The 113,805-nt window shown below is 67.8% G+C and carries 97 protein-coding genes, 1 tRNA gene and 1 riboswitch (2 of these 99 running past the window's edge); of the genes, 53 read left to right on the top strand and 45 right to left on the bottom strand.

Features of this window, described 5'->3' with window-relative positions:
- The 7 genes from BSY19_RS07015 to BSY19_RS06985 form a co-directional block, all read right to left on the bottom strand.
- Positions 1 to 1,262 carry the 5' portion of a Na/Pi cotransporter family protein gene (locus BSY19_RS07015; protein ID WP_069053528.1) on the bottom strand. The gene continues 463 nt to the left of window position 1, outside the view, so the window shows 1,262 of its 1,725 coding nt (coding positions 1-1,262); it begins with the start codon at positions 1,260 to 1,262; its stop codon lies off the left edge, out of view.
- A 145-nt stretch (positions 1,263 to 1,407) separates the two neighbouring features.
- Positions 1,408 to 2,475: an ABC transporter ATP-binding protein gene (locus BSY19_RS07010; protein ID WP_069053527.1), complete on the bottom strand. Its 1,068-nt coding sequence runs from the start codon at positions 2,473 to 2,475 to the stop codon at positions 1,408 to 1,410.
- A 13-nt stretch (positions 2,476 to 2,488) separates the two neighbouring features.
- Positions 2,489 to 4,696, bottom strand: coding sequence for an ABC transporter permease (locus BSY19_RS07005; protein ID WP_069053526.1), 2,208 nt, complete (start codon positions 4,694 to 4,696; stop codon positions 2,489 to 2,491).
- A 38-nt stretch (positions 4,697 to 4,734) separates the two neighbouring features.
- Positions 4,735 to 5,772 carry an ABC transporter substrate-binding protein gene (locus BSY19_RS07000; RefSeq protein ID WP_069053525.1) on the bottom strand — a complete coding sequence of 346 codons (1,038 nt, stop codon included), beginning with the start codon at positions 5,770 to 5,772 and terminating at the stop codon, positions 4,735 to 4,737.
- A gap of 92 nt (positions 5,773 to 5,864) precedes the next feature.
- On the bottom strand, positions 5,865 to 6,647 hold the full coding sequence (locus BSY19_RS06995) for an inositol monophosphatase family protein (RefSeq protein ID WP_069053524.1): 783 nt from the start codon (positions 6,645 to 6,647) through the stop codon (positions 5,865 to 5,867).
- A complete protein-coding gene (iolG, locus tag BSY19_RS06990) occupies positions 6,644 to 7,666 on the bottom strand; it encodes an inositol 2-dehydrogenase (RefSeq protein WP_236840482.1) in 1,023 nt (340 codons plus the stop codon). The genes BSY19_RS06995 and iolG overlap by 4 nt, the downstream gene beginning before the upstream one ends.
- A 56-nt stretch (positions 7,667 to 7,722) precedes the next feature.
- A complete protein-coding gene (locus BSY19_RS06985) occupies positions 7,723 to 8,523 on the bottom strand; it encodes an SDR family oxidoreductase (protein WP_069053523.1) in 801 nt (266 codons plus the stop codon).
- 378 nt (positions 8,524 to 8,901) lie between these two features.
- Between BSY19_RS06985 and BSY19_RS06980 the strand changes: the two genes are divergently transcribed.
- The 4 genes from BSY19_RS06980 (at position 8,902) to BSY19_RS06965 (ending at position 14,584) form a co-directional block, all read left to right on the top strand.
- On the top strand, positions 8,902 to 10,689 hold the full coding sequence (locus BSY19_RS06980; protein WP_069053522.1) for a peptide ABC transporter substrate-binding protein: 1,788 nt from the start codon (positions 8,902 to 8,904) through the stop codon (positions 10,687 to 10,689).
- 152 nt (positions 10,690 to 10,841) lie between these two features.
- A complete protein-coding gene (locus tag BSY19_RS06975; RefSeq protein ID WP_069053521.1) occupies positions 10,842 to 11,801 on the top strand; it encodes an ABC transporter permease in 960 nt (319 codons plus the stop codon).
- On the top strand, positions 11,767 to 12,708 hold the full coding sequence (locus tag BSY19_RS06970; RefSeq protein WP_069053520.1) for an ABC transporter permease: 942 nt from the start codon (positions 11,767 to 11,769) through the stop codon (positions 12,706 to 12,708). The genes BSY19_RS06975 and BSY19_RS06970 overlap by 35 nt, the downstream gene beginning before the upstream one ends.
- A 25-nt stretch (positions 12,709 to 12,733) precedes the next feature.
- Positions 12,734 to 14,584, top strand: coding sequence for an ABC transporter ATP-binding protein (locus BSY19_RS06965; RefSeq protein WP_150129521.1), 1,851 nt, complete (start codon positions 12,734 to 12,736; stop codon positions 14,582 to 14,584).
- 131 nt (positions 14,585 to 14,715) lie between these two features.
- On the opposite strand, the gene BSY19_RS06960 is transcribed toward BSY19_RS06965, so the two are convergent.
- Positions 14,716 to 15,183: an Lrp/AsnC family transcriptional regulator gene (locus BSY19_RS06960; protein ID WP_069053519.1), complete on the bottom strand. Its 468-nt coding sequence runs from the start codon at positions 15,181 to 15,183 to the stop codon at positions 14,716 to 14,718.
- 160 nt (positions 15,184 to 15,343) lie between these two features.
- Here BSY19_RS06960 and BSY19_RS06955 point away from each other — a divergent pair, with 160 nt between their 5' ends.
- Genes BSY19_RS06955 through BSY19_RS06945 form a run of 3 tightly spaced genes read left to right on the top strand, consistent with a single transcriptional unit; the run spans position 15,344 to position 17,896 of the window.
- Positions 15,344 to 16,372, top strand: a complete 1,029-nt coding sequence (locus tag BSY19_RS06955; RefSeq protein WP_069053518.1) for an ABC transporter substrate-binding protein — start codon at positions 15,344 to 15,346, stop codon at positions 16,370 to 16,372.
- Between the two features lie 4 nt (positions 16,373 to 16,376).
- A complete protein-coding gene (locus BSY19_RS06950) occupies positions 16,377 to 17,129 on the top strand; it encodes an ABC transporter permease (RefSeq protein ID WP_069053517.1) in 753 nt (250 codons plus the stop codon).
- Entirely contained in the window at positions 17,129 to 17,896 is a 768-nt protein-coding gene (locus BSY19_RS06945; protein WP_236840554.1) for an ABC transporter ATP-binding protein, read from the top strand. Before BSY19_RS06950 ends, BSY19_RS06945 begins: the two co-directional genes overlap by 1 nt.
- Before the next feature lie 10 nt (positions 17,897 to 17,906).
- On the opposite strand, the gene BSY19_RS06940 is transcribed toward BSY19_RS06945, so the two are convergent.
- The 3 genes from BSY19_RS06940 to BSY19_RS06930 all read right to left on the bottom strand — a co-directional run bounded on the left by BSY19_RS06940 (position 17,907) and on the right by BSY19_RS06930 (position 21,731).
- Positions 17,907 to 18,914, bottom strand: coding sequence for an Lnb N-terminal periplasmic domain-containing protein (locus BSY19_RS06940; RefSeq protein WP_069053515.1), 1,008 nt, complete (start codon positions 18,912 to 18,914; stop codon positions 17,907 to 17,909).
- A 225-nt stretch (positions 18,915 to 19,139) separates the two neighbouring features.
- Complete coding sequence (locus tag BSY19_RS06935) at positions 19,140 to 20,750, bottom strand: phosphoenolpyruvate carboxykinase (protein WP_069053514.1); 1,611 nt, start codon at positions 20,748 to 20,750, stop codon at positions 19,140 to 19,142.
- Between the two features lie 204 nt (positions 20,751 to 20,954).
- Positions 20,955 to 21,731 carry a HugZ family pyridoxamine 5'-phosphate oxidase gene (locus BSY19_RS06930; RefSeq protein ID WP_069053513.1) on the bottom strand — a complete coding sequence of 259 codons (777 nt, stop codon included), beginning with the start codon at positions 21,729 to 21,731 and terminating at the stop codon, positions 20,955 to 20,957.
- Between the two features lie 143 nt (positions 21,732 to 21,874).
- Here BSY19_RS06930 and BSY19_RS06925 point away from each other — a divergent pair, with 143 nt between their 5' ends.
- From BSY19_RS06925 to trxA, 13 genes are all read left to right on the top strand, one after another.
- Positions 21,875 to 22,576 (top strand): response regulator transcription factor, encoded by a 702-nt coding sequence (locus BSY19_RS06925; RefSeq protein WP_069053512.1) that lies wholly within the window; start codon positions 21,875 to 21,877, stop codon positions 22,574 to 22,576.
- Positions 22,577 to 22,668: 92 nt separating this feature from the next.
- Positions 22,669 to 24,468, top strand: coding sequence for a sensor histidine kinase (locus tag BSY19_RS06920; protein ID WP_069053511.1), 1,800 nt, complete (start codon positions 22,669 to 22,671; stop codon positions 24,466 to 24,468).
- Positions 24,469 to 24,475: 7 nt separating this feature from the next.
- Positions 24,476 to 24,922 (top strand): HPr kinase/phosphorylase, encoded by a 447-nt coding sequence (locus BSY19_RS06915; protein ID WP_069053510.1) that lies wholly within the window; start codon positions 24,476 to 24,478, stop codon positions 24,920 to 24,922.
- A gap of 109 nt (positions 24,923 to 25,031) precedes the next feature.
- Entirely contained in the window at positions 25,032 to 25,433 is a 402-nt protein-coding gene (locus BSY19_RS06910; protein ID WP_069053509.1) for a PTS sugar transporter subunit IIA, read from the top strand.
- A 59-nt stretch (positions 25,434 to 25,492) separates the two neighbouring features.
- Positions 25,493 to 25,774 carry an HPr family phosphocarrier protein gene (locus BSY19_RS06905; protein ID WP_236840553.1) on the top strand — a complete coding sequence of 94 codons (282 nt, stop codon included), beginning with the start codon at positions 25,493 to 25,495 and terminating at the stop codon, positions 25,772 to 25,774.
- A 238-nt stretch (positions 25,775 to 26,012) separates the two neighbouring features.
- On the top strand, positions 26,013 to 27,413 hold the full coding sequence (gene ahcY / locus BSY19_RS06900) for an adenosylhomocysteinase (protein ID WP_236840481.1): 1,401 nt from the start codon (positions 26,013 to 26,015) through the stop codon (positions 27,411 to 27,413).
- A gap of 407 nt (positions 27,414 to 27,820) precedes the next feature.
- Positions 27,821 to 30,301: a sensor histidine kinase gene (locus BSY19_RS06895; RefSeq protein WP_083247445.1), complete on the top strand. Its 2,481-nt coding sequence runs from the start codon at positions 27,821 to 27,823 to the stop codon at positions 30,299 to 30,301.
- Positions 30,298 to 31,842, top strand: a complete 1,545-nt coding sequence (gene tsaE / locus BSY19_RS06890; protein WP_069053506.1) for a tRNA (adenosine(37)-N6)-threonylcarbamoyltransferase complex ATPase subunit type 1 TsaE — start codon at positions 30,298 to 30,300, stop codon at positions 31,840 to 31,842. The genes BSY19_RS06895 and tsaE overlap by 4 nt, the downstream gene beginning before the upstream one ends.
- Positions 31,843 to 31,953: 111 nt before the next feature.
- A complete protein-coding gene (locus BSY19_RS06885) occupies positions 31,954 to 32,745 on the top strand; it encodes a nucleotidyltransferase family protein (RefSeq protein WP_069053505.1) in 792 nt (263 codons plus the stop codon).
- Positions 32,738 to 35,845, top strand: a complete 3,108-nt coding sequence (addB, locus tag BSY19_RS06880; RefSeq protein WP_069053504.1) for a double-strand break repair protein AddB — start codon at positions 32,738 to 32,740, stop codon at positions 35,843 to 35,845. The genes BSY19_RS06885 and addB overlap by 8 nt, the downstream gene beginning before the upstream one ends.
- Positions 35,842 to 39,312: a double-strand break repair helicase AddA gene (gene addA, locus BSY19_RS06875; protein WP_069053503.1), complete on the top strand. Its 3,471-nt coding sequence runs from the start codon at positions 35,842 to 35,844 to the stop codon at positions 39,310 to 39,312. Before addB ends, addA begins: the two co-directional genes overlap by 4 nt.
- Positions 39,309 to 39,965 (top strand): DUF1345 domain-containing protein, encoded by a 657-nt coding sequence (locus BSY19_RS06870; RefSeq protein ID WP_069053502.1) that lies wholly within the window; start codon positions 39,309 to 39,311, stop codon positions 39,963 to 39,965. Before addA ends, BSY19_RS06870 begins: the two co-directional genes overlap by 4 nt.
- Before the next feature lie 129 nt (positions 39,966 to 40,094).
- Entirely contained in the window at positions 40,095 to 40,415 is a 321-nt protein-coding gene (gene trxA / locus BSY19_RS06865; RefSeq protein ID WP_069053501.1) for a thioredoxin, read from the top strand.
- 84 nt (positions 40,416 to 40,499) lie between these two features.
- On the opposite strand, the gene BSY19_RS06860 is transcribed toward trxA, so the two are convergent.
- Complete coding sequence (locus BSY19_RS06860; protein ID WP_069053500.1) at positions 40,500 to 40,901, bottom strand: DoxX family protein; 402 nt, start codon at positions 40,899 to 40,901, stop codon at positions 40,500 to 40,502.
- 302 nt (positions 40,902 to 41,203) lie between these two features.
- Here BSY19_RS06860 and BSY19_RS06855 point away from each other — a divergent pair, with 302 nt between their 5' ends.
- Positions 41,204 to 43,348 (top strand): transglycosylase domain-containing protein, encoded by a 2,145-nt coding sequence (locus tag BSY19_RS06855; protein WP_069053499.1) that lies wholly within the window; start codon positions 41,204 to 41,206, stop codon positions 43,346 to 43,348.
- Positions 43,349 to 43,352: 4 nt separating this feature from the next.
- Here the strand turns inward: BSY19_RS06855 and BSY19_RS06850 are convergent, their stop codons facing one another.
- The 10 genes from BSY19_RS06850 to BSY19_RS06805 all read right to left on the bottom strand — a co-directional run bounded on the left by BSY19_RS06850 (position 43,353) and on the right by BSY19_RS06805 (position 55,492).
- Positions 43,353 to 44,549, bottom strand: a complete 1,197-nt coding sequence (locus BSY19_RS06850; RefSeq protein ID WP_069053498.1) for a multidrug effflux MFS transporter — start codon at positions 44,547 to 44,549, stop codon at positions 43,353 to 43,355.
- Positions 44,550 to 44,750: 201 nt separating this feature from the next.
- On the bottom strand, positions 44,751 to 45,491 hold the full coding sequence (locus tag BSY19_RS06845) for a M48 family metallopeptidase (protein WP_069053497.1): 741 nt from the start codon (positions 45,489 to 45,491) through the stop codon (positions 44,751 to 44,753).
- Positions 45,492 to 45,581: 90 nt separating this feature from the next.
- Positions 45,582 to 47,438: a phosphomethylpyrimidine synthase ThiC gene (gene thiC / locus BSY19_RS06840; RefSeq protein WP_069053496.1), complete on the bottom strand. Its 1,857-nt coding sequence runs from the start codon at positions 47,436 to 47,438 to the stop codon at positions 45,582 to 45,584.
- A gap of 76 nt (positions 47,439 to 47,514) precedes the next feature.
- A riboswitch (TPP riboswitch) is annotated at positions 47,515 to 47,619 on the bottom strand.
- Between the two features lie 37 nt (positions 47,620 to 47,656).
- Entirely contained in the window at positions 47,657 to 47,854 is a 198-nt protein-coding gene (locus BSY19_RS06835; RefSeq protein WP_069053495.1) for a hypothetical protein, read from the bottom strand.
- Between the two features lie 136 nt (positions 47,855 to 47,990).
- Positions 47,991 to 49,934 carry an OmpA family protein gene (locus BSY19_RS28550; protein WP_083247442.1) on the bottom strand — a complete coding sequence of 648 codons (1,944 nt, stop codon included), beginning with the start codon at positions 49,932 to 49,934 and terminating at the stop codon, positions 47,991 to 47,993.
- A 118-nt stretch (positions 49,935 to 50,052) separates the two neighbouring features.
- A complete protein-coding gene (locus BSY19_RS06825; RefSeq protein WP_069053494.1) occupies positions 50,053 to 50,952 on the bottom strand; it encodes a polysaccharide deacetylase family protein in 900 nt (299 codons plus the stop codon).
- A gap of 108 nt (positions 50,953 to 51,060) precedes the next feature.
- Positions 51,061 to 52,764: a dipeptide ABC transporter ATP-binding protein gene (locus BSY19_RS06820; RefSeq protein WP_069053493.1), complete on the bottom strand. Its 1,704-nt coding sequence runs from the start codon at positions 52,762 to 52,764 to the stop codon at positions 51,061 to 51,063.
- Positions 52,765 to 52,891: 127 nt separating this feature from the next.
- Positions 52,892 to 53,788 carry an ABC transporter permease gene (locus BSY19_RS06815; protein ID WP_069053492.1) on the bottom strand — a complete coding sequence of 299 codons (897 nt, stop codon included), beginning with the start codon at positions 53,786 to 53,788 and terminating at the stop codon, positions 52,892 to 52,894.
- The gene (locus tag BSY19_RS06810) at positions 53,785 to 54,759 is read right to left on the bottom strand and encodes an ABC transporter permease (RefSeq protein ID WP_069053491.1); all 975 of its coding nucleotides are present in this window, start codon (positions 54,757 to 54,759) and stop codon (positions 53,785 to 53,787) included. The genes BSY19_RS06815 and BSY19_RS06810 overlap by 4 nt, the downstream gene beginning before the upstream one ends.
- A gap of 31 nt (positions 54,760 to 54,790) precedes the next feature.
- Positions 54,791 to 55,492 (bottom strand): creatininase family protein, encoded by a 702-nt coding sequence (locus BSY19_RS06805; RefSeq protein WP_069053490.1) that lies wholly within the window; start codon positions 55,490 to 55,492, stop codon positions 54,791 to 54,793.
- A gap of 159 nt (positions 55,493 to 55,651) precedes the next feature.
- On the opposite strand from BSY19_RS06805, the gene BSY19_RS06800 reads away from it, so the two are divergent.
- From BSY19_RS06800 to BSY19_RS06780, 5 genes are all read left to right on the top strand, one after another.
- A complete protein-coding gene (locus BSY19_RS06800; protein WP_083247441.1) occupies positions 55,652 to 56,203 on the top strand; it encodes a MarR family winged helix-turn-helix transcriptional regulator in 552 nt (183 codons plus the stop codon).
- On the top strand, positions 56,200 to 57,789 hold the full coding sequence (locus BSY19_RS06795) for an ABC transporter substrate-binding protein (protein WP_069053489.1): 1,590 nt from the start codon (positions 56,200 to 56,202) through the stop codon (positions 57,787 to 57,789). Before BSY19_RS06800 ends, BSY19_RS06795 begins: the two co-directional genes overlap by 4 nt.
- 193 nt (positions 57,790 to 57,982) lie before the next feature.
- Positions 57,983 to 58,936, top strand: a complete 954-nt coding sequence (locus BSY19_RS06790; protein ID WP_069053488.1) for an isoaspartyl peptidase/L-asparaginase family protein — start codon at positions 57,983 to 57,985, stop codon at positions 58,934 to 58,936.
- Positions 58,937 to 59,096: 160 nt separating this feature from the next.
- Positions 59,097 to 60,137, top strand: a complete 1,041-nt coding sequence (locus BSY19_RS06785; RefSeq protein WP_069053487.1) for a ketopantoate reductase family protein — start codon at positions 59,097 to 59,099, stop codon at positions 60,135 to 60,137.
- Positions 60,110 to 60,865, top strand: a complete 756-nt coding sequence (locus tag BSY19_RS06780) for an SDR family NAD(P)-dependent oxidoreductase (RefSeq protein ID WP_069053486.1) — start codon at positions 60,110 to 60,112, stop codon at positions 60,863 to 60,865. Before BSY19_RS06785 ends, BSY19_RS06780 begins: the two co-directional genes overlap by 28 nt.
- 9 nt (positions 60,866 to 60,874) lie before the next feature.
- Here the strand turns inward: BSY19_RS06780 and BSY19_RS06775 are convergent, their stop codons facing one another.
- Positions 60,875 to 62,914 (bottom strand): NAD(+) synthase, encoded by a 2,040-nt coding sequence (locus BSY19_RS06775; RefSeq protein ID WP_069053485.1) that lies wholly within the window; start codon positions 62,912 to 62,914, stop codon positions 60,875 to 60,877.
- Positions 62,915 to 63,178: 264 nt separating this feature from the next.
- On the opposite strand from BSY19_RS06775, the gene BSY19_RS06770 reads away from it, so the two are divergent.
- Both BSY19_RS06770 and BSY19_RS06765 read left to right on the top strand, forming a co-directional pair.
- Positions 63,179 to 64,270, top strand: a complete 1,092-nt coding sequence (locus tag BSY19_RS06770) for a TylF/MycF/NovP-related O-methyltransferase (RefSeq protein WP_069053484.1) — start codon at positions 63,179 to 63,181, stop codon at positions 64,268 to 64,270.
- 131 nt (positions 64,271 to 64,401) lie between these two features.
- Positions 64,402 to 66,012: a putative sugar O-methyltransferase gene (locus BSY19_RS06765; RefSeq protein WP_069053483.1), complete on the top strand. Its 1,611-nt coding sequence runs from the start codon at positions 64,402 to 64,404 to the stop codon at positions 66,010 to 66,012.
- On the opposite strand, the gene BSY19_RS06760 is transcribed toward BSY19_RS06765, so the two are convergent.
- Together BSY19_RS06760 and BSY19_RS06755 are read right to left on the bottom strand one after the other, a co-directional pair.
- Positions 66,009 to 66,767, bottom strand: a complete 759-nt coding sequence (locus tag BSY19_RS06760) for a nucleotidyltransferase family protein (protein WP_069053482.1) — start codon at positions 66,765 to 66,767, stop codon at positions 66,009 to 66,011. The genes BSY19_RS06765 and BSY19_RS06760 overlap by 4 nt on opposite strands.
- Before the next feature lie 34 nt (positions 66,768 to 66,801).
- The gene (locus BSY19_RS06755) at positions 66,802 to 68,340 is read right to left on the bottom strand and encodes a PfkB family carbohydrate kinase (RefSeq protein ID WP_069053481.1); all 1,539 of its coding nucleotides are present in this window, start codon (positions 68,338 to 68,340) and stop codon (positions 66,802 to 66,804) included.
- A 335-nt stretch (positions 68,341 to 68,675) separates the two neighbouring features.
- On the opposite strand from BSY19_RS06755, the gene BSY19_RS06750 reads away from it, so the two are divergent.
- From BSY19_RS06750 to BSY19_RS06700, 11 genes are all read left to right on the top strand, one after another.
- On the top strand, positions 68,676 to 69,632 hold the full coding sequence (locus tag BSY19_RS06750; protein WP_069053480.1) for an NAD-dependent epimerase/dehydratase family protein: 957 nt from the start codon (positions 68,676 to 68,678) through the stop codon (positions 69,630 to 69,632).
- A gap of 9 nt (positions 69,633 to 69,641) precedes the next feature.
- Positions 69,642 to 70,274 (top strand): SIS domain-containing protein, encoded by a 633-nt coding sequence (locus BSY19_RS06745; protein ID WP_335622327.1) that lies wholly within the window; start codon positions 69,642 to 69,644, stop codon positions 70,272 to 70,274.
- A gap of 14 nt (positions 70,275 to 70,288) precedes the next feature.
- Positions 70,289 to 71,287 carry a GDP-mannose 4,6-dehydratase gene (locus tag BSY19_RS06740; protein WP_069053478.1) on the top strand — a complete coding sequence of 333 codons (999 nt, stop codon included), beginning with the start codon at positions 70,289 to 70,291 and terminating at the stop codon, positions 71,285 to 71,287.
- Between the two features lie 7 nt (positions 71,288 to 71,294).
- Positions 71,295 to 72,131 carry a transketolase gene (locus BSY19_RS06735; RefSeq protein WP_069053477.1) on the top strand — a complete coding sequence of 279 codons (837 nt, stop codon included), beginning with the start codon at positions 71,295 to 71,297 and terminating at the stop codon, positions 72,129 to 72,131.
- Positions 72,128 to 73,051 carry a transketolase family protein gene (locus tag BSY19_RS06730; protein ID WP_069053476.1) on the top strand — a complete coding sequence of 308 codons (924 nt, stop codon included), beginning with the start codon at positions 72,128 to 72,130 and terminating at the stop codon, positions 73,049 to 73,051. The genes BSY19_RS06735 and BSY19_RS06730 overlap by 4 nt, the downstream gene beginning before the upstream one ends.
- A 10-nt stretch (positions 73,052 to 73,061) precedes the next feature.
- Positions 73,062 to 74,099 (top strand): zinc-binding dehydrogenase, encoded by a 1,038-nt coding sequence (locus BSY19_RS06725; protein ID WP_069053475.1) that lies wholly within the window; start codon positions 73,062 to 73,064, stop codon positions 74,097 to 74,099.
- Between the two features lie 27 nt (positions 74,100 to 74,126).
- The gene (locus tag BSY19_RS06720) at positions 74,127 to 74,729 is read left to right on the top strand and encodes a hypothetical protein (RefSeq protein ID WP_069053474.1); all 603 of its coding nucleotides are present in this window, start codon (positions 74,127 to 74,129) and stop codon (positions 74,727 to 74,729) included.
- Between the two features lie 4 nt (positions 74,730 to 74,733).
- Positions 74,734 to 75,741 carry an aminoglycoside phosphotransferase family protein gene (locus BSY19_RS06715; protein WP_069053473.1) on the top strand — a complete coding sequence of 336 codons (1,008 nt, stop codon included), beginning with the start codon at positions 74,734 to 74,736 and terminating at the stop codon, positions 75,739 to 75,741.
- A 28-nt stretch (positions 75,742 to 75,769) separates the two neighbouring features.
- Positions 75,770 to 76,432 carry a class I SAM-dependent methyltransferase gene (locus tag BSY19_RS06710; RefSeq protein ID WP_069053472.1) on the top strand — a complete coding sequence of 221 codons (663 nt, stop codon included), beginning with the start codon at positions 75,770 to 75,772 and terminating at the stop codon, positions 76,430 to 76,432.
- 161 nt (positions 76,433 to 76,593) lie between these two features.
- Entirely contained in the window at positions 76,594 to 77,439 is an 846-nt protein-coding gene (locus tag BSY19_RS06705; protein ID WP_069053471.1) for an ABC transporter permease, read from the top strand.
- Positions 77,440 to 77,452: 13 nt separating this feature from the next.
- Positions 77,453 to 78,556 carry an ABC transporter ATP-binding protein gene (locus tag BSY19_RS06700; RefSeq protein WP_069053470.1) on the top strand — a complete coding sequence of 368 codons (1,104 nt, stop codon included), beginning with the start codon at positions 77,453 to 77,455 and terminating at the stop codon, positions 78,554 to 78,556.
- Here BSY19_RS06700 and BSY19_RS06695 read toward each other — a convergent pair whose 3' ends face one another.
- The 7 genes from BSY19_RS06695 to BSY19_RS06665 form a co-directional block, all read right to left on the bottom strand.
- Positions 78,557 to 79,366, bottom strand: a complete 810-nt coding sequence (locus tag BSY19_RS06695) for a hypothetical protein (protein ID WP_069053469.1) — start codon at positions 79,364 to 79,366, stop codon at positions 78,557 to 78,559.
- 102 nt (positions 79,367 to 79,468) lie between these two features.
- Positions 79,469 to 80,668 (bottom strand): class I SAM-dependent methyltransferase, encoded by a 1,200-nt coding sequence (locus BSY19_RS06690; RefSeq protein WP_083247438.1) that lies wholly within the window; start codon positions 80,666 to 80,668, stop codon positions 79,469 to 79,471.
- Between the two features lie 80 nt (positions 80,669 to 80,748).
- The gene (locus BSY19_RS06685) at positions 80,749 to 81,279 is read right to left on the bottom strand and encodes a WbuC family cupin fold metalloprotein (RefSeq protein ID WP_069053467.1); all 531 of its coding nucleotides are present in this window, start codon (positions 81,277 to 81,279) and stop codon (positions 80,749 to 80,751) included.
- 116 nt (positions 81,280 to 81,395) lie between these two features.
- Complete coding sequence (locus BSY19_RS06680; protein WP_069053466.1) at positions 81,396 to 82,076, bottom strand: class I SAM-dependent methyltransferase; 681 nt, start codon at positions 82,074 to 82,076, stop codon at positions 81,396 to 81,398.
- A 44-nt stretch (positions 82,077 to 82,120) separates the two neighbouring features.
- Positions 82,121 to 83,383: a class I SAM-dependent methyltransferase gene (locus tag BSY19_RS06675; protein WP_069053465.1), complete on the bottom strand. Its 1,263-nt coding sequence runs from the start codon at positions 83,381 to 83,383 to the stop codon at positions 82,121 to 82,123.
- Between the two features lie 16 nt (positions 83,384 to 83,399).
- On the bottom strand, positions 83,400 to 84,290 hold the full coding sequence (locus BSY19_RS06670; RefSeq protein ID WP_069053464.1) for a sugar nucleotide-binding protein: 891 nt from the start codon (positions 84,288 to 84,290) through the stop codon (positions 83,400 to 83,402).
- 166 nt (positions 84,291 to 84,456) lie between these two features.
- A complete protein-coding gene (locus BSY19_RS06665; protein ID WP_069053463.1) occupies positions 84,457 to 86,415 on the bottom strand; it encodes a hypothetical protein in 1,959 nt (652 codons plus the stop codon).
- A gap of 459 nt (positions 86,416 to 86,874) precedes the next feature.
- Between BSY19_RS06665 and BSY19_RS06660 the strand changes: the two genes are divergently transcribed.
- The 4 genes from BSY19_RS06660 (at position 86,875) to BSY19_RS06645 (ending at position 89,896) form a co-directional block, all read left to right on the top strand.
- Entirely contained in the window at positions 86,875 to 87,948 is a 1,074-nt protein-coding gene (locus tag BSY19_RS06660; protein WP_171905098.1) for a glycosyltransferase family 2 protein, read from the top strand.
- Between the two features lie 176 nt (positions 87,949 to 88,124).
- A complete protein-coding gene (locus BSY19_RS06655; protein ID WP_069053461.1) occupies positions 88,125 to 88,325 on the top strand; it encodes a hypothetical protein in 201 nt (66 codons plus the stop codon).
- Between the two features lie 227 nt (positions 88,326 to 88,552).
- Positions 88,553 to 89,188 (top strand): class I SAM-dependent methyltransferase, encoded by a 636-nt coding sequence (locus BSY19_RS06650; protein WP_236840551.1) that lies wholly within the window; start codon positions 88,553 to 88,555, stop codon positions 89,186 to 89,188.
- Positions 89,189 to 89,353: 165 nt separating this feature from the next.
- Positions 89,354 to 89,896 (top strand): D-glycero-alpha-D-manno-heptose-1,7-bisphosphate 7-phosphatase, encoded by a 543-nt coding sequence (locus tag BSY19_RS06645; protein WP_069053459.1) that lies wholly within the window; start codon positions 89,354 to 89,356, stop codon positions 89,894 to 89,896.
- A 73-nt stretch (positions 89,897 to 89,969) separates the two neighbouring features.
- Here the strand turns inward: BSY19_RS06645 and mgrA are convergent, their stop codons facing one another.
- The gene (gene mgrA, locus BSY19_RS06640; protein ID WP_069053458.1) at positions 89,970 to 90,992 is read right to left on the bottom strand and encodes an L-glyceraldehyde 3-phosphate reductase; all 1,023 of its coding nucleotides are present in this window, start codon (positions 90,990 to 90,992) and stop codon (positions 89,970 to 89,972) included.
- Between the two features lie 176 nt (positions 90,993 to 91,168).
- Here mgrA and BSY19_RS06635 point away from each other — a divergent pair, with 176 nt between their 5' ends.
- Positions 91,169 to 92,092, top strand: coding sequence for a sugar phosphate isomerase/epimerase family protein (locus tag BSY19_RS06635; RefSeq protein ID WP_069053457.1), 924 nt, complete (start codon positions 91,169 to 91,171; stop codon positions 92,090 to 92,092).
- A gap of 4 nt (positions 92,093 to 92,096) precedes the next feature.
- On the opposite strand, the gene BSY19_RS06630 is transcribed toward BSY19_RS06635, so the two are convergent.
- The gene (locus tag BSY19_RS06630; protein ID WP_069053456.1) at positions 92,097 to 92,699 is read right to left on the bottom strand and encodes an HAD family hydrolase; all 603 of its coding nucleotides are present in this window, start codon (positions 92,697 to 92,699) and stop codon (positions 92,097 to 92,099) included.
- 110 nt (positions 92,700 to 92,809) lie between these two features.
- Here BSY19_RS06630 and BSY19_RS06625 point away from each other — a divergent pair, with 110 nt between their 5' ends.
- The gene (locus tag BSY19_RS06625) at positions 92,810 to 93,697 is read left to right on the top strand and encodes a protein-methionine-sulfoxide reductase heme-binding subunit MsrQ (RefSeq protein ID WP_069053455.1); all 888 of its coding nucleotides are present in this window, start codon (positions 92,810 to 92,812) and stop codon (positions 93,695 to 93,697) included.
- A gap of 63 nt (positions 93,698 to 93,760) precedes the next feature.
- Entirely contained in the window at positions 93,761 to 95,479 is a 1,719-nt protein-coding gene (locus BSY19_RS06620) for an MFS transporter (RefSeq protein WP_083247433.1), read from the top strand.
- A gap of 9 nt (positions 95,480 to 95,488) precedes the next feature.
- Here the strand turns inward: BSY19_RS06620 and BSY19_RS06615 are convergent, their stop codons facing one another.
- Both BSY19_RS06615 and BSY19_RS06610 read right to left on the bottom strand, forming a co-directional pair.
- On the bottom strand, positions 95,489 to 95,998 hold the full coding sequence (locus BSY19_RS06615; protein WP_150129519.1) for a hypothetical protein: 510 nt from the start codon (positions 95,996 to 95,998) through the stop codon (positions 95,489 to 95,491).
- A gap of 151 nt (positions 95,999 to 96,149) precedes the next feature.
- Positions 96,150 to 96,947 carry an undecaprenyl-diphosphate phosphatase gene (locus BSY19_RS06610; RefSeq protein ID WP_069053453.1) on the bottom strand — a complete coding sequence of 266 codons (798 nt, stop codon included), beginning with the start codon at positions 96,945 to 96,947 and terminating at the stop codon, positions 96,150 to 96,152.
- Between the two features lie 241 nt (positions 96,948 to 97,188).
- Here BSY19_RS06610 and BSY19_RS06605 point away from each other — a divergent pair, with 241 nt between their 5' ends.
- Genes BSY19_RS06605 through BSY19_RS06595 form a run of 3 tightly spaced genes read left to right on the top strand, consistent with a single transcriptional unit; the run spans position 97,189 to position 99,877 of the window.
- Entirely contained in the window at positions 97,189 to 97,881 is a 693-nt protein-coding gene (locus BSY19_RS06605; protein WP_069053452.1) for a glutathione S-transferase family protein, read from the top strand.
- Positions 97,779 to 99,017, top strand: coding sequence for a tRNA epoxyqueuosine(34) reductase QueG (gene queG, locus BSY19_RS06600; protein WP_083247432.1), 1,239 nt, complete (start codon positions 97,779 to 97,781; stop codon positions 99,015 to 99,017). The genes BSY19_RS06605 and queG overlap by 103 nt, the downstream gene beginning before the upstream one ends.
- On the top strand, positions 99,014 to 99,877 hold the full coding sequence (locus BSY19_RS06595; RefSeq protein ID WP_069053450.1) for an SDR family oxidoreductase: 864 nt from the start codon (positions 99,014 to 99,016) through the stop codon (positions 99,875 to 99,877). The genes queG and BSY19_RS06595 overlap by 4 nt, the downstream gene beginning before the upstream one ends.
- 15 nt (positions 99,878 to 99,892) lie before the next feature.
- On the opposite strand, the gene olsB is transcribed toward BSY19_RS06595, so the two are convergent.
- The 8 genes from olsB to BSY19_RS06555 all read right to left on the bottom strand — a co-directional run bounded on the left by olsB (position 99,893) and on the right by BSY19_RS06555 (position 109,896).
- Positions 99,893 to 100,891 (bottom strand): l-ornithine N(alpha)-acyltransferase, encoded by a 999-nt coding sequence (gene olsB / locus BSY19_RS06590; RefSeq protein ID WP_083247431.1) that lies wholly within the window; start codon positions 100,889 to 100,891, stop codon positions 99,893 to 99,895.
- A 64-nt stretch (positions 100,892 to 100,955) separates the two neighbouring features.
- Positions 100,956 to 103,022 carry an ATP-binding protein gene (locus tag BSY19_RS06585; protein ID WP_069053448.1) on the bottom strand — a complete coding sequence of 689 codons (2,067 nt, stop codon included), beginning with the start codon at positions 103,020 to 103,022 and terminating at the stop codon, positions 100,956 to 100,958.
- Between the two features lie 126 nt (positions 103,023 to 103,148).
- Positions 103,149 to 104,687 carry a YifB family Mg chelatase-like AAA ATPase gene (locus tag BSY19_RS06580; protein ID WP_069056905.1) on the bottom strand — a complete coding sequence of 513 codons (1,539 nt, stop codon included), beginning with the start codon at positions 104,685 to 104,687 and terminating at the stop codon, positions 103,149 to 103,151.
- A 69-nt stretch (positions 104,688 to 104,756) separates the two neighbouring features.
- A complete protein-coding gene (locus tag BSY19_RS06575; RefSeq protein WP_069053447.1) occupies positions 104,757 to 106,922 on the bottom strand; it encodes a TRAP transporter permease in 2,166 nt (721 codons plus the stop codon).
- 174 nt (positions 106,923 to 107,096) lie between these two features.
- Positions 107,097 to 108,077 (bottom strand): TAXI family TRAP transporter solute-binding subunit, encoded by a 981-nt coding sequence (locus tag BSY19_RS06570; RefSeq protein ID WP_069053446.1) that lies wholly within the window; start codon positions 108,075 to 108,077, stop codon positions 107,097 to 107,099.
- Positions 108,078 to 108,172: 95 nt separating this feature from the next.
- On the bottom strand, positions 108,173 to 108,763 hold the full coding sequence (locus BSY19_RS06565; protein WP_069053445.1) for a TIGR00645 family protein: 591 nt from the start codon (positions 108,761 to 108,763) through the stop codon (positions 108,173 to 108,175).
- 69 nt (positions 108,764 to 108,832) lie between these two features.
- Positions 108,833 to 109,492, bottom strand: a complete 660-nt coding sequence (gene msrA / locus BSY19_RS06560) for a peptide-methionine (S)-S-oxide reductase MsrA (RefSeq protein WP_069056904.1) — start codon at positions 109,490 to 109,492, stop codon at positions 108,833 to 108,835.
- A gap of 80 nt (positions 109,493 to 109,572) precedes the next feature.
- Entirely contained in the window at positions 109,573 to 109,896 is a 324-nt protein-coding gene (locus tag BSY19_RS06555; RefSeq protein ID WP_069053444.1) for a hypothetical protein, read from the bottom strand.
- A gap of 222 nt (positions 109,897 to 110,118) precedes the next feature.
- Here BSY19_RS06555 and BSY19_RS06550 point away from each other — a divergent pair.
- Positions 110,119 to 110,208 (top strand) — tRNA-Ser (locus BSY19_RS06550).
- Positions 110,209 to 110,263: 55 nt separating this feature from the next.
- Here BSY19_RS06550 and BSY19_RS06545 read toward each other — a convergent pair.
- Entirely contained in the window at positions 110,264 to 111,277 is a 1,014-nt protein-coding gene (locus tag BSY19_RS06545) for a CPBP family intramembrane glutamic endopeptidase (protein ID WP_236840549.1), read from the bottom strand.
- A gap of 165 nt (positions 111,278 to 111,442) precedes the next feature.
- Here BSY19_RS06545 and BSY19_RS06540 point away from each other — a divergent pair, with 165 nt between their 5' ends.
- From BSY19_RS06540 to BSY19_RS06530, 3 genes are all read left to right on the top strand, one after another.
- A complete protein-coding gene (locus tag BSY19_RS06540) occupies positions 111,443 to 112,435 on the top strand; it encodes a TRAP transporter substrate-binding protein (protein ID WP_069053442.1) in 993 nt (330 codons plus the stop codon).
- 75 nt (positions 112,436 to 112,510) lie between these two features.
- Positions 112,511 to 113,029, top strand: a complete 519-nt coding sequence (locus tag BSY19_RS06535; RefSeq protein ID WP_069053441.1) for a TRAP transporter small permease — start codon at positions 112,511 to 112,513, stop codon at positions 113,027 to 113,029.
- Positions 113,026 to 113,805, top strand: partial view of a TRAP transporter large permease gene (locus BSY19_RS06530; RefSeq protein WP_069053440.1) — the 5' portion only. 540 nt of this gene lie beyond the right edge of the window; only the first 780 of its 1,320 coding nucleotides appear in the window; the start codon lies at positions 113,026 to 113,028; its stop codon lies beyond the right edge, outside the window. The genes BSY19_RS06535 and BSY19_RS06530 overlap by 4 nt, the downstream gene beginning before the upstream one ends.

Genomic DNA, 113,805 nt, shown 5'->3' with positions numbered 1-113,805 from the left:
TCGAGATTGGTGATCAGGGTGATGATCTCCAGCAGGCGGCGCCCCTCCTCGTCGGTCAGCTCGTTGCGCGAGACCCGCACGAGATAGAGCTTGATCGATTCATGGATGGTGTCGACGCCGTCATCGGCCTCCGCGATCGCGCGCGAGAGCCTGAGCTCGTCTTTCTCCAGCAGGGTCATGGTGTCGCGCAGCATGCCCTCGACGCGGTCGCCGAGATGCAGCGCCTCGCGCATGGCGCAGGCGAGGGCCTCGGTCGGGCTGTCGAGCGCGTTGGTGTCGAGATAGCGAGGCGCCACCACCGTCTCGGCAACGGCACGATCCGGCATGAGACGCGAGACGAGGGCGGCGATCGGATGCACGAAGGGCAGGAAGACCAGCGCGCCCACCAGGTTGAGGGCGAGATGGAACTCGATGGCCAGCCGCGCATCCGCAAACGGCAGCCCCAGCAGCCATTTCGACAGGGGCGCCACGAAGGGCAGCACTATCAGCGCCAGCAGCAGCCGCGTCGCCAGATTGGCGACGGCCGCCCGGCGCTGCGCGACGGGCGCGCCGAGCTGGTCCAGCACCGGGATCAGCGCATTGCCGAGATTGGCGCCGACGACCAGCGTCAGCGCCGTCGCCGGTGGGACGAGGCCCGACGAGGCGAAGGTGACGATCAGCAGCACGATGGCGATGCTGGAATGCGTCAGCCAGGTCGCGGCCGCCGCGACGACGACCGCCAGCAGCGGCTCGCTGCCCAGCGCCGTGAGCAGGGTGCGGAAGGTCGGCGACTGGGCGAGCGGTGCCGCCGCGCCGTTCAGCTCGATCAAGGCGAGCAGGATCAGGCCGATGCCGACCAGGATGCGGCCGATGTTGCGCGCCCGGTCCATCGCCTCGTGGCCGAGATAGAGCGCCACGCCGATGGCGAGGCAGAGCCCCCAGAGCCAGCCGAGGTCCATCGAGATGACGAAGGCCGCGAGCGAGGTGCCGAGATTGGCGCCGAGCAGGACCGCCAGTGCCATCGCCGGTGCGATGAGCTTGCGGGCGGCGAAGGAGGAGACGAGCAGGGTCGTCGCGGTCGAGCTCTGCAGCACGATGGTGACGGCGGCGCCGCTGCCGAAGGCGGCAAAGCGGTTGCGCGTGAAGCTCTGCAAGGCCTGCCTGAGCGAAGCGCCGAAGGCGCGCATCGCCCCCGTCCGGACCAGCCGCACCGACCAGATCAGCAGCGCGACGCCGCCGGCGAGGTGGAACAGGATCATCGTCGCGCTGTCGTTGGTGGTCATCGCAGCCGGGTCTTTCTCCGCTTCGGATGGCGAAACTACCGCATCATGGCCGCTTTTTCATTAGCCAACTTAGCTCTCTTGCGCGCAGAATGTGCTGATGTTGCGGCACGGCGCGGGAAACTGCCTCATCCGGCGGCGGTTGTGCTCAATTCGGTGGGATGAGAGTGACGCCCGAGCCCGCGAAAGCGAGGTTGACCGGCGTTCCCGGCTTCCACATGTCGTGATGGCCGTACTGGACGACGAAGAGTTCGCCCACCTCGGTCTCGACCATGATGTCGAGATGATTGCCGAGATAGGCGCATTTGCGAATCGTGCCTGACAGCGAATCCGGGCCCGCCGTCTCCGACAGCAGCAGGCTTTCGGGACGGATGGCGACCTTGGCCGGGCCGGGCCCGAAGTCGCGCGCCGGCAGGGACACCGTCGCGGAGCCGATCGCCACCGCGGCGCGCCCGTCCGCGACCGCGGTGATGGTCACGTCGATCAGGTTGGCGTCGCCGATGAAGTCGGCGACGAAGGCGTTGGCCGGAGCCTCGTAGAGCGCCCGCGGCGCGCCCTCCTGCGCGATCCGCGCATTGGACATCACGATGATCCGGTCCGAGACGGCGAGCGCCTCCTCCTGATCATGGGTGACATAGGCGACGGTCAGGTTCAGGTCCTGCTGCAGTTCGCGGATTTCCTCGCGGACACGGCGGCGCAGCTTGGCGTCGAGGTTGGAGAGCGGCTCGTCGAAGAGCAGCACCTGCGGCTCGAGCACGAGCGCGCGCGCCACCGCGACCCGCTGCTGCTGGCCGCCCGACAATTCGGACGGATAACGGTTCTCGAAGCCCTTGAGGCCGACCAGCGCGAGTTTGTCGAGCGCCATCTCGCGCGACTTCTCCTTGCCGAGGCCCTTCACCGTCGGGCCGTAGGCGGCATTCTCCAGCACGCTCATATGGGGAAAGAGCGCATAGGACTGGAAGACCATGCTGACGTCACGGTCGGCGGCCGACAGCCGCGTCACGTCATGCCCGCCGATAAGGATCTGCCCGTCGCTGGCGATCTCGAGCCCGGCGATCATGCGCAGGGTCGTCGTCTTGCCGCAGCCGGAGGGGCCGAGCAGCGTGACCAGCGTCCCGGCCTCGATGGTGAAGGAGATGTTGTCGACCGCCGTCACAGCGCCGTAGCGCATCGAGACATTGCGGAATTCGACGGATGCCGGGCCGGCCTTTGCCATGGTCACGCTGTCCTTATCCGACCGCCGGAGCGGGCACCGGCGTGGCCACCGCCGCGACGGCCTTCCGGCGCCCGAGCTTGCGCTCGCCGACGCCCAACTGAATCAGGCCGATGCCGAACGCCATGAAGACGATGAGCACCGAGGAATAGGCGATCGCGAGCCCGAACTCGCCGGCCTCGACGCGCCCGACGATGTAGGCGGTGGCGAGGTTGTACTCGGCCGAGACCAGGAAGATCACGGCGCTGACGGCCGTCATCGCGCGAACGAAGGAATAAACCAGCGCCGAGACGAGCGCCGGCTTGAGCAGCGGCAGCATGATGCGCCAGAGCGTGGTGAAGGAGCGGGCCCGCAGCGTGGTCGAGGCCTCGTCGAGGCTCTTGTCGATCTGCGACAGGCCGGCGATGCCGGAGCGGACGCCGACCGGCATGTTGCGGAAGACGAAGGCGAGCACGAGGATCAGCCCCGTGCCGGTGATCTCGATCGGCGGCACGTTGAAGGCCAGGATGTAGGCGACGCCGATCACGGTGCCGGGAATCGCGAAGGAGAGCATCGTCGCGAATTCGAGCGCGGAGCGCCCTGCGAAGCGCTGCCGTGTCAGCAGATAGGCCGTGATCAGGCCGATCACCGCCGTCAGCGGCGCCGAGATGGCGGCGATCTTGATCGTGGTGAAGAAGGAATCCCAGGCCGCTCCCTCGAAGAACAGGCCGCGGCTCCAGTCGATCGAGAAGCCGGTGCGGTAATGCTCCAGCGTCGGCGTGTAGTCGCGGCCCATCGCCTTGACGAAGCCGCCGATCAGGATGACCAGGTAGATCACGAAGGTCAGCGCGACCCAGGGCAGGATGACGAGGCCGGCGAGCCAGGAGACGCGCCGCGGCAGCGGCGTCGGCAGGCCGGAATCGCCCTTGCCGGTCACCGTCGTGTAGGATTTCCCGCCGAGCCAGCGCTGCTGGACCCAGAAGGCTCCGAGCGTGAAGCCGAGCAGCACGATCGCCAGCACGGCCGCCTGGCCCTGGTTGTGCGAGGCTCCGACCACGGCAAAGAAGATCTTGGTCGAGAGCACCTCGTAATTGCCGCCCAGCACGAGCGGGTTGCCGAAATCGGCCATGCTCTCGACGAAGCCGAGCAGGAAGGCGTTGGCGATGCCGGGCTTGAGCAGGGGCCAGGTCACGGTCCGGAAGGTCTGCCAGCGCTTGGCGCCGAGCGTCTGCGAGGCTTCCTCGAGGCTCGGGCTGATGCCCTGCACGACGCCGATCAGCACCAGGAAGGCGATCGGCGCGAAGGCCAGCACCTGCGCCAACAGCACGCCGGGAAGGCCGTAGATCCAGCGCGAGCGGGGGACGTCGAACCACTCATACATCAGGTTCGAGACCATGCCCGAGCGGCCGAAGAGCAGGATCAGCGCGAGACCGATGACGAAGGGCGGCGTGATGATCGGCAGCACGGTCAGCGCCCGCATCACCCGCTTGCCCGGCATGCCGGTGCGCAGGATCAGCAGGGCGCAGGCGAGCCCCAGCAGCGTCGTGATGACACCGCAGAGAACCGCCAGGAACAGCGTGTTCCAGGCCACGCCGCAATTGGTGTTGGCGGTGAGGCAGCCCAGGCCCCAGATCGAGGAATCGAAGAAGCGGCTGGTGAAGGCCGAGAGCGCGAAGGCGCCGTTCTGGTCGATCAGCGCGCTCTCCAGCACGGTCACGACCGGGAAGAAGATGAACAGCCCGATCAGCAGCACGATGATGCCGATGGCGCTGGTGGTGAACAGGTCGCCGCGGCAATAGCCGCGATAGGCCAGGCCGTGACAGAGCAGCAGCAGCAGCGACAGGACACAGAGAAAGGCGCCGGCCCCCATGCCCGGCTGGGCCGCGCCGGCCCCTCCGAGCAGCGCCGCCAGCCCGGGAATGCCCTGGCCGCGGATGCCGATGGCGAAGCCCTGCGCGAAGAACAGCGCGATGCCGGCCGCCCCCGCCAGGATCAGGATGCGCGCCACGATCTTCTCGTCGCGCAGCCCGCTCGCCACCGTCGCGGCCAGCAGCGCCAGTCCGACCGGCAGCAGCCAGGGCGCCCCGCCCGAGAGCGCAAGCGCCAGGGCCGTGCCGGCCCGGCCGAAGGGATAGCCGCTCAGCCAGGCGACGCTGACGAGACTCGCACGCTCGACGAGATACCAGGGCAGCAGGCCGTAGCCGAGCCAGCCCATCACGAGCACGAGCTTCGTCGTTCCGCGCATCGCGGCTTCCCCCCGTCGTCCGCCCTGCGTCGCCGTGCTTACTTCGGCAGCACCTTGACCTCACGGTCCCACTTGCTGAGCAGGCGCGTACGCTCGGCCGACGAGCCGTATTTGGCGAAGTCGTAGTCGATCAGCTTGACCTCCTCGAGCTTCGGCGCCTGCGGGGGCGGCACCACGCTCTTGTTGGACGGCACCTGGAAGGACTTCGCCTGCGTCGCCAGGGCCTGAGCGGCCGGCGTCAGCGCCCAGTCATAGAACTTCTTGGCGCTTTCGGGATTGCGGGCGCCCTTGATCATGGACATCGAGCCGATCTCGTAGCCCGTTCCCTCGCAGGGGGCGACGACCTTCACCGGGCCGCCATCGACGACCATCGTCACCATGTCGTGCATGAAGGTGATGCCGACGGTGGTCTCGCCGAGGCTCGTCGCCTTGGCCGGCGCGGCGCCCGACTTGGTGTACTGGTTGATGTTCTTGTGTAGGGCCTTGAGGTAGTCGAAGGCCTTGTCCTCGCCCATCAGCTGCACGAGCGTGGCCAGCATCGTGTAAGAGGTGCCCGACGAGTTCGGATCGGCGACCTGGACCTCGTCCTTGAGATTGGCCTTGATCAGGTCGGCCCAGCATTTCGGCTCGTCGATCTTGCGGGAGGCGACCTGCTTGGTGTTGAAGCCGAAGCCGAGCGCGCCGGCATAGACGCCGATGGTACGGCCCTTGGACTGCTTCCACTGCTTCACAGCCCAGTCGTGCAGATCGGCGTTGCGCGGGCTCTCATAGGCCTCGCTCAAGCCCTCCTCGGCGGCCTGGAGATGGGGATCGCCGGTGCCGCCCCACCAGATGTCGCCACGGGGGTTCGAGGATTCGGCCTTGATCTGGGCATAGGTCTCGCCGGAGCTCTTGCGAGTCATCGAAACCTTGATGCCGGTCTCCTTCTCGAAGGCCTGGGCCATCGGCCGGCACCACTCCTCCTGAACGGAACAGTAGAGCACGAGGGACCCCTGCGCCTGGGCCGGAGCGGCCCCGAAGGAAGCGGTGGCGAGCGCGGCGAAGAGGCCGGCCCGGAGCCAGGACTGCGTCTGCATTATAACCTCCCTGATCAGAACGTTTTGTTCTTGTTGTCTTTATTGCGACAGTGAAACGACACGCCTTCAAAAAGCAATGGGCGTGACGCCAGCTAAGCGATTCCCGTGATCCGGCGAAGTTCCACCGCCAGCCCGGGCGTGCAGCAGAGGATGGGATTGCCCTTCGAGAGGCCGGTGCCGGCGAAGAAATCGTTGATCGTCGCGCCCGCCTCGCCGGCGATGACGATGCCGGCAGCCACGTCCCAGGCGTTGATGTGCAGCTCGGCATAGGCATCGCTGCTGCCATTGGCGACATGGCAGAGCCCGAGCGTGCCCGAGCCGCTGCGCTTGACCGCCGCGCCTGCGGCATAGGTCCGCCCGATGATCTCGACATAGCGTTCGGCCGGTACGCGGGTCGACCAGCCGAGCTCGATCGAGGCGCGGGCGATGTCGGCGCCGCCCGAGACCTTGATCGGCGCGCCGTTCAGCGTCACCCCGCCGCCGCGGCGCGCGGCGTAGAGTTCGCCCAGTGCGGGCGCGGCGACGACGCCGATTTCCGGCCTGCGATCGGCGAGGAAGCCGATCGAGATGCACCAGTTGCGGTCGCCATGGGCGAAATTGGCGGTCCCGTCGATCGGATCGAGAATCCAGACGGCGTCGGAGGCTTCGCCGCCACCCTCCTCGCCGATCACCGTGTCATCCGGGAAGAGCTGTGACAGGCGCTCGCGCAGGAAGGCCTCGACCGCGCCGTCGGCGACGGTCAGCCAGTCCTGCGCACCCTTCATGGTGGTGCCGAGGGTTTCGCGGCGGCTGAAATAGCCTTGCGCGAGATGGCTCGCCTCGGCCGCGAGGCCGAGCGCCGCATAATAGCGAAGATCGCGTTCGGCCGGCGTCATCGGGCGGCCTCCAGATCGACGGCGACCGGCTTGCCGGTCTGTGCCGACTGCGTCGCGGCGTCGGCCAGGATCTGTGCCTTGAGCCCGTCCAGACCCGAGGGCGTCGGGGCCACACCGCCGCGGCAGGCGGCGAAAAAGGCGTCGAGTTCGGCGCGGTAGGCGGCGGCATAGCGCTCGAGGAAGAAGTTCTGCACCGGGTCGGCCCGGAAACCGCCGGCGGTGGCGCTCTCGACGGTCGTCTCGTGGATGTTGCCGGCGCGCAGCATGCCCTGCGAGCCATGAACCTCGATGCGCTGGTCGTAACCATACGTCGCGCGGCGGGAGTTCGAGATCTGCGCGATCTTGCCGGAGGCCGACTTCATGAGCACGGCGGCGGTGTCGACGTCGCCGGCCCGGCCGATGGCCGGATCGACCAGCGCCGAACCGAGCGCGAAGACCTCGACCGGCTCCTCGGCCAGGAGGAAGCGGGCCATGTCGAAATCATGGATCATCATGTCGCGGAACAGACCGCCCGAGCGCTTCACATAGTCGACCGGCGGCGGCGAGGGATCGCGCGAGATCACGCTGACGATCTCGACGGCCCCGGCCTCGCCGGCGCGCAGGCGGCGTTCAAGGGCGGCGAAGTTGGGGTCGAAGCGGCGGTTGAAGCCGATCATCAGCGGCCGGCCGGAGCGCTCCACCGTGGCGAGGCAGCGGCGGATGCGGGCGGCGTCGAGATCGACCGGCTTCTCGCAGAACACCGCCTTGCCGGCCGACACCGCGGCCTCGATCAGGTCGGCATGGGTGTCGGTCGGCGTGCAGATCAGGATGGCGTCGATGCCGGCATCCGAGAGGATGGCCTCCGTGCTCGTCGCCCTGGCGCCCGTCTCGGCGGCGAGCGTCGCCGCGGCGGCAGGCTGCGCGTCGGTGAGCGCCACCAACTCCGCGTCGGCCCGCGCCGCCACGTTCAATCCGTGGATGCGGCCGATCCGGCCCGCCCCCAGCAATCCCACGCGCATCTTCGGCAATCCCGTCGTCATCTCGTCTGTCGTCCTGTCATGGCCCGAGGCGGGCCGTAGTCCCGTCGGCGGCGATGTCAATCATGCGCGCCGAGAATCGTCTGGTCGAAATCGATGTTGGAGCCGGTCATCAGCCCGGATTCGTCCGAGGCCAGATAGGCGACGGCGCGGGCGACCTCGCGCGGGTCGAGCAGGCGGCCGAAGGGCTGGCCCGCGGCGGCCTGCTCGAGCCAGCCATCCTGCGCGCCATGGTGCCGGCGCATCACTGCGTCCTCGCCCGGCGTCGACATCCAGCCAATGTTGAGGCCGTTGACGCGGATGCGGTGCGGCAGAAGCGCATAGGCGGCGTTGCGGGTCAGCGTCGCGAGCGCGCCCTTGGAGACGCTGTAGATGGAGAGGAAGGGCTGGCCGCCATGCGCCGACATGGACTGGATGTTGACGATCGCGCCGGCGATGCCCTGGCGCCGCATCAGCTCGGCCGCGTCCTGGATCAGGAAGAAGGGTGCACGCAGATTGACCGCCATGAGGCGCTCGTAGAGCTCGGGGGTCGTGTCGAAGACCGTGCCGCGATCGGTGTCGCCGGCGGCGTTGACGAGACAGTCGAGCCGGCCGAAGGCGCGCTCGGCGGCCGGAACGATCTGGCGGACGGCGGCGAGGTCGGAGAGATCGGCGACGTGGAAGCGGGCGTCGCAGCCCGCGGCCTTCAGGCTCGCGGCGACCGCCTCGCCACGCTCGCGGCTGCGCCCGGTCAGAAACAGCCCCGCGGCACCCCGCGCTGCCAGCTCGCGCGCGATCGCCTCGCCCAGCCCCTGGCTCGCCCCGGTGACGACCGCGACGCGTCCCTCGAGCGTCCGGGCGGTGGCTGCCGCTTCCTTCATCAATCACGCCTCCCCGGTCGATGGCACGTTTTTTTAATTTTGCCTGATATTTGGAACGTACATTCCATTTTCGAGGCGCGCTCGTCAAGCCGGAACGCAGCCGGGGGCCTGACGATCGCGCGCCGGCGCGGCGCGCGACGGTGCGGACCGCCCCGGACACGCCGTTTCAGGCCGCACGCGGCCACCTGCCCCCTCCGCGCCCCGAGACGCCGTTACGTCAGCGTCGGCGGCGCCTGCGACTGTTCCACACGTTGAAGCGCTGCGCGTCCGGCGCATGGTTGACGTGCGCGTTGGCACATGGCTTGCTGAGGGCGACCGAGAGGGAAAACGGCGCGCAAAGCGTCGAACAACCGTCAAGCTGTGAGTGGAGACATCCTTATGAAAGACCAGGAACTGGGCCAGCTGATTGCCCGCGTGAAGGAAGGCGCCCTGTCGCGGCGCTCCTTCATCAAGAAGGCAGCAGCGGTCGGCCTCGCTGCGCCGTTCGCGAACCAGCTGCTGGCCTTCAACGGCGTCGCGATGGCCAACGCCACCCTGCCCTACAAGCCGACCAAGGCCGGCGGCGGCGGCCCGCTGAAGGTGCTGCTCTGGCAGGCCCCGACGCTGCTGAACCCGCATTTCGCCTCGGGCACCAAGGACCAGATCGCCTCGCGCGTCTTCTTCGAGCCGCTCGCCGGCTGGGACAAGGAAGGCAATCTCATCCCCTGCCTGGCGGCCGAGGTTCCCTCGAAGGCCAATGGCGGCCTCTCGGCGGACGGCAAGGAAGTCACTTGGAAGCTGAAGCCGGGCGTCAAGTGGCATGACGGCAAGCCGTTCACGGCCGACGATGTCGTCTTCACCTGGGAATATGCCGCCGATCCGGCGACCGCCGCCTACACCACCGGCTCCTACAAGGACATCAAGGTCGAGAAGATCAACGACCTGACCATCAAGGTGATCTTCAAGGATCCGACCCCGTTCTGGGCCGACCCCTTCGTCGGCACCGTCGGCCAGATCCTGCCCAAGCATCATTTCGGCGAGTTCAAGGGCGCCAAGTCGCGCGAGGCTCCGGCGAACCTGAAGCCGATCGGCACCGGCCCCTACAGGTTCACCGAGTTCAAGCCCGGCGACATTCTCACCGGCGAGCGCAACCCCGACTACCACATCGCCAACCAGCCGCATTTCGACACGCTCGAGATCAAGGGCGGCGGTGACGCCGTCTCGGCGGCGCGCGCCGTTCTGCAGACCGGCGAATACGACTATGCCTGGAACCTCCAGGTCGAGGACGAGGTCCTCAAGCGCATGGAGACCGGCGGCCGCGGCAAGATCAGCGCCGTGACGGCGGGCGACGTCGAGTTCATCATCCTCAACACCACGGATCCGTGGACCGAGGTCGATGGCGAGCGCTCCAGCGTCAAGACCAAGCATCCGACCCTGTCGGATCCGAAGGTGCGCGAGGCGATCAACCTGCTGATCGACCGCGACTCGATCCAGAAGTTCATCTATGGCCGCGGCGGCACCGCGACGGCGAGCTTCGTCAACGCGCCCGCCAAGTTCAAGTCGACCAAGCTCAAATACGAGTTCAACATCGACAAGGCGAACAAGATCCTGGACGACGCCGGCTACAAGCGCGGCTCCGACGGCATCCGTGAAAAGGATGGCAAGAAGCTCAAATACGTCTTCCAGACCTCGATCAACGCGCCGCGCCAGAAGACGCAGCAGATCATCAAGCAGGCCTGCCAGCGCGCCGGCATCGACCTCGAGCTGAAGTCGGTCACCGCCTCGGTGTTCTTCTCCTCCGACGTGGCCAACCCCGACACCTACACCAAGCTCTATGTCGACATGGAGATGTACACGACCACGCAGCCGCAGCCCGATCCGGAGCGCTTCCTCAACCAGTTCGTCTCCTGGGAGATCGCCAACAAGGAGAACAAGTGGCTGGGTCGCAACGTCTCGCGCTACTCGGACCCGGCCGCGGACGAGGCCTACAAGGCCGCCCAGAAGGAACTCGACCCCGACAAGCGCGCCGCGCTGCTGATCAAGGTCAACGAGATCTTCTGCGAGGCCCATGTCATCCTGCCGCTGCTGTCGCGCACCCGCGTCGCGGCGTCGGCGACCAGCCTGATGCATGACCACAGCGGCTGGGACGTCGACACCTGGAACCTCGCGGCCTGGTACCGGGCCTGATCCTGCCGGGAGCAGAGCCTCCAGTGCGGCCCAGTCCGCACCGGAGGCCTGCTCCCTCTTCATTTGGAAAGTAAGACAGGCCGCCGCCCTCCCGGGGACGTGCGGCACTCGTCCATGGCGGCACAAGACCGCGTACGAAAAGAGTTTGTCCGATGGGCGCTTATCTGTTGAGGCGACTGCTGATCGCGATTCCGAGCCTGCTCGGCATCAGCCTCATCCTGTTCACCGTGCTCGCCCTGGCGCCGGGCGATCCGTTCTCCGAGATGGCGACCAATCCCAACGTTCCGCCGGAGGTCCGCGAAGCCCTGCGCGCCAGCTTCGGGCTCAACGACCCGATCATGGTGCGCTATGTGCGCTGGCTGTCGAACATGGTGCAGGGTGACTGGGGCTTTTCCTTCGCCAGCCGCATCAATGTCGACACGCTGATCATGCAGCGCGTCCCGACCACGCTCTTCATCGTCGGCTCCTCGCAGATCCTGGCGTTGTGCATCGCGCTGCCGGTCGGCATCTATGCCGCGACCCGGCCCTATTCGGTGTTCGACCAGGTCGCCAACACGCTGGCCTTCGTCGGCTTCTCGCTGCCGACCTTCTTCACCGGCCTGCTGCTGATCCTGATCTTCTCGGTGACGCTCGACTGGTTCCCCTTCGTCTACCGCTCCGACCTCGCGGCGACGGGCTGGCGCTGGTACTGGGAGATGTTCCGCCAGGCGATCATGCCGATCACCGTGCTCGGCCTGTTCCAGGCGGCGTCCTACACCCGCTATGTGCGCTCGGCCGTGCTCGACGTGATCCGGCTCGACTACGTCACCACGGCCCGCGCCAAGGGCCTCAGCGGCAAGACCGTGACCCTGCGCCACGTCACGCGCAATGCGCTGATCCCGGTCGTCACGCTCGTCGCGCTGCAGATGCCGGCGGTGTTCGGCGGCGCCATCGTCACCGAGCAGATCTTCCGGATCCCCGGCATCGGCTCGCTCCTCATCGACGCGATCCTGGCCAACGACACGCCGGTCATCATGGCCGTGACCTTCGTCTTCGCCTGCCTCGTCGTCCTGTTCAATCTCATCGCGGATATCCTTTATGGCTGGCTCGACCCTCGCATCTCCTTCAGCTGAGCCGGTGTCCGGCCCGGCCCAGACGAGCGCCGCGACCTCGCCCGGACGCGAGACGTGGAAGCGCTTCCGTCGCCACAAGCTGGCGATGGCGAGCAGCTTCGTGCTCGGCACCATGATCCTCGGCGTCATCGTCGGCCCCTGGCTCTGGCCGGTGGCGATCAACGAGATCGACTTCTCGGCGCAGCTCCAGACCCCGTCGTGGAAGCATCCGTTCGGCACCGACGACCTCGGTCAGGACCTGCTGGCGCGCATGATCTATGGCGGGCGGATCTCGCTCGCCGTGGGCCTGGCCGCGATGGTCGTCGCGACCTTCGTCGGCATCCTGATCGGCGCCATCGCGGGCATGTCGCGCGGCTATGTCGACAACTTCCTGATGTGGGTGACGGACCTGTTCCTCTCCCTGCCGCAGCTGCCGCTGCTGCTGCTGGTGATCTATTTCTTCCGCGAGCAGCTCAAGGCGGTGTTCGGCGTCGAGGGCGGCGTCTTCATCCTCATCGTCATCGTCATCGGCGGGCTGAAATGGATGCCGGTGGCACGACTTGTGCGTGCCCAGTTCATGTCGTTGCGCGAGAAGGAGTTCGTCGAGGCCGCGCGGGCCCATGGCGCCACCAAGTTCCGGCAGATGGTCCACCACATCCTCCCCAACGCGATCGGCCCGGTAATCGTGGCGGCCACGATCGAGGTGTCCTCGGCGATCATCGCCGAATCGACGCTCTCCTTCCTGGGCCTCGGCTTCCCGCCGGACATCCCGACCTGGGGGCGGCTGCTGTTCGACGCGAAGGACCATCTCGATTCGGCGCCGCACTGGGCGCTGTTCCCGGGGGCGGCGATCTTCCTGACCGTGCTTTCGATCAACTTCATCGGCGACGGCCTGCGCGACGCACTCGACCCGCGCCGCGTCATCTGACCCACATCACCCGGAAGGCATCCGCATGACCACTCCCATCCTGTCCGTCAGCAACCTCAGCACCTCCTTCCGGGTCGAGGGCGCCTGGAAGCAGGTCGTCCGCAACGTCTCCTTCGAAATCGCGCCGAAGGAGACCGTCGCGGTCGTCGGCGAATCGGGCTCGGGCAAGAGCGTGACGGCGCTGTCGATCATGCGGCTGACGCCCCAGGGCTCGAGCAAGATCGAGGGCTCGATCAAGCTCGCCGGCCAGGAACTGCTGACGCTGCCGGAGCCGCAGATGCGCCGCATCCGCGGCAACGACGTCGCGATGATCTTCCAGGAGCCGATGACCTCGCTCAACCCGGTGCTGACGATCGGCTTCCAGATCGCGGAAGCGCTGATCCTGCATCGCGGCATGTCGCGCTCGGAGGCCGAGGCCGAGACGGTGCGCCTGCTGGAGAAGGTCCGCATCCCCGCGGCGAAGTCGCGCTTCCACGAATATCCGCACCGCTTCTCGGGCGGCATGCGCCAGCGCGTGATGATCGCGATGGCGCTGGCCTGCAAGCCCAAGCTGCTGATCGCCGACGAGCCGACGACCGCGCTCGACGTGACCATCCAGGCGCAGATCCTGCAGCTCATCAAGCTGCTGCAGGAGGAGGAGGGCATGTCCGTGCTCTTCATCACCCACGACATGGGCGTGGTCGCCGAAATCGCCGACCGCACGGTCGTGATGTACAACGGCCAGGCGGTCGAGACCGGCGGGACCGAGGACATCTTCGCCCGCGCCAAGCACCCCTACACCCGCTCGCTGCTCTCGGCCGTGCCGAAGCTCGGCTCGATGGACGGTCGCTCGCGGCCGATGCGCTTCCCGGTCGTCGACCGCGCCACGGGCGAGTCCGACATCCCCGAGGAGACGCCCGATACGGTCAAGAGCGCCGAGCGGCCGGTGCTCGAGGTCTCCAACCTCACCACCCGCTTCGACATCCGCTCCGGCCTGCTGAGCTCGGTCACCGGCCGCGTCCATGCGGTCGAGAACGTCTCCTTCAGTGTCAAGGCCGGCGAGACGCTGGCGCTGGTCGGCGAGTCCGGCTGCGGCAAGTCCACGACCGGCCGTTCGGTGATGCGTCTGATCGAGCCGCTGGCGGGCTCGGTCCTGCTCGACGGCGTCGATGTCCTGAAGCTCAACCAGACCGACCTGCGCGAGCAGCGCAAGCGCATGCAGATGATCTTCCAGGATCCCTTCGCCTCGCTGAACCCGCGCATGAATGTCGGTGCGGCGATCGCCGAGCCGCTGCTGATCAACAAGCTCGCGACCCGCACCGAGGCGCGCGACCAGATCGCCGAGCTTTTGCGCCGCGTCGGCCTGCAGCCCGACATGGCCAGCCGCTTCCCGCACGAGTTCTCGGGCGGCCAGCGCCAGCGCATCTGCATTGCGCGCGCGCTCGCGGTCGAGCCGCGGCTGATCGTGGCGGACGAGGCCGTGTCGGCGCTCGACGTCTCGGTCAAGGCGCAGGTGGTCAACCTGATGCTCGAGCTGCAGGCCCGCATGGGGCTGGCCTATCTCTTCATCTCGCACGACATGGCCGTGGTGGAGCGTGTCAGCCATCGCGTCGCCGTGATGTATCTCGGCGAGATCGTCGAGATCGGCCCGCGCGAGGCGATCTTCGGCAATCCGCAGCACCCCTACACCAAGCGCCTGCTCGCGGCGGTGCCGATCGCCGATCCGACGCGCCGCCACGAGAAGACCCCGCCGTCCAACGACGAGATCAAGAGCCCGGTGCGCGCGCCGGACTATGTCCCGCCGGTCCGCCAGTTCCGCGAGGTCTCGCCGGGCCACGCCGTGATGATCTGGGGCGAGGAGTGGGAGAAGAAGACGATCGAGGCCGTCGCGGCCTGATCAGGCAGCGCTGCCGCAAGGGTTTCCGCAGGATCGAAACCGGAAGGGCGGGCACGACAGTGCCCGCCCTTTTTCGTCGGGCAGCCGGGCGACGATGCTTCCGAGAGACCTCTCGGAACAGGCGCGACGATTCACGCCTTCGGCAGGTCGGGCACGCGATAGGCGGTCGTCGACTTGATGCGCTCCATCGCGAAGCGCGAGGTGACGTTCTTGAGCGGGATCGTCTCGATCAGCCTTTTGTAGAACAGGTCGTAGGCCGCCATGTCGGCGACGACGACGCGCAGCATGTAGTCGACATCGCCGGCCATGCGGTAGAACTCCATGACCTCGGGCATGGCGGAGACCAGCTGCGCGAATTTTTCCAGCCAGGGGCCGGAATGGTCGGCGGTCTCGATCTGGACGAAGACCGTCAACCCCAGTCCGATCTTCTCCGGAGCGACCAGCGCGACGCGCTTGAGGATGACGCCGGCCTGCTCGAGCTTCTGGATCCGCTTCCAGCAGGGCGTCTGAGACAGGCCGACGCGATCGGCCAGTTCGGCGATCGAGATGTTGGCATCCTCCTGCAGCACCGTCAGGATTTTTCGGTCGATCGCGTCCATTCTCTCACACTCAGCCCAGAAAGAAGATTACCGCTGCCACTCTCGACAATCGAAGATCGATTTTCTTTTTGAGCGGACACTCTTGTATCCCGATAGAAAATCCTTTTCTGAGACTGTCAATAGGCGCCGTCCGGGCGCCGCTCCGGAGAGGTTTTCGATCATGGACCGCCGCCAGTTCCTGCTCGCGGGTTCCGCGCTCGCCGCGACCGCCACACTCGCCCGCCCCGTCGTGGCCCAGACGGCCATTCCGGCCCGGATCGGCTACATCCCGATCATCGGAACCGCCCCGGTCTTCGTCGCCCAGGGCGAAGGCTGGCTGAAGGACGCCGGGATCGCCGCGAGCTTCACCGTGTTCGAGTCGGGCCCGAACATGATCCAGGCCTTCGCCTCGGGGACGATCGACTTCTACCTCGCCGGCATCGCGCCGCTGGCGGTGGCGCGCTCCCGCGGCGTCGATGTGCGGGTGGTGGCCGCGACCGCCATCGCCGAGAATGTCTTCGTCGCGGCGCCGGCGCTGGCGAAGTTCTTCACGCCGGGCACCGCGCCGGCCGCCGCCTTCAAGGCGCACAAGGCCGCGACCGGCAAGGCCGCGCGGCTGGCGACGCAGCCTGCGGGCTCCGTCCCCAACACGGTGCTGCAATACTGGCTCTGGGAGGTCGCCAAGGCCGAGAAGGGCGATGTCGAGGTGGTGCCGATGGGCATCGATGCGACGCAGCAGGCGGTGCTCGCCGGCGCGGTCGAGGGCGGCATCGTGCGCGAGCCGGCGCTGACCATCGTCCAGTCCCGCAACCCGGGCATCAAGCTGGTCGCCGGCGGCCAGGAGCTGTTCCCCGGCCAGCCCGGCACGGTTCTCGCCGGCTCGGGCGCCTTCGTCACCAAGAACCCCGACGCGGTGCAGAAGCTGGTCGACAGCCTGGTGCGCGCTGCCGCGCTGATCGCCAAGGACCCGGACCGGGCCGCGCCCCATGTCGCCGCCGCGCTCGGCAAGGGCATCGTCGACCCCGCCCTGATCCGCAAGGCGCTGGTCTCGCCGGCTTCGACCTTCGAGATCGATCCGCGCAAGATCATCGAACCCTCCCGCGCGATGCAGACCTACCAGGTCAAGCTCGGCTCGCTGGAGAAGGAGCTGCCGTTCGAAGGGCTGTTCGAGACGCAGTTCTACGAGCGCGCCGTCAGGACGGCCGGCTGAGGGCATGGGCTCGCTGCGGGCGCCCGCCCTCGCCTTCCTGGGCCTCGTCGCCTTCCTGCTGCTGTGGGAGGCGATCCCGTTCCTCGGGCTGGTCAACCCGGCCTTCCTGCCGGGGCCGAGCGCGCTGCCGCGCGCCTTTCTGTCCGAGCTGCGGTCCGGCGCCTGGTTCTCCGCGATCCTGGGCTCGCTGGGGCATTACTTCACCGGGCTGATCACCGGTTCGGCTCTGGGCGTGGCGCTGGGCGTGCTCGTCGGCATGTCGCGCACGGCGGAAGAAGCGACGGCCTGGGTGGTGCGGGTGCTGCGGCCGATTCCCGGCCTCGCCTGGGTGCCCTTCGCGATCATCTGGTTCGGCGTGAACCCCTCGGCCGCCGTCTTCATCATCGCCATCGGCGTGTTCTGGATCGTGTTCTTCGCGGCCCAGGGGGCGATCCGCGGCGTCGACCGCGACCTGATCGAGGTGGCGGACGCCTTCGGCTTCACCACCTCCTGGCAGCGCCTCGCCAAGATCCTGCTGCCGGCCGCGATGCCCGGCATCCTGGTCGGCGTCAGGACGGCGCTGGGGCAGGCCTGGATGGCGGTGGTGGCGGCCGAGATCTTCGGCGTCGCGGGGGTGGGGCAGCGGATGATGCAGGCCTCGAGCCTGCTCGCGACCGACATCGTGGTGGTCTACATGCTGACCATGGCCGGACTCTACGGCTTCCTCGACACCCTGTTCGTCGCCTTCCAGAAATGGGTGCTGCGTTGGAAAGCGTGATCGACAAGCCCGTCATCGAGATCCGGGGCCTGTCCCTGACCTTCACCCGCGACGGGGAGGCGACCGAGGTGCTGCGCCAGCTCGACCTCTCGGTCGCGCGCGGCGAGTTTCTGGCCATCGTCGGGCCGTCAGGCGTCGGCAAGTCGACACTGCTGCGCGTCATCGCTGGCCTCGCGAAGCCGAGCGCCGGCGAGGTCGCGATCCATGCCGCCGACGGGACGCGGCGCCCGGTGGCGCTGGTCTTCCAGGATTCGCGGCTGCTGCCCTGGCGCAAGGTCATCGCCAATGTCGCCTTCGGCCTCGAGGGCCAGACGCCGCGGGCCGAGCGGCTGGCGCGGGCCCAGGCCAAGCTCGACCTCGTCGGGCTCGGTGCGCTCGCGCAACGCTGGCCGCATCAACTCTCGGGCGGGCAGCGCCAGCGCGTCTCGCTGGCGCGTGCGCTCGCGGTCGAGCCGGAGATCCTGCTGATGGACGAGCCGTTCTCGGCGCTGGACGCGCTGACGCGCGAAACCCTGCAGGACGAGTTGATCCGCGTCTGGCAGCGCACGGGCAAGACCGTGCTCTTCGTCACGCACGACATCGACGAGGCCGCCTATCTCGCCGACCGGGTGGTGATCCTGTCGGGCGCACCCGGCCAGATCATCGCCGAGCACCGCATCCGCGAGCCGCATCCGCGCAAGCGCGGCGGGGCAGCGGAGGCCGACATCGTGCGCTCGATCCGTCTCGGGCTCGGTGCCGACACCGTCAGCGACGGCGCGGCGATCTGAGCGCGCGATCTCACGGGCGCGCCGTCGGCACGCCCTCGCGGATCTTCTTCGAGAAGTCGGGATCGTCGAGCGAGATCGCCCGCGCCCGCTCGCCGATGCGGGCCTGACGGACCAGTTCGTCGAGCGGGATGTCGCTGCGGATGGCGCCGATGCGCTGGAGATAGCCGGGCAGGAAGCCCGAGAGCAGCACGCGCGGATCGAGCGGCAACGAGAACTTCCACTGCGGCGCCACCGAGCCGACCAGGGTGTAGACGACCGTGGTGCAGTTGGTCGTCAGCGTGTTGTACCAGCGCGGCCGGCCCGCCAGTTCGTTGACGTCGGCGACATAGGCCAGCAGCACGTCGCGGGCCTGGGCGGGGCTGGCGGCGATCCGGAAGAGGCGGACATCCTCCTTGCGGGCGTGGCTGCGCAGGCCGACGAGATCGCGCTCGGGCGCCGCGACATAGGCCATCTCGTAGCTGCGGAAGAAGCCGGCGAGCGCCGACCATTCCTCGCCCTTCTCGCGGCGCACCTCGATCGAGAAGGTCAAAGGCGGCTGGTCGGCGAAGGGGAAGCTGACGAGGAGATGGGCGATCGCCTCGCCCGACCAGTAGGAGAGGTAGAGGTCGATGCCCTCGACCTTGCTCAGGTCGAAGCGGCGGGTTTCCCAGCGCTCGTCGTAATCCGTCTCCGTGCGCCAGTTGAAGTTGCGCAGATTGGAAACGGTCAGGATGTCGCCCTCGCGGGCGATCGAGGGCAGGCGCGCGAGCTCGGGAATCCAGGCCCGGTCATGCGAGGGGACCAGCCCGTTCCACCAGCCGAGCAGGCCGAGGAAAAGGACCGCGAAGGAGAGCGGCAGGCGGGCCGCGCCGCTCCACAGGCCGATGGCACCGGCGAGCCCGGCGATGCCGAAGCCGATCGCGGCGACCGTGCCGGTCGTTTCCGGCAGGCGGAAGATCAGCAGGCCCGCGGCCCAGGTGGTGGCCCCGAGGATGGCGAGCGTGGCGAGGAGGCGGAAGAGGATGATCAGGATGGCCATTGCAACGCTCCCATTCGATGCGGTCGCGCGCATTCCCCTCCCCCTGGTGGGGAGGGGTCAGGGGTGGGGGGCGGAAAGGCAGGCTCGCCCTTATCACGCGCGGGCGACACGGCATCCCAGCAGCAGCATCGGACCACGCTCACCAGGCGGCACGCCCCCCATCCCTATCCCTTCCCCACGAGGGGGAAGGGAAGAGCCTATGCCTGCCAAGATCAAGCGTTAAGCTCACGCCGCCAGCGAATTGACGGGCGCCGCCGCCTTCACCGCGTCGTCGACATGGGCCTCGAACTTCTCGAAGTTCTTGGCGAACATGCCGATCAGGTTCTTGGCCGTCTCGGCGAAGGCCGCCTTATCAGCCCAGGTCTTGACCGGGTAGAGGATGTGCGGCTCGACGCCGGGCACCGAGGTCGGCACCGCGAAGCCGAAATAGGGATCGCGGCGGAAATCGGCGCGGTTGAGCGAGCCGTCGAGCGCCGCCGTGAGCAGGCGGCGGGTAACGCGGATCGGCATGCGCCGGCCGGTGCCGTACTGACCGCCGGTCCAGCCGGTGTTGACCAGCCAGCAATCGACATGGTGCTTGGCGATGAAGTCGCGCAGGAGATTGGCGTATTCCGACGGGTGCCGCGGCAGGAAGGGCGAGCCGAAGCAGGTCGAGAACTCCGGCTCCACACCGACCAGGCCGCGCTCCGTGCCGGCGACCTTGGCGGTGTAGCCGGAGAGGAAGTGGTACATCGCCTCGGCCGGGGTGAGCTTGGCGATCGGCGGCATCACCCCGAAGGCGTCCGCCGTCAGCATGACGATGTTCTTCGGCACGCCGGCGCGGCCGGTACGCGAGGCGTTGGGGATGAAGTCGAGCGGATAGGCCGAGCGGGTGTTCTCGGTCTTGCTGCCGTCGTCGAAATCGACCTCGCGGGTGATCTCGTCCATGACGATGTTCTCGAGCACCGTACCGAAGCGCAGCGAAGCGGCGTGGATCTGCGGCTCGGCCTCGGCCGAGAGCTTGATCGTCTTGGCGTAGCAGCCGCCCTCGAAATTGAAGATGCCGTCCTTCGACCAGCCATGCTCGTCGTCGCCGATCAGCGTGCGGTCGGGATCGGCCGAGAGCGTGGTCTTGCCAGTGCCCGACAGGCCGAAGAAGATGGCGGAGTCGTTGTTGGAGCCGACATTGGCCGAGCAGTGCATCGGCACCACGCCCTTCGTCGGCAGGACGAAGTTGAGATAGGTGAAGACCGACTTCTTCATCTCGCCGGCATAGGCCGAGCCGCCGATCAGGACGATCTTGCGGGTGAAGTCGATGGCGATGACGGTCTCGCTGCGGCAGCCATGACGGGCCGGGTCGGCCTTGAAGCTCGGCAGATCGACGATCGTCATCTCCGGCACGTAGTCGGCGAGTTCCTCGCGCGCCGGCCGGATCAGCAGGTTGCGGATGAAGAGCGAGTGCCAGGCCATCTCGGTGTAGACCCGGGCCTTGACGCGGTGGACCGGATCGGCGCCGCCATAGAGGTCCTGCGCGAAGAGGTCCTTGCCCTGCGCATGGGCGATGAAGTCGGCGAGCAGGGTCTCGAAATGCTCCGGGCTCATCGCGTTGTTGTTGTCCCACCAAACGGTCTTGTCGGTGAGCGCGTCGCGGACCGTGAACTTGTCCTTGGGCGAGCGGCCGGTATGGGTGCCGGTGTCGGCGGTGATGGCGCCGTGGCGCGAGAGCTGGGATTCGCCCCGGGCCAGCGATTCTTCATAGAGCCGGGCGGCTTCGAGGTTCCAGTAGACGCTCTTCAGGTTGCGAAAGCCGAACGTCTCCGCCCCCTGGGCGGCATTGAGCTGACCGATGGTTTTCACAGAAGAACCTCCCGAGGCACCGCCTGATGGCGACCGCCCGATCTGCAAGAATGGCTCGAGCCGGGGCCAAGCGGGCGACCTCGTCATCGAACGATGAGGGTCCCTTAAGGCCATGTTGGACCCGGCTCAAGAGAACGAAAACCCCTCCGGCCGAACATTCCGATTTAAATCGATTAAAACGAATCAGTTTGGTAAATCAGGGGGCTAGCCGGAGGCTCGGGCCTGCGCCGCCAGTTCGACCAGCATCCTCCTCAGGCCCGCAGCGTCCGTGACGGGGGCCGGGAAGGGCAGCCTCAGCACCCTGTCGCCGCGGGCGAGATCGGCCCCGTCGGGGTCGAGCCCGGTGAGCTCCCACTCGCCGTCCTCAGCCTTCAGCAGCCCGGTGGCATAGGCGCGGATCGCGTCGGCATGGTCGGCGTTCATATGTTCGACCGCGCCCTCCTCCATGGCGGCGACGGCGCTCGCAGCCGCTGCATCGCTGAGCAGGTCGCCCGCGGTCAGGTCATAGGCGCGGCCGAAGCCGCCATTGAGGCTGGCGCCGGCGACGGAAAGCGCGAAGAAGGAGAAATCGCCGAAATCGGCATAGAGCGCCGCCTTGGGCTGGCGGGCCAGGAACCGGCGCCGGACCCGCGCGCCCTCCTCGCCCTCGCGCGCCACCTTCCGCGCCTGCAGCTTCAGCGTGATCCGCGCATGGGCGAGCGGGTCACCCTTGCCTCCCGGCGCCAGCAGCAGCGAACAGCGCGGATCGGCCTCGAGATTGCCGGTGTGGGATGACAGCGCCGAGACCAGGATCAGCGGCGTGCCGTCGCTGTCGGTCGCAAGGCTGACGAGGCTCGCGGAGGGGTGGCCGTCCCGCCCCAGCGTCGCGAGCGATCCGGACCGCGCACTGCGCAGCAAGGTCTTCGCCAGCGCGCGCGCCCCATCGTCGGTCGGGCGGATCGGATCCCCGCGCTTTTGCGGCGCGGCAGGAGACGTGGTCATGGAACGAATGGTCCTGTCGGGTCTTTCTGTGACGGGGACATAGGCAAACCGCCCTGCCATCGCTAGATTGCGGCCACGGTTTAGCCGCTCTCTCGCGGGAGTGGACCTCAGTCATTGCAACACGGCCAAGAGACAAAGAGCTTATGCCAACCATTGCGCTGGTCGATGACGACCGCAACATCCTGACCTCGGTTTCGATCGCGCTCGAAGCCGAGGGCTACCGCATCATGACCTACACCGACGGCGCCTCGGCGCTGGACGGCCTGAAGCAGAACCCGCCCGACCTCGCGATCTTCGACATCAAGATGCCGCGCATGGACGGAATGGAGCTGCTGCGGCGGCTGCGCCAGAAGTCCGACCTGCCGGTGATCTTCCTGACGTCCAAGGACGAGGAAATCGACGAGCTCTTCGGGCTGAAGATGGGCGCCGACGACTTCATCCGGAAGCCGTTCTCGCAGCGCCTGCTGGTCGAGCGCGTCAAGGCGATCCTGCGGCGCGCCGGTGCCAAGGATCCGGCCGCCGCCCCGCGCGGCGAGGACGCCAAGGCGCTGGAGCGCGGCCTGCTGCGCATGGACCCCGAGCGCCACACCTGCACCTGGAAGGGCGAGCCGGTGACGCTGACCGTCACGGAGTTCCTGATCCTGCAGTCACTGGCACAGCGCCCCGGCGTGGTGAAGAGCCGCAACGCGCTGATGGATGCCGCCTATGACGACGAGGTCTATGTCGACGACCGCACCATCGACAGCCACATCAAGCGGCTGCGCAAGAAGTTCAACCAGGTCGATGCCGATTTCGACATGATCGAGACCTTGTACGGCGTCGGCTACCGGTTCAAGGAAAGCTGAGCCGAGGGCGTTCGAGCAGGCGGCCTCGTCCGGAGGCCGCGTGACGCAAGACGCCGCCGGACCGGACGGCAGGACAGCAGCGTTCCAGAGCCATGGCGACGATCGACGAGGAGCGCAGGGCGGAGGTCGGCGGCAGTGCAGGGCGACCGGCGCTGCAGCGGCGGCTGGCCGCCTTCGCGCGGCGCAGCCTGCGGGCGATTTCGTCTGGCGCCGCCTCCAGCCTGACCCGGCGCATCGTCGTGCTCAATCTCGGCGGGCTGGTCGCGCTGTTGGTCGGGTTTCTCTATCTCAACCAGTTCCGCGAGAGCCTGATCGAGTCGCGCGTCCAGAGCCTGCTCACCCAGGGCGAGATCATCGCGGGTGCGATCGCGGCGTCCGCCACCGTCGAGACCGACGCGATCACCATCGATCCCGACAGGCTGCTCCAGCTGCAGGCCGGCGAGAGCGCCGGGATCGCCGAGGATCCGCTCGATTTCTCGATCAATCCCGAAAAGGTCGCGCCGCTGCTGCGCCGGCTGGTCACGCCGACCAAGACACGGGCGCGCATCTACGACCGGGACGGGCTGCTGACGCTGGATTCGCGCAGCCTCTATTCGCGCGGCGACGTGCTGCGGCTCGACCTGCCGCGCGTCGGCCAGCCGGACGAGGCGCCGCTGATGGAGCGGACCTGGAACCTGTTCCGCAACCGGCTCGGGCGCGCCGACGTGCCCGCCTATGACGATTTCGAGAACGCCAACGGCCGGTCCTATCCCGAGGTCGCCCGGGCGCTGAACGGCTCGCCGGCCAGCGTCGTGCGCGTCAACACGCGCGGGCAGACGATCGTCTCGGTCGCGGTGCCGGTCCAGCGTTTCCGGACGGTCAAGGGCGTGCTGCTGCTCTCGACCCAGGGCGGCGACATCGACGCCGTGATCGTCTCCGAGCGCTACGCGATCTTCCAGGTCTTCGCGATTTCGGCGGCGGTGATGATCCTGCTCTCGGTCCTGCTGGCGGGCACCATCGCGGAGCCGATCCGCAAGCTCGCCGACGCCGCACAGCGCGTGCGCCGCGGCGTGAAATCGCGCGAGCAGATCCCCGATTTCAGCGGCCGCCATGACGAGATCGGCCATCTCTCCGGCTCGCTGCGCGACATGACGAAAGCGCTCTACAGCCGCATCGAGGCGATCGAGAGCTTCGCGGCCGACGTCGCGCACGAGCTCAAGAACCCGCTGACCTCCCTGCGCAGCGCGGTCGAGACCCTGCCGCGGGCGAAGTCGGAGGAGTCGCGAGGCCGGCTCCTGGCGGTGATCCAGCACGATGTGCGCCGCCTCGACCGGCTGATCTCCGACATCTCCGACGCCTCGCGGCTCGATGCCGAACTCGCCCGCAACGATGCCGGGCCGGTCGATCTCGGCCAGATCCTCGAGACCGTGGTCTCGGCCCAGAACGAGACCCGCCGCGAGGGCCAACCGATGATCGAACTCGTCTCCGAGCGGCGTGGCCAGCGCCCGGGCGGGCGCGACGGCTTCATCGTGCTCGGCCATGACTCGCGACTGGGCCAGGTGATCGTCAACCTGATCGACAACGCCCGGTCGTTCTCGCCACCGGACCGGCCGGTGCGCGTCATGCTCTCGCGGGTCGGCGACGAGGTGCTCGTCACGGTCGAGGATGGCGGGCCCGGCATCGAGCCGCATGCGCTGGAGCGGATCTTCGAGCGCTTCTACACCGACCGCCCGAACGAGGGGTTCGGCCAGAATTCCGGGCTCGGCCTGTCGATCTCGCGCCAGATCGTCGAGGCGCATCGCGGCACGATCCGGGCGGAGAACCGCCTCGGCCCGGCCGGGGCCGACGGCGTGCAGCCCCGCCTGGGCGCCCGCTTCACCGTCTCCCTGCCCGCCCTGCCGCAGGCGAACTGAGGCCGGCATGCAGGACACGCGCATTCACGCGACCACGGTCGCGATCGGCGAGGCCGGGGTCCTGATCCGCGGCGCGTCGGGCGCCGGCAAGTCGAGCCTCGGGCTGGCCCTGATCGACGCTGCGCGCCGGGAGGGCCGCTTCGCGCGGCTGGTCGCCGACGACCGGACCGCGCTGAGCGCGCGCGGCTCGCGCCTGCTGGCGCGGCCGGTCGCACCGCTCGAGGGCCTGATCGAGCGCCGCGGGCTGGGCCTGACGCCCGAGCCGCATCAGCCCGCCGTGGTCGTGAGGCTGATCGTCGACGTGGCCGGCAGCGAGCCGGCGCGCATGCCCGAGCCGGAGGATCTGGTGGACAGGCTCGAGGGCATCGACCTGCCGCGGCTGACGGTCGCGGGCCGCGCCGGGGACGAGCGCCTGATCCTCGCGGCCCTGCAGCTGTTCGGCGATGGCGGCTGATGTCGAAAATTTGACGAGTTCCAAGCGGACCGCTTGCCTATCCTTCGCACCTGCCGCATAAACCGCCACCTTGTCCGGGCGCCGAAAGCGCTCTCCGGTGCCATATTGAATGATCGGACTGGTCCTCGTGACGCATGGGCATCTGGCCACGGAGTTCCGTGCCGCGCTCGAACACGTCGTCGGCCCCCAACAGAACCTCGCCACCATCGCCATCGCCCCCGATGACGACATGGAAGGCCGTCGCCGCGACATCATCGCGGCGGTCGAGCAGGTCGAGACCGGCAAGGGCGTGATCGTCCTGACCGACATGTTCGGCGGGACGCCCTCCAACCTCGCCATCTCGGTGATGGAGCCCGGCCGCATCGACGTCGTCGCCGGCGTCAACCTGCCGATGCTGATCAAGCTCGCCAGCGTGCGCGAGGACAAGACCCTCGACGAGGCCGTGACCAGCGCGCAGGATGCCGGCCGCAAATACATCACCGTCGCCAGCCGCGTGCTGGCCGGCAAATAGAGGGCGCCCTCGTGGACGACAGGCAGGAGATCGAGGATTGCGATTGCCCTGAGGTCGAGATTCCCGCAGGCGCGCTCTATGGCGAGTTCCAGATCGTCAACAAGAAGGGGCTGCACGCCCGCGCCACGGCGAAATTCGTGCAATGCGCCTCCGCCTTCGACGCCGACATCACCGTCACCCGCTGCGGCGAGACGGTCGGCGCGACCTCGATCATGGGCATCCTGACGCTCGGCGCCGGCATCGGCTCGACGATCACGGTGGTGGCGAAGGGCCGCGAGGCGAACGAGGCGCTGAAGGCGCTGGAGACCCTCGTGGCGGACCGCTTCGGCGAGGGCGAGTAAGTCCGGGCCGGCTCGTCGGCTGCGGCGCGCCGCCGAGGCACACTCAGGTCAATTCCCTCCAAGCACGCTCCATCGGGGCGCGCTTTGGCCGCGCGAAACATGACGAAACGTCATGAAAGCGACAGACCGCTCCCTTTCGACCGATCACATAAAGACATCTTTATATCTTTGATTGCCTTTGGGCGTGGGCGCTGCTATGGACCCGCCCATCATTCGAAGACCAGCTGGAGCACGCCCCGTGTCGAAGACCGATTACATCGTCAAGGACATCAGCCTCGCGGAATATGGCCGCAAGGAAATCAACATGGCCCAGGACGAGATGCCGGGCCTGATGGCCATCCGTGAGGAGCACAAGGGCAAGTTCCCGCTCAAGGGCGCCCGCGTCGCCGGCTGCCTGCACATGACCATCCAGACCGCCGTGCTGATCGAGACGCTGAAGGAACTCGGCGCCGATGTGCGCTGGTCGTCCTGCAACATCTTCTCGACCCAGGACCACGCCGCCGCCGCGATCGCCGCGACCGGCACCCCCGTCTTCGCCATCAAGGGCGAGACGCTGGAGGAGTACTGGGAGTACGTGCTGAAGACCGCGACCTGGGGTGACGGCGGTACGCCGAACATGATCCTCGACGACGGCGGCGACCTGACCATGCTGATCATCCTCGGCGCCGAGGCCGAGGCCGGCAAGACCGCCTTCCTCGACAAGCCGAGCAACGAGGAAGAGACGATCTTCTTCGCTCTGATCAAGCGCGAGCTGAAGGCCAATCCGGGCTGGTTCACCAAGACCCGCGACGCGATCAAGGGCGTCTCGGAGGAGACCACCACTGGCGTACATCGCCTCTATGAGCTCGCCAAGGCAGGCCGCCTGCCCTTCCCGGCGATCAACGTCAACGACTCCGTCACGAAGTCGAAGTTCGACAACCTCTATGGCTGCCGCGAGTCGCTCGTCGACGCCATCCGCCGCGGCACGGACGTCATGATGTCCGGCAAGGTCGCGGTCGTCGCCGGTTATGGCGACGTCGGCAAGGGCTCGGCCGCCTCGCTGCGCCAGGCCGGCTGCCGCGTGCTCGTCACCGAGATCGACCCGATCTGCGCCCTGCAGGCGGCGATGGAGGGCTACGAGGTCGTGACCATGGAGGACGCCGCTCCGCGCGCCGACATCTTCGTCACCGCGACCGGCAACCTCGACGTCATCACCGTCGACCACATGCGCGACATGAAGCACCGCGCCATCGTCTGCAACATCGGCCACTTCGACTCGGAGATCCAGGTCGCCGGGCTGAAGAACTTCAAGTGGGACAACGTCAAGCCGCAGGTCGACGAGATCGAGTTCCCCAACGGCAAGCGCATCATCCTGCTGTCGGAAGGCCGCCTGGTGAATCTCGGCAACGCCACCGGCCACCCGTCCTTCGTGATGTCCTGCTCGTTCTCGAACCAGACGCTGGCCCAGGTCGAGCTCTGGAACCACCACGCCAAGTACGAGAACAAGGTCTACACGCTGCCCAAGCACCTGGACGAGAAGGTCGCCGCGCTGCACCTCGCCAAGGTCGGCGCCAAGCTGACCGTCCTGAACGACCAGCAGGCGAAGTATATCGGCGTCGCGCAGACCGGCCCGTTCAAGCCCGAGCTGTACCGCTACTGACATCCGGCACCATCCGGACGGCAGGAGGCCCGGCGTTCGCGCCGGGCCTTTTTCTTTGGTCCATGGCCTGAGTCCTTTCCGCATCAGCCGCTACTAATAGAGTCGCTGACAGTCCGCGCCCCCTACAGCTTGACGGCCGCCCCGCTCCGCCCAGCCGCGGCCGGAAACCGCCCGATTTACCGTCCATTAAGCACTTCCTGCCGGACTCCACGGGTGATTAGAGTGGGGCTGATTCGGCTTCCAGCGCGCTGCGCGGGCCGGGTCGACACGCAAGTATCGGTGTGGTGGCAGGCGTGCGTCGGGGGCCTTTCGAGGCGGCTCAGGGGACGGCTCGCTGCCGTTCGACGCCCGCTCGGGCCTGACAGCGGAGGCGGCACGGTGCCGCCCACAGAGAAGACGGACGCAGGATGACCAGGTCGAGCCGACAGGAACGGAGCCGCGGCGGCTGGGGCCGACATGTGCTTCTGCCGGGGCTCGCGGCCAGCCAGCTTCCCTCATCCGCCTTCGCCCAGGGCGGCTGGCTGGCTCCCCTGAAACAGGAGGTCTTCAGCACCGGCGCGCTGTCGGTGGTGCTCGCGGGGCTCACGGTCTTCGCCGCGACGACCTCGCTGGTCTATGTCCGCGAGCGGGCGCGCTGGCATCGCCGCGAGACGGCGCTGGCCGGCGAGCTGGAGGCGACGCGCGGCCAGCACGACCGGCTGACGGCCCTGCTCGCGAGCGACCCCCAGGTCGTGGTGAGCTGGGCGGGCCGCCATACCGAACCCGTCTTCGAAGGCGACAGCGGCTTCCTCGGCGCACCCGGCGCCACGCTGGCGCTCGCCTATGGCTCCTGGGCTCCCCCGGCGGATGCCAAGAAGCTCGAACTCGCCACCGATGCGCTGAAGGACCGGGGCGAGTCCTTCGGCATGACGCTGCGGAGCAAAACCGGCCCCTTCATCGACATCGAGGGCCGGCCGGTCGCAGGGCGCGCCGTCATCCGCTTTCGCGAGGTCACGGGCGAGCGCGCCCGGGTGATGGCGCTGCAGAACGATCTGGAGCGGCTCGGAACCGAGCACCAGGCCCTGGCCGGGCTGCTCGGCGGCTTGCCGCAGCCGGCCTGGACCCGCAATCCCGAAGGCCGGCTCAGCTGGTGCAACGCCGCCTATGCACGCGCCGTCGAGGTCGCCGACGGCAGCGAGGCCGTCAAGGGCGGGGTCGAGCTGCTCGACCGCAGCGAGCGCGAGGCCGCCGCCAAGGCGAGGCGCGAGGGGCGGACCTTCACAGCCCGCGCTCCGGCCGTGATCGCGGGACAGCGGCGAACCCTCGACATCCTGGAAATGGCCACGCCGACGGGCTTTGCCGGTTTCGCCACCGACATGAGCGAGCTGGAGGCGGTCCGGACCGATCTGCAGCGCCAGATGGACGCGCATGTCCGGACGCTCGACCGGCTCAAGACGGCGGTGGCGGTGTTCGACGCCTCGCAGCGGCTGGTCTACCGCAATGCCGGCTTCGAGAGCCTGTGGTCGCTCGATCCGGCTTTCCTCGACGGCCATCCCAGCGACGGCGAGATCCTCGACCGGCTGCGCTCGGAACGGCGCCTGCCGGAACTGGGCGACTATCGCAGCTGGAAGGCCGGCGTGCAGGCCGCCTACACCGCCACGCGGGCGAACGAGGACTGGTGGTACCTGCCCGACGGGCGGACGATCCACGTCGTCGCCAGCCCCAACCCCCAGGGCGGCGTGACCTATCTGCTCGACGACGTGACCGAGCGCTTCACGCTGGAATCGCGCTTCAACGCCCTGTCGCGCACCCAGCGCGAGACGCTGGATTCGCTGCGCGAGGGCGTCGCCGTGTTCGGCTCGGACGGGCGGCTGAAGCTCTCCAACCCGGCCTTCGCCCAATCCTGGCGAATCAAGGCCGACCTCGCCGCCGCCGCCCCGCATATCGACGAGGTGGTGCGGCTGTGCCGCCCGCTCTTCCCGCAGGACGAGATCTGGGGCGAATTGCAGAGCGCCGTCACCGGCGTGCGCGATGCGCGCGAGGACTATGTCTGCCGGATGGAACGGCGCGACGGCACGGTGCTGGACTGCGCCGCGGCGCCGCTGCCGGACGGGGCGACGCTGATCTCCTTCGCCGACGTCACCGCCAGCGTGAATGTCGAGCGGGCGCTGACCGAAAAGAACGAGGCGCTGGAGAAGGTCTCGCGCCTGCGCGAGGACTTCGTCCACCACGTCTCCTACGAGCTGCGCTCGCCGCTGACCAACATCATCGGCTTCGCGCAGCTGCTCGGCACCGAGGCCGTCGGCGCCCTCAACGACAAGCAGCGCGACTACACCTCCCATATCGTGCGCTCGTCGGGCGCGCTGCTCGCCATCATCAACGACATTCTCGACCTCGCCACGATCGACAACGGCGCCCTGCAGCTCGACCTCGAGGAGGTCGACGTCGCCGACACGATCTCGCAGGCGGCGACGGGGCTGCATGACCGCCTCACCGACAGCAAGCTGGAGCTGAAGGTCGTGATCGCGCCCGAGGCCGGGCCCCTGCGCGCCGACGGCAAGCGCCTGCGGCAGGTGCTGTTCAACCTGATCTCCAACGCGATCGGCTTCTCCTCGCCCGGGCAGACGATCACCGTCAGCGCGGCGCGCAGCGAGGGCCATATCCGCATCACCGTCGCCGACCAGGGCCGCGGGATCCCCGCCGAGGTGAAGGAGAAGGTGTTCGACCGGTTCGAGAGCCACTCGCTCGGCTCCAGCCATCGCGGCGTCGGCCTGGGCCTCTCGATCGTCCGCTCGATCGTCGAGCTGCATGGCGGCCGCGTCGAGCTCGACTCGGCGCCGGGCCGCGGCACGCGCGTGACGGCGGTCTTCCCCGCGGCGGGGCTGCCGCTGTCGGATGCCGCCGAATGACGGACGAGGTTTCCCGGGCCGGCACGCACCGCCTGCAGCTGGACGACGAGGCGGCGACGCTGCGCCTGGCCGCCGATCTCGCCGCCATCCTGAAGCCGGGCGACATCGTCGCCCTGTCGGGCCATCTCGGGGCCGGCAAGTCGATGCTGGCGCGGGCGATCCTGCGCGAACTCGCCGAGGACCCGAAGCTGGAGGCGCCGAGCCCGACCTTCACCCTCGTCCAGAGCTACGAGACCCCGCGCGGGACCGTGCTCCATGCCGATCTCTACCGCGTCCGCTCGCCCGAGGAGCTCGACGACATCGGCCTGGTCGAGGAGCTCGACCGGCTGATCCTGCTGGTGGAATGGCCCGATCGCGCCGGGGCGCGCCTGCCGGGCGGGCGCCGGCTCGATATCGTGCTCGACGTCGATCCGGACAATCCGGAAACCGGCCGCATCGCCGATCTCTCCGGCGGCGTGCTCTGGCGCCAGCGTCTCGCCATCGCGATTGCGACGCGCCGGCTGATCGACGAGGCCGGCTGGGACGATGCCCGCCGCGACTACATGCAAGGCGATGCCTCCAGCCGCGCCTATGAGCGGCTGACGCGGCCCGACGGCAGCAGCGCCGTGCTGATGATCTCGCCGCCGCGCCCGGACGGGCCGGCGATCCGGCTGGGCAAGCCCTACAGCGCGATCGCGCATCTCGCCGAGAACGTCGACGCCTTCGTCGCGATGGATCGCGGGCTGCATTCGCTCGGCTATTCGGCGCCGGAAATCTACGCGCAGGATCTGTCGACCGGGCTGCTGCTGATCGAGGATCTCGGCAGCGAGGGTGTCATCGATGCGCAGGGACCGATCCCGGAGCGCTATGAGGCGGCGGCCCGGCTGCTGGCGGACCTTCACCGTCACACCCTGCCGACGATCCTGCCCGTGGCCGAGGGGCGCGACCATGTGCTGCCGGATTACGACCGCGGGGCGCTGGCGATCGAGACCGAGCTGATCCTCGAATGGTACGCGCCGCACATTGCGGGCATGACCCTGCCGGCGGTGGCGCAGGCCGAGTTCGCGCGGATCTGGAACCGGCTCTTCGACGAGATCCTGGAGGCGCCGGGCACCTGGACGCTGCGCGACTTCCACTCGCCCAACCTGATCTGGCTGCCGGGCCGGGAAGGCCATGCCAAGCTCGGGCTGATCGACTTCCAGGACGCGGTGATCGGCCACCCGGCCTACGACCTCGCCTCGCTCGGGCAGGATGCGCGCATCGACGTGCCCGCCGCGCTGGAGTTGCGGCTGCTGGCGGCCTATGGCCAGGCGCGGCGGGCGCACGATCCCGATTTCGACCTCGCCGGCTTTGCCCGCGCCTATGCGATCCTCGGCACGCAGCGCAACACCAAGATCGCCGGCATCTTCGCGAGGCTCGACAAGCGCGACGGCAAGCCGGCCTATCTCAAGCATCTGCCGCGCATCGAAGCCTATCTGCGCCGCAACCTCGAGCACCCGGCGCTGGCCGAGCTCAAGGGCTGGTACCAGGCGCATCTGCCGAAGCTGTTCGAGGTGGGGTGAGCGGACGCCCTCGCCGTCATGCTCGCCCTTGTGGCGAGCATCCACGTCTCGAACACCGGGCTCGACGACGGAAGACGTGGATGGTCGGGACAAGCCCGACCATGACGCGCTATGGATCGCCAGACCGTACCTGCTCTGGAGATTCGCGTGACGCAGGCCCATTTCCAACCGATCCGCCGCGCCATGGTGCTGGCGGCGGGGCTCGGCAAGCGGATGCGGCCGATCACCGACACGATTCCCAAGCCGCTCGTCAGCATCGGCGGCAAGCCGATGCTGGACCATGCGCTCGACCGGCTGGCGCAGGCCGGCGTCGAGGATGCGGTCGTCAACGTCCATCATCTGGCGGGGCTCATCGAGGCGCATCTGGCCGGCCGCAGCGCCCCGCGCGTGACGATCTCGGACGAGCGCGCGCTGCTGCTGGAGACCGGCGGCGGGGTGAAGAAGGCGCTGCCGCTGCTCGGCAGCGAACCCTTCTTCCACGTGAATTCGGATTCGCTCTGGAGCGAGGCGGGCGGCTCGGCGATGCAGGCCATGGCGCGGGGCTGGGACGCCGCGCGGATGGACATGCTGCTGCTGCTGGCGCGGCGCGAGGGCAGCGTCGGCTTCGACGAGCGCGGCGATTTCTTCAAGGCTGAGGACGGGCTGCTGACACGGCGCGGCAGCGCGGAGCGCGCACCCTTCGTCTATGCCGGTGTCGCCATCATGAAGCCCGAGCTGTTCGCGGACACGCCCGAGGGGCCGTTCTCGCTGAACCTGCTGTTCGACCGCGCCATTGCGGCGGGCCGGCTGCACGGGCTCGTGCTCGACGGGCAATGGCTGCATGTCGGCACGCCCGAGGCGATCGCGCCGGCCGAAGCCGCCTTCGCGGCGGCCCAGGCCGCGCCCGCGCGAGCCGATGGCTGAACTGAACCTCTTCACGATCCCCGCCGGGGCACCCTTCCTGGAGGTGCTGGCCCAGGCGATGCTGGAGGGCCGGTTCGGGCGCGTCCACGACCCTGAGGACCCCGCCGCGCTGGCGCGGGTGACGCTCTATCTGCCGACGCGACGGGCGGCGCGTGCCTTCGCCGCCTGCCTCTCCGACAAGCTCGGCGGCGCGCCGCTGCTGCTGCCGCGAATCCTGCCGCTGGGCGATGTCGACGAGGCCGAGACGGCACTGATCGGAGCCGGGGCGCTGGCCGAGGATCGCATCGCGCCGATCGACCCGCTGGCGCGGCGGATGATCCTGACCCGACTCGTCGACGCCTGGGGACGCAGCGCCAATCGCAGCCATCTGCGGCTCGACCCGTCGGAGCCCTCGCTGGTGCCAGCGACCCTGGCCGAGGCCTATGGGCTGGCCGGCGACCTCGCCGCGCTGCTCGACCAGATGCAGACGGAGGATGTCGCCGTCGAGCGGCTCGGACGGCTCGACGCGGCCCGCTTCGACAAGATCTGGCAGCTCAATGCCGAGTTCCTGTCGATCCTCGGCGGCGCCTGGCCGACCATCCTGAGCGAGCGCGGCGCCTGCGACCCGGCCACCTTCCGCAACCGCATGCTCGCCGCCGAGCGCGAGCGGCTGCTCTCGGGCGCCGTGACGGGGCCGATCATCGCGGCCGGCTCGACCGGCACGGTCCCGGCCACGGCAAGGCTGCTCGCGGCGATCGCGCGGCTGCCCAATGGCGCGGTGGTGCTGCCGGGGCTCGACCTCGACCTGCCCGACGAGGCCTGGCGGGCGATCGCGGAGGAGCCTGCCCCCTCGCATCCGCAGGCGGCGCTGCATCACCTGCTCGACACGCTGCAGGCGACGCGGGCTGATGTGCGCGCGCTCGCCGAGCCCGATGCCGCGCATGGCGCCCGCTCGCGTCTGCTGCGCGAGGCGATGCTGCCGGCTTCGGTGACGCAGAGCTGGGCCGATCTGCGCGAGCGCCTTCCCGCCGACGAAGCGGAACTCGCTTTCCGCGACCTGCGCCTCGTCGAGGCGGCCGACGAGCGCGAGGAGGCGCTGGCGGTGGCGGTCGCGCTGCGCGAGACGCTGGAGACGCCCGGCCGGCAGGCGGCGCTGATCACGCCCGATCGCGGCCTCGCCGAGCGGGTCACGGTGGAACTCCGGCGCTGGGACATCACGGTCGATGATTCGGCCGGCCTGCCGCTGGCGCGCTGGCCGGCGGGCTCGCTGCTGCGGCTCGTGCTGGAGGCGGCCCTGGGGCAGATGACGCCGGGAAGCCTCGTGCCGCTGCTGGCCCACCCGCTCTGCCGGCTCGGGCTGCCGCGCGAGGAGACGGCACGCGGCGCCTCGGCGCTGGAAATCGGGCTGTGGCGGGGCGAGAGCGTAGGCCGAGGACTGGCGGGCCTCAACGAACAGCTCGAACGCTGGAACGAATTGCGCGAAGTCCGCCATGCGCCGGGTCCGCGCAAGCGCCTGGGTGACGCGGATGCTGCTGCGGCGGCCAAAGTGCTGGCGGCGCTCGGCACCGCCTTCTCGCCGCTGCTGGAGGCGCTGTTCCTGCAGGCGCCCTCGCTGGCGGTCATGACGGCCGCGGCCCGCGCCACCGTCGAGGCTGTCAGCCGGGACGAGGACGGGCAGGCCTGCGCCTTCCGCGACGCCGATGGCGAGGCTCTGGCCGGGCTCTTCGACGATCTCGCCGCCGCGCAGCCCGACATGCCCGAGGGCGGCCGGCCCGCCGATGTCGTCGCGATCCTGGACGGGCTGCTGGCCGAGCGCGTCGTCAAGCGCGGCGGCGGCGGCCATCCGCGTGTCCGGATCTGGGGCCTGCTCGAGGCGCGCCTGCTCGAGGCCGACCATGTCGTCCTCGGCGGGCTGAACGAGACCGTCTGGCCGCCGCAGACCACGACGGACGCCTTCATCAACCGGCCGATGCGCGCCGAACTCGGCCTGTCGCCGCCGGAGCGCCGCGTCGGCCAGACCGCGCATGACTTTTCCATGGCGCTGGCGGCTCCCTGCGTGACGCTGACGCGGGCTCGCAAGGCCGGGGAGTCCGAGACGATCGCCTCGCGCTTCTGGCAGCGGCTGCAGGCGGTGACGCCAGCGCCCGTCTGGGGCGAGGCGCTGGCGCAGGGGAAGCGGCTGACGGCGCTGGCGGGGCGGCTCTCGGCCCCGGCGCCGGTGCGACCCGTCGGACGGCCCGCGCCGAAGCCGCCGCGCGCGCTGCAGCCGCTTTCGCTCAGCGTCACCGATGTCGAGACGCTCTATCGCGACCCCTACCAGATCCATGCCCGCAAGATCCTGAAGCTCGACGCGCTCGACGGGCTGGTGGAGGACCCGAGCGCGCAGGACCGCGGCAGCCTGCTGCACGAGATCGTCGAGACCTTCGCCGCGACCTATCCGGAGCAGTTGCCGGCCGACGCCCATGGCCGGCTGATCGCGATCGGCGAAGAGGCGTTCCGGCGCTTCGCCGATGCGCCGGAGGTGCGGGCCTTCTGGTGGCCGCGCTTCCTGCTGACGGCCGGGCATTTCATCGACTGGGAGCAGCGGCGGCGCAGCGCGCTCGCCCGCGTGGCCGTCGAGGTCTACACGGGATCGCGCTTCCCGCTCTCCGACGGGCAGACGCTGCGGCTCAGCGGCAAGGCGGACCGGGTCGAGATCACGCGGACGCCGACCTTGCGCATCATCGATTTCAAGACCGGCGCGCCGCCCAGCAAGGCGCAGGTCGAGAAGGGCTTCGCGCCGCAATTGACGCTGGAGGCCGAGCTGGCGGCGCGGTCAGGCTTCGAGGGCGCGGTCGGCCCCACCCCGGTCGAGGCCGTGCTCTACATGAAGCTGCATCACGACCCGAAAGCCTGGGCCAAGGACAAGCCGCTGGAGTTCGACGGCGAGAGCCTGGGGGATGTGGCGAGCCGACATCTCGAACGCCTGCTGGCCCACGTCGAGGCGCTGCGCAGCGGCCGCGAAGCCTTCATCTCCCGCCGCGCGCCCGACTACATCAAGTTCGCCTCGCCCTATGACCATCTCGCGCGGGTCAAGGAATGGGCCTCCGCCTCCGAGGGCGACGAGGGGGACGGGGCATGAAGCCCGGCTGGATCGTCCCGCCCCTCACCCAGCAAAACCAGGCACTGGCAGCCGATCCGCGGCTCAGCGCCTGGGTCTCGGCCAATGCCGGCTCAGGCAAGACCTATGTACTGGTCAACCGCGTGCTGCGGCTGCTGCTCGACGGCGTCGCGCCCGGGCGCCTGCTCTGCATCACCTACACCAAGGCCGCCGCCGCCAATATGGCCAACCGCGTCTTCGCGGCGCTGAGCGCCTGGGCGACGCTTCCGGAGGCCGAGCTGGACGCGGTGCTGAGCCGGCTGACCGGGAAGCCGCCCTCGCGCGACAGCCTCGCCGCGGCGCGGCGCCTGTTCGCGCAGGCGCTGGAGACGCCCGGCGGGCTGAAGATCGAGACGATCCACGCCTTCTGCACGCGGGTGCTGCAATCGGCGCCCTTCGAGGCGAATGTGCCGCCGCGCTTCGAGGTCGCCGACGACCTCGCCCAGGCTGAGATGCTGCGCGAGGCCCGGCGCGAGTTGTTGCGGGCGGTGGCGGCCGATCCTGAGCGCGCGGAGGCGCAGGCGCTCGACCTGCTCGCCCGCCAGGCGGCGCAGGACACGTTCGATGCGATGATGCAGGAAGCACTGCGCCAGCGCACCCTGTTCAACGATGCGGAGGGCCGCGCCCGCGATGCCGGCGAGATGCGGGAAGGCATCGCCGCCGTGCTCGGGATCGCGCCGGAGCTGACGGCCGAGACGGTGCGGCAGGATTTCCGGCAGGACCTCGTCGCGATGTCCGATCTCGCGGCGCTGATCGCGGCGCTGGAGGCGGGCAGCCCCACACGGCAGGGTTTCGCAGCAACGTTGCGTGCCCTGCTCGCGGGGGCCGATGACGGCGATCCGGTGTCCTTCTGCCGGAAGGGTTTTCTGACCGAGGCCGGGAGCGTCAACAGCAACATCAGCGGCCGCGGCAAATCCGCCTTCGAGGGGCCCCTCGCCGCGACGCTCGAGGATCTGGCTGCGCGGCTCTGCGGCGCCATCGACCGCCTCAACGCGATCGCGATCCGCGACCGCAGCCATGCGCTGGCGCTGCTGGTGACGCGGATGCTCGCCTCCTATCAGCGCCAGAAGAGCGAGCGCTCGCTGCTCGACTATGACGACCTGATCGCCAGGACGCGCTCGCTGCTCACGCGGGTCGAAGCGGCCTGGGTGCTCTACAAGCTCGACGCCGGCATCGACCACATCCTGCTCGACGAGGCGCAGGACACCAGCGACGCGCAATGGGCGATCCTGCGCCAGCTCGCCGACGAGTTCAGCGCCGGGGGACGCGAGGCCGGCCCGCGCCCGCGCACCGTCTTCGTGGTGGGCGACGAGAAGCAGTCGATCTATGGCTTCCAGGGCGCCGCGCCCGCCGCCTTCAACACGCAACGACGGCAGCTCGGGCAGCGCATCAGGGAGGCCGAGCAGCGTTTCGAGGCGATCAGCCTCAACACCTCCTTCCGCTCGGCGCCCGACATCATGCAGGCGGTCGACGCCGTCTTCGCCCTGCCGGAGCATGCGCGCGGCCTCGTCTTCGACGGCTCGGAGCGGCCGGAAATCCATGACACGGTGCGCCGCAGCGATCCCGGCTGCGTCGATCTCTGGCCGCTCTGCGCGAACGACTCCGGCGAGCCGCCCGATGCCTGGACGACGCCCGTGGATGCGCCCGAACGGCGCAGCGGGACGGCCAAGCTCGCCCAGCGCATCGCCACGACGCTCGCCGGCTGGACGCGCCGGGGCGTCGACGATCTCGGCCAGCCCTTCGCACCCGGCGACGTGATGATCCTGCTGCGGCAGCGCGGCGCGCTGTTCGAGACGATCGTCAAGGCGCTGAAGGATGCCGGCGTGCCCGTCACCGGGCGCGACCGGCTCACCCTCGCCACGCATCCGGCGGTCGAGGACCTCGTCGTGCTCGGGCGGACGCTGCTGTTGCCGGAGGACGACCTGACGCTCGCCACCGCGCTGAAGACGCCGCTGATCGGGCTCGACGACGACGACCTCCTGCGCCTCGCACCGGAGCGCAGCGGCTCGCTGCGGGCGGCGCTCCGCGCGGCGGCGGCGAGCGAGCCGCGTTATGCGGCCGTCGAGGCCCGGCTGGCGGAGCTCGCGGCCGAGGCCGGACGCTGCGGGCCGTTCCGCTTCTTCGCCGGGCTGCTCGGGCCGGGCGGCGGTCGCAATCTCGCCTTGGCGCGTCTGGGGGCCGAGGCCGGCGACGCGCTCGACGCCTTCCTGTCTGCGGCGCTCGACCATGAGCGGCGCTACGGCCCCTCGCTCACCGGCTTCCTCGACCATGTCTGCGGCGCTGCGACCGATGTGAAGCGCGACCTCTCCTCCAGCCGCGGCGAGGTCCGCGTCATGACGGTTCATGGTGCCAAGGGGCTGGAGGCGGGGATCGTCATCCTCGCCGATCTCGCCCCGCCGCCCGGCGCCAAGCGGCTGCCGAAGATCCTGGCGGTCGAGCCGCCACGGCGGCAGGCGGTACCGATCTGGCCACCCGCCAGCGCAGAGGATGCGCAGGCGACGGCCCAGGCCAAGGCCCGCGTCGTCGAGCAGATGGTCGAGGAGCATCACCGGCTGCTCTATGTCGCGATGACGCGGGCGGAGAACCGGCTGATCGTCTGCGGCGCGCAGGCCAAGGGCGAGGCCCCGGCCGGAAGCTGGTATGCCATGGTCGAGGCCGGGCTCGCCGCCTCCGATCCGGGACTCATCGAGATCGGCGAGGGCGACGCTGCGATCCGCCGCTTCATGACCTCGCGACCCCAGCCGGTGGCCGTGGAGGCCTCGTCCCAGCCGACGACGCCCGAGCCCGCGCCCGACTGGCTGTCGCGCCCGCCGCCGCGGGAGGCCGAGCCCGCGCCACCGCTGAAGCCCTCCAGCGCGCTCACTGCCGCCGATGCTCCCGACCGACCGGTCGACGGCCCCTTCCTGGCGGAGGCCGCCGCGGCCGGGCGCTTCGCCCATCTCCTGCTGCAGATGCTGCCGGAGATTGCGCCTGAACGACGCGAGGCGGTGGCGTCTGCGCTCGCCACCTCGCGCGGCGCCGCGCTGCCGCAGCCGCGGCGCGAGGCGATCGTCACGGAGGCGCTGGCGCTGCTGGCCGACCCGGCGCTCGCCGCCCTGTTCGGGCCGGGCTCGCTCGCCGAGGTGCCGATCACGGGCCTGCTCGCCTGGGGGGCGGGCGAGAGGCGGCCGGTCTCGGGACAGATCGACCGCCTCGCCATCCTGCCCGAGGAGGTCATCATCGCCGATTTCAAGACGACCGCACGGCCACCGCGCGACCTTAAGGCCATCGCGCCGACCACGCTGGCGCAGCTCGCCGTCTACCGGGCGCTGGTCGGGCAGATCTATCCCGGCCGGCGGGTGCGCGCGCTGCTGGTCTACACGGCGACGCTGACGCGGCTGGAGCCTGAGGCCGCCGTGCTCGACACGCTGCTCGCCCAGCTCGGTGCAGCGGGGATGAACGCGGCATGAGACTGGTCCCGCGCCCCCTGCGCGTCCGCCCGCGCCTGTTTCTGGCGCTCGCGGCCATGGCCGGGCTCGCGCTGGCGCTGCCGTCGGGCTGGAGCTGGACGACGCGGCTGCTGGTCGCCTGGGATGCGGGGGCTGTGCTCTACCTCGCCATGATCGCGGCAACGATGCTGAACGAGAGCGTCCCCGAGATTCGCGCCCGCGCCGCCCGGCAGGACGAGGGCGGGCTCGCGATCCTCGTCATCGCCTGCCTCGCCGCCACCGCCAGCATCGCGGCGATCGGCATGCAACTGTCGGGCCTCGGCGGCCTGCCACCGGGCGAGCGCGGGCTCCATCTGGCGCTCGGCGGCATCACGATCCTGTGCTCCTGGACCCTGCTGCACGCCTTCTTCACGCTGCACTATGCCGGTACCTACTACGCCGGCGAGGACGGGCCCTGCCTCGACTTTCCGGGCGAGCGCGACCCGGATTACGTCGATTTCCTGTATTTCGCCTACACGATCGGCTGCACCTCGCAGACCTCCGACGTCGCCGTGACGACGCGGGCTGCGCGCGGGCTCGTTCTGGTGCACTCGATCCTGGCCTTCGTCTTCAACACCAGCATCCTGGCGCTCGCCATCAATGTCGGGGCGAGCCTCGTCTCGGGCGGCACCTGATGCTGCGCCATGACCCGTGGACAGGGCCGCCCCCGCAGCGGCAGCGCCTTGACCCCGCGGGGGCGCGTTCCTAGCTTGCCCAACGAAGGCGGCGCTCCCGCCACCCCTCTCTGAAAAGGCGAAACGCCCATGGCTACGAGCAAAGTCACCGATGCGAGCTTCGAGGCGGACGTCCTCAAGTCGACCGAGCCGGTCGTCGTCGATTTCTGGGCCGAGTGGTGCGGCCCCTGCCGCATGATCGGCCCGGCACTCGAGGAGATCGCCGGCGAAATGGACGGCAAGGTCAAGATCGTGAAGATGAATGTCGACGAGAACCAGGCGATCCCCGCCCAGTTCGGCATCCGCTCGATCCCGACCCTGATGCTGTTCAAGGACGGCAAGCTGGCCTCCCAGAAGGTCGGCGCCGCGCCCAAGAGCGACCTCTCGCGCTGGATCGCCGGCGCGGTCTGATCTGCGTTCCACTGCAAAGACAAAAGGCCCGCCATCCTTCCGGATGGCGGGCCTTTCTCATGGGGCCATGCCCCGCTCGGCCTGTCAGGCGCGGCGACGCAGGCCGTCGACGCTGAAGGCGCCCGGGCCGGCGGCGAAGAGGTAGAGGAAGATGAAGCAGAACAGCATGGCAGCCTCGCCGCCGTTCAGGATCGGATAGAAGCCCTTCGAGCCATGGGCCATCCAGTAGGCCACGGCCATCAGGCCCGACAGCACGAAGGCGGCCGGACGGGTGAGGAAGCCGACGAGAACCAGCGCGCCGCCGACGATCTCCAGCACGCCCGCGATCCAGGGCAGCGAGAAGGCGGCCGGCATGCCCCAGGAGGGCGCAGCCGGGAAGGCGAGGAGCTTCTGCGTGCCGTGGGAGATGAAGCTGAGCGCGGTGAATATCCGCAGCAATGCAAGGAAGTAGGGGTCGAAGCGCTTGACGGAATCGAGGGAAGGCATGGGTTTCTCTTTCCAGTACGGGATCTCAGGTGGGACGGGCCGTCCGCAGCTCGGTGGATTGCCCGGGCATTTCCATTCCCGTCGATTTTTCGAGCGGTGATGACGGATTGTCGCAGGGTCCGCAAGGCGCCGCGGTCGCCAGGTGGGTCTTGCATCCGCGCAATATCTTCACGTTCCCGCGACGCAAACCCTGACTGGAAGGCTCTGCAGGCTTAACCACCCCTTAAAAGCGCCATGTTTAACTCTTGTGTGGGCATCCGGCCGGCCGTGACCTCCGGCGGCCTTCGGCGTGACAGGGCAGGATGAACGACCGGACGAAACGGGCCGAGCGGCGCGAGCCCTCCTTCGGGACAGGACGGGGCGAAAGCCGCGACGATTTCGACATGCGCCTCTCCGACGACGATCGCCCCTCCCGCGGCCACCGCGCCCCGCCGCGCCACGAGGCGCGCCAGCCGCCGCGACGCGACAAGCGCAGCGGCGGCGGTGGCGGCCGGCGGCGCGGACGCCGCGGCCGCTCCTTCCTCGGTGGACTGTTCTACTGGACGCTGGTGCTCGGACTCTGGTGCGCGATCGGGCTGGGCGGGCTCGTCGCCTATCACGCGGCGCAGCTGCCGCCGATCAACCAGCTCACCGTGCCGAAGCGGCCGCCCAACATCGCGATCCTGGCCGCAGACGGCTCGCTGCTGGCCAATCGCGGCGAGACCGGCGGGCGCACCATCACCATCGGCGAGGTGCCGCCCTATCTGCCCAAGGCTTTCGTGGCGATCGAGGACCGGCGCTTCTACGATCATTTCGGCATCGACCCGATCGGTCTTGGCCGCGCTCTGGTCAACAATCTGCGCCGCGCCGGCGGGGTGCAGGGCGGCTCGACGCTGACCCAGCAGCTCGCCAAGAACCTGTTCCTGACGCAGGAGCGCACGGCCGCGCGCAAGATCCAGGAGGCGATCCTGGCGCTCTGGCTGGAGCGGACCTACAGCAAGGACCAGATCCTCGAACTCTACCTCAACCGCGTCTATTTCGGCTCGGGCGCCTATGGCGTCGAGGCCGCGGCGCAGCGCTATTTCAACAAATCGGCGCGTTCGGTGACGATCGCGGAGGCCGCGATGCTGGCGGGCCTCGTGCAGGCGCCCTCGCGTCTGGCCCCCAACCGCAACCCGGAAGCCGCCGAGAAGCGCGCCCAGCTCGTCATCGCCGCGATGGCCGACCAGGGGCTGATCTCGCAGAACGCCGCCAAGACGGCCCTCGTCGCCCCGGCTGAAGCCGCCGAGCGCATCGGCGCGGGCTCGGTGAACTATGCCGCCGACTATGTGATGGACGTGCTCGACGACTTCATCGGCGCGGTCGAGGGCGATGTCACCGTGCTGACGACGATCGACACCAAGCTGCAGGCCTCGGCCGAGACGATCCTGGTCGAGGCGCTGGCGGCGCAGGGCGCCAAGCAGGGCGTGAGCCAGGGCGCCGTCGTCTCGATGGCGAGCGACGGCGGCATCCGCGCCCTGATCGGCGGGCGCGACTACACCAAGAGCCAGTTCAATCGCGCCACCGCGGCCAAGCGCCAGCCGGGCTCGGCCTTCAAGCCCTTCGTCTATCTCGCGGCGCTGGAAAAGGGCCTGACGCCCGACACGATCCGCGACGACAGCCCGGTCTCCTTCAAGGGCTGGGAGCCGGAGAACTATTCGCGCAGCTATCGCGGCCCGGTCACGCTCCAGACCGCGCTGGCGCATTCGCTGAACACGATCGCCGCGCGGCTGATCAACGAGGTGACGCCGCGCGAGGTCATCCGGACCGCCCAGCGCCTCGGCATCAATTCGGCGATGCAGCCCAATCTCTCGCTGGCGCTTGGCACCTCGGAGGTAACGCCGGTCGAGCTGACGGCGGCCTATGCGACCTTCGCCAATGGCGGCCAGAGCGTGCTGCCCTATGTCATCCGGGAGGTGAAGTCCTCCGCCGGCAAGGTGATCTATGCGCGGGCGGCGACGAGCTTCGGCCCGGTGATCCAGCCCCAGACCCTGTCGATGATGAACGCCATGCTGCATCAGGTGATGGTCAGCGGCACAGGCGCCAAGGCCAACATCCCCGGCTGGGAGGTGGGCGGCAAGTCCGGCACCACGCAGGATTTCCGCGACGCCTGGTTCGTCGGCTACACGGCGAGGCTCGTAACCTCGGTCTGGCTCGGCAATGACGACAACAGCGCGATGAAGCGCGTCGCCGGCAGCGGGCTTCCCGCCGAGATCTGGGGCAAATACATGAAGGCGGCCCATGCCGGGCTGCAGCCGACCCCATTGCCCGGTGGCCTCTGGCAGGGCACGCCGCGCTCGATCTTCGACGGCGGGGCGCCGGTCGCCAGCACGCGTGCGCCCACTACGCAGACCACCGACAGCGACCGCGCCTGGGTGCCGCCGGCGCCGCGGGAGAAGAACTTCCTGGAGCGGCTCTTCGGCGGCTGAGCCGTCAGGCCTTGGCGGCGCGGATCGCCGCACTCGCCCTGAACAGCACCAGCGCGGCGACGCCGATCGCCGACATCACCAGCGGCAGCGGCAGCGCGCCGCTCTTCAGCGCGTGGCCGACGAGCAGCCCGACGCAGGCCGAAAACAGCATCTGGCAGAGCCCGGTGAAGGAGGAGGCGGCGCCCGCCCGGTCCGGAAAGGGCATCATCGCCGAGGCCTGGGCCTGCGGCATGGTCAGCCCGACGCCGCAGGCATAGAGCGCCATCGGCACGATGACGCCGAAGGGTCCGGCGAAGCCGGTGAGCACGCAGAGCAGCATGGCGAGCCCGCCGGCGGCCAGGCAGACGACGCCGAGCGCGATGACGCCGTCCATGCCGCGGCGCCCGACCAGGCGCTGGGCCAGGATGGTGCCGAGGATGAAGCCGAGCACGCCGAAGCCGAAGGACAGGCCGTATTGCGCCGGCGTCAGGCCGTGGATGCCGATCAGCACGAAGGACGAGCCCGAGATGAAGGCGAAGAGCCCGCCATAGGCCAGCGCCGTCAGCGCGACATAGACGCGATAGGCGCGGTTCTGCAGCAGCGTGCCGAAGCCGCGGATGATGGCGAGCAGCGACAGGGGCTCGCGCGAGCGGGTCCGCAGGGTCTCCGGCAGGAGGAAGCCGACCACCGCGGCGAGAACAGCCGCGAAGGCGAGCGAGGCGACAAAGGTCGAGCGCCAGCCGAAGGCCTGCTGGAGCACGCCGCCCAGCACGGGCGCGACCGCCGGCACCAGCCCCATGATCATGCCCATGCGGGCGAGTTCGCGGCCGGCCCGCGGCCCTTCATAGAGATCGCGCACCATGGCGCGGCCGAGCACGATCGGTCCCGACGCACCGAGCGCCTGGACGGCGCGGGCCACCGTCAGCGCCTCGATCGAGGGCGCCAGCGCGCAGGCCAGAGTCGCGAGCGTGAACAGGGCGAGCCCCGTCAGCAGGACCGGGCGGCGGCCGAGCCGGTCGGAGAGCGGCCCCCAGAGAATCTGCCCGCCCGCGAAGCCGAACAGGAAGGCCGAGAGCGTCGCCTGCGCCCCGGCGACGTCGGTCTCCATGACGCGGACGATGTCGGGCAGCGAGGGCAGGTAGAAGTCGGTCGAGAGCGGGCCCAGCGCCGTCAGCATGGCGAGAACGGCGGTCATCGCCAGCGTGTCGGGGCGGAGTGTCATGCGGGTCACGGCTCGTCCTGGCTCGAAACCACCTCGTCATCCTGGCCGAAGCGAAGCGGAGTGCCGGGATCCATCATGGGGCGCCGTCACGACCCTATGATGAATCCCGGATCTGCGCGGCTTCGCCGCTTGTCCAGGATGACGGGTTTGCCCGAGGATTAAGGCGCATTCCTCTAGGCTTCGCGCCAAGGGCTGTCGAGTTCACCCATAGGCATGCAGCCCCGCGCCATGGCGCTTGAGCCAGGCCTCGGCCTCCTCCGTGCGCGGGCAGAGCTTGTGGGTCAGCGCCCAGAAGCGGTGCGAGTGGTTCATCTCCTTGAGATGGGCGACCTCATGGGCGGCGAGGTAGTCCAGCACCAGCGGCGGGGCCAGGATGAGCCGCCAGGAGAAATTGAGGTGCCCCTGCGAGGAGCAGGAGCCCCAGCGACTGGTCGTGTCGCGGATGGTGATCCGGCGGGCGGGGATCCCGAGCGCGGCGGTGTGGCGGGCGACCGCCGCCTCGAGATCCTCCAGCGCGGCACGGCGCAGGAAATCCTTGATCCGGCGCGGCACATGGGCGCTCTCGCCGGCGACCGCGAGGATCGGCGCGCCGTCCTGGTCGGTCGTGGCGCGGGTCAGCCCGCGCGCCTTGCTCCAATGGACGATGCGGTGGGGCGTGCCGCGGACAGGGATCGTCTGGCCCGGCTCGAAGGGAATGAGCTGAGGGCGCTTGGCGAGGCGGGCCGCGATCCAGCCGCCATGATTGTCCGCGAAGAGCCGGCCCGCCGCGAAATCGGCCCGCTCCGGCAGGGTCAGCGTGATCTCGCCGCTGGCCTGCGAGACGCGCAGCGTCATCCGCCGCGCGCTCGCCCGCCGCTTGATCTGCACGGGATACAGAACCCCGGCATGGGAGACCTCGATCTGCTCCGGATCGGGCTTGCGCTTGAAGAGGGAGAGCCGCATCGCCTTCGATTGTGCGGGATTCGCAGCCGTTCCGGAAGGGGGCGGCGAGCACCCCCTTCCCTCAGGCGGCCGGCTTGGGGACCGTGGGTCCTACTCCGCCGGCAGATAGAGGCTGGCACCGCGGTCGCGGAATTCCCGCGCCTTGCCGGCCATGCCCGCCGCCCGGTCGAGCGCCGCACGCTGCGTATCGTCCATCGCCAGAACCTCGGCACGCAGATCCTGCGTGATCTTCATCGAGCAGAATTTCGGCCCGCACATCGAGCAGAAATGCGCGACCTTGTGGGCGTCCTTCGGCAGCGTCTCGTCGTGATAGGCACGCGCCGTATCGGGATCGAGCCCCAGATTGAACTGATCCTCCCAGCGGAAATCGAAGCGGGCGCGGGAGAGCGCGTCGTCCCGGAGCCTGGCCGCCGGATGGCCCTTGGCGAGATCGGCGGCGTGCGCGGCGATCTTGTAGGTGATGACGCCGGTCTTGACGTCGTCGCGGTCGGGCAGGCCGAGATGCTCCTTGGGGGTGACGTAGCAGAGCATGGCGCAGCCATACCAGCCGATCATCGCCGCCCCGATCCCCGAGGTGATATGGTCATAGCCCGGCGCGATGTCGGTCGTCAGCGGTCCCAGCGTGTAGAAGGGGGCTTCCCCGCATTCGCGCAGCTGCTTCTCCATGTTCTCCTTGATCTTGTGCATCGGCACATGACCGGGGCCCTCGATCATCACCTGGCAGCCTTTTTCCCACGCGATGGTGGTGAGTTCCCCAAGGGTCTCCAACTCGGCGAACTGGGCGCGGTCATTGGCGTCGGCGATCGAGCCCGGACGTAAGCCGTCGCCGAGCGAGAACGAGACGTCATAGGCGCGCATGATCTCGCAGATCTCGTCGAAACGCTCGTAGAGGAAGCTCTCGCGATGATGCGCCAGGCACCAGCGCGCCATGATCGAGCCGCCGCGCGAGACGATGCCCGTGACGCGGCTGGCCGTCAGCGGCACGTAAGCCAGCCGCACGCCGGCATGGATGGTGAAGTAGTCGACGCCCTGCTCGGCCTGCTCGATCAGCGTGTCCTTGAAGACCTCCCAATCGAGCTTGACCGGGTCGCCGCCGACCTTCTCCAGCGCCTGGTAGATCGGCACCGTGCCGATCGGGACCGGCGCATTGCGCAGGATCCAGGAGCGGATGGCGTGGATGTTGCGGCCGGTCGACAGGTCCATCACTGTGTCGGCGCCCCACCTGATCGCCCAGACCAGCTTCTCGACCTCCTCGGCCGCGCCCGAGGTCACAGCCGAATTGCCGATATTGGCGTTGATCTTGACCAGGAAGTTGCGGCCGATCGCCATCGGCTCCAGCTCGGGATGGTTGATGTTGGCGGGGATGATCGCCCGCCCGCGCGCGATCTCCTCACGCACGAATTCGGGCGTGACGAAGTCGGGGAGGCTCGCGCCGAAGCTCTCGCCATCGGCATGGCGCTCGCAGGCGCCCTCCAGCATCGCGGCGCGGCCGAGATTTTCGCGGTGGGCGACATAGATCATCTCGGGGGTGACGATGCCGGCCTTCGCGAACTCGTATTGCGTCGCCATCCGGCCGGGCTTCGCCCTCAGGACCGGGCGCTGCGCCGGGCAGGACGGCACGCTCTGGGCGGGAGCGGCATGGCCGTTGTCGGCGGGTGTGACGGCGCGTCCCGCAATGGCCTCGAAGCCGCGCCGGTCGAGCCAGGCGCGCCTGATCTGCGGCAGGCCCGCATTGAGATCGATGGCGACGTCGGTCTCGGTGTAGGGGCCGGAGGGATCGTAGAGGCGCACCGGAGGCTCGGCATCGGTGCTCAGTTGCACCTCGCGAAAGGGCACGCGGATCGCATCATCCTGTGGCGCCGGCACATAGATCTTGCGCGAGCCGGTGATCGGCCCGGTGGTGACGCCGGTCGGAGCGCCGAAGGTTTTGGTTGGCTGGGAAGGCATTTTGGATCTCCGCCTTTGAGGTCAGGAGATCCGGCGTCGAAAGCGGTTCAAGCGCTGTGATGCGGTCGCAATGCGGGCATGCGCCGCGTTCCAGTCCCTCCGCCGGTATGACCCGGATCAGGTTCGATGGGTTCGGCTTGAGAAGCCGTCTCAGCCCTTGCGGGCACCCCTCGGAACGGGATCGAGGTTAGGCGGGTGGGCGGCGATGCGCAACCGGCTCAGGCGGTGATGTCGACGGACTGGCCCTGTCCTGCGGGAAGAACCGCCTGCATCTGCTCGGCGCTCTGCTGGAGCAGGGCGACGACGCTCTGATCAGCCTGAGCCTGCTGGCTCAGCATGATGGTCTGCAGCGCCTGCTGCGTGGCGGTCGCCTGCGTCGCGGCAAAGGTCTGCGCGATGGCCATGGAGTCACTCATGGGGGATCCTCCCTTGCTCCGGTGATAGGCGCGGGACGTTGAGCCTTCGTGAACGCGATGCCGTGAAAGCGGGGTGTGCCCTTCAGGAAGGCCGCCTCGCGGCGGACCTCCGTATCGCGCGTGAGGGCTGGCCCGGTCAGCCGCCCTGCCCTGCCAGAAGCGGCGTGATCCGCCGCAGCGTGACGCGGCGGTTCAGGCGCTCGGCCTCCGGCGTGGCGACCTTGAGATACTGTTCGCCATAGCCCTGCGTCGTCAGGTTCTCCGGCGGGACGCCGAAATCCTTCGTCAGGATCTCGGCGACCGACTGGGCGCGCCGGTCCGACAGCGAGAGATTGTCGATGTCCGAGCCGACGGCGTCGGTGTGCCCCTCGACGAGGAAGACCTCGTTGGGAGAGGCCTGAAGCGCGCGGCGGATCGAGTCGGCGATGACCGACAGCCGCTGCGCCTGGCCGGGCGCCACGTCCCAGGACCCGGTCGCGAAGGTCACCGTGTCGATATCGACGCTGCGCATCTGCGCCCGCAGATCCGGCGAGTAGCGGACCTCGTCGAGGGTGTAGCGGCGCGGAATCGGCCCGAGCGGCGGGGCGACGATCGTATCGTAGATCAGGTTTTCATCGGCCTGATCGGCATCGACGATGTAGCGCTCGCGCGGAATCCGCAGCGCCGGGCGCTCCAGCACGACGATCTCGTCGGAGAAGCGATCGCGCGGCCGGTCGCGGCGGGTGTTGTCGATGATGACGACCTCCCTGCCCTCGCGATCGAGCCGGGCGCGCCGGATCAGGCGACCCTCCTCATCGGTGATGGTGACGATCCGCGTGCCGTCGGCGCGCTCGAAGACGGTGCGGTTCTCGTCACCGCGGCGCTCGGTGCGAGCCTCCAGCCCGAGGTCGCGGAAGCGCTGCGTCTCGTCGCGGCGGATGATCGTGCGGTCGTCGTCACGGATGATCGTGCGGCCGGGTTCGCGGATGATGGTGACATCACCCTCCCGCCGCTCCTCGCGGCGACCCCGGACATCGTCGAGCCGCTCGGCGCCTTGCGTTGCCATGATGCCGCCGAGGACGCCGGCGCCCAGCCCGATTGCGGCCGCGCCGCCAAGCCCGATGCCGCCGCGGCGGCCCTGGCGCGGATCGACCGGCTGCCCCGGCACGCCGGGCGCGGCCGGCGGGGTGGCCTGGGTCTGGCCGTCACGCCGCGCGGGAGGTGGCGCGGTCGGAGGCGCCGGCGGGGCGGCGGGAGCAGCCTGCGGAGCCGGAGCCGGAGGGGTCGAAGGCGCTGGAGCCGGAGCCGGAGCGATTGCGGGCGGCGCAGCGGTGGGAGGTGGCGCGGCCTGGGGCGCAGCCGCCGGAGGCTGGGCCGGGGCGACCGGCGCCGTGCGGGGCAGCGGCACGACCGGCGGGGTCGGAGCCGTGGGCGCGATGGCGGGTGCCGGCGCTGCCGGGTAGGGGGCGGCGCGGTTCTGCGGTGCGGGCTTGGGCGCCGGCGGGGTTGCAGGCATTGCAGCCGGGGGCCGGCGGTCGGTGGGAGCCGCAGCCGGCGGCGCCGGACGCTGCGTCGGAGCCAAGCGCTCCGCGGGGGGCTGGCGCTCGGGGGCAGCGGCGGGCGGACGCGGCGGTATCGGACGGACGGACGGCGCGCCATCGACCGGCGGAAGCGGACGGGCGGCGGGCTGCGGCGCGGTGATCGAGGGGACCGGGCGCGGCATCGGCGGGTCTCGGCGCGGTTCGGGCGCGGCACGCGGCGGCGGCGGCTCTGCCGGTGCCGGGGCACGGGGTGCGGCCGGCGGTGCGGCGGTGGGCGCCTGCGGGGCGCTCGGCCGCTGGATCGCCGCCGGCGGCGCGCCAGACCCGCGCGGCGCGGCGGGGCCTTCCGCCCTGGGAGCGGCAGGGCCGCCCGGGGCCCGCGGCACGCCCGGCGCACGCTCGCGGCGCGGCTGGCCCGGCTGGTCGTCGGCCGGGGGCTGAGCCTGTGCGAACTCAGGGAAGCGGTCGGGGGCGGCTGCGGCGACCATTCCCCCCGCCTGCGACAGGGCGATGGCGGGGAGGATGGTGCCGACCAGAAGCCAGTTCTTGGTGCGCGTCATGAAATCCGTTTCCGTTTTCGTTCTGAAAGCGAGAACGCGCCGGATGCGCTGAACCCGTCCTGAACCAAAAACGGCGGAAATCCGGCCCGGTTCCGTGCGAACCGGGGCGATGCCTTACTCAGATGCCGGCCTGCTCCTTCACGAAGGCTGCGATCTCGGCATGGCTGGCGAACCAGACATCCGGCATCTCCTTGATGTGGGAGATCAGCTTCTCGAGGATCCAGATGCGCGAGCGGTAGGTGATGACATGCGGGTGCATGGTCAGGAGGAACAGCCCACCCTCCTCATAGGCGCGGTCGAATTCGCGCCGGAAGATGTCGAACACGGCCTCGGGCGCCGTATAGGGCCGCAGCGCCTGGAAACGGTTCATGTTGAAATAGACCGCGTCGTCGCGGATCCATTCGACCGGCAGTTCGACCATGCCGGTCGGCTCGCCCTTCTCGACGATCTCATAGGGGTCGTCATCGGCGAAGAGCGAGGAATCATAGAGCAGGCCGAGCTCGCGCTCGATCGAGAGCGTCACCTCCGAGAAGTCCCAGGAGGGGGTGCGCATGCCGACCGGGCGGACGCCGGTGATCTTCTCCAGCGTGTCGGCGGAGCGCAGATGCAATTCGCGCTCGGCGTCCGGCGGCACGGCGGTGTTGACCTCGTGGATCCAGCCATGGAGGCCGATCTCGTGGCCCTCGGCGATCACCCGGCGCTGCTCGTCAGGATAGAGCAAGGCGGTGACGGCCGGCACGAAGAAGGTCGCCTGGATGTCCTGCTTCTTCATGAGGTCGAGGATGCGGGGCATGCCGACGCGGTTGCCGTATTGCCCCCAGGACAGCCGCCCGACCGACTTGCCGCCGTCGCGCAGTTCATTGGTCTCGTGATCGACATCGAAGGACAGCGCGACCGCGCAGCGCGCGCCGTTCTTCCAGGTCGCCGGCTTCAGGTTGCGGCCAGCGCGGACGCGATCGACCTTGGCGCGCCAGGTCTCTTCCGGCCACTGCCAGGGGAGGAGTTCGGGTTCAGACATGGTGGTCTCCTTGCTGTCTTCGCCGTCATTGCGAGCGCAGCGAAGCAATCCAGCGTCCCGCTGTGACCCTTCTGGATTGCTTCGCTGCGCTCGCAATGACGATAGAATTCACGCCACCGGCAGCACGGGAACCGCCGCCAGCAGGCGCTTGGTGTAGGCGTCGCGCGGGTTGTCGTAGACCTCGCCGGCCGGGCCGCTCTCGACGATCTTGCCTCGATGCATGATCGCGACGCGGTCGCAGAGATGGCGGACGACCGAGAGGTCGTGGGAGATGAAGAGCAGCGTCAGGCCGAGCTCCTGCCGCAGCCGCAGCAGCAGATTGATGATCTGCGCCTGGATCGAGACGTCGAGCGAGGCGACCGGCTCGTCGCAGACGACGACATCGGGCTGCATGGCGAGCGCGCGGGCGATCGCGACGCGCTGGCGCTGGCCGCCGGAGAACTGATGCGGGTAACGGCCGGCGAAGGCGGGGTCGAGCCCGACGGCGGCCAGCCATTGCGCGACATAGGTGCCGGCCTCGGCCCGGCCGACGAGGCCGTGGGCGAGCGGGCCTTCCGCGATGCTGTCGCCGATGCGCATGCGCGGGTTCAGCGAAGCGAAGGGGTCCTGGAAGATCGTCTGGATGCGGGTGGTGATCTTGTGCGGGCGCTCGCCCGGGCTCATCACCGGCTCGCCATCGAGCAGGACATGACCGCTGTCGGGCGCATAGATGCCCGCAACGATGCGCCCCAGCGTCGACTTGCCGCTGCCGGACTCACCGACGAGTCCCAGCGCCTCGCCGCGCGCGATCGACAGCGTGACATGGTCCACCGCCTGCACCGCCGGGAGCGGGCCGACGAGCCCGACCTTCTGCGCGAGCAGGCGCAGCACGCCCGATTTACGCTGGAAGCGTTTGCCGACCGCCTCGATCACGACATAGGGCAGATCGGCCCGGCGATGCCCCGATTCCGCCTGACGCGGCAGGCGCGGCGGCGGGGCCGCGTCGGTGCCGGCGCCGCGCGCCAGCATCGCGCCGGGCCTGGCGCGCGAGGGCAGCGAGTCGAGCAGGCCCTGCGTGTAGGGATGCTGCGGCCGGGTCAGGACCTGGAGCACGGGCCCGGCCTCGACGATCTTGCCGTAGCGCATGACGCAGACATGGTCGGCAATCGAGGCGACGGTGGCGAGGTCGTGGCTGATCCAGATCAGGGCGGTGCCGAGCTGCGCGACCAGTTCCTTCATCTCGGCGAGGATCTCGGCCTGGATCGAGACGTCGAGCGCCGTCGTCGGCTCGTCGCAGATGATCAGCCGCGGCCGGTGCAGCAGCGCGATCGCGATGGCGACGCGCTGGCGCATGCCGCCAGAGAACTGGTGCGGGTAGAAATCGACCTTGGTCTCTGGGTCGGGAATGCGGACCTGGGCGAGTGCCGCAATCGCGCGCTGCCGGCGCTCAGTGCCCGTGACGCTCTCATGCGCCTCGAGCGCCAGGCCGATCTGGTCGCCGATCGTCAGCATCGGGTTCAGCGTCATCATCGGGTCCTGGAAGACCATCGAGATCGCCTTGCCGCGAATGGCGCGCAGTTCATCGGGCGGCAGGCCGACGAGCTCGCGGCCTTCGAGCTTCACCGAGCCGCGCTCGATGCGGCCCGGCGGATCGAGCAGGCCGATGATCGAGAAGCCGGTGATGCTCTTGCCCGAGCCGGATTCGCCGACGAGGCCCATGACCTCGCCGCGCTTGAGGCTGAAGGAAACGCCGTCGACCGCCTTCACCACGCCGGCGCGGGCGTGGAAATGGGTGGCAAGGTCGGTGACGTCGAGGAGTGGGGTGTCGGTCATGACATGGCCCTTGGGCCCGGGCCGGCCTGCTCGTCATTGCGAGGAGGCGCAGCCGACGAAGCAATCCAGGGCGAGCTGACGGGCCGCTGGATTGCTTCGCTTCGCTCGCAATGACGGAGAGCGCCGCTCATCGCTTCAGCCTCGGATTGACCTGGTCGCGGATGCGGTCGCCGACGAGGTTGATGGCGACGATCAGCACGATCAGGGCGATGCCGGGATAGATCGAGATCCAGTAGCGGCCAGACAGCATGTACTGGAAGCCGTTGGAGATCAGCATGCCCAATGACGGCTCGGTGACGGGGAGCCCGACGCCGAGGAAGGAGAGCGTCGCCTCCAGCGCGATGGCGCTCGCCACCTGCACCGTCGCGACCACGATCAGCGGCGGCAGGCAGTTGGGGAAGATGTGCTTGAGCACGACGCGCCAGGCCGGCAGCGGCGTCGAGAGCACCGCCTCGACATAGTCCTTGCCGCGCTCGGCCGAGGCCGCGCCATGGGCGGTCCGGGCGAAATAGGCGTATTGCGCGGCAGCCAGCGCCGCGATCAGCTGCATCTTGCCCTGGCCGAGCAGGGCCGAGAGGACGAGCGCCAGCAGGATCGCCGGAAAGGCGAGCTGGAGATCGACGACGCGCATGATGAAGGCTTCCCAGCGGCCGCCGAGATAGGCCGCGCCGACACCGAGCGTCACGCCGACGGTGAAGGCCAGCGAGCCGGCGATCAGCCCCATCTGGAGCGAGATGCGCAAGCCATAGAGAATGGCCGAGAACAGGTCCCGGCCCTGGGCGTCCGTACCGAGGATATGGGTGTAGCCGGACGAGCCGACGAAACCGGGCGGCCGGCGGGCATCCATCAGGACGAGATTGGCGAGGTCGTAGGGGTTCTGCGGGGCGACCAGCGGCGCGAAGATCGCGACGCCGAGCATCAGCACGACGACGGCGAGCGCGACGACCGCGACCTTGCTCTCCTGGAACTCGGCCCAGAAACGGGCGGCCGGGGAGATTTCGCTCGGGGGCACGGGCTGTCTCATCGCGAGCCCGCCCGGCGCAGCCGCGGATCGAGCCCGACATAGGCGAGATCGACGAGGAAGTTGATCATGATGAAGACGAAGGAGACGAGCATCAGATAGGCCACCATCACCGGCCGATCGAGCGAGGTGATCGAGTCGATGATCAGCTTGCCGATGCCGGGCCAGGAGAAGATCGTCTCGGTGACGACGGCAAAGGCCAGCGTCGAGGCGAATTCGAGCCCGAAGACGGTCACCAGCGGGATCGCGATCAGCCGAAGCACATGGCGGCGCAGCACGGTCCATTCGGAGAGGCCGGCGGCGCGGGCGAACTTCACCGTGTCCGACAGCATCGCCTCGCGGGTGCCGGCGCGGGCCAGCCGCGTCATCAAGGCGAGCTTGAAGAAGGCGAGATTGCACGCCGGCAGCAGGAGATGGCTCAGGCCATTGGCGGTGAGGAAGCTCCATTCGACGCCGAAGACGGAGACCGTCGCGCCGCGGCCGCCAGCCGGCAGCCATTGCAGCTCGACCGCGAAGGCCATGATCAGCACGAGGCCGATCCAGAAGGTCGGCACCGAGAAGCCGAGGATCGAGATCGTCATGATCGCCTTGGCGGCGAGGCCGTCGGGCCTGTAGCCGGCATAGATGCCGGCGGGGATGCCGATCAGCGCCGCGCCGACGACCGCCGCCAGCGTCAGCTCCAGCGTCGCCGGCAGGCGCGATAGGATCAGATCCAGCACCGGCATTCCGAAGACGAAGGAGCGGCCGAAATCGCCCTGCAGGATGCGACCCAGGAAGGTGAAGTACTGGACATAAAGCGGCTGATCGAGCCCGTAGCGCGCGATCGTGTCGAGCCGGATGTCCTGGCTGACATCGGGCCCGATCAGCACGTCGATCGGGTTGCCGATGGCATAGACGCCGACGAAGACCAGCGCCGACATCACGAGCATGACGACGAGCGCCTGCCCCAGCCTGCCGAGGATGTGGGCTAGCATGGCGCCTGCCGTGGATCGGTGCCCCGAGCCCTCACGGCCAGTCCTCCACCATCGCCGCGCGCGTTTCCTCGACGCCGACCTGCCAGAGGCTGAGCATCTCGTTGTCGGAGCGCTGGTAGCGGCCGTGGAAATTGCCGTCGCCGAGGATCTCGCGTTTGCGGGCGGGATTGGCGGCCTGATAGAGCGCGGGATTGAAGGGTGGCTTGACGGTATCGGGCATGGCGACGCCCTCGAGCCGCGTCCAGGGGAAGTTCTCCATCCAGGAGGCGTGCGACGCCGCCGGATCGACCGCCTGCACTGCCGCCTGGAAGCGCGGTCCCGCCCACCAGTTGTGCAGCCTGACGCTGGCATCGGTGCGCTTGCCCATCCATTCCGTCGCCAGCGTCATGACCGGTGCATTGCCGCCATGGCCGTTGACCAGCACGATGCGGCGGAAGCCGGAGCGGTAGAACGCCTCGAGCATGTCCTCCATCACAGCGACATAGGTGCTCATGCGCAGCGACACCGTGCCCGGATAGGCGGCGAAAGCCGGGGTCATGCCATAGGCCAGGACGGGGAAGACCGGAATGTCGAGTGGCTCGGCGGCGTCATGGGCGACCTTCTCGGCGAGGATCGCATCAGTCGCGAGGCTGAGGAAGGCATGCTGCTCGACGCAGCCGAGTGGCAGGACACAGCGGTCATCCCGCTGGGCCTGCGCCTCAATCTGCATCCAGTTCATCTGCGCAACACGCACGGTCTGATCCTTGCTAGGAGAAGCGTTCGGTGGGCAAGGCAGAATCGGATTGCCCGCGCGACGAGGCTCCATCATCCTCGCTTGCTGCATCCTTGACTCTCGCGCTCGACAGCGTCAAGTTCCATTTGGAACTATCAAGGGGCGGGGGAGAGCTTGGACATGCGTCGCGCGCCAACGGCCGTTTCCCGTGTCGGCGCCTCACGCGAAAAGGCGCTGAAAGAGCTCGACCCCCTGACGGTCACCAAGCTCTGGGACAACCCCTGCTGGCTGTCCTTCCGCCTGAACTTCATCGCCTTCCGCTTCAACGATCCGGTCTATCGCTGGATCGAGACCCGCTACGGGCTGGTGCGGCCCGAATTCGTCGCGCTCTATGCCGTCGGCCTGCGCAACGGAGTGGCCGCCAAGAACATCGTCGCCTCCTCTGGCCTGCCGAAGAACACGCTCAGCCGCTCGATCCAGCGGCTGCTGCAGCGACGCCTGCTGCGCCGGGAGACCGATCCGGAGGACCTGCGCAGCTTCGTCCTCTACCTGACCGCGCCCGGCCGCGCGATCTTCGAGGAAACCATGCCGCTGATGATCGGACAGCAGACGGCGATGCTGTCTGCTCTCACCGAGGCCGAGCAGCGGCAGCTCTGCGAACTGATGGACAAGCTGGTGATCGCCTCACCGACCTGGCCCCATGATCTCGACAAAGAGGGAACCGCACCATGACCATCCATATCGCCCGCGTCGCCGCACTCGCCCTGGTCCTCGGAGCGTCCGTCTCCTCGGCCGCGCTCGCCCAGAACCTGACCATCGGCGTGCGCGCCGGGCCGGATTCGATCGATCCGCACTTCACCGCGACCGGCACCCATGCCGAGTCGCTGAAGCATATCTTCGACACGCTGACCTGGTCGGGCGACAAGCTGCAGATCGAGCCGCGCCTCGCCACGAGCTGGAAGGCGATCACGCCCGATACCTGGGAGTTCAAGCTGCGCTCCGGCGTGAAGTTCCATGACGGCTCGGACTTCACCGCCGAGGACGTCAAGTTCTCGATCGAGCGCATCCCGGTCGTCTCCGGGCCGAACCCGACGACGATCTACACGCGACGCGTCAAGGAGGTGAAGATCATCGACCCGCTGACGGTGCACATCGTCACCGACGGGCCGGCGCCGAACCTGCCCAACGACTTCATCCGCCTGTTCATCGTCTCGTCCAAGGCCGCCGCCGGGCTGACCAAGGACAACGCCAACGAGACGTTCAACTCCGGCAAGGCCGCGATCGGCACCGGCCCCTACAAGTTCGTCTCCTGGACCCCCAAGGACCAGCTCGTGCTCGACCGGTTCGACGGCTATTGGGGCCCCAAGGAGCCCTGGGCCAAGGTCGTCCGCAAGGAGCTGCCCAATGACGCCGCCCGCGTCGCCCAGCTGAAGGCCGGCCAGGTCGACATCATCGTGCGCGCGCCGTCCTCCGACATCGCGACGCTGAAGCGCGACCCGAAGCTCACGGTCGCGACGATCGACACGGTCTATGTCTTCAACATGGAAATCGACATGCGGGACAGGTCCCCGCAGGTCACCGCCAAGGACGGCTCGCCCCTGCCGAAGAACCCGCTGCAGGACCCCCGCGTGCGCGAGGCGATCGACCTCGCCATCGACCGGCCGGCGCTCGTCGAGATCGCGATGGAAGGCCTCGGCGCGCCGGTCAACCAGCTCGTCACCTCCAGCATCGCCGGCTTCAACAAGAGCCTGCCGCCGCTGAAGGTCGATCTCGTCCGGGCCAAGAAGCTGCTCGAGGAGGCCGGCTACCCCAACGGCTTCAAGACCTCGTTCTCCTTCACCAATGACCGCCTGCCGGGCGACCGCCAGGTCGGCACCTCGGTGGCGCAGATGCTGGCGCGGATCGGGCTCGACGTCACCGCCAACGCCCAGACGGCGGCCGTGTTCTTCCCGGCCCGGACGCGCGGCGAGTTTTCGCTCGCCATGTCGGGCTGGGGCACGCTGACCGGCGAGGCGAACTACACGCTGTCCTCGGTCGTCCACTCCAACGATCCGGCCCGGAAGCTCGGCGCCTTCAACGTGCTCGGCTACAAGAACGCCGATCTCGACAAGCTGATCCAGGACGCCGCCGTTGAGCTCGACGAGGCCAAGCGCAATGACCTGCTCGCGCAGGCCAATGCCATCGTCGCCAAGGACCGGCCGCGCCTGCCGATCGTCGCGGTCGGCTCGGCCTGGGCGATGCAGAAGGACAAGGTGACGATCGCTCCGCGCGTCGACGAGGACACGCTGGCGATGGACATCAAGCCCGCCAAGAAGTGACGTCAGCCGCGTTCCCCTCCCCCTTGTGGGGAGGGGTTAGGGGTGGGGGGCGCAAAGGCAGCGCTCACACTTGATACGCGAGGCCCGACCATAGTCCCATGCTCCTGTTTTCGGCCGCTCACCCGGTCGTTCGCCCCCCACCTCTGCCCCTCCCCACGAGGGGGAGGGGTTTGCGTCGAGGTTCCACACCCTGATGACCAAACCGATCGCCCTCGCCATCCATGGCGGCTGCGGCACGCTGCCGAAATCCGAAATGAGCGAGGCGGAATGGGCGGAAGCCCGGGCCGATCTCGCGGCCTCGCTGCGAGCCGGCTGGGCCATCCTCGCCAAGGGCGGCAGCGCCGTCGACGCCGTCGAGGCAGCGGTGCGGGTGATGGAGGATTCAGTCCATTTCAACGCCGGCTACGGCGCCGCCTTCAACGCCGAGGGCGAGCACGAGCTCGATGCCTCGATCATGGATGGGGCGACCCTGGCGGCCGGCGCGGTCGCAGCCGCCAAGCGCATCCGCAATCCCGTCAGCGCCGCCAAGGCGCTGATGCTGCGCGGCGACCCGCTGCTGCTGGTCGGCCCGTCGGCCGACACCTTTGCCGCCCATGAAGGGCTCGACATCGTCGAGAACGGGCATTTCTCGACGGAGCGGCGGCGCAAGAACCTGTCCTCGATGAAGATCCGCGAGCTCGTCGGCACGGCCGGCGATGCCAGCGAGGCCGAGAAGCATGGCACCGTCGGGGCGGTCGCGCTGGACGCGGCCGGGCATCTGGCGGCGGCGACCTCGACCGGTGGCTACACCAACAAGCCGGTTGGCCGCGTCGGCGATTCGCCGATCATCGGCGCCGGCACCTATGCCCGCGACGGGCGCTGCGCGGTGTCGGGCACCGGCAAGGGCGAGTATTTCATCCGCTACTGCGTCGGCCACGAGCTGGCCTCGCTGATCGGCTACAAGGTTCTCGGTCTCGAAGAGGCGAGCGCGGCCGTGCTCGGCGAGCTCACCGCCCACAGGATCGGCGCCGGGCTGGTGGCGATCGACGCGGACGGGACCATCGTCGCGCCCTACAACACGCAGGGCATGTATCGCGGCTGGGTGACGCCCGACGGGACCGTCCATGTCGCAACGCATGCGGATGTCGAGATCGCGGGTCAGGCGTGATGGCTGTTCGCTCGTCTCCCTCAGCCCTCATCCTGAGGAGCCGCGCAGCGGCGTCTCGAAGGATGGTCCAGGAGGTTCGCGCGTTCACTGAAGCATCCTTCGAGACGCGGCTTTCAGCCGCTCCTCAGGATGAGGGCTCACGGGCTCAGGAGCTGCTCACATGACCACCGAACCGATCCTGATCTGGGGCGCAGGCGCGATCGGCGGCACGCTCGGTGCCTATTGGGCGCGCGCCGGCATCCCCGTGCTGCTGGTCGACATCGTGCCCGAGCATGTCGAGGCCTGCCGCACGACGGGGCTCTCGATCACCGGCCCGATCGACAACTTCACGCAGGTCATCCCCGCCGTGACGCCGGCCGAACTGACCGGGACCTACAAGCGCATCGTGCTCGCCGTGAAGGCCGGCGCGACCGACGCGGCGGTCGCGGCGCTCAGCCCCCACCTGGCTCCAGACGGCTATGTGCTCTCGGCGCAGAACGGCCTCAACGAAATCGCCATCGCGGCCGTCGTCGGGGCGGAGCGGACGATGGGCTGCTTCGTCAATTTTGGCGCCGATTGGCACGGCCCCGGCGAGATCCTCTACGGCAACGAGGGGGCCGTCGTCGTCGGCGAGATCGACGGGCAGATCACGCCGCGCGCGATCGAGATGCACAAGCTGCTGCTCGTCTTCGAGCAAAAATCGATCCTGACGACCAACATCTGGGGCTATCTCTGGGGCAAGCTCTCCTATGGCGCGATGCTGTTCGGCACCGCGCTGACGCAGGACTCGATGTCGGCGAACTTCGCCGATCCCGACCGCCTCGTGGTCTGGCTGGCGCTCGGCCAGGAGGTCGCCGCGGTGGCGGCCGCCCGCGGCGTCAAGACGCTCGGCTTCGGCGAGTTCGACCCGATGGTGTTTGCGCCGGGCCAGCCGGAATATCCGCAGATCGAGACCATCGCCTGGCTCGCCGACTACACCTCCAAGACCGCCAAGACCCATTCCGGCATCTGGCGCGACCTCGCCGTGCGCAAGCGCAAGACCGAGGTCGATCCGCAGATCGGCATCATCGCCGCGCTCGGGCGGGAAGCCGGCGTGCCGACGCCGGCGGTCGAGACGCTGGTGACCCTGATCCACGACATCGAGGACGGCCGGCGGCCGCAATCCCCAGAGACCCTGAAAGTGCTGATCGACCGATGCAAATCCGTTTTGACGACCGCGTAGCCCTCGTCACCGGCGCGGCCCAGGGCATCGGGCGTGCGATCGCGACCGCCCTGGTCGAGGCCGGCGCCACCGTCCATCTCGCCGATATCGATGCCGAAGGTGTGGCGGCCACGGCAGCGGCCATCGGCGCCATTCCCCATGCGGTCGATCTCGGCTCAGCCGAGGCTGCGGCCAAGCTCGTCGCCGACATCCTCGCGCAGAGCGGCCGGCTGGAGCTTCTGGTCCATGCGGCGGGCGGTGTGCGCGGGCAGGTCGGCCGGCCGATCGAGGCGATCTCGGAGGCCGACTGGCGGGTGATCTTCGCGGCCAATGTCGATTCCGCCTTCTTCCTGGCGCAGGCGGCGGCGCCCGCGATGAAGGCCTCAGGCCACGGCCGGATCGTCACCATCTCCTCGGGAGCGGGCCTGCGGCCGAGCCTGACCGGCATCCAGGCCTATTCATCCGCCAAGCACGCGCTGGTCGGGCTGACCAAGCAGCTCGCCTGGGAGTTCGGGCCGCATGGCATCACGGTGAATTCGGTGGCGCCGGGCTTCGTGCGCTCCAACCCCGCGACCGAACGGCAATGGGAGAGTTATGGGCCGGAAGGCCAGAAACGCCTGGTCGAGGGCATCCACACCCGCCGCCTCGGCACGCCCGCCGACATCGCCGCGGCGAGCCTGTTCTTCCTGAGCGAGCAGGCCGGCTGGATCACCGGGCAGGTGCTGTCGGTGGATGGCGGGCGCTCCTGAGACCGACCCTCAATCCGGGATGCGCGCCAGATCCACCAGCCAGGCCGCCCCCGAGGCGTCGCTCGGCGCGCGCCAGTCGCCGCGCGGCGAGAGCGAGCCGCCTGACGAGACCTTCGGCCCGTTGGGCATGGCCGAGCGCTTGAACTGGCTGGTCTCGAAGAAGCGGCGCACGAAGACGGTCAGCCATTTCTTGATGGTCGGGAGGTCGTAGGCGACCTGCTTGGCCGCCTCCATATGCGGCGGCCAGTCGCCGCGCGTGGCATCGGCCCAAGCGTGATGCGACAGGAAGGCGATCTTGCTCGGCCGGAAGCCGTAGCGCGTCGTGTAGAACAGGTTGAAATCCTGCAGCGCATAGGGACCGACGAAATCCTCGGTCTTCTGGCTCGGCCCCTCGCCATCTCCCGGCACCAGCTCGGGCGAGATCTCGGTGGCGAGGATCGCCTCCAGCGTCGCTGACGCCTCCGCCCCGAAGCGCTCGGTGCGGGCGACCCAGCGGATGAGATGCTGGATCAGCGTCTTCGAAACCGAGCCATTGACGTTGTAATGGGACATCTGGTCGCCGACACCATAGGTGCACCAGCCCAGCGCCAGCTCCGACAGATCGCCCGTGCCGAGCACGAGGCCGTTGTGCTTGTTGGCGAGGCGGAACAGCAGCGAGGTGCGCGCGCCCGCCTGCACGTTTTCAAAAGTGATGTCGTAGACCGGATGCCCCTCCGCAAAGGGGTGGCCGATATCGACCAGCATCTGCCGGCAGGCCGGGGTCATGTCGATCTCGGCGGCGGTGACGCCGAGCGCCTTCATCAGCCGCCAGGCATTGGTCTTGGTGCCCGCGCTCGTGGCGAAGGCCGGCAGGGTGTAGGCGAGGATGTTCTCGCGCGGCAGGCCGAGCGCATCCATCGTGTCGGCGGCGACCAGCAGCGCCTGCGTCGAGTCGAGCCCGCCGGAGACGCCGATGACGATCTTGTCGACCCGGGTGCTCGCCAGCCGCTGGCGCAGGCCATGCGACTGGATGTTGTAGGCTTCGAAGCAGAGCTCGTTCAGCCTGGCATCGCCTGATGGCACAAAGGGAAAGCGCTCGACCTCACGGCGCAGGCCGAGATCGCTCTCGCGATCGGGCTCCAGCGCGAAGGCGACGCGGCGGAAAGCAAGCCGGTCGCGCAGCGCATCGGCATTGTCGCCGAAGGTGTTCATGCGGATGCGGTCGAGCGCCAGGCGCTCGAGGTCGATATCGGCCAGGATCAGCTGCGGCTCGGCGGCGAAGCGCTCGGCTTCGGCCAGAAGCGCGCCGTTCTCGTAGATCATCGCCTGCCCGTCCCAGGCGAGATCGGTGGTCGATTCCCCCGTGCCGGCGGCGGAATAGGCGTAGGCCGCGATGCAGCGCCCGGAATGCGCCTTGCAGAGCGCGTGGCGCCAATCCGACTTGCCGATGGTGACATTGGAGGCCGAGAGGTTGAGCAGCACCGTCGCGCCCGCCAGCGCCGCAAACGAGCTCGGCGGCACCGGCATCCAGACATCCTCGCAGATCTCCATATGGAGCGTGAGATCGGGGACGTCGGAAGCCGTCAGCAGGATGTCGGTGCCGAAAGGCACCTCCTGGCCACAGAGCTGGATGGAGGCGATGCCGGCGCGCTCGCCGGAGGCGAACTGCCGGCGCTCGTAGAATTCGCGGTAGTTGGGCAGATAGGTCTTCGGGACGACGGCGAGGATGCGGCCGCGATGCACGGCGATCGCGCAGTTGAAGAGCCGCCCTTCGATCCGCAGGGGCGCGCCGACCACCGCGACCGCCCGCAGCTGACGGCTCTCCTCGACCAGCGCGGCCAGCGCGTCGCGCACGGAATCGAGCAGCGCGCTCTGCATGTGCAGATCGTCGATCGCATAGGCGCTGAGACCCAGCTCCGGGAACAGCACGACCGAGGCGCCACCCTCGTCCGCCCGGCGCAGCAGCGGCAGCATCTGCGCCAGGTTGAACGCCGGATCGGCCACCTTGAGCCGCGGGGCGGCGCAGGCGAGGCGGATGAAGCCGTGGCTGTGGAGGTTGTGAAAGGTCATGAGCACAGTTCAGCGACTCTCCATCAGACAAGGATGGCAACCCCGTCGGCGATCCTGTTATGCGCAGAGGACCCGGGCCGGGCAAGCGCCTTGCCCGTGCGCGCTGGAAGCGCTGAAGACCCTCCAAACTGGTTGCGCGGAAATCCAGAGGCGCCTCTACCCACCACTGGATCGCCGCAGACTCCGGCGCGCGGGTTGCATCCCGGCAGGGGTCCTATAAGAGCTAGCTTTACGTCCGATCAGAGCTATCCGGGTTTCAAACCAATGACGAATTCGTCCATCGTGAGCGGACCAGGCCTCGATATCGAGGCCGTACTTGCACAGGTCGATGCCGGTGTTGCAGGCCGTGACACGGTGATGACCGCGCTTGCCCAGCTCGTCAGCAACGACAAGCCGATACCGCTGACGATCGAAGCGGCTGCATTGAAATTCTACATTGAGGAGGATGCGTCCCGCATCGACCTCAAGCGCCGTCTGGCAACTGTCATGACACTTCTCGGCCAGCCTATCGACGAAGCGCTGACCGCAGAGGTCCGGGATTCGATGATTTCGCAGGAGCATGAGACCGATTTCCAGTCGATGCTGGACGAATATGGTCGCAACGCGAAATTCGCTGACATGGAACCTGAATTCAAGCAAATACTGGAGCTTGTCCGGCCCTATACTATGACGACGATTGAGCGGCTTCATGCGCTATGGTCCAGCGTCGGCTATGTCGCAGCAGCTCGCATCCCCGGTGATATTGTCGAATGCGGCGTCTGGCGTGGTGGAAGCATGATGCTCGCCGCGCTGGAGCTCGTGCGGCGCGGCGCCACTGATCGCGAGCTTTGGCTGTTCGACACCTTCGCAGGTCTGCCGAAACCCGACGCCGAGATCGACATTGATGTTATGGGCAACCGCGCGATCGATGGCTGGAACGCTCATACGCTCGCTGACGGGAAGACCTACTGGGCCTATGCCGACGAAGCTGATGTTCGGAGAAACATGGGCCTGACGCGATATCCCAATCGGCGCTTACATTTCGTTCCGGGGCTCGTGGAAGAATCCATACCCAAAATCGGGCCTTCGAGTATAGCGCTCTTGCGGATAGATACCGATTGGTACTCATCGTACAAGCACGTGTTGCACGAAATGTATGATCGCGTCGTCCCTGGTGGTATCGTGATCTTCGACGATTACGGCCATTTTGGCGGGGCTCGAAAGGCTGTTGACGAATTCGTCGCCGAGCGCGGCATCACCTCCCCTCTCATCCGCATCGACTATTCATGCCGCATGATGATGAAGCTCGGCATGGTACAGCCCATGCCGGAGGCGGGGCCGCTGACCCGGATTGCGCGAGCGCTCGGCCTCCGATGAACGATCCGATGGCCGGTGGCGCATCGATGACGCAGGCGCGGTGCGCCGTGAGAACCATCCTTTGCACCCAAGAGTCGCCCCATCAGACATAATCGATCTGATGAGTCAGGCGCCATAACGAGGCCAAACACATGTCTCAGGAGCAGATCCTGTTGGATCGGCTTGCCGCCGATCAGAACGATATCGCCGCGATCATCGAGCTTTGTACCCTGCTCGTTGGAGAAGGACGGCCGGTCCCGCCGGATATCGAGGAGGCCAGCCTGCGACACTACCTGTCGCTGGACGCAACGCGGCACGACCTGGCGTTTCGGCTCAGCAACCTGCTGATGGAGCAGCAGCGTGCTATCTCGCCCGAACTCGAAGAGAGCGCCCTGCGTCATTGCCTGAAGGCCTATCCACATCGGCAAGACATTTATGAGCGATTTACCCAAGTTGCGCTGGAGAACGGGATCGCGACCGCGCCGCCCTTGCCGCAGCCTGGCCTCGCTGCTGATGTCGATCCTGGGCCCATCATGGCACGAGCACGCGCCCGGCTCATGCAACTACGCGCCCAGCCCGCACGAGAGGACCTGCCCAGCTATGGTGTGAGATGGGGCGAGTTCGCGAGGCGGATGCACGAGGCAGCCGCCTGCATGCCCGACCCGGCCGCCGCGACCGCCTATGCCCAGTTCAAGATCAATTTTGAGCACCGCCTGCCGCGTGCTGCGGCGTTGCGCGACTTCCCGATCTGCATGCGCGAGTTGTCCTGCGAGTTCCCGCAGTACATCGAGCAACTGAAGCTGTTCGACGATTCGCCACTTTCGGATCCCTCGGGACAGTTTGTGATTGCGGGACGCCGCCTCAGCAACATCGCCCCCTATCTCGCGCGCAACGTCATGTCATGTTTGGCAGCCGTCTCACCAGCTCCGCGCGTCATCACCGAGATAGGTGGCGGATATGGCGGGCCGGCACGTGCGTGGTTGACGAACGCGATCGCCCGCCCCGAAACCTACATCATCATCGATATCGCAGAATCGTTGTTCTTCTCGGACGTGTTCCTTAGCGCCACTTTCGGTGCCGAAGAGGTGCATTACGTCGCAGACGCGCAGCCTCTGTCGCAAGATGTAATTGACCGATGCAAGATCATTTTGTGCCCACCCGAGAATATTGAAGCGCTCAATTCGCTGTCAATCGATCTCGTTATCAATACAGGATCCATGCAAGAAATGAGCCCGGACTGGGTTCTCTTTTATATGAATTGGCTTGATCGGCAAAATGTTCGTTTCTTTTATTCACTGAACTATTTTGGCCAGCCGACGCACCAACTTAGCGAGAGCGTTAACCTCTGGTCACCGCATCCGTCGCGGCATTGGCTGGCGCGGATGCTGCGCTGGAACCCGGCTTTCATCCGCATGCAGGCCGACCGAAACTATCTTGAGGGACTCTACGAAAAGGTGACGGCCGAACTCGACCTGCTCGACGCCCGCTCACGCCTAGCCCTGCTCGCCGAGCGCAGGATGACCGGTGAGAATCTGGTCGAGAGCCTCGACATCTTCCGCCGCTGCAGCCAGCCGGAGATCGCGCTCGGCATCCTGAGGCGGATAATGTCCGAGATGTCCTTCTATCCGAAGGAGGCTCTATGGCTAGCCGAATGGCTACTTGCCGACAGGCGCTTGGATCATGCAGGCCATATCGAGGAGGTCTCCCGTTACGCTGCCCTTCTGACGGAACTGCGCAGCGGCGGCGTGGAAGGGACGGTTTAGCCGGCAGAATCAGCGGCAGCCGAACTCGATTTGACGTGTGACGGCACGAATTCCTCATGTGCCCGGCGCAGGCTTTCGACATTGCCGATGTCGCGGTGGTAGGTCGCCAGCGAGACCGCCTGGATGCGCCCGACAAAATGCGGAATCACCTCGGTCGACAGGTCGATGACCGGCTTGCCGAGGCTTGCGAGGAAGTCCAGCACCTCGGGCTCGAGGATATAGACCGCGGCGTTGGCGAGGTTGCCCGGCGGATTCTCGACCTTCTCGTGGAAAGCCTTGACGATGCCGGCCCGGCCCGGCGCCGCGGGCTCCTCGAATTCGAGGATGCCGCAGGACCGTGGATCGTCCGTCTCGAAGGCGAGCATGGTGATCGCGAACCCGGGCGGACGCGCCCTGTGGACCGCCTCCAACCCCTGCATGTCGAAGCGCGTCAGGTTGTCGGCATGAGCGACGAGAAAAGGCTCCCGTCCGAAGAAGCCGGCATTGGCATGGATGGTGCCGCCGGTGCCGAGCAACTCGTCCTCGTGCACCAGGGTGACCTGCTCGCGATAGGGCGCCTGCGCGACATGGCCGCGCACGGCGTCGGGCAGGTAATGGGTGTTGATCAGCACCGGGCCGACGCCGGCCGGCGTCAGCAGGTCGAACCAGTAGTCAAGCAGGGCCCGCCCGTGGATGGGCACCAGGCATTTGGGAATGGTGTCGGTGATCGGGCGGAGACGGCTTCCGATCCCCGCCGCCAGCAGCAATGCGCGCATGATAGGTCCTGGCCCGCCGTGATACCGCTACCGCTCAGATCCGGGTTACGGTCGCCTGCTCGAACTCCTGAATCAGGTCCTGGCGTGTCAGCGGCGTATTGCCGACGCGTGAGACCTGGCAGGCCGCAGCCACCGAGCCGAGATAGGTGCCGCGCCAGATATCGACGCCGGCACAGCGGGCGAGAGCAAGCGTGGTGAACAGCGAATCGCCCGCGCCGGCGGCGTCCTTGGGCGCCGTGTTGAAGGCGGGCAACCGGTCCGAACGCTCGATGCCGTCCTTGCTGCCATGGATCAGCAAACCCTCGGACCCCAGCGTGACGATGACGCTGCCCGCGCCCGCGAGGCGCCGCAGCCGCTCGGCCACGATGACGAGGCCCGACTCGAAATCGCGCAGCGCCAGACGCGCCTCGCGTTCGGTCGGCGTGATGATGTCCATGCCCTTGAAGCGCGAGATGTCGGCGAGTTGCGAAGACGACTGGCTATCGGCGCCCATCATCACCTTGCGGCCCGCCGCCAGCGCCGAAATTGCCTCGACGAGCGGCTGCGGCAGCATGCCGTAATTGAAGTCGGAGAACAGGATCAGATCGATATCGGCCACGACGGCCTTGACGCGGTCGAGGATGCGGGCCTGAAGCTCTGCCTCGATCGCATGCTGGCGCAGGTGGTTGACGCGCAGAAGCGTCTTGCCATTGGCGCGATAGCGCTCCTTGACCGTGGTCGGACGGGAACGGTCCTGGAAGAACTCGACCTTGACGTTGTAGCGACCGAGCGCTTCCTCGGCGTACCGGGCCGCCTCGTCGTCGCCGACCACCGTGAAGAAGCGCACATCGGCGCCGAGCCCCTGCGCATGGGCCGCGACGATGCCGGCACCGCCGACGAAGGTCTTGTGCTCGATCGGTGTGACGACGATGGTCGGGTCTTCCTGCGACATCCCGAGTGGATCGCAGTTGATGTATTTGTCGACGATCAGGTCACCGATGACCAGGACCCGCAGGCCGGTGAACCGGTCGAGACAGCCCCTGAGGTCCTGATGGTCGAAGCCATGGCGAAACGGATAATCGGCCGGCAGCTTGATGGTGTGGAAATTCGGTTCGGCATAATCGCGCTGCAGCAGGCTGATCGATGAGAAGCGAACTTCGCCCGACGAGAAGATGAGCTTGCCGCCATAGCCTTCGACGACCGGCTTCTCGGCGTTCTCGCGCTCCGCGAACTCCTTGCCCTTGACCACGACATGGGGCTGCAGTTCCGCGACGAATTCCTCGGGGGCGCCGGTCAGAGCGACCGCATAGGTGACGAAGGAAATCGCCTCGATGCCTTCCTTGCGCAGGGCCTGCGGGACAGTGACGCCCGGCGTCCGGTCGGAATTGATGCCGACGACGAGAATGTCGGCGTTTTCGGCCGCGAAGCGCAGCAGCCGCAGGTGACCGGGATGGACCGCATTGAAGTTGCCGGACACGAACGCGATGCGCTTGCTGTCGCCAGCGAGCGTGCGGATGGCGGAGACGCTGGTCAGCGCTTCCCGGGTGGCATCAGCCGCTTCCTCGAGGTCCGTGAGATCGGTCATCTTGTTCATGCAGATCAGGTCCGTTGAGTCGCAAGCGAATACATCGCGCCGAGGCCGGCTTCCTTAGACCAATCACCGATAGGCGGCAATCACTTGGCCCGGCGCAGGCTGGAGAATGTCGTCTGACGGCGTCCTCATGCGGAAAAGCCTGCCAATCCGCCCCAAGTCGGGCAGTTGACGCTGCGGGATGACCCTGTGGCCAGCGGCTGGCGATGCTATCGACATGCCATTTTGATGCTGCTATGAGGCTGCGCGCCCCGGCGGGAGCCTTCGGGTCGCCGCCCTCCACAGTCGCCAACAGCCCGGAGACGACGTCTGCCGGGCCCTTCGCGGGGAAACGGTCCATGAACATTTTCGTCACCGGCGCTTGCGGCTACAAGGGCACAGTGCTGGTTCCGAAGCTGCTCGAAAAGGGGCACACCGTCCGCGCCTTCGACATCCAGTGGTTCGGCAATTTCCTGCGTCCCCACCCCAATCTCGAGGTGGTGAAGGGCGACATTCGCAACAGCGAAGAAGTTAATCTCGACGGCATCGACGTCATCATCCACCTGTCGAGCGTCGCCAACGATCCCTGCTCGGATCTCGACCCGAAGCTGACCTGGGAAATCAGCTGCCTCGCCACCATGCAGCTCGCCGACAGGGCCAAGCGCAAGGGCATCAAGCACTTCATCTATGCCTCGTCCGGCTCGGTCTACGGCGTCTCCGACGAGCCGCAGGTGACCGAGGATCTCGAGCTGTTCCCGATCTCCGAGTACAACAAGACCAAGATGTGCGGTGAGCGCATCCTGTTGTCCTATGCGGACGACATGACGGTGCAGATCGTCCGCCCGGCGACGGTGTGCGGCTTCTCCCCGCGGATGCGCCTGGACGTCGCCGTCAACCTGCTGACGATGCAGGCGCTGACCAAGGGCAAGATCACGGTGCTCGGCGGCGACCAGACGCGCCCCAACATCCATATGGACGACATCACCGATCTCTACATCTTCCTGATGGAGAACCCGCAGCACACCGGCGTGTACAATGCGGGCTTCGAGAACATCTCGATCCTCGACATCGCCAAGATGGTGGCCGAGCATGTCGGCGCCGAGATCGAGGTGAAGCCGTCCAACGATCCGCGCAGCTACCGCGTCAACTCCGACCGGCTGCTCGCGACCGGCTTCAGGCCCAAGAAGACCGTCGACGACGCGATCAAGGAGATCGTCGGCCTCTATCGCCAGGGCGCGCTCAAGGAAGAAGATCGCTTCCACAATCTCAAGTGGATGATGAAGACGGTTCTGCCTGCACAAGCGGCCGCCGAATAAGACGCGTCCTTGCGACGCGTCGATCACGATCTGGCCCGGGAGGCCGACATGGCGGAACTGAGCGATCCGACGGATCACTTCAAGGACTATTCGGCGCGCCTCGCGCAGACCCTGCAGGCTTTCGACTGGGCGCCCGTGAAGGCGCTGGCGGAGGATCTGTTCGGCTGCTGGCAGGAGAAGCGTCAGCTTTTCCTGATCGGCAATGGCGGCAGCGCCGGCAACGCGAATCATCTCGCCAACGACTTCATGTATCCGCTGTCGAAGACGCTGGGCTCGGGCATCCGGGCTCACGCCCTGACCGAGAACCCCGCGGTCCTGGCCTGTCTCGCCAATGACGAAGGCTACGACCATGTCTTCACCTATCAGCTCGCGGTGATGGCCAATCCGGGCGACATCCTGCTGGCCTTCTCGGGCAGCGGAAACTCCCCCAACATCCTGAAAGCCCTCGAAGAAGCGAAGCGCCGTGGGGTCAAATCCTATGCCGTCGTCGGCTTCGGCGGCGGCAAGGCCAAGGAGATGGCGGATGTGGCGATCCACTTCCCCGTCGACGACATGCAGATCGCCGAGGATACGCAGACGATTCTTGGCCACATGATCGTGCAGTGGCTGTACAAGCACCGGCATCACGTCAAGGCAGCGTAGGAAATCCTCTCGACATGGCGTCAGGCGTCAAGTTTCTCGTTCTCGGCTCGAACTCCTTTTCGGGCGCCTTCTTCTGTGACTATCTGGCCGAGCAGGGCCATGACGTCATCGCGACCAGCCGCTCGAAGGAGCCGCACCGCGCCTTCCTGCCCTACAAGTGGAAGAAGCGCCCGGGCACCGTCCGCTTCAAGCGCATCGACATCAACAAGGACCTTCCGGCGCTCGAGGCGTTGCTGAAGGCGGAGCGGCCGACGCATGTCGTCAATTTCGCCGCCCAGTCGATGGTCGGCGAGAGCTGGATCCACCCCGACCACTGGATGATGACGAACGTCGTCTCGACGGTGCGGCTGCACGATCTGCTGCGCAACTACGACGGCCTGGAGCGCTATGTCCACGTCACCACGCCGGAGGCCTATGGCTCGACCGAAGGCTGGGTGAAGGAAGACCACGCCTTCAACCCGTCGACGCCCTATGCCGTGTCACGCGCCGCCGGCGACATGAGCCTGCGGACCTACTTCCAGCAGTACCAGTTCCCCGTTCTGTTCACCCGCGCCGCCAATGTCTATGGCCCCGGCCAGCAGCTCTACCGCATCATCCCGCGCACGATCTATGCGGCGATGACCGGCCAGAAGCTCAGGCTGGACGGCGGCGGCAAGTCGATCCGCGTTTTCATCCATATGCGCGACGTCTCGGACGCCACGCTGAAGATCGCGCTCAAGGGTGCGACCGGCGAAACCTACCACATCTCGGGCTACGAGCTGGTCTCGATCCGCACCTGCGTCGAGACCATCCTGTCGACGCTCGGCAAGAACTTCGACGATTGTGTCGAGATCGGCCCCGAGCGCCCTGGCAAGGACACCGCGTACACGCTGGATTCGATCAAGCTGCGGACCGAACTCGGCTGGCAGGACAAGATCTCGCTCGCGGACGGCATTGCCGACACGATCAACTGGATGCGCCGCTTCGAGGCCGACCTGCCGTCTCTTCCCTCCAAATACATCCATAAGGCGTAAGACACTGATGAACGCCGCATATCGAGAGCCCGACGTCGCCGCCCTGAAGGCCAGGGCGGCGCAACTGCGCGGAACCGTGGTCACCATGTGCCATGACTCCAGCTCGGCCCATCTGGGCTCGTCCCTGTCCTGTCTCGATGTCCTGACGGCCGCCTACTGGCACGTGCTGAACATCGATCCGGCGAACCCCACCGATCCAGATCGCGACCGCTTCATCCTCTCGAAGGGTCATGCGGCGATGGCGCTCTATGCGACGCTCGCCAACCGCGGCTATTTCCCGGTCGAAGAGCTGAAGACCTACAATCAGGACAATGGCCGCCTCGCCGAGCACCCGCCGGCGAATCTGCTGCCCGGCGTCGAGGCGGCGACCGGCTCGCTCGGCCACGGGCTGCCGATCGGCATCGGCATGGCGGTGGCCGGTCGCATCCAGAAGCGCAACTACAAGGTCTACGCCCTGCTCTCCGACGGCGAGAACAACGAGGGCTCGGTCTGGGAAGGCGCGATGTTCGCGTCCGCCCAGAAGCTGGAGAACCTCTGCGTCATCGTCGACTACAACAAGTGGCAGGCGACCGCGCGCTCTAACGAGACGCTGATGCTGGCCCCGCTCGCGGAGAAATGGCGCGCCTTCGGCTGGGACGCCCATGAGATCGACGGCCATGACGTCGGCGAACTCGCGCGCCGGATGCAGACGCTGCCGAACGGTTCGGGCAAGCCCGTCGCCCTGATCGCCCACACGGTCAAGGGCAAGGGCGTCTCCTTCATGGAGGACGACAACAACTGGCACTACCGTGCCCCGACCGCCGAAGAGGTCGTCAAGGCGCATAAGGAGCTCGGCCTGCTATGAGAAACGCATTCGCGGACGAGCTGACCAGCCTCGGCAATGACGACCCCCGTCTCGTCATGCTGTCGGGCGACATCGGCAACAAGCTGTTCGACAAGTTCCGGGCGGCGCATCCGGAGCGCTTCATCAACTGCGGCGTCGCCGAGCAGAACATGACCGGCGTGGCCGCCGGGCTTGCCATGTCGGGCATGCGGCCGGTGACCTACACGATCACCCCCTTCTGCACGACGCGCTGCCTGGAGCAGATCCGCACCGATGCCGCCTATCACGATGTCCCGGTGACGATCGTTTCGGTCGGAGCGGGCCTCGCCTATGCCGGGCTGGGGCCGACGCACCACGCCTGCGAGGACATCGCCTTCCTGCGTGCCATTCCGAACATGATCGTGATCGCGCCCGGCGACGCCTGGGAGGTCCGCGCGGCGCTGCGTGCCGTCATGCAGCAGAACAAGCCGGCCTATATCCGCATGGGCAAGAAGGGCGAGCCCCTGGTCCACAAGGGCCGGCTCGAGAACTTCAAGATCGGCGAATCGATCACCATCGAGCAGGGCAGCGATGTCTGCCTGCTGTCGACCGGCAACATGCTGCCTGAGGTCGTCGAGGCCGCGCATGCCCTGAAGGCGAAGGGTGTCTCGGCCGAGGTGGTGAGCTTCCACACCGTCAAGCCGCTCGACGAGAAGCGGCTCCAGGATGCGTTCTCGCGCTACAAGCTCGTCGCGACCATCGAGGAACACTCGCTGATCGGCGGCTTCGGCTCGGCGGTCGCCGAGTGGATCGTCGATGCCGGCATCGCACCGAAGAAGTTCCTGCGCTTCGGCACGCCCGACGCCTTCTTCAAGAAGTCCGGCGAGCAGGAGTTCGCCCGCGAACAGCTCGAACTGACCGGCCACCAGATCGCCGACCGCATCCTGCACAAGCTCGCCTGACGGACATCCCATGAAAACCCTCGCCGCCCTCCTCGTCCAGACCGGCCAGCCGCTCGAACTCGTCGAGATCGAGATCCCGGCGCTGAAGCCCGGCCAGGTCCTGGTCGAAATCGCTTATTCCGGCGCCTGCGGCACGCAGGTGATGGAGGCGCGCGGCCTCAAGGGCGAGGACAAGTGGGTTCCCCATTGCCTCGGCCATGAGGGCACCGGAACGGTTCTGGAGGCTGGCTCCGCTGTCACCAAGGTCAAGGCCGGCGACAAGGTCGTGCTGTCCTGGATCAAGGGCTCGGGCATCGAGGCGGGCGGCGCGGTCTACATGTGGGGTGACAGGAAGGTGAACGCCGGCGGCGTCACCACCTTCCAGCGCCATGCCGTCGTCAGCGAGAACCGCCTGACGCTGGTTCCCGAGAACCTGCCGATGGATGTCGCCGTGCTGCTCGGCTGCGCCGCGCCGACCGGCATGGGCGCCGTCTACAATGTGCTCAAGCTGCAGCCCGGCGACTCGATCGCGATCTTCGGCACCGGCGGCATCGGGCTCAACGCCTGTCTCGCCGCTGCCCTGGGCGGGGCCTCGCCGGTGATCGGCATCGATCCCAGCCCGACCCGCCGCGCGCTCGCCAAGACCTATGGCGCGACCCATGTCATCGATCCGACCGGCGTCGACGTGATTGCCGAGATCAAGAAGATCGTGCCGCAGGGCGTCGATGTCGCCGTCGAGGCCTCGGGCATCCCGGCGGTGATGGACCAGGCGATCAACGCGACGCGCCAGCAGGGCGGCCGCGCCGTCGTCATCGGCAACGCGAAATACGGCGCCGAACTCAAGCTCAATCCGGGCGTGTTCAACCAGGGCAAGAGCCTGATGGGCACCTGGGGTGGCGACAGCGTTCCCGATCGCGATTACGGCCGCTATGGCCGCCTGCTCGGCGGCGGTCGCTTCCCGGTCAAGGGCCTGCTCTCGGCGCCCTATTCGCTGGCTCAGGCCAGCCAGGCGCTCGACGATCTCGCCGATGGCAAGGTCGGGCGGCCGCTCATCGACATGAGCCTCTAGGGGCTGTCCCACCGGGAGCCCCCCGCCATGCGGATCGGCATCGACTTCGACAACACCATCGCCTGCTATGACGGCGTGTTCCACAAGGCGGCGCTCGAACGGGGGCTGATCCCCGCCGATCTCGGCGCGTCGAAGAACGCCGTTCGGGACTATCTGAACGGTTCGGGCCGCAAGGACGACTTCACCGAGCTGCAAGGCTATGTCTACGGTGCCCGGATGGACCTGGTTTCGCCCTATGCCGGCTTCGAGGGGTTCCTCAGAGCCGCCAACGCGGCGGGCCATGATCTCTTCATCGTCAGCCACAAGACCAGGACCCCGATGATGGGGCCGGCCTATGACATGCATCAGGCCGCCCGCGGCTTTCTGGAGGCGCGCGGTTTCATCGGCGAGGACGGGATCCGGAGCGGGAATGCCTTCTTCGAACTGACGAAGGAAGAGAAGGTGGCGCGTGCCGCTGCCCTGGGTGTCGATGTCTTCGTCGACGACCTTCCGGAGATCCTGTCGATGAACGGGTTCCCCGCGGGCATGCGCGGCATCCTGTTCGATCCCGACGGGCACCATGCGGCTCTCGGGCGCTTCGAGCGACATGCGAGCTGGACGCAGATCCAGACCGCGCTGCTGAACGCCTGAGGCCATGCTCGACACCGATGAACTCCTCGCCGCTGCAGGACGGCTCTGCGCGGTGGCCGAGCGTCCTGCCCCGCTTTCGCTGCGGCAGCTGGCTGGAGGGAAGAACAATCGCGTCTTCGCCGTCGCGACGGCCGGCGGCCCCGCCCTGATCCTGAAGAGCTACCATGCCGACCAGCGCGACCCGCGCGACCGACTCTTCGCCGAATGGAGCTTCCTGGCCTATGTCTGGGACCGTGGCGTCCGCGCGGTGCCGGAGCCGCTGGCGCAGGAGCGTGCGAGCCACACCGCGCTCTACGCACTCGTCCCCGGCGAGAAACTCGATGCCGGGGACATCACCTCTGACCACATCGCCCAGGCCGCCCGCTTCATCTGCGCGGCGAATGGCGCGCCACGCGAGCCCGACAGGCTGCAGCCGGGCTCAGAGGCCTGCTTTTCGCTGGCAGACCATGTCGCGACCGTCGACCGTCGCGTCGCAAGGCTCGCCACGCTCGATCCCGACGCACCGCATCGCGAGCGCGCCGAGACGCTGGTGCGAGCCGGACTCGTGCCGGCCTGGGCGAAGGTGCGCGAGACGATCACGGCGGCTTCCGACGCGGCCACCCTGCCCACGGAAGTCCAGTGCATCTCCCCCTCGGACTTCGGCTTCCACAACGCGCTTGTCGACGGCTCCGGCCGCGTCAGCTTCATCGATTTCGAATATGCCGGGCGCGACGACCCGGCCAAGCTCGTCTGCGACTTCTTCTGCTGCCCGGAGATTCCTGTCCCGCTCCGGCACCGCGGCGCCTTCATCGACAGCCTGGCTGAGGGCCTCGGACTCGACGCCGCCTTCCGGCTGCGCTGCGATCTGCTGCTCGACGCGTACCGAATCAAGTGGGCCTGCATCATCCTGAACGATTTCCTGCCGATGGATGCGGCCCGCCGCGACTTCGCCAATCCCGGCGCGCGCGATGTGCGTTGCGCCGCCCAACTCGACAAGGCCGTCGCGAAACTCGCTGAAATCGGCCTCCGCTAGACCCGAACCACGCCAAGGAGCGCAACTGATGGCATATCGCGAATTCGTCGGCCTCATCCACAAATCGACGCCGCGCGACTACGTCGCCCGTGTCACGCAGCGCGACAAGGCAGAGGTCGCCGACCTCGCCCTGAAGTGGGACTATGACTACTGGGACGGCAGCCGGGAGACCGGTTATGGCGGCTACAAGTATGACGGCCGCTGGCGCAAGGTCGCCGATGCCATGGTCCAGACCTATGGGCTGAAGCCCGGCATGCGCGTGCTCGACGTCGGCTCGGGAAAGGGGTTCCTGCTGCATGACTTCACCGAAGCCTGCCCGGGCATCGAAGTCGCCGGCATCGACATCTCCGCCTATGGCGTCGCGCATACGATGGAGAGCGTGAAGCCGTTCTGCCAGGTGGCGAACGCCACGAAGCTGCCCTTCCCGGACAACCATTTCGACCTGGTCGTCTCGATCAACACCCTGCACAACCTCTACAACTACGAACTCTGGGCCGCGTTCAAGGAGATCGAGCGCGTCAGCCGCGGCGGCAAATACATCTGCGTCGAAGGCTATCGCAACGAGCGCGAGAAGGTGAACCTGATGTACTGGCAGATGACCTGCCGCGCCTTCCATACGCCCGAAGAGTGGGATTTCGTCTTCAAGCAGACCGGCTACACCGGCGACCACGAATTCATCTTCTTCGAGTGATCAAGAGCCGACGAAGCGGCCGCCCGCGCGCGGCCGCTACGTCAACATGAGCCGCCCGGTTGGCCGCAATGCGGCGAAGGCACGAGGTGGGGGCTGCATTGCAGCCTCCCCCATGGACATTGCAGCATGACTTCCCCTGTCCATGGCCCTATAAGCTCGCCATGACCGATACAGCCGATCGCCCCGCCCGGAAGCCCGTCATCTCGCCGACGCCCGGCGGGCCTCTCGCCGTCACCGCGCAGGACTTCGCCGAGACGTTGCGTCTGGCGCCCGTCTGGCTGCATGCCGGCTGGATCGACGTGGTCTGGCGCTTCCGGCGGACACGGCTAGGCCCGTTCTGGCATACGCTGGGCCTCGCCGCCTTCGTCCTCACGATGGGCGTGGTCTGGAGCACGATTCTCAATCAGGATCCCCGGGAATACTTCCGCTTCGTCGGCACCAGCATCATCACCTGGAGCCTGATCGCCTCTCTGATCACCGATGGTACGGCGATCATCATCGCCGGGCAGGCGACGGCGCTATCGATGCGGTTTCCGTATCTCGCCTTCGCCTTCGCCCATGTCTGGCGGGCCCTGCTGCTGTTTGGCCACCACTTCGTCCTCTATGTCCTGATCATGGTGGGGACGCTGCATTCTCCCGGCTGGACGGCCCTCCTGGCGATCCCGGCACTGCTGCTGGTCATCGCCAACGGCATCTGGATGAGCCTGCTCGTCGGCATGCTGTGCCTGCGCCGGCGCGATCTGGGGCCCGCGATCAGCAGCGCCATGCAGATCCTCATGTTCGTGACGCCGGTGTTCTGGCCGAAGACGATGCTCGGGCCCAACCTCGCCTTTGCCGCCGACTACAATCCGTTCTATCACCTCGTCAGGATCGTGCGCGATCCACTGCTGGGCATCGCGCCCGATCTGGTGAGCTGGGTCTGGGTCATCGGGACCCTGGTCGTCGGCTCCGCCGTGACGGTCTGGGCCTATGGCCGCTACCGCGACCGCCTCGCCTACTGGTATTGAAGGACGCTCTCCCATGGCCCGTTTGACGGTCGAAAAAGCATGGGTCGAGCTGCCCATCTCCCTTTCGCGCAGCCACAAGGGCGGCGTGTCGCGCACCGGTGGCGAGATCGACATCGCGCGGGGCGTGGTGACCGCGTTGCGCGACATCTCCTTCGAGCTGCGTGAAGGCGACCGGCTCGGTTTGATGGGGCATAACGGCGCCGGCAAGACCACGATGTTGCGTCTGCTGGCCGGGGCCTACCCACCTACGCGCGGACGGATCACCACGGTGGGAAGCATTTCCACGCTGTTCAACTCGACGCCCGGAATCAATGTCGACGGGACCGGACGCGAAAACATCCTGACCTGCGGGCTCCATCTCGGCTTGGGCCGGCGGCAGATCGCCGCCAAGATGGACGAGATCATCGATTTTGCCGAGCTCGGCGACTTTATCGATCTGCCGGTGCGGATCTATTCGGCGGGCATGATGACCCGGCTGGGCTTCTCGATCGTTACCGCGGTCGAGCCCGAGATTCTGCTGCTGGACGAGGGACTGGCGACGGGCGATGCCCAGTTTGCCCAGAAAGCCGCACAGAAGATGCAGGAATTGATCGCCAAGTCCTCGATCCTGGTGATTGCCTCGCATTCAGAGGCGCTGCTTGCCGAGATGTGCACGCGCTGCATCATGCTTGAGCACGGCCGCATCATCTCAGACGGCCCCGCCCAGAACGTGGTGGAGTCCTATCGCGCGGCAGTGATCGCGTCGGCGAGCGCCGACAATGCCGAGGGGCTGAACCGCGCCTACGTACTGGCGACCGACATGGCCAAGCGCGGAGAGAAGCCGCCGCTCGCCCTAGAGGAGCAGGGGCTGCGTTACGCGCTCCAGGTCTCGCCCGACGACATGCAGATGTGGCAGCGCTATGTCGCGGTTCTGGTGGCCCAGGACAAGCCCGTCCCGGCCGATGTCGAGGTGCGGATGCTGATGACTGTCCTACAAGGCGACCCGTCCCGCGACGACCTGATCGACCGGATCCGGCTGATCCTTGGCACGGAGCCCACCGATCTCAGCGACGAACTGCGCCTGCGCGCATCCGCTGTCCTCGACAAGGCCGGGACCGCGGATGCAACGCCGCGCTGATCAGCGCTGGTAGGTGCCCAGAACATCCGTCGGAACGGCGCCGACGCTGGTGCTCGTCTCGACCGTGCCCATGAACGGCACGTCCTGGTGTTTGCGGTAGACCAGCGCGATCGAGATCGTCGGGATGTTGAGCTGATCCTGCATCGTCTCGCGCTCGACCTTGCCGATCTTGTCGAGCCGGGAGGTGAGCGACGGGAAGTAGCTCTGGTACTGGCGCGCCGAGGCGAAGACGTTTTCCTGCGCCGCTGGGCCGTCATACCACATGTCGACGACCTCATACTGGTTGTAGCCGGCGAGATCGAAGAAGAAGCGGCTGGTATAGCAGAAGTAGCCGTGGTCGACATAGCCGACGCTGGGCACCTGATGCATGATCAGGCCGCCCGCCTTCGTCGCCACATGGACGGCGAGGAAGGTGTTCATCTGGTTGAGGATGTGCTCGCTGGTGCCGCAGTTGATGACGCTGTCATAGGCGCCGACCATGTGGTCGGGCAGGCGCATGGAGTTCAGATCGACGATCGTCGTCTTGTAGCCGTCGGCGATGTCGATGGCATCGTACCCCATCCCGGCTTCCTCGATGAGTTCGCCGAAGAACGAGCCGTTCAGGTTCGTGCCACCGGCATCCGTGCCGGAGCCAGCCGCGAGCCTCGCGGCCCAGCTTTCCAGATCGGCGCGCGGATTGGCATTGTGCCGCTTCACGAAGGCGATGATCTGCTCGGCGGTCGCGCCATAGAGGTTCGAGCTGCCAAAATCGAGGATCTTGCGACCCGCGCCGAGGATGCCGTAACCCTCCATGATATGGACGACGTCCATTCGAATTCCCATTGACCCACTCCAGTGTTGTCGTGTTTCGCTTGCGGGCCGGTGGCCCCTTCTCAACGGCTGCAGCCGCCTTCAAAACCGATCCGGCTCGTCCTAGTCGTGGAAGATCGACCGCGAGCTCGCCCGGAAGATCGAGCGGAATTCGCCACCGGCCTGCGTGAAGGCGGCGTTGCGGCCGATCACGGCGTCCTCGTTGTTGATCGACAGCGCCAGCAGGCAGACGGCGACCTTGCGTTCGACCAGGGCCGCCGACGGCAGGATCGGCAGGCGCGCGCCCGGCAGGAACTTGTCGATCTTCTGAGGCGTGTCGTCCGCGACGAAGTCGATCAGGTCGGCGACAGCCATGAAGTTGGCGAAGGCGCAGGCGAGATGGCCTGCGCCGAAGAGGGCGATCGGCCCTTTCTCGGCACGCACGCGCTCGAGCTTGGCGCGCAGTTCGCGCTTGGCCGGCTCGTACGCATCCGCATAGGCTTCGAGCAGCCCGACCTGGGCCTTGGCCTCGGCGGAAATCCTGACCTTTCCAGGCGTCCCGGTCTTGCGGGCCAGTTGAACCAGCGAATTCTCGAAGGGACGCGGATAGACGTCGGTGCGGATCGGCTCGAAGCCGCCGATCGAGCTCAAGGCGGCGAAGGTCGCCGGAGTGAGATAGAGCGAATGCTCCTCCCAGATCATGCAATAGTCCTTCAGGCGGAGATTGTCCGTGCAGTCGGGCACCTCCAGCATCAGCACGCCGCCGGGCTTCACCAGCGCCGCCAGTCCCTCGATGAACGCGATCAGGTTTTCGGCATGCTCGGTAATGTGCCGAACGATGAGGACATCGGCCGCGCCGCGGCGCGCCGCGATCTCAGCCATCGTGACCGGATTGGTCAGCTTCTGCACCGTTTCGATATTGGCCGCCGGGTTCTCGACACCCAGGTCCTCGTCGAGCTTCACCCGCCAGGTGTTGGTGAAGCCCTTGCGGCGAAAGCGCTCGACGGTGGTGTCGTCCTTGTAGGTCAGCGCGCCAATGACGCTGTCGGGACCGAGACCGGGAAGCGCCGCGATCTGGTCGACGACCTCGTCGAGATGTTCCTCCGGCTCGCGCGCGAACAGCCAGTCATAAGGCGGGATCAATGCGTCATGGGGCACGATCTGCGTGCTCTGGATCGTTCCGCAGTCGCGGCACTGACCGACCGCAAGGCGGAAATCCCGCTCCGGCGCATCCTGGCGCTCAAGGTAGAAGGTCGCAACGGGATGATGCCCGACATCGAGCCGTTCCACCACGGATGCTGAGCCGCAAACCAGACAAGCCATCACAGATTCCAGACGTTACAAAGTGAGCAGGACGGGGCTTACACCCACACAAGCCGCGAGGGAAGCAAGACGGCCTTGCCTCAGGCCAGAGAGCCGCGCAGGGCGGCGAGGAAGGCGTGGCCAGCGGCCGGTTCGGTCTCCGGCGGGGACCAGCTTCCCGTCCGCGTCGTCGAGCGGTCGAAGGGGCCGATCGTGGTTTCGAGGAAGACGAGCCATTCGGAACGGAAGCGCAGGCTGTGATACTGCCCTTCCGGCATTCGATAGAAGAACGCGCCGCCTTGCGCGGCCGGCGACATCGGCACCGTCCCGGTCAGCGCGCCATCGGCTGAAAACAGCAGGGCATCCGCTGTCCCTTCGATGATCGAGAGCGTCTCGACCTTGCCGATATGGCAATGCGGCTGCACGTAGGAATCGCGGTGCATGACGATCAGCATCTCCTGCTGGGCGTCGCTGCTGTCAGCATGGAAGCAGAGCCTGCAGCGGCGACGCGGCGCCACCCCGGCACGTTGCTTCAGGATCTCGACAATCGACCCATCGACGGCGAGGAAGCCGCCGTCAGAATACAGGACCTCGGGAGATATCGTCCGCAGACGCGCCGGCAACTCGTCCATCTCTTGGTCCCTGGATTGGTTCATCCATCACCGGCTCCGCCGATGATGGATCTGTCCGCAGACGGCCGGCCCGTCCTCCCGGCGTCGTGCCACCGCTGCGACGACGCCGGCCCGGCTCAGTCGCGCCGGCCCGCGCCGATGGCGAAGACATAGTTCGCCATCTTGTGGAAGCCTGTATGGACGACCTCGTCGTTCATGCTGAAGACGAAGACGTTGTGGAAATACTCCTGCATCAGCTTCTTCAGCTCAGGCGCCGACTTGCAGTTGACGTGACCGGCCTTGGACTGCGGAGAGGCATAGGGCTGGCTCTCGAGCGAGGGCAGGCCGATGATGCCGGCGCCATCGCGGCCGAGCGGCGCAAAGGAGTTCTTCAGGAACAGCTTCTCCTGAGCCGGGTCGATGTGCTCCAGCACGTCCAGCGCGTAGACGCCGTCGAACTCGCCGGGAACCGGCCCGTCGAGCATGTCATGGACCTTGGCGTCGAACTTCCAGCGATCCACCATCCGCGCGTTGACGTCGTCGATGAAGACGGGGTCGAAATCGATGCCGGTCAGCTTTCCGACCTCGGCCTGGACGATGCGGGTGCCGAAGGCATCGCCGCAACCGACCTCGAGCACGTGCTTTCGGCCCGAGAACATCTTGGCGACGAACTTATAGCGCGCCAGCCGGAAGACGAGGTGCTTGGGGTCCTCGTGCCAGCTCTCGCTGCTGCGCAGGCCAAAGGTCTCGACGCCGCGCTTGGTCGCGGCTTCGACGATGACCTGATACTGCGGTTCCTTGGTCTTCTGCGTATCCATAGCTTGTTACCCCTTATCGCCCCGCGTCGGGAGCGCGATTGTCGTCAGATCTTGACGTCCCCGTCCTTGCCGACGACGCGCGTTTCCGGGCAGAGCACGATGAAATGCCCACCCCGCTTCAGGTATTCCTGATTGGTATCGATGATCTTCTGCGAATGGACCCAGGCCAGAATAACGGTGTAGTCGGGCTGCCGGGCCAGAAGCTCGGCCGTCGGCACGATGAAGACGCCGTCGCCGGTCTCGTATTTTCCGACCTTCTGCGGATGGTCGTCGACGATGTAGTCGAGCGCCCCGGACAGTCCGAGCTGGGTGATCAAGGTCGGCCCGCTGCGCGCCGCACCATAGCCCGCAATCGTCTTGCCCTGCGCCTTGAAGCCCTGGATGAGGGCGGCCGTCTTGCTGCGCAGGGTCGCGATCGTGCGGCCAAACTCACGCAGCGTGTCGAGTTGCGTCAGGTTGCGCTGCGCTTCGAGGGCCAGCACCTCTCCGACCGACGCCTCGACCGGACGCCCCGCGCCCTTGAGCTGGACGGTGCCGATGAGCGATCCGTGCTGGATGCGGGCGCGCTGGACCGCGATCAGCTCGAGCCCGTGCGCATCGAGGAAGCGCGTCAGCGGCGTCACCGAATGGTGGCTCATATGCTCGTGGAAGATCGTCGCGATCAACACGCCGTCGATGATGTCGAGGAGATACTGCGCCTCAAAAAAGAACAGCCCGTCGGGGGCCAGCATGATGCGAACGCAATCAGCCATCTCGCCGAGATCGTCGGCATGGGCGAACACGTTGAACGCGCAGATCACCTGAGCCGGTCCGCGCTCGGCCCGGATCTTCTCGGCCAACTCGCGTGTCATCAGCGAGCAGACGGTCTCGACGCCGGCATCGTTGGCGCGCTGCGCGGCTTCCTCCGCAGGGTCGATGCCCAACACGGCCATGCCGACCTTCTGGAAGGGCTTCAGCAGCGAACCGTCATTGCTGCCGATGTCGATCACCAGCGCGCCCTTCTCGGGCGCAGCCTTAGCGAGGATGCGGTCTGCGACCTGCTGGAAGTGCTCCGGCATGCCTTTCGCCTCACCCGAATAATAGGTGTAGGAGGCCCAGAGATCCTTGGAGTTGATCACGTCGAGTTGCTGCACATGGCCGCAATCGGCGCACATGTAGACATCGACCGGATAGCGCTTGCGCGCCTTCGCCGAGGCCGAGTCGGAGGTGTAGTTCTCCGAGAGCGGGATTGGGTCGAGATCCACGACGCGCTCGAGGTTCTTCGAGTCGCAGAGGCGGCACGAGCCGCGGTGGATGAAGTCGCTCATGGACGAAAGTCTCCGGTCAGCTGCGCAAATCCGCAACCAGATCGTCGATGAGGCGATCCAGCGGCTGCGGCTCGACACCGCTGAGTTGCGTGGTCCTGGTCATCCCCAGCCCGCTGAAACGCGGCTTGAAGGCGATGTGAATGCCCTTGGCGAGCGATGTCGTGGGCTTGATCAGCGCCTTGTCCACGCCGAGCCGGGCCGCCAGCGCATGGGCGAACGCCACATAGCTGACATTCTCCGCGCCCGAGAGATGGAGATTGCCAGACAGCCGCTTCTCACCCAGCGTCGCCAGTGCCTCGCCGACGAAATTCACCGAGATCGGCGCGAAGACGAGGTCCTCGAAAGGCTCGACCGCCTCGCCGCGCTTCCAGGCGGCGACCCAGCCGGGAACCGGGGAGACGGTCGCATTCATGATCTTGGTCAGGCGCGTGATGTTGAGCCGGTCGCGCGCACCCAGCCGGTCCGCAGCCGCCAGAACGACGGCCTCGCCATCCGATTTCTGCTGCGCATAGGCGATGCCCGGGGCGTGGGGATCGTCCTCATGCGGCCAGGGGCGCTCGCCCCCGAAGACCGAGTTGGTCGAGATGAACGTGACATGGAGCCCCTGCTCCAGCAGCGACGCGACCGTCCGCGGGATGAGATCGACATTGATGACGCGCGCCATCGGGTCGGTCTCGCAGCGGTCGTAGTTCGTCGCTGCGGCGATCAGATAGGCGTATTTCACATCCGCTGGGCTGCGGAACGCTTCAGGCGTCTCGAAATCGAGGAAAACGCGGTCGGCGTCGACTGTTTCCCGGCGGCGCGTGCTCGCCAGCGCCCTGTGTCCGCGGCGCCGCAGCGCCTCGACAACGCTGCCGCCGACGAAGCTGTCGCCACCCACCACCAGATACGCCGAACTCTCTGTCATTTCAGTCTCAACCTGGTCGGATCGGGCGCCATGCGTGGGAGGATGCGAAAACACGCCCGTTCTTCTTTTGTCAACATTGAAGTCCCGGCGGCCATGCTATCGGCCGGAGCTTCCGACGCAGCGTCATCGGTGCGCGACCGGCGATCGGGCGCCCGCATGTCCCGCTTCAAACCGACGGCCGGGCACCTTCTGCCCCGCCATCGCTGGCCCGCAGAGTCAGCAGGGCGCTGCTGCAGAACTCGGGGCAGACGCCACCGATGTCGCGGTGCCTGAAATTGTTGATCGCGGTCATCGCCGCAACGACGGGCCAGAGCCCGACCGCCGCAACCAGCACCGGAAGCCGCCAGACCGAGGAGGGCGTCAGATGGCGAAACAGCCTGCGCTCCATCAGGCGCAGCCTGCGCTTGGCTGTCCCGCCCACAAATTGCGCCTCGATATCGTAGCCGATCCAGCTCGGCGGCAGGACCTCCTCGGCATATTGGGCGAGCTCAATCGAGAAATTGCTCGGATCGACCTCGCCGTTCACATGCTCGATATAGACGGCGATGCTGCCGCCGGGAGCGACGTAGTTCGCGACGATCTGCAATGCATCCGCCGTGCTGCGGACATTCGCCCGTGTGGTGTGCAGCAGAACGTTGTCATAGCGGCCCTTGACCTCGGCGCGCGCGGCCGGATCGAGTTCACGGTACCCATCGATGAACCGCTGGATGCCCTGCTCCACCTCAAAGCCACCTTGCTCCGAGAGCGCACTCGCCAGCGTGCTGTCGGGATCACAGATCAAGAGGGTCCGCGCCGGCCTGCGCCGCCCGACCGCGTTGAGCCAGTTCAGGACGAGGCGGCAATCCAGCCAGCTGTGATGCCAGACAGCGACATTCGGCTTGGTACCGGCCACAGCTCTGACCCACGATATCAACCCGATGTACCAATGAACCATCCGTCGGCGCAGCGTCGTTCGCGGCCGAGCCGGCGGAACGGCACTGCCTGGACGGTCGCTGTTCTGGACGGCCTTTAGTTCTCTCGGGCCGGCTGCTTGATCACCATAACTATCGCCCTTGAGAGACCGCCAGGCCTGCAGCCCCATCACCCAGTAGAAGTGATCGACATGGGTGACGGCAGGCGTCATGCGCTTGTGAACATCCGCCACGAAGGCGCCCATCTTCTCGCGCGCCGCCGGCAGGTTCGCGGGAAGCTCGCCGGTCCGGAAGACAATGTCGACGCCGGCAAAGCGGCGATGCTCGCGGGTGGTCCAGACGGACAGCTCGGAGGCAATCTTGTCGGGCGTCGAAGACCAGCAATGGACGAACTGCTTTTCCTGCCAGGAGGGCTGGAGCTCCAGCATGTAGAAATCGTCCGAATCGTCCATGATCGTGAACTCGCCGGAAGGCACGAGTTCCGGGACAAAGCCGTAGTCGCAATAGGAGTTGACAGCGGGCATCGGGACCTCGGGCCGGATCGCCAGCATGAAAATCAGGTGGTAGCGGGCCAGGAGCGTGTTCCGGTCGACCTGCCAGTAGATCTGGTTATGGGTCGAGCAGGTGACGAAGTTCTGCGTCGCGGTCTTGGCGATGACCGTGGGATGGAGATGATCGAAGGTCAGCCGCACCATGTCGCGGGGCGACATCACGAGCGTTTCGGTGACCGGGTCAACAGCGTCCGCCAGCAAAGGAAGCGTGATCTCGGCCCGCGCGCGCAGCGACGGCGCCATCACGCAGCGATGGCCCTCGCGCAACTTGTCGACCATGCCCCGCAGCGAGCCGTCGGCCAGCACGAAGTCGGAGTTCATGAAAACGAACGTCGTCTCGGTCTGCGCCTCGCCGCTGTCCTGGATGCCGCGGGCGTAAGCCAGCGTCAGCGTCACCCCGTAATTCCCGGACGTGATGAGGTCGTCGATGAGCAGGTAGCGGACCGTGCAGAGCTCAGCCAGGCGGCCGAAAATCGGCATTTCGTCGAAGGTGGCGCGGCTCTCGCTGGTCGTCAGGATGAGAACCTCGAGATCGTTCTCGGCCGCCACGATAGGCAGGTTGCCGGGCGCGAGATAGGAGGGCAGCGATACCCTTGCAAATTCCTCGATGTAGCGCGCACCCCAGATGGCCGTGAGGAACTTGATCTTGATCTTGTCAGTCATCTCACAGCCTGCGTTCGAAACCCAGCAGCGGCGCTACGATCTGAGCCGGCTGCAAGCATCCCTGCCGATCTCCCGTCACGCAACGACGCTGCCCGATGGCGGTTGCATTCTTGACCGATCAACCCAACAATTCTGCGAAAGGTTCGCACGATCATCTTGGGCCAACCCGACAAATGCCATGCCCCGCCGAATATGCGCACTGGAATTCATGCCCGCCGACAGCGCGCATCTGACGGCAGGCCCTAACTCAGCGGCGACTCGGTTGCAAGCCGCAGGCCAAGCCTGAGCGCCCGGAAGACCTTGGCATCACCGCAATTGGCGTTTATGTGCACGACATCCGTCGCGCAGGCCCCTCTCGGTTGTGTGCTGCATCGTGAGCGCGGCCGTTCGATAGCGGCCAGCCGCAACCAGGCTCCTTATCACCAGGCCATTTCATCAGGCTGTCCGGCCGAGGCAGATGTGACGACACGAGATCTAAACAGCGAGGCCGAGATTCCGCGCGTTGTGCCGTCGCCGCGCCCGCTGCGCCTGAGCGCCATCATCCCCAACTACAATCACGGCGCCGTCATCGGGGAGGCGATCCGCGCACTCGCCGCACAGGTGCCCGCGCCTGACGAGATCGTCGTGGTCGATGACGCATCCCGTGACGACAGCCTCTCCGTGCTCGCTGAACTCGCGGCCGAATTCCCGACCCTTCGCGTCATCGCGTTGCCGGCCAACGGGGGGGCGATCGCGGCGCTCAATCGCGGCCTGCTGGAATCACGCGGCACCTATGTCTATTTCGGCGCCGCCGACGACGTGACGTGCCCCGGGCTTTTTGCTGCCATGTTCGGGATCCTGGCCGCCCATCCGCAGGCGGCCTTCGCCTGCTGCGAGGGCGCGGTTCAGGACCTCGACACCGGCGCGACCAGCCTCCGGCCACCCGTCCGGCCGGCTTATTCGGCCTGTTTCCTGAGCCCGGCGGCAGTGGCGGAACGCTTTCGCCGGATCGACAACTGGATCCTGACGGGGACCGCTGTCGTGCGCCGGGACCTGATGACCCAGAACGGAGGCTTCGACGGCACGTTCGGTGCCTTTGCCGATGCCTATGCGATGCGGCGGCTCGCCCTGCTCCATGGCTGCTGCTTCGCGCCCCATCTGGGCATGGTCTGGCGCATCAATTCCCAAGGCCTGTCCCGTCAGCAGGCGGGAGATCCCGTCGTCAGCCTCGCCACGCTGGAGACGGCTCTGGCTCACATGCGCGCCGACCCCGCCTTCCCGGCCTGGTACCCTGCCGTGTTTGCGCGGCGCTGGCGCTTCGGCGTGGGGCGGATCGCCGTCGCGTCAGAGCCGATGAACGCCGCGATCCTGATGCAGGTCAGCGCGCGCGGTGTCATCGGACGGACCGTGCTGCGCATCGCGACGACGATCGGCGGGCGGGCCGGTCGCCTGCTGGCGCTCGGCTGGCTGACGTTGCGGGAGCGCCCCACCTCCCTGACAGGGTTGATGAAGACATTCGTCAGCCGCCGGCGCGCCCATCGCATGATCGGGTGATGATCAGCCCCTGACCGGACTGGCCAAAGACGAGCGGCGCGCGGCCGGCCCCCTGATCCGCCCCGACGCCGCAGGGCCACGCTGAAGCAGGCCTTTCGGAACAAGCCGGCTCCCCTCGGGTTCATGGAGCGAGAGCCTCCCGGACGGGAACCCGTCGGCTCTCGGGAGCCTTGAGCATGTCCGACACCGCCGAACCCACCGACCCGCATCACGACTATCTGGCGGCGGTCCGGCGCCTGTCGGAGATGGCCGCGGCACCGCCAGGCACGGTCGACCAGCTGGAGTTCGACATGCTGCTGGCGGTCGTCGAAGCCTGGCGGCAACAGCATGCGGACGAGGCTGAGGGCACGCTGATGCCCGGCGCCTCGGACGGCTGAGTCGCAGCCGAGGACCTTGGCAGCTCACTGACCGTTCCCCGGCTGCGGCTGCCGGGCCGCTCCCCGCGGCGACATCCCAAGTCCCTCGCGACGGGCGGCAGGCCCGGGATGGGCGGCGGCCCAGGCCGCAGACGGATGACGCCGAACCGCAACGGTTCGTCTATATGCTGATCGGCAGTGACGATTCGAAATAGTGCGGAAGGCGACCGTGGATGGCGACCGGTTTGATGAAGCGGCTGGAAATGCAGCTTCGGATAGGCGCCCCACAGTGGGTGCGGACACTCTACAGGATCAGCCGCTCGTTGACGCCCGTCGCGCCGATCCATTCGCTGCCGCCGGAATTACTCGCGGACTGCCAGTTTCTTCCTTCGCGCCAGGACATTCTCAACCGGATTCCCCCCAACGGCAGGGTGGCCGAGCTGGGCGTCTACCGCGGCGACTTCAGCCGTGAAATCGTCTTCCGCAACTCGCCACGGGAACTCCATCTCATCGACATCGACGATTCTCATTTCATCACGCTGGGCCTCGAAGGCGAGACGATCTTCCGCCACAAGGGGCTGACCTACGACGTCATCGCCACGTTTCCGGATCAGTATTTCGACTGGATCTATATCGACGCCGACCATTCCTATGACGGGTGCCTCCGGGACGCCGTGGCTGCCGCGCCGAAACTCAAGCCCGGCGGCTATCTCGTCTTCAACGATTTCGCGCATATCGATCCCTGGCTCGGACGCTACGGCGTGTGCCGGGCGGTCGTCGAATTCGCCAGCACCCACAAATGGCCGGCGGCGTTCTTCTGCTACCATCCCGCAGGACTCTACGATCTGGCGCTCAAGCGCCCGACGGACGATGTCCAGCCCTAGCCCCGCGCGATCGATCCTGCGCGCCATCGCGCCGATCGCACGATCCTGACCCGGAGCGGCCGGGCTCTGCTCTCCACAGCCGACTCGCCAAATCCGCGGCCGCCGGTTATCCGCGGCTTGTCGCGGACGGGACCGCGCGGCAGCGGCGCAGTGAGGTGGGGCCAGATGACGGTGACAGTGACGAGGCCTCCGGCTGCGGACGCCATGGCCCCGATGGCGTTCTTCGATCGGGACGGGGTCCTCAACGAGGAGGTCGACTACGCCTTCCGGATCGACCAGATCGTCTGGGTGGAGGGCGCCTTCGCGGCCGTTCGCCGCCTGAACCGGCTCGGCTACCGGGTCGTGGTGGTCACCAACCAGTCAGGGGTCGGACGCGGCTACTACACCGAGGACGATGTGCGCTCGCTGCATGGGCAGATGAACCGGATCATGCTCGAGAACGGCGCCCGCATCGACGCCTTCTATTTTTCGCCGCATCATCCGGAGGCGGCGCTCGCCGCCTACCGGGCCGATCACGAGGATCGCAAGCCGCGCCCGGGCATGCTGCTCAAGGCGATGCGGGACTTCCCCACGGAGCGGGAACGGTCGTTCCTGGTCGGCGATCGCGATACCGACATTCAGGCCGCCGCGGCCGCGGGGGTGAGGGGCTTCCTGTTCGAGGGCGGCAACCTCGACGCCTTCATCGCCGGCCAGCTGGAGCGGCCCTGAAGGCGCGCGTCGGCGCTGCCGGCGGCGCGGCGGCGGCCTCGTTCTCCCCGAAGCGAGGCCGGCTCGCCCACCCTCACCGTTCCGCCGACGCCGCCCAGATGTTGACCCCGCCCTCGCCGGCGTGCCGGTCGATGAGGGCCAGTTCCTCGGCCGTGAAGTCGGGGCGTTTCAGGGCTGCGACGCAGTCCTCGACCTGCTCGGGGCGGCTCGCGCCGATCAGGGCCGAGGTCACGCGGCCGCCGCGCAGCACCCAGGCGATCGCCATCTGGGCGAGGCTCTGGCCGCGGCCGGCGGCGATCTCGTTCAGCGCCGCGATGCGCTTCAGATTGTCGTCGGAGAGGAAGCCGTCGCGGAAGGAGGGCGCCTTCCTGGCGGCGCGGCTGCCCTCGGGCACGCCACCGAGATATTTCGAGGTCAGCATGCCCTGGGCCAGGGGCGAGAACACGATCGAGCCGATGCCCTCCTGATCGAGCGTGTCGAGCAGGCCGTCCTCCTCGATCCAGCGGTTGATCATCGAATAGCTCGGCTGGTGGATCAGGCAGGGCGTGCCGAGGCTGCGCAGGATCGCGGCTGCCTCGCGCGTGCGCCGGGCGTTGTAGGAGGACAGCCCGACATAGAGCGCCTTGCCCTGGCGCACCGCCGAGTCGAGCGCGCCCATCGTCTCCTCGAGCGGCGTCTCGGGATCGAAGCGGTGCGAATAGAAGATGTCGACATAGTCGAGCTTCATCCGCTTCAGGCTCTGGTCGAGGCTGGAGAGCAGATATTTGCGGCTGCCCCATTCGCCATAGGGGCCCGGCCACATGCGGTAGCCGGCCTTGGTCGAGATCACCAGCTCGTCGCGGTGACCGGCGAAATCGCGCCGCAGGATCTCCCCGAACGCCGTCTCGGCCGAGCCCGGCGGCGGCCCGTAATTGTTGGCGAGATCGAAATGGGTGATGCCGAGATCGAAGGCGGTGCGGCAGATCCGTCGGCCGAGATCGGGCGCGGTGGTCTCGCCGAAATTGTGCCAGAGACCGAGCGACAGGGCGGGAAGCTTGAGGCCGCTCTTGCCGCAGCGGTTGTAGGTCATCTGGTCGTAGCGGGTTTCGCTGGGCATCGGCCTCTTCCCTCCCGATTCGGCATGCTGCGGGCAGGTTAGCGCGTTGCCGTGCCGGTGGCAGCCGCCATCGGCCCCCGGCCGCGTGCAGGCGGGGCTCTTGTGCGGCCGGCCCATTCATGCTGACCACGGGCGGCCCGGCCCGCGGCCGGCTTCCCTCCAGCCCGGAGCACGCCATGCCCGCCCCCGGCGTTCGCGGAATCGGCATCACGGCCGGTCAACCCGCCAGCGATCTCTCAGACCTGCCCGCGCTGCTCGACAAGGCCGAGCGGCTCGGCGTCGACACGGTCGAACTGCCGACCTGCGCGATGGACCTCATCATCGGCGGGCGAATCCGTCGGCCGCATCTCGAGCGCCTGAAGCAGGCCTGCGCCGGCCGCTCGCTCGGCTACAGCGTGCATGGTCCGCTCGCGATCAACCTCTTCGACGATCCCGTCCGGCTGCCGCGCCATTTTGACGTGCTGAGGGCCTCGCTGGAGATCGCGGGCGAGCTTGGCGCGCTCCATTACGTCATGCATTCCGGCGTCATGCCGCTGCAGCCCGACGAGGTGATCGAGGCGGCCTATGGACGCCAGCGCGAATGGCTCGCCCGCGCCGGCGACGTGGCGCGCGATTGCGGCGTGCTGCTCTGCGTCGAGACGATGTTCGACTACCAGCCCGGCCGGCTGCATGCGTCGCTGCCCTCGCGGCTGGCGCGCGAGATCGCCGCCATCGGCCATGCCCATGTCTGGGCGACGCTCGATTTCAGCCATGCCTTCCTGCGGCTGGGCTCCGTCGGCGGCGACTATCTGGCGGAGGTCGCGGCGCTGGCGCCCTTCGCCAGACATCTGCACCTGCACGATTCCTTCGGGCGGCCCGACGCCTTCGAGACGGTGTTCCCGAGCGAGAAATTCGCCTTCGGCCATGGCGACATCCACCTGCCGGTCGGCTGGGGCGCCATTCCCTGGGAGGCGGTGATGGAGCGCTGCGTCTTCCCCGACGGTGTACTGTTCAACATCGAGCTCAATCCGCGGCTCTGGTACGCCGTCGACGAGTGCCTCGCGACCACGCGGGCGCTCGCCGGACGCGCGAGGACAGCGCCGGGCAACCGCCCGGCCTGAAGCCTCAGAAGGCGACGCCGTGGCGGGACAGCTCCGCCCGCAGGTCGATCGGCTCGACGAAATGGACGCCCTTCATGCCGAGCTGGCGGGCGGTCTCGATGTTGCGGGCGCTGTCGTCGACGAAGATGCAGTCCGCGGGGGCGAGATCGTAGCGCTCCAGCAGGATGCGGTAGATCGCCGGGTCGGGCTTGATGACGCGTTCATGCGCGGAGACGACGACGCCGTCGAAGCTCTGCAGGAAGGGGAAGCGGACCAGGCACTCGGCCCATTTCTCGCGCGAGAAATTGGTGATGGCGTAGACCTTGTCGCCGCGCCCCTTCAGCTCCTCCAGCACGGACACGCTGTCCTCGATCAGGCCGGGCACGGCCTCGTGCCAGCGCTCGTCATAGGCCCGAATCTGGGCTTCCCATTCCGGATGGCTGGCGACGAGCAGGGCGACGCCCTCCTCCCAGCTGCGGCCGCGATCCTGCTCGAGATTCCAGGCGGCGGTGCAGACATTCTGCAGGAACCAGGTGCGCTTCTCGTCATCGGGAATCATCTCGCGATAGACCCGGAACGGGTCCCAGCGGATCAGGACATTGCCGACATCGAAGACGACGGTGGGCATGATGGGCTTCCATGAGCGTGTGGCGTTCACGGGCTTGTGTGCGCCTGCGTGAGACAAATGCCCGAACTCTCGCGTATCGCAAGCAGCCGCTGCACGATTTGGAGGGCACGATGACGCAATGGTTGCCATGGCTGGACCGGCAGGGGCGCCTGTCGGGCCTGCGGCTGGGCGTCTTCCTGCTGGTGCTGGTGCCGGCCGCGATCCTCGCTTTTGAGGCCTGGACAGGGCAGCTCGGCTCGAAGCCCTGGACGCGGGCGGTCCACGACACCGGCACCTGGTCGGTGCGTCTGCTGCTGGTGACGCTGGCGATCTCGCCGCTGCGGCGCATCCTCGACTGGAGCAAGCTCATCGGCGTGCGCCGGATGCTCGGGCTCTCGGTGCTGGCCTATGCGAGCGCGCATCTGGCGCTCTACTGCATCGATCTCGCCTTCGACTGGGGCCTGATCGTCTCCGAGATCGTCAAGCGCTTCTATCTGCTCGTCGGCATCACCGCGCTGGCGGGGCTCGTCGCGCTGGGGGCGACCTCGACCGACGGCATGATCCGGCGGCTGGGCACGCGGCGCTGGCAGACGCTGCACAATCTCGTCCATCCGATCATGCTGCTCGCCCTGCTGCATTTCGCCCTGCAGTCCAAGATCGACGTGACGCAGCCGGCGCTGATGATCGGGCTCTTTGCCCTGCTGATCGTCTATCGCGGACTGGACCGGCTCAAGGTGGCGCCGACGACCCCGGTTCTCGTCGCGGCCGCCCTGGCGACGGGGCTCGCGACGGCGCTGTGCGAGACCGCCTGGTATGCCTTCGCCACGGGAGCCTCGGCCTGGCTCGTCTTCCAGGCCAATGCCGATGTCGTGGTCTATCAGGATCTCGCCGCCTTGCGGCCGGGCCACTGGGTCGCGCTCGCCGGGCTGGCCGTCGCGCTCTGCGGGGCCTTCCGCCGCCGCGGCAACCGGCCGGAGCGCCGCGGCCGGGCGGGCACGCCGGCGGGCGCGGTGTCCTGACGCAAGCCGGCCCCGCGCGCAATCGCGGTTGGCAGGCCGGGGACGAGGCTCTAACCCTATGGGATGCCTGACGATACCCAAGCTCAGCCGACAGCCGACGTAGCGCGCGCCGAGCTCGCGGCCGAGGGCGTCGCCCCGGATCCGGGGCGCAATTCGCCCTTCGTGCCACTGCGCCAGCCGATCTTCCGGGCGGTGTGGTTCGCCAGCCTCGCCTCGAATTTCGGCGGGCTCGTCCAGATGGTCGGCGCCTCCTGGATGATGACGGCGATCGCCGATTCGCCGGACATGGTCGCCCTCGTGCAGGCCTCGACGACCCTGCCGGTGATGCTGTTCTCGCTCGCCGCCGGCGCGATCTCCGACAATTACGACCGCCGGCGCATCATGCTGACGGCGCAGGGCTTCATGCTCCTCGTCTCGATCCTGCTCGCGGTCTTCGCCTGGTTCGAGCTGATGACCCCCTGGCTCCTGCTCGGCTTCACCTTCCTGATCGGCTGCGGCACGGCGCTGAACAACCCGGCCTGGCAATCCTCGGTCGGGGACATGGTGCCACGCCGCGACGTGCCGGCCGCGGTGACGCTGAACAGCGTCGCCTTCAACATCGCGCGCAGCGTCGGCCCGGCCATCGGCGGCGCCATCGTCGCGGCGGCGGGCGCGGTCGCCGCCTTCGTCCTCAACGCCTTCAGCTATGTCGCGCTGATCACGGTGCTGGCGCGCTGGCGGCCCCCCAAGGTGGAGCGCGTGCTGCCGCGCGAGACCCTGCTGATCGCGATGGGGGCCGGCGTGCGCTATGTCGCGATGTCGCCCAATATCCGCAGCGTCATCCTGCGCTCCTTCGCCTTCGGCTTCGGCGGCATCGTGGCGCTCGCGCTGCTGCCGCTGATCGCGCGCGACCTGGTCAAGGGCGGCCCGATCGTGTTCGGCGTCCTGCTCGGCGCCTTCGGAGCCGGCGCGGTGGTCGGGGCCTTCCTGAGCGCGAGGCTTCGGCGGAAGCTGACCACCGAGGCACTGGTGCGGGCGACCTTCGCCGCCTACGCGGCGTCCGCTGCGCTGCTGGGCGTCAGCACGACGATGTGGCTGACCATGCCGGCGCTGGCCGTGGCAGGCGCCTGCTGGGTGATGACGCTGTCCACCTTCAACGCCACGGTCCAGCTCTCGGCGCCACGCTGGGTCGTGGGCCGCGCCCTGGCGATCTACCAGATGGCGGCCTTCGGCGGCATGGCGGCGGGCAGCTGGGTCTGGGGCCAGGCCGTGGTGCATTTCGGCGCGGAGCAGGCGCTCATCATCTCGGCCTTCGCGCTGCTGGCCGGGGCCGCGCTGGGCTTCCGCTACCAGCTTCCGCCACTCGAGGCGCTCAATCTCGATCCGCTCAGCCGCTGGCGCGAGCCGAAGGTCGCTGTCGGCATCGAGCCGCGCAGCGGGCCGGTGATCGTGACGATCGAATGGCTGATCCGCGAGGAGGACGTCGTCGAGTTCCTCAAGGCGATGGCGGAGCGGCGCCGCATCCGTCGCCGCGACGGGGCGCGGCACTGGACATTGCTGCGCGACCTGACCGATCCGGAGCTCTGGGTCGAGCGCTACGACACCCCGACCTGGGTGGAGTATGTGCGCCAGGCCCAGCGCATCACCCAGGCCGACGCCGAGATCGCCGACCGGGTGCGGGCCCTGCACAAGGGACCGAATCCGCCGGTCGTCCACCGCATGATCGAACGTGAAACGGCGACGCTGCCGCGCGGCCTGCCGCCGCAGCAGAGCCGGGATGACGGGCCGGGGCATCCAGGCTGACGCGCGCGGCTAGCTCCGAGGCCAGAGCCCATCCGGCAAGCGCTCGGGATCATAGCGGCCCGGCCGTGACCAGAAAGCGAGGTTGAGGAAACCGGCGGCCAGCAATGCGCCGGGGATGCCGGGCCAGATCGCCTGGCCGATCGGGACCTGTCCGACGAGCGCCAGCAGCAGGAGCCCGAAAGCGGGAACCGCGATCACCACGGCGCCGATCGTGATCACGAGGTGCCTGACCGGCGAAAAGCCGCGGCGAAAGACGATGCGGGCCCTGTCCTGCGGCGAGAGGCGGCGGTGCAAATCCGTGACGAAGGCGACGAAGGTGCGGCCTCGTCCCTTGGCAATCTGGCCGTCGAGCGTGGAGGAATGCACGATCAGGGGCCAGCCTTTGATGAAGTCGAGCTGGATCAGCGCGGAGAGGTGCGGGGCCGGCGAGAACAGCTGAATCCGGACCGCCTTCAGCCCAGAATAAGGGCGCAAGCCAGACCGACCTTCGAGCGCATAGTCGATGCCTTCGTCGGTCAAGCGGAGTGTCGCGTTGGAGCGCTTCGCGAACCGGCCCGGTTGCCCGATGCAGAGATCGTAGAGCGCCTCGTCTGGAGCAGCCGGCCCAGGTCCCATCCCGACAGCGTGCTGCACGCGGGCAGCGGCCGCAAGTCCTCCCGTGCGACGTTCGTCAGCCGTGGATCCAGAGCCCGGCGAGTCCGAACAGCCCGACGATGATCCGCCACCAGGCGAAGGGGGCGAAGCCGCGCTTCGAGACGAAGTCGAGGAAGCTGCGCACCACGACCAGGGCCGCGACGAAGGCCGCGACGAACCCGACCGCAATCAGCGTGACGTCGTCGACCGTCAGCGTCTTGTAGTTCTTGAGCAGGTCGTAGGCGAAAGCGCCCGCCATGGTCGGCATCGCCAGGAAGAAGGAGAACTCCGCCGCGGCGCGCTTGCTGGCGCCGAGCAGCATGGCGCCGACGATGGTCGAGCCCGAGCGGGAGACGCCGGGCACCATCGCCAAACACTGGATCAGCCCGATCTTCAGATACATCGCCAGCGGGAAGGTGGTGGCGTCCTGATGCTTCTCCTCCAGCTCCAGATCATCGACCACGAGCAGGATCAGGCCGCCGGCGATCAGCGTGCAGCAGACGATGACCGGGTTGAACAGCACACTCTTGATGAAGCCGTGCAGCAGGGCGCCGATCAGCGCGGCCGGCAGGAAGGCGACGAGCACGCCGAGCACGAAGCGCCGGGCGGCCGGGTCGCTCGGGATACGCAGCGCGATGTCGAGCAGGCGGCGGAAATAGACCAGCGTGATGGCGAGGATGGCGCCGAGCTGGACCAGGACCTCGAAGGATTTCCCGTTCGATTCGAAGCCGAGGAAATGGCCCAGCAGCAGCAGGTGGCCGGTAGAGGAGACCGGCAGGAACTCGGTGAGCCCTTCGACGATGCCGAGGATGAGCGCCTCGAACAGGTTTTCCATGGCGGCTCGTCCTCGTCGGTCCCGGGCAATGCGGGGCAATCGTCCTGCCCCGCATCGATAGGCTCAGCTCTTTGCGAATTGGTTACCAAAATCCCAACCCGAACGCGGCATTTCGCAGCCAATGCCGCCAAGCGGGTTGTGAGCCTCACCGGGCGGCTTTATAGCGGCGCGCTGCGCCTCTGCGGACGCGATTGTGTCTTGCGGCCCTGCTTCGGCCCCACCTGCCTGTTTCATGAGTGCCATGGCGACCCTTCATCATTACCCGCTATGCCCGCATTCGCGCTTCATCCGCCTGGTGCTCGGCGAGTTCGGCCTCGAGGCGAACCTGGTCGAGGAGCGCGTCTGGGAGCGGCGGCGCGACTTCCTGGAGATGAACCCCGCGGGCACGACGCCGGTGTTCCGCGAGGACACCGGCCTCACCGTGCCCGGCGCCGGCCCGATCGCCGAATATCTCGATGAGACGCGGGGGCTGGCCCTGGCCGAACGGCGGCTGCTGCCGGAAGGCCCGGGCCCGCGCGTCGAGGTGCGCCGCCTGCTGGACTGGTTCTCGATCAAGTTCAACGACGAGATCACCGCGCCGCTGGTGCTGGAAAAGGTGATGAAGCGCTTCATGGCGCGCGAGGAGGGCGGCGGCCCGCCCGAGATGGGCGCGATCCGCGCCGCGCGCGCCAATGTGCGCTATCATTTGCGCTACATCGCCTGGCTGACGGCCAAGCGGAACTGGCTGGCCGGCTCCGAGCTGAGCTATGCCGATCTCGCCGCCGCGGCGCATCTCTCCTGCGTCGATTATCTCGGCGACGTGCCCTGGGACGAGGATGAAGCGGCGCGCGCATGGTATGCGAGGATCAAGTCGAGGCCGAGCTTCCGGCCGCTGCTGAGCGACCGGGTGCCGGGCATGGCGCCGAGCGCTCATTACGACGACCTCGACTTCTGAAGCCCGAGCGCCTCAAGCAGGCGGTCGTCGCCCGCGCGCTGGCGGAAGGGTTTTCCGTCGCTCGCGTGGCTGGCGCCGACTCGATCCCCGAGGCGCCCGGCCGGCTCGCCGCCTGGCTGGAGCAGGGCCACCAAGGCGAGATGGCCTGGATGGAGGAGCGCACGGACCAGCGCGCCGCACCACGCCGGCTCTGGAGCGAGGCCCGGTCGGTTGTGATGCTGGGCATGAGCTATGCCCCCGAGGGCGATCCGCTGGCGGTGCTCGACCATCCCGACCAGGCCGCCATCTCGCTCTATGCGCGCCGGCGCGATTATCACGACGTGATCAAGGGCAAGCTCAAGAGCGTCGCCGGCTTGCTCGCCGCCCAGGGCGGGGCCGACGTCAAGGTCTTCGTCGACACTGCGCCGGTGATGGAAAAGCCGTTGGCGCAGGCGGCAGGGCTCGGCTGGCAGGGCAAGCACACCGTTCTGGTCTCGCGCGAACACGGCTCCTGGCTGTTCCTCGGCGCGATCTACACCACCGCCGAGCTGCCCGTGGACGCGCCCGAGACCGACCATTGCGGATCCTGCCGGCGCTGCCTCGACATCTGCCCGACCGACGCCTTCCCCGCGCCCTACCAGCTCGATTCGCGCCGCTGCATCGCCTATCTGACGATCGAGCATCCCGGCCATATCGATCCCGCCCTGCGGCCGGGCATCGGCAACCGCGTCTTCGGCTGCGACGACTGCCTCGCCGTCTGCCCCTGGAACAAGTTCGCGCAGGCGGCGCGCGAAACCAGGCTTTCGCTGCGCGACGAGCTCGATGCGCTGCCGCTGGCCGACCTCGCCGGTCTCGACGACGCGGCGTTTCGTGCGCTCTTCGCCGGCACGCCGGTGAAGCGCACCGGACGCGACCGCTTCATCCGCAATGTCCTGATAGCGATCGGCAACAGCGGCCGACCAGACCTCGCGGCGAGCGCCTTGGCACTGTTGGCCGACCCCTCGCCGCTCGTGCGGGCGATGGCCGCCTGGGCACTGATCCGGCTCGATCCGCCGCAGGCCCGCTCACTTGCCGGCAAGGCGCTCGCCATGGAAAAGGACGAGGAGGTGCGCCGCGAATGGCTGGCGCTCCCGCATGCTACGGATGCCGCCTCATGAAGCTCCTGATCCTCGGCGTCGGCTATTCCGCCGGCTTCTTCGCCCGCGCGGCGCTGGCGCGCGGCTGGGAGGTGACCGGCACGGTGCGCACGGCGGAGAAGGCGGCGCGGCTGAGCGGCGAGGGTATCCGCACCCTCGTCTTCGATGGCTTCGCGGTCTCCGCGCCGCTGGCAGCGGCGGTCGCCGAGGCCGAGGCCGTGCTGGTCTCGGTGCAGCCGGGCGAGGGCGGCGATCCGGCCTTCCAAAGGCTCGGTCCGGCCCTGGAAGCGGCGCCCGCCTTGCGCTGGATCGGCTATCTCTCGACCATCGGCGTCTATGGCGACCATGGCGGTGCCTGGATCGACGAGGCGACCGCGCCGCGGCCGAGCTTCCGTTCGCAGCTGCGCCTGCAGATCGAGCGCGACTGGCTGGCGCTGGGCGAGCGGACCGGCAAGGCCGTGCAGATCTTCCGGCTCTCGGGCATCTATGGGCCCGGCCGCAATCCGATCGTGAAGCTGCGAACCGGCACCGCGACGCGGCTGGTCAAGCCCGGGCAGGTGTTCAACCGCATCCATGTCGACGACATCGCGGGCGTGCTGATGGCCTCGATCGCGGCCCCGCGTCCCGGCGCGGTCTACAACGTCACCGACGACGAGCCGGCGCCGCCGCAGGACGTGGTGGTCCATGCCGCGACGCTGGCGGGGCTGACGCCACCGCCCGAGACGCCGTTCGATCCGGCAAAGCTCTCCCCCATGGCGGCGAGCTTCTATGGCGAGAACAAGCGTGTCTCGAATGCGCTGGTGAAGCGCGAGTTCAACTACGCCTTCCGCTACCCGACCTATCGCGAGGCGCTGCCGGTGCTGCTGGCCGGCGGGGACTGAGCCCCTGCCGCATGCTCACGCCGCGTAGCGCTGCCCTTCATCGCCATAATAGGCGACGTAGCGCTGGTCGATCGCCGCGACGGGGAGGATCACCAGGACGTCTGTGGTGCCGAACTGGCGGTCGACCACGGCCCCCGTGCCGAAGCGGGCGCCGAGCCGCAGATAGCCCTTGATCAGCGGGGGCATCTGCTTCAGCGCGAGCTTCGCATCGACCATCTGTGCCGGCAAAAGATCCATCTCGACCCGCTGCTTGCCATGGGCCGTCGCGCTCCATTCGCCGGCGGAGCGGGCGTGATGGTGCAGGAAGCTGAGCGGCAGGGCGAGGGCCTGCGGATCGGTGCCATCGAAGCTCGCGCAGCCGAACATCGCGTCGATCCGGTGGTGGCGAACATAGGCCCAGATGCCGTGCCAGAGCAGCTCGACGGTCTTTTTGCTGCGGTAGGGCTCGAGCACGCAGGATCGGCCGAGCTCGAGGAAGCGCTTGCCCGGATGACGCGCCAGCAGCGGGGAGAGATCGAACTCGCCCTGGGTGTAGAAGCCACCCAGCCGCTCGGCGGCGCCCTGCCGCATCAGCCTGTAGGTTCCGACGATCTTCGGCTTCACGCCGCCGAAGCGGCCGCGCGCGGCGTGGTCGATGACCAGCAGATGGTCGCAAGCCGCGTCGAAACGGTCGGCATCGCGACGGAACATGCGGGACACGGCATCGGGCCGCGCCGACATCTCCTGGTAGAACACACGGTAGCGCAGGCGCTGGGCCCGCCAGATCTCGGCCGGCCCACGGGCCAGCCTGACCTCGAGGGAACCGCTGCGGCCGAGACTTCCCGCCAACGGGTCTGGCGTCGCGGGCTGACGCCCGAAGCGACGAATTTTCTCGCTGCCGATGAGCCGAAGGGGGGAGAGACGGGAGAAGAGCAGGCCGCCGGCGGGCCCATGGCGAGCCGGCTCAGCCTGTTGCGCGTGGAGCTCGGGTGCCATCGCTCGCCTTGTCTCCCAGGTCGCAGGTTTCTGCAACATTGCAGAAATGCACCATGGTTCTGACAATCTCGCGACAGAACTGCGGCATGCCGATGACGAACGGTCAGGCCGAGCGCTCGATCGGCTGCGGCACGGCGACGCGATCGAGCCAGCGCTGCAGGGCGGCGCGGTCGAGGGGCTTAGCCAGGCAATCATCCATGCCTGCGGCCAGCGCGGCTGCCCTGTCCCCCTCCGCGACATTGGCGCTGACGGCGATCATGGGGAGCGGCGGGAGGTGGGAGCGCGCCTGTTCGAGCTCGCGGACGGCGCGAGCCACGGCGAGCCCGTCGAGCTCCGGCATGCGGATATCGAGGAGGACGAGATCGAAGGAGGGTCCCGTCCCGTTAAAGCCTTCGGCGACAGCGGCCAGGGCGCGGCGCCCGTCGCGGGCCCAGATCGCCGCGCAGCCGAAACGCTCCAGCGTGCGTGTCGCCAGCAGGGCGTTGATCTCGTTGTCCTCCGCGACCAGCACGGTCAGGCGCGGGCGCAGGATCGAGGACTGGATGTCCCCTTGCGTCTCGACCGGCGCGACACTCGCCGGGCGTGGCGACAGGCGCTGATAGAGCGAGCGGGCCCGGACGGGCTTGACCAGGAAGCCGGTGAAGCCGGCTTCGCGGGGCGAGCCGAACTGGCGCCGCTCCAGCGGCGAGAGCATGATAAGGCTTTCGCGAACCCCGGCCAGGCGGGCCGCATGAGCGAGGGCGACGGCGCCATCCCGGCCGATGTCCTGATCGATGAGGACCGCGTCATAGCCGGCGTCCGAACGCAGCAGGGCCTGCGCCTGCGCCGTATCGACCGCCTGCGTGGCGCTGCCGCCGGCCGCCGCGATCGATTCGCGCAGGAAGTCCGCGCCGAACGGGGCCGCCGAGACGACGAGGACGTGCTTGCCGTGCCACTCCGGCAGGGCCGGCGGTGTCGATTCGGCGGCAACCGTCAGAGGCAGCCGGACGCGAAAGACCGAACCTCCGCCGCCACGGCTCTCGACCCAGACCGAGCCCTCCATCAGCCCGACGAGGCGACGCACGATGGCGAGCCCCAGGCCGGTGCCTTCGTGACGCCGCGCCGAGGAATCGTCGGCCTGCTCGAATTCCTCGAAGATCGCCTGGCGGCGGTCCTCGGGAACGCCCGGACCGGTATCGGCGACCTCGATCTCGACCGTGTCGCCCTCGCGGGCGATCCGGATGCCGACGCCGCCGCGATCGGTGAACTTGATCGCATTGCCGACGAGATTGAGCAGGACCTGGCGCAGGCGATCGCGGTCGCCGACAAATTGGGTCGGCATGTCCGGGGACAGATGCGCCGCCAACTCGATGCCCTTGGCCTGGGCGCGTGGCGCCATCAGTTCCGAGACGGTCTCCAGCAACAGGCCGAGATCGAAGCGGTCCTGCGCGAGGTCGAGCTTGCCGGCCTCGACCTTGGCGAAGTCGAGAATGTCGTCGACGAGCCCGAGCAACGCCTCGCCGGAGGTGCGTAGTGCGCGGACATAGGTCGCCTGCTCGGGGTCGAGCCCGGTGTCGCCGAGCAGATCGGCCATGCCGAGGATGCCGTTGAGCGGCGTCCGGAATTCGTGGCTGACGGTGGCGAGGAAGCGCGACTTGGCCTCGTTGGCGCTCTCGGCGCGGGCCCTGGCCTCGACCAGTTCCTGCTCGGCGGCGATTCGGGCGGTGATGTCGCGGCCGACCCGCTGCAGCACGCTCTGGCCGAGCGCGACGGGCACGACCGTCTCGACCCAGGAGATCCAGCGTTCGCCCTCCGGCGTCGCCACGCATTCGTCGAAGACGCGCGCTCCGCCCTCCAGCGCCAAGGCGGGCCGGCAGGCGATGCACTGAGGCTGTGCGACCGAGCCGACGACCTGCGTCTCGTCGAGCCCGAGCAGGGCGGCATAGGCCGCATTGGCATAGACGACCCGGGCGCCGTCGCGCCGGACGATCAGGTCGCCCTGCGCCTCGATCAGGCTGCGGTAATGCTCCTCGCTGTCGGCGAGAACCCAGAGGCGGTCGTTCAGCGCCTCGACGTCTCCAGCCAGTTCGGCCGCCTGACGGACGATCCGGTCGCGCTGACGCAGCAGCATCAGCGTGGCGCCGCCCGCAAACAGCGCGAGCACGATCACCGCGAGAGCGGCCCATGTCATGGCGAGAGGTCCCATGGCAACCACCCTAGCGAAGGCGCGTTGAAGAACCGTTGGGAACAACGACAAATCAGAGGGATCGCGGAGGGGAATTCGTTAACCTTCGCAGGGACCTGCGCGGGCCGATGGTCAGGCCGCCTGCGCGACCTGGTCGCCCCGCGCCCGATAGGACAGGGCTTCGGCGAGATGAATCCGGCCGACCTTCGTGTCCCCGTCGAGGTCGGCCAGGGTGCGCGCGACCTTGAGGACGCGATGATAGGCCCGTGCGGTCAGGCGCATGGCGTCAGCCGCCTCGCGCAGCAGGGCGAGCCCCGCATTGTCGGGCCGGGCGATCTCGTCGAGCACCGGCACCGGACAGCCCGCATTGGTGCTGATCCCGCTCAGCCCGAGCGCCTCGAAGCGGGCCGTCTGAAGGCGCCGCGCCGCGGCCACGCGGGCCGCGACCTCCGAGGAGCCCTCGCTCGCCGCCGGCAGAATGAGGTCGGCGGCGGTCACGGCCGGCACGTCGATGGCGATGTCGATGCGATCCAGCATCGGGCCGGAGATGCGGCTCTGGTACTGCGCCATGCAGCGCTCGTTCTGCTGGCGCCGGCAGGCGAAACCGGGCTCCGTCGCCTTGCCGCAGCGGCAGGGGTTCATCGCGGCGACGAGCTGGAAACGCGCCGGATAGACGACGCGGTGATTGGCGCGCGAGATCAAAACGTCGCCGGTCTCCATCGGCTGGCGCAGCGCATCCAGCGCCTGCGCCTGGAACTCCGGCAGTTCGTCGAGGAAGAGCACGCCGTGATGGGCGAGCGAGACCTCGCCGGGCTTCGCCTGCAGCCCGCCGCCGACGAGCGCCGCCATCGAGGCGGAATGATGCGGCGCCCGGAAAGGCCGCCGGTCCGTCAGCGCGCCGTCGGCGAGATGGCCCGCGACGGACAGGACCATCGAGACCTCCAGCAGTTCGCGCGGGCTGAGCGGGGGCAGGATCGAGGGCAGCCGGCTCGCCAGCATCGATTTCCCGGCTCCCGGAGGACCGTTCATCAGCAGGTTGTGACCGCCGGCGGCGGCGATTTCGAGCACGCGCTTGGCGCTCTCCTGGCCCTTGATGTCGGCAAGGTCCGGCAGCGGGCCGGAGGCGCGCGCGACCGCGGGCTCCGGCCGCGCCATCACCTGCGTGCCCTTGAAATGGTTGGCGAGCTGGATCAGCGAGCGCGGCGCCAGGATGTCGATGTCGGCGGCCGCCCAGGCGGCTTCGGGCCCCGAGGGAAAGGGGCAGATCAGGCCCTGCCCCCGGCCATAGGCGGCGATGGCGGCCGGCAGCACGCCGGCGACCGCCGTGATCGAGCCGTCGAGCGCGAGTTCGCCGAGCACGGTGTAACCCGCCAGGGCATCGGCAGGGATCGCGCCGATCGCCGCCATCACGGCGAGCGCGATCGGGAGATCGTAATGGCTGCCCTCCTTGGGGAGGTCGGCCGGGGCGAGATTGACGGTGATGCGTTTGGCCGGCAGCGCCAGGCCCGAGGCGATCAGCGCGGCGCGCACCCGCTCCTTGCTCTCGCCCACCGCCTTGTCGGGCAGGCCGACCAGGATGAAATTGACGCCGCCGGGCGTGACCTGGACCTGGACATCGACGGCGCGCGCCTCGATGCCCTCGAACGCCACCGTCGCGACCCGCGTCACCATCAGCGCCACCCCATGACCCGCGAGGAGGCTAGCGGAGCTTGGCGCTCCGCGCAAGAACAGATCAAGAACTCAGGCCAGTGCGGCGGCGGCCCTCCGCGCCACCACCTGCCGCACCAGGACGGGGGCGGCGATGACGAGGCCGGCCAGCACGCTGGTCGGCGTGGCCAGGATCATCGGCAGGGCGGCGAGCGCGATCAGGAGGCGCTCCCACATCGCCAGGGGTGCCAGGAACCAGCCCGCGAAGGCCGCGGAGAGGAAGGTGATGCTGGCGATGCAGGCGGCGGTCGAGCCGAAGAGCTCGGTCCAGGTGAAGCCCGGCACCATGATCAGCATCGAGGGCGAGAACACGAAGACGAAGGGCACCAGCACCTTGCCGAGCGCGAGCCGGAAGGCGGTGTTGCCGGTCTTGAAGGGGTCGGCCCCGGCCATGCTCGCCCCGGCATAGGCGGCAATCGCCACCGGCGGCGTGATGTCGGCCAGCACGCCGTAATAGAACACGAAGAAATGCGCCACGAGCGGGTTGACCCCGAGCATGCCGAGCGCCGGCGCCGCGACCGTGACCATGATGATGTAGTTGGCCGTCGTCGGCACGCCGCAGCCGAGCAGGATGCAAACCAGGCCCGTCAGCAGCAGCGTGAAGAACAGCGTCGCGCTCTTCAGGTCGAAGGGGAAGAACGGGATCAACCCGGAGATGCCCCTCGCCCACTGGTCGGCGAGCGAGGTCACGATCCAGGAGATCTTGAAGCCGACGCCGGTCAGCGTGACCACGCCGACGATGATGCCGACGGTTGCGGCGGCCGCGCCGACGCCGATGGCGTATTTCGCGCCGAGGATGAAGGCGTCGATCATGTCGTCGACGCGCTTGCGGCCTTCCGTCGACTTCATCAGCACGCCATGGGCCATGACCAGGAAGGCGGCCGCCGTGAAGGCGAGGTTGACGCCGGGCACGCGCAGGAACTCGGTCGGCGCGGCCAGGCCGATCGCCAGCGCAAAGACCAGCGCCGAGGCGGCGCGGTGATGCGCGAGGCCGACGAGCATGCAGCCGGTGATGCCCCAGAAGGCGGCGAGATAGGGCGTGTAGCCGGTGAACAGCACCATGATCAGGGCAAAGAGCGGCGCGATCGTCGGCCAGTCGCGGGCGAAGACCTCCGAGAGCTTCGGCGCGTCGGCATCGGTCATGCCGCCCATGCCGGAGCGCTTCGCCTCGAAATGCACCTGCATCAGCACGCCGTAAAAATGCATGAAGGCCGGGATGATCGCGGCGATGATGATGGTGGCGTAGGGCAGGTTGAGGAACTCGACCATGAGGAAGGCGGCCGCCCCCATGATCGGCGGGGTGATCTGGCCGCCGGTCGCGGCGGTCGATTCCACGGCCGCCGCAAAGTGGCGGCGATAGCCGAGGCGGATCATCATCGGGATGGTCAGCGAGCCGACGGTCACGGTGTTGGCGACCGAGGAGCCCGAGATCATGCCAAACAGCGCCGAGCCGAAGATCGAGACCTTGGCCGGTCCGCCGGCATAACGCCCGGCGACGGCCGCCGCGACCCCGAGGAAGAGCCGCCCCAGACCAATGCGGGTCGCCAGCACGCCAAACAGCACGAAGTGGAAGACGTAAGTGGCGACGACGCCGAGGGCGACGCCATAGACGCCCTGGCTGGTCAGGTAGAGGTGGTTGACGAGGTTCGACCAGGTCGCACCCGGATGCAGGAAGATGCCGGGAAACCAGTTGCCGAAGATCGCATAGGTCATCGCGAAGAGCGCGATCAGCGGCAGGCCCCAGCCGATGGCGCGGCGCGTCGCCTCGATCATCAGGATGATCGTGATCGACCCCATCACCACGTCGAGCGTCGAGGGGTTGCCGATCCGGAAGACCATGTCCTCGAAGATCCAGGGGACATAGAGGCTGGAAACCGCGACGGCGAGCGCGAAGACCCAGTCATAGAGCGGCACGCCGCCGGGGCTCCACAGCGACGAGGCGTGAACCGTGCGGCCCTGGCTCTTGCGGGCCGAGAAGACCAGGAAGATCAGCCCGAGAACGAAGGCGAGGTGAATGCCGCGATGCGTCGTCTCGCGCAGCAGCCCGAAGCCGGCGGTGTAGTAATGGAAGGCCGAGAGCGCGAGCAGCAGCCCACCGACGATCAGCGCGGTGCCGTGCGGCACCTTGCGGAACTGCATCTCGGGATCAAGTTCTTCCTCGAGCTTGGCGAGTTCGGCGGCGGAAGGCTGGCTGGTCATGATGGGCAGTTCGCTTGTGGGAACGTCGACATAACCGCGCCGTCAGTCCGGGCGGAGCAAAGCGGAGACCCGGAATCCATCGAAAGGGGCTGGCCTTTGATGGATTCCGGATCGGCGCCGCTTCGCGGCTCGTCCGGACTGACGGCGCGCTTGGTGTGAGCGGTTGGGACCTGCTTACTTCAGCAGGCCGGCTTCCTTGTAGAAGCGCTCGGCACCGGGATGCAGCGGCACGCCGAGGAGGCCGTTGAGCGCTGTCGCCTTCTGGATCGCCTTGCCCTTGGCATGGCCGGCATCGAGCGCCGCGCGGGTCTTGTCGCTCCAGAGCGCCTTGGTGACGGCATAGACGGTGTCGGCCGAGATCTTGGAGGACGTCACCCAATGGGCGCCGACCGCCACCGTCTTGACCGCGCCGACATCCTTGTAGGTGCCAGCGGGAATCTCATCGACGGCGAAGAAGGGGAAGTCCTTGGCGAGCTTCTCGGCGGCCGCGCCGGTGATCGGCAGGATGTCGATGCCCGAGCCGGTCGAGGCGAGTTCCGAGATCGCCGCCGCCGGGAAACCACCGGTGAAGAAGAAGGCATCGACGGAGCCGTCCTTCATCTTCTCGGCGGCCTGGTTGGGCTTGAGATATTCGGGGGTGATGTCCTTCTCGCCGACACCGAAGGCGGCGAGGATCGCCTTGGCATTCAGCAGCGTGCCGGAGCCGGGCTCGTCGAGCGAGACCTTCTTGCCCTTGAGGTCGGCGACGCTCTTCACATTGGAGGCCTTGCGCACAACGAGGTGGACGCTCTCGGGATAGAGGTTGGCGATCGAGCGCAGCTCCTCGACCTTGGGCTTGCCGGCAAAGACGCCGGTGCCGGAATAGGCCCAGAAGGCCACGTCGGCCTGGGCGAAGCCGGACTCGGCCGCGCCACCGACGATGGCGTTGACGTTGGCGACCGAGCCGTTGCTGGCGACCGCGGTGGAAACGAGCTGCGGCGGTGCCGAGATCGCGTTCGCGATCAGCCCCCCGATCGGATAATAGGTCCCGGCCGTGCCGCCCGTGCCGATGCGGAAGAAGGCGGGCGCCTGGGCCAGAGCGAGGCCAGCGGCGAGGGCCGCGCCGCCCAGAGCAAGGCCGGCGACGACGAATTTCGAACGAAGATGCAGTGACATGTCGGACTCCCCGGTGAGGGGAGGCACTGTCTTGGGCTTTGCCGCGCCGATCAACCGAAAAGTTAAGGCACGGTTGTGCCGTCGACACGCGGGCGTCAGGACGAGGGCGCGGCCGGCGCCCCCTTGCCCTTCTTGCCGCCACTCGCCTCGCCGGAGATCCGGTCGGTCCAGGCCATGACCAGCCCGGAGACCACGAAGACGATATGGACCACGACATACCACATCAGGTCGCGGTCGCTGGTGCCCTTCACGTTCATGAAGGCCTTGAGGAGCTGGATGGCGGAGATCGCGACGATCGACGAGATCAGCTTCAGCTTGAGCCCGGAGAAGTCGATCTTCGACATCCATTCCGGCCAGTTGCGGCTGGTGCCGGCATCGATCTTGGCGACGAAGTTCTCATAGCCCGAGAAGATCACGATCACGATCAGCGAACCGGTGAAGGTGAGGTCGATCAGCGCGAGCACGGCGAGGATGACCTCGGCCTCGGTGGCGGTGAAGACATGGGTGATGAAGTGCCAGGCTTCCTGCAGCGCCTTGAGCAGAAGGCCGGCCAGACCGACGACCAGCATCAGGTAGAAGGGGGCCAGCAGCCAGCGGCTGAAGGAGAGCGCGGCGCCAAAGCCCCGCGACGCGGCCCCGCTGCTCGGCTCACCCGCGTCCGTCTCGTCGATCCCCTGTCCCGCCATCGTCTTTCGCCCCTCACCGCTTCGCGGCGGCATCTGCCACGCTCCCTGCCGATCCGGCAAGCCGGGCCGTCAGGCGGCCGCGACGCCCACGCCGATCGGGCAGGACACGCCGGTGCCGCCCAGCCCGCAATAGCCGGCCGGGTTCTTGGCGAGATACTGCTGGTGATAGTCCTCGGCGAAATAGAACGTCGGTGCGTCGAGGATCTCGGTGGTGATCGGCCCGTAGCCGCGCGCCGCCAGCGCCTGCTGGTAGTCGCCGCGCGAGCGCTCGGCGACGGCGCGCTGCTGCGCATCCGTCACATAAATGCCGGAGCGGTACTGCGTGCCGACGTCATTGCCCTGGCGCATGCCCTGGGTCGGGTCATGGCTCTCCCAGAAGGTCTTGAGCAGCGCCTCATAGGGAAGCACAGCCGGATCGAAGACGACCAGAACCACCTCGTTGTGGCCGGTGCGGCCCGAGCAGACCTCTTCATAGGTCGGATTCGGGGTGAAGCCCGCGATGTAGCCGACCGCGGTCGTCCAGATGCCCTCGCCCATCTGCCAGAACTTGCGCTCGGCGCCCCAGAAGCAGCCCAGCCCGAAGATCGCGACCTGCATCCCCTCCGGATAGGGGCCGGCGAGCGGGCGCTTGCTGAGGAAATGGCGCTCGGCGGTCGGGATCGGCGTGTCGCGGCCGGGCAGGGCCTCATGGGCCTCGGGCAAGGCGGTCTTCTTGCGCAGGAAGAACATGGCGGTCTCCATCACGGTTTCGGCGCAGGATATGGGGATGAGTCCGGCGTTCCGACAGGCACGACGCGCCGCGCGGTTCTTCACCGTCTCGTGACGATGCCGATGGCGGCTTCGCGCGGCGCTCCGAGCCTGAGCAGCAGGAAGCCGAACAGGAAGGCGAGGAGCGCGGCGGGAACCTGCAGGAGATGGACCAGGACGGGGTCCCACAGCCAGGGATGCAGGCTGCGCTCGACCAGCGGCTTCAGGGCCTCGCCGCGCACACCCGCCAGCGTCGACAGCGCCAGGTCGAGCGGCGTGTAGTTGAGGCCGGAATTGGCGATCGAGCGGGCGCCGTCGATCACCAGCGAGACGAAGCCGGCCGCCACGAGCAGATAACCGGCAAGCCGCAGCAGAAACCGCACCATCCGTTCTCCCGACCGACCCGCCGCCCGGTTCAGGGCCGGGTCGTTCCCTCGATGCGACGGGCGAGAGGCGCGCCGCCGCTCACCCGGTCATCGATCACCGCCCCGATGTGCCCCTTCACTTCCCGCTTTGCAACCAAGCCCAAAGCCGATTTCGGCCGATCTGCGGATCACCGACAGATCGCCCTTGAAAGAAGCCGGCTCGGCGGTCATAAGCAGCGCGCCGGACAGGTGGCCGAGTGGTTGAAGGCGCACGCCTGGAAAGTGTGTATACGGGAAACCGTATCGCGGGTTCGAATCCCGCCCTGTCCGCCAGCCCTCAGCACTGCTGCCAATGCGACCGTCGACGGTTTGATGCGCCCGGAGCGGCTCAGCCGCCGCGCTTCCAGATTGGCGGCACGATCCTGCCGCGCCGGAGCGCCATGATCAGCATCACCACGCCCGTCGCGGTGCAGAGCGCAAAGGCGATCAGCGACGATTCCAGGCCGAAACTGCCGCCGGTGAGCAGGTCGGGCCCCTTGATGTTGGAGCGGATCAGGCCCGGCTCGGGCGCGTTCCCGGAGACGATCCCCGAGAAAATCGCGGACTGGGTGTAGTTCCACGCCATGTGGAAGCCGATGCTGAGCCAGAGACGACGGGTCAGCATATAGGCCGCGGCCAGCAGCAGGCCCGCCTCGATGCTGATGTAGATCGCGCCCAGGATGGTGCCCGCCGGATTCGCCAGATGCACGAGGCCGAACACAAGGGCGGAGACCGCCAGCGAAATCCAGCTGCCGAAGATGTCCTCGACGGAGCGGAACAGCACGCCTCGAAAGATCAACTCCTCGAAGACGCCCGACTTCAGCGCCATCGCGACAGCCGGGATCACGAACACCCAGGGGTTCAAGCCCTCGATGCGGTACATGCCGAGGGCGATCAGGATCACGACGCAGGCGCTGTAGAGGCCCGCGCCGATCAGCAGCCCGGTCACCCATTCCCGTCCCGCGCCCGACAGGGACAGTTCGCCGACCGGACGGCGTTCGACCCAGCGCGCGTATCCCGCATAGAAGGCGGTCGCGAGGGCCGCCATACCCGCTGCGGCCGCGATGGATTTCAACGGCGCCGCCTTGAAATGCTTCATGAGGTCGTCGCTGACGGCCATCATGACGACAAGCGGCCCGCCGAGCAGGATCAGACGGGTGAACGGACACTGCAGGATGCGCCGCCACAAAGCCGGCTCGCGAGCGGGGGCGCCGTTCATCTCGGGTCCGACTTTCAACATGTGACGCGACCGCTGCTGATCATGCCGCTTTATTCTGCGAACGCCAGTGCGGGATCGGCGGCAGCAAGCTTCGCCGCCGCAACTCGCGCAAGAGAAGCCAGTCGCGGTACGCTCGGCTTCCACCGTCTCCAAGCCCCGCCAGGCAGGCCGAACACCCATTTCAATTGATATATCAGCGGCTTCTCAGTCATTTTCGATCGGCCGTTCAAGGTGATGGCCAAATCGGATCTTGTCTGACAAACTGCCGACAGCTCCCATCAGAGGGGCGTGCAGGGAGAGGACAATTTCATGGAACGCAGAGTCTTGCTCAAGGGCATCGGCGCGGTCGCCGCCACCATCGCCGCCCCCGCCATCGTCCGGGCCCAGGCCGTGCCGACGCTGGTCGGCGCCGTGCAGTTCGGCGACGCGCATCCGTTCACGCAGGGGCTCCTCAAGTTCGAGGAGCGCGTGAAGGCGCTCTACAACAAGCCGGTGAACTTCACCCTGCACAAGGATTCCTCGCTCGGGCTCGAGAAGCAGTATTTCGAGTATATGGCGCAGGGGAAGAACGTCGATTACGCGATCGTCTCGCCCGCCCATATGTCGACCTTCGCCAAGGCCGCGCCCTTCATCGACGCGCCCTTCGTCTTCCGTGACTTCCCCCATATGGAAGCGGTGGTGAACAAGGGTCTGCTCAACCCGATCGCCGACGAGATCGAGAAGAAGGCCGGCGTCCGGCTGATCGGCTATGGCGGCGGCGGCGTGCGCAACCTCTTCGCCAACAAGCCCCTGAAGAACGTCGCCGAGATCAAGGGCCTGAAGGTCCGCGTCCAGGGCGCGCCGATCTGGTCGCGCAGCTTCGCGGCCATCGGCATGTCGCCGACGGTGATCGCCTATAACGAGATCTACAACGCCATCCAGAACAACGTCATCTCGGCGGCCGAGAACGAGGCGGCCGGCATCGAGCAGATGAAGTTCTTCGAGGTCGCGCCCAACATCCTGATGACGCAGCACGCCGTCTCGGTCCGGCCGATCTGCTTCTCGATGAAGACCATGGCGACCCTGCCCAAGGAGCTTCAGGACGCGGTGATCCAGGCCGGCAAGGAAGCGGCCGATTACGAGCGCAAGATCGAATCGAGCGGCGATTCCGAGATCCTCGCCAGGCTCGAGGCGGCGGGCCGCCTGAAGCGGATCCCGTTCGAGGACCGGCCGACCATGCAGAAGCTCGCCGAGCCGATCATGCAGGCCTATGCGAAGGAAATCGACGCCAGCGGCATCCAGACCGCCATCGCCGGCGCCTGAACCCCTCAGCCCCGATCCCGCCGACCCTGGGCGCTCCTGCGCCCAGGGCTTTGCCTTCGTACGCGGAACCCTTTCATGGATGCCTCTCTGTCTGGCAGGCCCAGCCTGTGGCGGCGTATGACGGCTGCCTATTCGCGACTGCTGTCGACCGTCGTCGTCGTCTCCGTCGGCATCCTGGTGGTGCCCGTGATGCTGCAGATCATCTCGCGCTACACGAGCCTGATCCCGTCCTATATCTGGACCGAGGAACTGGCCCGCTTCCTGTTCATCTGGACGGTGATGATCGGCGCGATGCTGGGTGTGCGTGACAGCGCCCATTTCGACGTCGACCTGCTGCCCCGGCTCGGTGCCAGGGGCGATGCCTTCATGCGGATCGTCGCCAAGCTCGGCGTGCTCGCGATCGCCATCGTCTTCGTCACCGGCGGCATCGAGTTCACGCGCTTCGCCTGGAACCGGACCTCCGAGCTGGCCGAACTGCCGCTCTGGCTGATCCACATCGCCTGGCCGATCGCCGGGCTGAGCTGGATCGTCTTTCTCGGCGAACAGTTCACCGACGATCTTCGCGTCCTCTTCGGAAAGACCCTGAGCCCATGACCGGCAGCGTTCTCTCGTCGGGCCAGGCTGCCTCCATCCTGTTCGGCTGCTTCTTCCTCGGCCTGTTCCTGCGGATTCCCGTCGCTTTCGCGCTTGGCCTGGCCTGCCTGCCGATCCTGATCATCGAGCCCCGGCTCGATACGATGACGCTGATGAGCGAGACGTTCAACGCGTTCAACTCCTTCATCCTGCTCGCCGTGCCGTTCTTCCTGCTGACGGCCAATCTGATGAATGTCGGCGGGGTGACCGACCGGCTGATGAACCTGTCGCGGGCGCTCGTCGGGCATTTTCCCGGCGGGCTGGCCCAGATCAACGTGGTGCTGTCCTTCTTCTTCGCCGGCATCTCCGGCTCCTCGACGGCCGATGCCGCGAGCCAGTCGAAGATCTTCATCGAGGCCCAGCGCAAGGAAGGCTACGACGACAGCTTTTCGGTCGCGATCACCGCGGTCTCGGCCGTGCTCGCCGTCATCATCCCGCCCTCGATCCTGATGATCGTCTGGGGCGGGATCCTGACGACCTCGATCGGCGCGCTTTTCCTCGCCGGCGTCATCCCCGGCCTGCTGATCGGCGTGGCGCAGATGGCGACGGTCCACGCCTATGCGGTCCGGCGCGGCTACCCGACCTATCCGCGCTCCTCCGTCAGGCAGGTGTTCTCGGCCGTCGAGCGGGCCGCGCTGGCGCTGATGACGCCCGGCATCATCATCGGCGGCAAGGTCTTCGGCTGGTTCACCGCCACCGAATCGGCGGCGATCGCCGTGGTCTATGCCGCCTTCCTG

The sequence above is a fragment of the Bosea sp. RAC05 genome (genome assembly GCF_001713455.1).
In the GTDB taxonomy this organism is placed as follows: Bacteria; Pseudomonadota; Alphaproteobacteria; order Rhizobiales; family Beijerinckiaceae; genus Allobosea.
Note: the sequence above shows the minus strand (reverse complement) of the source record. Positions and strands in the feature narration are given on the sequence as shown.

What these genes read in the sequence shown, in the direction of transcription:
- addB (WP_069053504.1), top strand. Translation starts at nt 32,738, where the DNA reads ATGGCTGAACTGAACCTCTTCACGATCCCCGCCGGGGCACCCTTCCTG.
- BSY19_RS06700 (WP_069053470.1), top strand. Translation starts at nt 77,453, where the DNA reads ATGGCCCGTTTGACGGTCGAAAAAGCATGGGTCGAGCTGCCCATCTCC.
- BSY19_RS06620 (WP_083247433.1), top strand. Translation starts at nt 93,761, where the DNA reads ATGCCTGACGATACCCAAGCTCAGCCGACAGCCGACGTAGCGCGCGCC.
- BSY19_RS06885 (WP_069053505.1), top strand. Translation starts at nt 31,954, where the DNA reads ATGGATCGCCAGACCGTACCTGCTCTGGAGATTCGCGTGACGCAGGCC.
- BSY19_RS06535 (WP_069053441.1), top strand. Translation starts at nt 112,511, where the DNA reads ATGGATGCCTCTCTGTCTGGCAGGCCCAGCCTGTGGCGGCGTATGACG.
- BSY19_RS06765 (WP_069053483.1), top strand. Translation starts at nt 64,402, where the DNA reads ATGTCTCAGGAGCAGATCCTGTTGGATCGGCTTGCCGCCGATCAGAAC.
- BSY19_RS06815 (WP_069053492.1), bottom strand. Translation starts at nt 53,788, where the DNA reads ATGAGACAGCCCGTGCCCCCGAGCGAAATCTCCCCGGCCGCCCGTTTC.
- BSY19_RS06725 (WP_069053475.1), top strand. Translation starts at nt 73,062, where the DNA reads ATGAAAACCCTCGCCGCCCTCCTCGTCCAGACCGGCCAGCCGCTCGAA.
- BSY19_RS06630 (WP_069053456.1), bottom strand. Translation starts at nt 92,699, where the DNA reads ATGCCCACCGTCGTCTTCGATGTCGGCAATGTCCTGATCCGCTGGGAC.
- BSY19_RS06995 (WP_069053524.1), bottom strand. Translation starts at nt 6,647, where the DNA reads ATGACGCCGGCCGAACGCGATCTTCGCTATTATGCGGCGCTCGGCCTC.
- BSY19_RS06540 (WP_069053442.1), top strand. Translation starts at nt 111,443, where the DNA reads ATGGAACGCAGAGTCTTGCTCAAGGGCATCGGCGCGGTCGCCGCCACC.
- BSY19_RS06930 (WP_069053513.1), bottom strand. Translation starts at nt 21,731, where the DNA reads ATGACCACGTCTCCTGCCGCGCCGCAAAAGCGCGGGGATCCGATCCGC.
- BSY19_RS06785 (WP_069053487.1), top strand. Translation starts at nt 59,097, where the DNA reads ATGACCACCGAACCGATCCTGATCTGGGGCGCAGGCGCGATCGGCGGC.
- BSY19_RS07000 (WP_069053525.1), bottom strand. Translation starts at nt 5,772, where the DNA reads ATGCAGACGCAGTCCTGGCTCCGGGCCGGCCTCTTCGCCGCGCTCGCC.
- BSY19_RS06795 (WP_069053489.1), top strand. Translation starts at nt 56,200, where the DNA reads ATGACCATCCATATCGCCCGCGTCGCCGCACTCGCCCTGGTCCTCGGA.
- BSY19_RS06750 (WP_069053480.1), top strand. Translation starts at nt 68,676, where the DNA reads ATGAACATTTTCGTCACCGGCGCTTGCGGCTACAAGGGCACAGTGCTG.
- BSY19_RS06695 (WP_069053469.1), bottom strand. Translation starts at nt 79,366, where the DNA reads ATGGACGTCGTCCATATCATGGAGGGTTACGGCATCCTCGGCGCGGGT.
- BSY19_RS06960 (WP_069053519.1), bottom strand. Translation starts at nt 15,183, where the DNA reads ATGGACGCGATCGACCGAAAAATCCTGACGGTGCTGCAGGAGGATGCC.
- BSY19_RS06835 (WP_069053495.1), bottom strand. Translation starts at nt 47,854, where the DNA reads ATGAGTGACTCCATGGCCATCGCGCAGACCTTTGCCGCGACGCAGGCG.
- trxA (WP_069053501.1), top strand. Translation starts at nt 40,095, where the DNA reads ATGGCTACGAGCAAAGTCACCGATGCGAGCTTCGAGGCGGACGTCCTC.
- BSY19_RS06570 (WP_069053446.1), bottom strand. Translation starts at nt 108,077, where the DNA reads ATGTCACTGCATCTTCGTTCGAAATTCGTCGTCGCCGGCCTTGCTCTG.
- BSY19_RS06855 (WP_069053499.1), top strand. Translation starts at nt 41,204, where the DNA reads ATGAACGACCGGACGAAACGGGCCGAGCGGCGCGAGCCCTCCTTCGGG.
- BSY19_RS06825 (WP_069053494.1), bottom strand. Translation starts at nt 50,952, where the DNA reads ATGTCTGAACCCGAACTCCTCCCCTGGCAGTGGCCGGAAGAGACCTGG.
- BSY19_RS06925 (WP_069053512.1), top strand. Translation starts at nt 21,875, where the DNA reads ATGCCAACCATTGCGCTGGTCGATGACGACCGCAACATCCTGACCTCG.
- BSY19_RS06895 (WP_083247445.1), top strand. Translation starts at nt 27,821, where the DNA reads ATGACCAGGTCGAGCCGACAGGAACGGAGCCGCGGCGGCTGGGGCCGA.
- BSY19_RS06705 (WP_069053471.1), top strand. Translation starts at nt 76,594, where the DNA reads ATGACCGATACAGCCGATCGCCCCGCCCGGAAGCCCGTCATCTCGCCG.
- BSY19_RS06760 (WP_069053482.1), bottom strand. Translation starts at nt 66,767, where the DNA reads ATGCGCGCATTGCTGCTGGCGGCGGGGATCGGAAGCCGTCTCCGCCCG.
- BSY19_RS06910 (WP_069053509.1), top strand. Translation starts at nt 25,032, where the DNA reads ATGATCGGACTGGTCCTCGTGACGCATGGGCATCTGGCCACGGAGTTC.
- BSY19_RS06585 (WP_069053448.1), bottom strand. Translation starts at nt 103,022, where the DNA reads ATGACATGGGCCGCTCTCGCGGTGATCGTGCTCGCGCTGTTTGCGGGC.
- BSY19_RS28550 (WP_083247442.1), bottom strand. Translation starts at nt 49,934, where the DNA reads ATGACGCGCACCAAGAACTGGCTTCTGGTCGGCACCATCCTCCCCGCC.
- BSY19_RS06610 (WP_069053453.1), bottom strand. Translation starts at nt 96,947, where the DNA reads ATGGAAAACCTGTTCGAGGCGCTCATCCTCGGCATCGTCGAAGGGCTC.
- BSY19_RS06965 (WP_150129521.1), top strand. Translation starts at nt 12,734, where the DNA reads ATGACCACTCCCATCCTGTCCGTCAGCAACCTCAGCACCTCCTTCCGG.
- BSY19_RS06800 (WP_083247441.1), top strand. Translation starts at nt 55,652, where the DNA reads ATGCGTCGCGCGCCAACGGCCGTTTCCCGTGTCGGCGCCTCACGCGAA.
- tsaE (WP_069053506.1), top strand. Translation starts at nt 30,298, where the DNA reads ATGACGGACGAGGTTTCCCGGGCCGGCACGCACCGCCTGCAGCTGGAC.
- msrA (WP_069056904.1), bottom strand. Translation starts at nt 109,492, where the DNA reads ATGTTCTTCCTGCGCAAGAAGACCGCCTTGCCCGAGGCCCATGAGGCC.
- BSY19_RS06975 (WP_069053521.1), top strand. Translation starts at nt 10,842, where the DNA reads ATGGGCGCTTATCTGTTGAGGCGACTGCTGATCGCGATTCCGAGCCTG.
- BSY19_RS06645 (WP_069053459.1), top strand. Translation starts at nt 89,354, where the DNA reads ATGACGGTGACAGTGACGAGGCCTCCGGCTGCGGACGCCATGGCCCCG.
- queG (WP_083247432.1), top strand. Translation starts at nt 97,779, where the DNA reads ATGGTATGCGAGGATCAAGTCGAGGCCGAGCTTCCGGCCGCTGCTGAG.
- BSY19_RS06575 (WP_069053447.1), bottom strand. Translation starts at nt 106,922, where the DNA reads ATGACCAGCCAGCCTTCCGCCGCCGAACTCGCCAAGCTCGAGGAAGAA.
- iolG (WP_236840482.1), bottom strand. Translation starts at nt 7,666, where the DNA reads ATGACGACGGGATTGCCGAAGATGCGCGTGGGATTGCTGGGGGCGGGC.
- BSY19_RS06790 (WP_069053488.1), top strand. Translation starts at nt 57,983, where the DNA reads ATGACCAAACCGATCGCCCTCGCCATCCATGGCGGCTGCGGCACGCTG.
- BSY19_RS06755 (WP_069053481.1), bottom strand. Translation starts at nt 68,340, where the DNA reads ATGAACAAGATGACCGATCTCACGGACCTCGAGGAAGCGGCTGATGCC.
- BSY19_RS06580 (WP_069056905.1), bottom strand. Translation starts at nt 104,687, where the DNA reads ATGGTGACGCGGGTCGCGACGGTGGCGTTCGAGGGCATCGAGGCGCGC.
- BSY19_RS06915 (WP_069053510.1), top strand. Translation starts at nt 24,476, where the DNA reads ATGCAGGACACGCGCATTCACGCGACCACGGTCGCGATCGGCGAGGCC.
- mgrA (WP_069053458.1), bottom strand. Translation starts at nt 90,992, where the DNA reads ATGCCCAGCGAAACCCGCTACGACCAGATGACCTACAACCGCTGCGGC.
- BSY19_RS06850 (WP_069053498.1), bottom strand. Translation starts at nt 44,549, where the DNA reads ATGACACTCCGCCCCGACACGCTGGCGATGACCGCCGTTCTCGCCATG.
- BSY19_RS06985 (WP_069053523.1), bottom strand. Translation starts at nt 8,523, where the DNA reads ATGAAGGAAGCGGCAGCCACCGCCCGGACGCTCGAGGGACGCGTCGCG.
- BSY19_RS06595 (WP_069053450.1), top strand. Translation starts at nt 99,014, where the DNA reads ATGAAGCTCCTGATCCTCGGCGTCGGCTATTCCGCCGGCTTCTTCGCC.
- BSY19_RS06655 (WP_069053461.1), top strand. Translation starts at nt 88,125, where the DNA reads ATGTCCGACACCGCCGAACCCACCGACCCGCATCACGACTATCTGGCG.
- BSY19_RS06690 (WP_083247438.1), bottom strand. Translation starts at nt 80,668, where the DNA reads ATGGCTTGTCTGGTTTGCGGCTCAGCATCCGTGGTGGAACGGCTCGAT.
- BSY19_RS06970 (WP_069053520.1), top strand. Translation starts at nt 11,767, where the DNA reads ATGGCTGGCTCGACCCTCGCATCTCCTTCAGCTGAGCCGGTGTCCGGC.
- BSY19_RS06780 (WP_069053486.1), top strand. Translation starts at nt 60,110, where the DNA reads ATGCAAATCCGTTTTGACGACCGCGTAGCCCTCGTCACCGGCGCGGCC.
- BSY19_RS06845 (WP_069053497.1), bottom strand. Translation starts at nt 45,491, where the DNA reads ATGCGGCTCTCCCTCTTCAAGCGCAAGCCCGATCCGGAGCAGATCGAG.
- BSY19_RS06675 (WP_069053465.1), bottom strand. Translation starts at nt 83,383, where the DNA reads ATGAGCGACTTCATCCACCGCGGCTCGTGCCGCCTCTGCGACTCGAAG.
- addA (WP_069053503.1), top strand. Translation starts at nt 35,842, where the DNA reads ATGAAGCCCGGCTGGATCGTCCCGCCCCTCACCCAGCAAAACCAGGCA.
- BSY19_RS06770 (WP_069053484.1), top strand. Translation starts at nt 63,179, where the DNA reads ATGACGAATTCGTCCATCGTGAGCGGACCAGGCCTCGATATCGAGGCC.
- BSY19_RS06555 (WP_069053444.1), bottom strand. Translation starts at nt 109,896, where the DNA reads ATGGTGCGGTTTCTGCTGCGGCTTGCCGGTTATCTGCTCGTGGCGGCC.
- BSY19_RS06810 (WP_069053491.1), bottom strand. Translation starts at nt 54,759, where the DNA reads ATGCTAGCCCACATCCTCGGCAGGCTGGGGCAGGCGCTCGTCGTCATG.
- BSY19_RS06950 (WP_069053517.1), top strand. Translation starts at nt 16,377, where the DNA reads ATGGGCTCGCTGCGGGCGCCCGCCCTCGCCTTCCTGGGCCTCGTCGCC.
- BSY19_RS06685 (WP_069053467.1), bottom strand. Translation starts at nt 81,279, where the DNA reads ATGGACGAGTTGCCGGCGCGTCTGCGGACGATATCTCCCGAGGTCCTG.
- BSY19_RS06740 (WP_069053478.1), top strand. Translation starts at nt 70,289, where the DNA reads ATGGCGTCAGGCGTCAAGTTTCTCGTTCTCGGCTCGAACTCCTTTTCG.
- BSY19_RS06955 (WP_069053518.1), top strand. Translation starts at nt 15,344, where the DNA reads ATGGACCGCCGCCAGTTCCTGCTCGCGGGTTCCGCGCTCGCCGCGACC.
- BSY19_RS06665 (WP_069053463.1), bottom strand. Translation starts at nt 86,415, where the DNA reads ATGACTGACAAGATCAAGATCAAGTTCCTCACGGCCATCTGGGGTGCG.
- BSY19_RS06730 (WP_069053476.1), top strand. Translation starts at nt 72,128, where the DNA reads ATGAGAAACGCATTCGCGGACGAGCTGACCAGCCTCGGCAATGACGAC.
- BSY19_RS06940 (WP_069053515.1), bottom strand. Translation starts at nt 18,914, where the DNA reads ATGGCCATCCTGATCATCCTCTTCCGCCTCCTCGCCACGCTCGCCATC.
- BSY19_RS06565 (WP_069053445.1), bottom strand. Translation starts at nt 108,763, where the DNA reads ATGGCGGGACAGGGGATCGACGAGACGGACGCGGGTGAGCCGAGCAGC.
- BSY19_RS06870 (WP_069053502.1), top strand. Translation starts at nt 39,309, where the DNA reads ATGAGACTGGTCCCGCGCCCCCTGCGCGTCCGCCCGCGCCTGTTTCTG.
- BSY19_RS06720 (WP_069053474.1), top strand. Translation starts at nt 74,127, where the DNA reads ATGCGGATCGGCATCGACTTCGACAACACCATCGCCTGCTATGACGGC.
- BSY19_RS06710 (WP_069053472.1), top strand. Translation starts at nt 75,770, where the DNA reads ATGGCATATCGCGAATTCGTCGGCCTCATCCACAAATCGACGCCGCGC.
- BSY19_RS06650 (WP_236840551.1), top strand. Translation starts at nt 88,553, where the DNA reads ATGAAGCGGCTGGAAATGCAGCTTCGGATAGGCGCCCCACAGTGGGTG.
- olsB (WP_083247431.1), bottom strand. Translation starts at nt 100,891, where the DNA reads ATGTTGCAGAAACCTGCGACCTGGGAGACAAGGCGAGCGATGGCACCC.
- BSY19_RS06775 (WP_069053485.1), bottom strand. Translation starts at nt 62,914, where the DNA reads ATGACCTTTCACAACCTCCACAGCCACGGCTTCATCCGCCTCGCCTGC.
- BSY19_RS06980 (WP_069053522.1), top strand. Translation starts at nt 8,902, where the DNA reads ATGAAAGACCAGGAACTGGGCCAGCTGATTGCCCGCGTGAAGGAAGGC.
- BSY19_RS06920 (WP_069053511.1), top strand. Translation starts at nt 22,669, where the DNA reads ATGGCGACGATCGACGAGGAGCGCAGGGCGGAGGTCGGCGGCAGTGCA.
- BSY19_RS06670 (WP_069053464.1), bottom strand. Translation starts at nt 84,290, where the DNA reads ATGACAGAGAGTTCGGCGTATCTGGTGGTGGGTGGCGACAGCTTCGTC.
- BSY19_RS06820 (WP_069053493.1), bottom strand. Translation starts at nt 52,764, where the DNA reads ATGACCGACACCCCACTCCTCGACGTCACCGACCTTGCCACCCATTTC.
- BSY19_RS06735 (WP_069053477.1), top strand. Translation starts at nt 71,295, where the DNA reads ATGAACGCCGCATATCGAGAGCCCGACGTCGCCGCCCTGAAGGCCAGG.
- thiC (WP_069053496.1), bottom strand. Translation starts at nt 47,438, where the DNA reads ATGCCTTCCCAGCCAACCAAAACCTTCGGCGCTCCGACCGGCGTCACC.
- BSY19_RS07010 (WP_069053527.1), bottom strand. Translation starts at nt 2,475, where the DNA reads ATGGCAAAGGCCGGCCCGGCATCCGTCGAATTCCGCAATGTCTCGATG.
- BSY19_RS06715 (WP_069053473.1), top strand. Translation starts at nt 74,734, where the DNA reads ATGCTCGACACCGATGAACTCCTCGCCGCTGCAGGACGGCTCTGCGCG.
- BSY19_RS06680 (WP_069053466.1), bottom strand. Translation starts at nt 82,076, where the DNA reads ATGGATACGCAGAAGACCAAGGAACCGCAGTATCAGGTCATCGTCGAA.
- BSY19_RS06625 (WP_069053455.1), top strand. Translation starts at nt 92,810, where the DNA reads ATGACGCAATGGTTGCCATGGCTGGACCGGCAGGGGCGCCTGTCGGGC.
- BSY19_RS06605 (WP_069053452.1), top strand. Translation starts at nt 97,189, where the DNA reads ATGGCGACCCTTCATCATTACCCGCTATGCCCGCATTCGCGCTTCATC.
- BSY19_RS06635 (WP_069053457.1), top strand. Translation starts at nt 91,169, where the DNA reads ATGCCCGCCCCCGGCGTTCGCGGAATCGGCATCACGGCCGGTCAACCC.
- BSY19_RS06860 (WP_069053500.1), bottom strand. Translation starts at nt 40,901, where the DNA reads ATGCCTTCCCTCGATTCCGTCAAGCGCTTCGACCCCTACTTCCTTGCA.
- BSY19_RS07005 (WP_069053526.1), bottom strand. Translation starts at nt 4,696, where the DNA reads ATGCGCGGAACGACGAAGCTCGTGCTCGTGATGGGCTGGCTCGGCTAC.